Source organism: Xenophilus sp. Marseille-Q4582, from assembly GCF_916700565.1.
Taxonomy (GTDB): Bacteria; Pseudomonadota; Gammaproteobacteria; order Burkholderiales; family Burkholderiaceae_C; genus Xenophilus.
The window spans coordinates 338,221-452,401 of record NZ_CAKAKO010000003.1; the positions used below are offsets into that span (position 1 = coordinate 338,221).

At 67.8% G+C, this 114,181-nt stretch carries 98 protein-coding genes, 1 tRNA gene, 6 pseudogenes and 2 riboswitches (2 of these 107 running past the window's edge); of the genes and pseudogenes, 52 read left to right on the forward strand and 53 right to left on the reverse strand.

What is annotated here, in order from left to right; translation table 11 throughout:
• The 14 genes from LG388_RS12090 to LG388_RS12155 all read right to left on the reverse strand — a co-directional run.
• A protein-coding gene (locus LG388_RS12090) for an MOSC domain-containing protein (RefSeq protein WP_054257786.1) crosses the window boundary here: on the reverse strand, positions 1-160 show its start. Its footprint begins 377 nt before the window's first position; the window shows 160 of its 537 coding nt (coding positions 1-160); the start codon lies at positions 158-160; its stop codon lies beyond the left edge, outside the window.
• Between the two features lie 23 nt (positions 161-183).
• The gene (locus LG388_RS12095; protein WP_008647292.1) at positions 184-630 is read right to left on the reverse strand and encodes a hypothetical protein; all 447 of its coding nucleotides are present in this window, start codon (positions 628-630) and stop codon (positions 184-186) included.
• 13 nt (positions 631-643) lie between these two features.
• Positions 644-1,621 carry an L-histidine N(alpha)-methyltransferase gene (egtD, locus tag LG388_RS12100; RefSeq protein WP_225783023.1) on the reverse strand — a complete coding sequence of 326 codons (978 nt, stop codon included), beginning with the start codon at positions 1,619-1,621 and terminating at the stop codon, positions 644-646.
• Positions 1,618-2,826 (reverse strand): ergothioneine biosynthesis protein EgtB, encoded by a 1,209-nt coding sequence (gene egtB / locus LG388_RS12105; protein WP_199445272.1) that lies wholly within the window; start codon positions 2,824-2,826, stop codon positions 1,618-1,620. Before egtB ends, egtD begins: the two co-directional genes overlap by 4 nt.
• A 21-nt stretch (positions 2,827-2,847) precedes the next feature.
• Positions 2,848-3,609 (reverse strand): FAD-binding oxidoreductase, encoded by a 762-nt coding sequence (locus LG388_RS12110; RefSeq protein WP_225783024.1) that lies wholly within the window; start codon positions 3,607-3,609, stop codon positions 2,848-2,850.
• Complete coding sequence (locus tag LG388_RS12115; protein ID WP_225783025.1) at positions 3,602-4,210, reverse strand: sulfite oxidase-like oxidoreductase; 609 nt, start codon at positions 4,208-4,210, stop codon at positions 3,602-3,604. Before LG388_RS12115 ends, LG388_RS12110 begins: the two co-directional genes overlap by 8 nt.
• A 17-nt stretch (positions 4,211-4,227) precedes the next feature.
• Positions 4,228-5,637, reverse strand: a complete 1,410-nt coding sequence (locus tag LG388_RS12120; protein WP_225783026.1) for a mercuric reductase — start codon at positions 5,635-5,637, stop codon at positions 4,228-4,230.
• The gene (locus LG388_RS12125; protein WP_034053981.1) at positions 5,634-5,915 is read right to left on the reverse strand and encodes a DUF427 domain-containing protein; all 282 of its coding nucleotides are present in this window, start codon (positions 5,913-5,915) and stop codon (positions 5,634-5,636) included. Before LG388_RS12125 ends, LG388_RS12120 begins: the two co-directional genes overlap by 4 nt.
• Before the next feature lie 32 nt (positions 5,916-5,947).
• Positions 5,948-7,168 carry a bifunctional alpha/beta hydrolase/OsmC family protein gene (locus LG388_RS12130; protein WP_008647313.1) on the reverse strand — a complete coding sequence of 407 codons (1,221 nt, stop codon included), beginning with the start codon at positions 7,166-7,168 and terminating at the stop codon, positions 5,948-5,950.
• The gene (gene msrB / locus LG388_RS12135) at positions 7,165-7,605 is read right to left on the reverse strand and encodes a peptide-methionine (R)-S-oxide reductase MsrB (protein ID WP_034054008.1); all 441 of its coding nucleotides are present in this window, start codon (positions 7,603-7,605) and stop codon (positions 7,165-7,167) included. Before msrB ends, LG388_RS12130 begins: the two co-directional genes overlap by 4 nt.
• Before the next feature lie 567 nt (positions 7,606-8,172).
• The gene (locus LG388_RS12140) at positions 8,173-9,705 is read right to left on the reverse strand and encodes a YdiU family protein (RefSeq protein ID WP_225783027.1); all 1,533 of its coding nucleotides are present in this window, start codon (positions 9,703-9,705) and stop codon (positions 8,173-8,175) included.
• A 105-nt stretch (positions 9,706-9,810) separates the two neighbouring features.
• Positions 9,811-10,197 (reverse strand): peroxiredoxin, encoded by a 387-nt coding sequence (locus LG388_RS12145; RefSeq protein ID WP_225783028.1) that lies wholly within the window; start codon positions 10,195-10,197, stop codon positions 9,811-9,813.
• Between the two features lie 85 nt (positions 10,198-10,282).
• Positions 10,283-10,792 carry a peptide-methionine (S)-S-oxide reductase MsrA gene (gene msrA / locus LG388_RS12150; RefSeq protein WP_225783029.1) on the reverse strand — a complete coding sequence of 170 codons (510 nt, stop codon included), beginning with the start codon at positions 10,790-10,792 and terminating at the stop codon, positions 10,283-10,285.
• A 123-nt stretch (positions 10,793-10,915) separates the two neighbouring features.
• The gene (locus LG388_RS12155; protein WP_052157284.1) at positions 10,916-11,767 is read right to left on the reverse strand and encodes an AraC family transcriptional regulator; all 852 of its coding nucleotides are present in this window, start codon (positions 11,765-11,767) and stop codon (positions 10,916-10,918) included.
• 69 nt (positions 11,768-11,836) lie between these two features.
• On the opposite strand from LG388_RS12155, the gene LG388_RS12160 reads away from it, so the two are divergent.
• The 17 genes from LG388_RS12160 (at position 11,837) to LG388_RS12240 (ending at position 28,578) form a co-directional block, all read left to right on the forward strand.
• Positions 11,837-13,696: a glutamine--tRNA ligase/YqeY domain fusion protein gene (locus tag LG388_RS12160; protein WP_197970338.1), complete on the forward strand. Its 1,860-nt coding sequence runs from the start codon at positions 11,837-11,839 to the stop codon at positions 13,694-13,696.
• Positions 13,697-14,515: 819 nt separating this feature from the next.
• Positions 14,516-14,881, forward strand: coding sequence for an RAQPRD family integrative conjugative element protein (locus LG388_RS12165; protein WP_225783030.1), 366 nt, complete (start codon positions 14,516-14,518; stop codon positions 14,879-14,881).
• Entirely contained in the window at positions 14,878-15,117 is a 240-nt protein-coding gene (locus LG388_RS12170) for a TIGR03758 family integrating conjugative element protein (protein WP_003140997.1), read from the forward strand. The genes LG388_RS12165 and LG388_RS12170 overlap by 4 nt, the downstream gene beginning before the upstream one ends.
• A gap of 22 nt (positions 15,118-15,139) precedes the next feature.
• On the forward strand, positions 15,140-15,508 hold the full coding sequence (locus LG388_RS12175) for a TIGR03745 family integrating conjugative element membrane protein (RefSeq protein ID WP_019484549.1): 369 nt from the start codon (positions 15,140-15,142) through the stop codon (positions 15,506-15,508).
• Between the two features lie 12 nt (positions 15,509-15,520).
• Positions 15,521-15,931, forward strand: a complete 411-nt coding sequence (locus tag LG388_RS12180) for a TIGR03750 family conjugal transfer protein (RefSeq protein WP_017244834.1) — start codon at positions 15,521-15,523, stop codon at positions 15,929-15,931.
• Complete coding sequence (locus LG388_RS12185; protein ID WP_019484551.1) at positions 15,928-16,620, forward strand: PFL_4703 family integrating conjugative element protein; 693 nt, start codon at positions 15,928-15,930, stop codon at positions 16,618-16,620. Before LG388_RS12180 ends, LG388_RS12185 begins: the two co-directional genes overlap by 4 nt.
• Positions 16,617-17,531 (forward strand): TIGR03749 family integrating conjugative element protein, encoded by a 915-nt coding sequence (locus LG388_RS12190; protein ID WP_023083168.1) that lies wholly within the window; start codon positions 16,617-16,619, stop codon positions 17,529-17,531. Before LG388_RS12185 ends, LG388_RS12190 begins: the two co-directional genes overlap by 4 nt.
• Positions 17,521-18,954: a TIGR03752 family integrating conjugative element protein gene (locus LG388_RS12195; protein ID WP_023083167.1), complete on the forward strand. Its 1,434-nt coding sequence runs from the start codon at positions 17,521-17,523 to the stop codon at positions 18,952-18,954. Before LG388_RS12190 ends, LG388_RS12195 begins: the two co-directional genes overlap by 11 nt.
• On the forward strand, positions 18,935-19,369 hold the full coding sequence (locus LG388_RS12200; protein ID WP_023083166.1) for a TIGR03751 family conjugal transfer lipoprotein: 435 nt from the start codon (positions 18,935-18,937) through the stop codon (positions 19,367-19,369). Before LG388_RS12195 ends, LG388_RS12200 begins: the two co-directional genes overlap by 20 nt.
• Positions 19,369-22,257: a conjugative transfer ATPase gene (locus LG388_RS12205; RefSeq protein WP_225783031.1), complete on the forward strand. Its 2,889-nt coding sequence runs from the start codon at positions 19,369-19,371 to the stop codon at positions 22,255-22,257. The genes LG388_RS12200 and LG388_RS12205 overlap by 1 nt, the downstream gene beginning before the upstream one ends.
• A 13-nt stretch (positions 22,258-22,270) precedes the next feature.
• On the forward strand, positions 22,271-23,014 hold the full coding sequence (locus tag LG388_RS12210) for a DsbA family protein (protein WP_023085012.1): 744 nt from the start codon (positions 22,271-22,273) through the stop codon (positions 23,012-23,014).
• Positions 23,015-23,209: 195 nt separating this feature from the next.
• Positions 23,210-23,704 carry a DNA repair protein RadC gene (gene radC, locus LG388_RS12215; protein WP_003292123.1) on the forward strand — a complete coding sequence of 165 codons (495 nt, stop codon included), beginning with the start codon at positions 23,210-23,212 and terminating at the stop codon, positions 23,702-23,704.
• 168 nt (positions 23,705-23,872) lie between these two features.
• The gene (locus LG388_RS12220; RefSeq protein WP_023085013.1) at positions 23,873-24,322 is read left to right on the forward strand and encodes a TIGR03757 family integrating conjugative element protein; all 450 of its coding nucleotides are present in this window, start codon (positions 23,873-23,875) and stop codon (positions 24,320-24,322) included.
• Positions 24,319-25,263: a TIGR03756 family integrating conjugative element protein gene (locus LG388_RS12225; RefSeq protein ID WP_023115030.1), complete on the forward strand. Its 945-nt coding sequence runs from the start codon at positions 24,319-24,321 to the stop codon at positions 25,261-25,263. The genes LG388_RS12220 and LG388_RS12225 overlap by 4 nt, the downstream gene beginning before the upstream one ends.
• A gap of 10 nt (positions 25,264-25,273) precedes the next feature.
• Positions 25,274-26,680: an integrating conjugative element protein gene (locus LG388_RS12230; RefSeq protein ID WP_225783032.1), complete on the forward strand. Its 1,407-nt coding sequence runs from the start codon at positions 25,274-25,276 to the stop codon at positions 26,678-26,680.
• Positions 26,677-27,030, forward strand: a complete 354-nt coding sequence (locus LG388_RS12235) for a hypothetical protein (RefSeq protein WP_023085015.1) — start codon at positions 26,677-26,679, stop codon at positions 27,028-27,030. Before LG388_RS12230 ends, LG388_RS12235 begins: the two co-directional genes overlap by 4 nt.
• Before the next feature lie 15 nt (positions 27,031-27,045).
• The gene (locus tag LG388_RS12240) at positions 27,046-28,578 is read left to right on the forward strand and encodes a conjugal transfer protein TraG N-terminal domain-containing protein (protein ID WP_023085016.1); all 1,533 of its coding nucleotides are present in this window, start codon (positions 27,046-27,048) and stop codon (positions 28,576-28,578) included.
• 28 nt (positions 28,579-28,606) lie between these two features.
• Here the strand turns inward: LG388_RS12240 and LG388_RS12245 are convergent, their stop codons facing one another.
• A complete protein-coding gene (locus LG388_RS12245) occupies positions 28,607-28,975 on the reverse strand; it encodes a DUF3742 family protein (RefSeq protein WP_029133618.1) in 369 nt (122 codons plus the stop codon).
• Between the two features lie 223 nt (positions 28,976-29,198).
• Between LG388_RS12245 and LG388_RS12250 the strand changes: the two genes are divergently transcribed.
• Both LG388_RS12250 and LG388_RS12255 read left to right on the forward strand, forming a co-directional pair.
• Positions 29,199-29,957 (forward strand): type IV toxin-antitoxin system AbiEi family antitoxin domain-containing protein, encoded by a 759-nt coding sequence (locus LG388_RS12250; protein ID WP_013721903.1) that lies wholly within the window; start codon positions 29,199-29,201, stop codon positions 29,955-29,957.
• A pseudogene (locus LG388_RS12255) lies at positions 29,950-30,690 on the forward strand (nucleotidyl transferase AbiEii/AbiGii toxin family protein); the annotation flags it as partial. The gene LG388_RS12250 and the pseudogene LG388_RS12255, both read left to right, overlap by 8 nt.
• A gap of 18 nt (positions 30,691-30,708) precedes the next feature.
• Here the strand turns inward: LG388_RS12255 and LG388_RS12260 are convergent.
• Positions 30,709-31,662, reverse strand: a pseudogene (locus tag LG388_RS12260) (IS110 family transposase); the annotation flags it as partial.
• A 203-nt stretch (positions 31,663-31,865) separates the two neighbouring features.
• On the opposite strand from LG388_RS12260, the pseudogene LG388_RS12265 reads away from it, so the two are divergent.
• Positions 31,866-32,060: pseudogene (locus LG388_RS12265) on the forward strand (nucleotidyl transferase AbiEii/AbiGii toxin family protein); the annotation flags it as partial.
• Between the two features lie 203 nt (positions 32,061-32,263).
• Complete coding sequence (gene mobH, locus LG388_RS12270; protein WP_225783033.1) at positions 32,264-34,102, forward strand: MobH family relaxase; 1,839 nt, start codon at positions 32,264-32,266, stop codon at positions 34,100-34,102.
• 26 nt (positions 34,103-34,128) lie between these two features.
• Here the strand turns inward: mobH and LG388_RS12275 are convergent, their stop codons facing one another.
• Positions 34,129-34,428, reverse strand: a complete 300-nt coding sequence (locus tag LG388_RS12275; protein ID WP_003282197.1) for a helix-turn-helix domain-containing protein — start codon at positions 34,426-34,428, stop codon at positions 34,129-34,131.
• Positions 34,429-34,534: 106 nt separating this feature from the next.
• Here LG388_RS12275 and LG388_RS12280 point away from each other — a divergent pair, with 106 nt between their 5' ends.
• The 6 genes from LG388_RS12280 to LG388_RS12305 all read left to right on the forward strand — a co-directional run bounded on the left by LG388_RS12280 (position 34,535) and on the right by LG388_RS12305 (position 40,235).
• Complete coding sequence (locus LG388_RS12280) at positions 34,535-35,161, forward strand: substrate-binding domain-containing protein (protein ID WP_225783034.1); 627 nt, start codon at positions 34,535-34,537, stop codon at positions 35,159-35,161.
• 84 nt (positions 35,162-35,245) lie between these two features.
• Positions 35,246-36,003, forward strand: a protein-coding gene (locus tag LG388_RS12285; RefSeq protein ID WP_096144997.1) for an IS5 family transposase whose coding sequence is annotated in 2 segments (ribosomal slippage) — positions 35,246-35,561 and positions 35,561-36,003 — 759 coding nt in all. Because the reading frame shifts where the segments join, the coding sequence is not laid out codon by codon here.
• Between the two features lie 365 nt (positions 36,004-36,368).
• On the forward strand, positions 36,369-36,578 hold the full coding sequence (locus LG388_RS26680; RefSeq protein WP_003296358.1) for a DNA gyrase C-terminal beta-propeller domain-containing protein: 210 nt from the start codon (positions 36,369-36,371) through the stop codon (positions 36,576-36,578).
• Between the two features lie 193 nt (positions 36,579-36,771).
• Complete coding sequence (locus LG388_RS12295; protein ID WP_225783036.1) at positions 36,772-38,586, forward strand: oleate hydratase; 1,815 nt, start codon at positions 36,772-36,774, stop codon at positions 38,584-38,586.
• Positions 38,583-39,470, forward strand: coding sequence for a 3-hydroxyacyl-CoA dehydrogenase (locus LG388_RS12300; RefSeq protein WP_077566249.1), 888 nt, complete (start codon positions 38,583-38,585; stop codon positions 39,468-39,470). The genes LG388_RS12295 and LG388_RS12300 overlap by 4 nt, the downstream gene beginning before the upstream one ends.
• 108 nt (positions 39,471-39,578) lie before the next feature.
• Entirely contained in the window at positions 39,579-40,235 is a 657-nt protein-coding gene (locus LG388_RS12305) for a TetR/AcrR family transcriptional regulator (protein WP_225783037.1), read from the forward strand.
• On the opposite strand, the gene LG388_RS12310 is transcribed toward LG388_RS12305, so the two are convergent.
• From LG388_RS12310 to LG388_RS12385, 16 genes and pseudogenes are all read right to left on the reverse strand, one after another.
• Positions 40,196-40,660, reverse strand: coding sequence for a transposase (locus LG388_RS12310; protein ID WP_370630154.1), 465 nt, complete (start codon positions 40,658-40,660; stop codon positions 40,196-40,198). The genes LG388_RS12305 and LG388_RS12310 overlap by 40 nt on opposite strands.
• 87 nt (positions 40,661-40,747) lie before the next feature.
• On the reverse strand, positions 40,748-42,331 hold the full coding sequence (locus LG388_RS12315) for an IS66 family transposase (RefSeq protein WP_370630124.1): 1,584 nt from the start codon (positions 42,329-42,331) through the stop codon (positions 40,748-40,750).
• Positions 42,332-42,397: 66 nt separating this feature from the next.
• Complete coding sequence (gene tnpB / locus LG388_RS12320) at positions 42,398-42,775, reverse strand: IS66 family insertion sequence element accessory protein TnpB (RefSeq protein ID WP_225782470.1); 378 nt, start codon at positions 42,773-42,775, stop codon at positions 42,398-42,400.
• Complete coding sequence (locus tag LG388_RS12325) at positions 42,666-44,249, reverse strand: IS66 family transposase (protein ID WP_370630124.1); 1,584 nt, start codon at positions 44,247-44,249, stop codon at positions 42,666-42,668. Before LG388_RS12325 ends, tnpB (LG388_RS12320) begins: the two co-directional genes overlap by 110 nt.
• Before the next feature lie 66 nt (positions 44,250-44,315).
• On the reverse strand, positions 44,316-44,648 hold the full coding sequence (gene tnpB / locus LG388_RS12330; protein ID WP_225782471.1) for an IS66 family insertion sequence element accessory protein TnpB: 333 nt from the start codon (positions 44,646-44,648) through the stop codon (positions 44,316-44,318).
• Complete coding sequence (locus tag LG388_RS12335) at positions 44,645-45,055, reverse strand: transposase (protein ID WP_225782472.1); 411 nt, start codon at positions 45,053-45,055, stop codon at positions 44,645-44,647. Before LG388_RS12335 ends, tnpB (LG388_RS12330) begins: the two co-directional genes overlap by 4 nt.
• A gap of 53 nt (positions 45,056-45,108) precedes the next feature.
• Positions 45,109-45,495 carry a transposase gene (locus tag LG388_RS12340; RefSeq protein WP_225783038.1) on the reverse strand — a complete coding sequence of 129 codons (387 nt, stop codon included), beginning with the start codon at positions 45,493-45,495 and terminating at the stop codon, positions 45,109-45,111.
• A 110-nt stretch (positions 45,496-45,605) separates the two neighbouring features.
• On the reverse strand, positions 45,606-46,682 hold the full coding sequence (locus LG388_RS12345) for a DUF4331 family protein (RefSeq protein WP_180872670.1): 1,077 nt from the start codon (positions 46,680-46,682) through the stop codon (positions 45,606-45,608).
• A gap of 521 nt (positions 46,683-47,203) precedes the next feature.
• The gene (locus LG388_RS12350) at positions 47,204-48,733 is read right to left on the reverse strand and encodes a transposase (RefSeq protein ID WP_370630176.1); all 1,530 of its coding nucleotides are present in this window, start codon (positions 48,731-48,733) and stop codon (positions 47,204-47,206) included.
• 1,032 nt (positions 48,734-49,765) lie between these two features.
• Positions 49,766-50,245 (reverse strand): DM13 domain-containing protein, encoded by a 480-nt coding sequence (locus LG388_RS12355; protein ID WP_047290306.1) that lies wholly within the window; start codon positions 50,243-50,245, stop codon positions 49,766-49,768.
• A 352-nt stretch (positions 50,246-50,597) separates the two neighbouring features.
• Positions 50,598-50,927, reverse strand: coding sequence for an NRDE family protein (locus LG388_RS12360; protein WP_255632169.1), 330 nt, complete (start codon positions 50,925-50,927; stop codon positions 50,598-50,600).
• Between the two features lie 303 nt (positions 50,928-51,230).
• Positions 51,231-52,640, reverse strand: a pseudogene (locus tag LG388_RS12365) (transposase); the annotation flags it as partial.
• A gap of 12 nt (positions 52,641-52,652) precedes the next feature.
• A pseudogene (locus LG388_RS12370) lies at positions 52,653-53,410 on the reverse strand (IS5 family transposase).
• A 33-nt stretch (positions 53,411-53,443) separates the two neighbouring features.
• Positions 53,444-55,297, reverse strand: a complete 1,854-nt coding sequence (locus LG388_RS12375) for an integrase arm-type DNA-binding domain-containing protein (protein ID WP_225783041.1) — start codon at positions 55,295-55,297, stop codon at positions 53,444-53,446.
• Between the two features lie 238 nt (positions 55,298-55,535).
• Positions 55,536-55,609 (reverse strand) — tRNA-Gly (locus tag LG388_RS12380).
• 231 nt (positions 55,610-55,840) lie between these two features.
• Positions 55,841-56,011: a hypothetical protein gene (locus tag LG388_RS12385; RefSeq protein WP_225783042.1), complete on the reverse strand. Its 171-nt coding sequence runs from the start codon at positions 56,009-56,011 to the stop codon at positions 55,841-55,843.
• A 94-nt stretch (positions 56,012-56,105) separates the two neighbouring features.
• On the opposite strand from LG388_RS12385, the gene LG388_RS12390 reads away from it, so the two are divergent.
• A protein-coding gene (locus LG388_RS12390) for an IS5 family transposase (protein ID WP_225783043.1) occupies positions 56,106-56,917 on the forward strand; the annotation gives its coding sequence in 2 pieces (ribosomal slippage) (positions 56,106-56,442 and positions 56,442-56,917; 813 coding nt in all).
• A gap of 91 nt (positions 56,918-57,008) precedes the next feature.
• Complete coding sequence (locus tag LG388_RS12395; protein ID WP_225781276.1) at positions 57,009-58,097, forward strand: IS5-like element ISCte5 family transposase; 1,089 nt, start codon at positions 57,009-57,011, stop codon at positions 58,095-58,097.
• Between the two features lie 286 nt (positions 58,098-58,383).
• Here LG388_RS12395 and LG388_RS12400 read toward each other — a convergent pair whose 3' ends face one another.
• From LG388_RS12400 to imuA, 5 genes are all read right to left on the reverse strand, one after another.
• Positions 58,384-59,328, reverse strand: coding sequence for a hypothetical protein (locus tag LG388_RS12400; RefSeq protein WP_225783044.1), 945 nt, complete (start codon positions 59,326-59,328; stop codon positions 58,384-58,386).
• Positions 59,329-59,437: 109 nt separating this feature from the next.
• Entirely contained in the window at positions 59,438-60,019 is a 582-nt protein-coding gene (locus LG388_RS12405) for a 2'-5' RNA ligase family protein (protein WP_225783045.1), read from the reverse strand.
• A gap of 36 nt (positions 60,020-60,055) precedes the next feature.
• Entirely contained in the window at positions 60,056-63,559 is a 3,504-nt protein-coding gene (locus LG388_RS12410; protein WP_225783046.1) for an error-prone DNA polymerase, read from the reverse strand.
• On the reverse strand, positions 63,552-65,066 hold the full coding sequence (locus LG388_RS12415) for a DNA polymerase Y family protein (RefSeq protein ID WP_225783047.1): 1,515 nt from the start codon (positions 65,064-65,066) through the stop codon (positions 63,552-63,554). Before LG388_RS12415 ends, LG388_RS12410 begins: the two co-directional genes overlap by 8 nt.
• Entirely contained in the window at positions 65,032-65,901 is an 870-nt protein-coding gene (gene imuA, locus LG388_RS12420) for a translesion DNA synthesis-associated protein ImuA (RefSeq protein WP_225783048.1), read from the reverse strand. Before imuA ends, LG388_RS12415 begins: the two co-directional genes overlap by 35 nt.
• 337 nt (positions 65,902-66,238) lie before the next feature.
• On the opposite strand from imuA, the gene LG388_RS12425 reads away from it, so the two are divergent.
• Entirely contained in the window at positions 66,239-67,465 is a 1,227-nt protein-coding gene (locus LG388_RS12425) for an efflux RND transporter periplasmic adaptor subunit (protein ID WP_225783590.1), read from the forward strand.
• Positions 67,466-67,475: 10 nt separating this feature from the next.
• Entirely contained in the window at positions 67,476-70,619 is a 3,144-nt protein-coding gene (locus tag LG388_RS12430; RefSeq protein ID WP_304956847.1) for an efflux RND transporter permease subunit, read from the forward strand.
• Between the two features lie 93 nt (positions 70,620-70,712).
• On the opposite strand, the gene LG388_RS12435 is transcribed toward LG388_RS12430, so the two are convergent.
• The 3 genes from LG388_RS12435 to LG388_RS12445 all read right to left on the reverse strand — a co-directional run bounded on the left by LG388_RS12435 (position 70,713) and on the right by LG388_RS12445 (position 74,567).
• Positions 70,713-72,266 (reverse strand): MBL fold metallo-hydrolase, encoded by a 1,554-nt coding sequence (locus LG388_RS12435; RefSeq protein ID WP_225783049.1) that lies wholly within the window; start codon positions 72,264-72,266, stop codon positions 70,713-70,715.
• 124 nt (positions 72,267-72,390) lie between these two features.
• Positions 72,391-73,386 carry a tripartite tricarboxylate transporter substrate binding protein gene (locus LG388_RS12440; RefSeq protein WP_225783050.1) on the reverse strand — a complete coding sequence of 332 codons (996 nt, stop codon included), beginning with the start codon at positions 73,384-73,386 and terminating at the stop codon, positions 72,391-72,393.
• A 101-nt stretch (positions 73,387-73,487) separates the two neighbouring features.
• Entirely contained in the window at positions 73,488-74,567 is a 1,080-nt protein-coding gene (locus tag LG388_RS12445) for a tartrate dehydrogenase (protein ID WP_225783051.1), read from the reverse strand.
• Between the two features lie 111 nt (positions 74,568-74,678).
• Between LG388_RS12445 and LG388_RS12450 the strand changes: the two genes are divergently transcribed.
• The gene (locus LG388_RS12450; protein ID WP_225783052.1) at positions 74,679-75,614 is read left to right on the forward strand and encodes a LysR substrate-binding domain-containing protein; all 936 of its coding nucleotides are present in this window, start codon (positions 74,679-74,681) and stop codon (positions 75,612-75,614) included.
• Positions 75,615-75,713: 99 nt separating this feature from the next.
• Here the strand turns inward: LG388_RS12450 and LG388_RS12455 are convergent, their stop codons facing one another.
• Entirely contained in the window at positions 75,714-76,019 is a 306-nt protein-coding gene (locus LG388_RS12455; RefSeq protein ID WP_225783592.1) for an FCD domain-containing protein, read from the reverse strand.
• 59 nt (positions 76,020-76,078) lie between these two features.
• Between LG388_RS12455 and LG388_RS12460 the strand changes: the two genes are divergently transcribed.
• Together LG388_RS12460 and LG388_RS12465 are read left to right on the forward strand one after the other, a co-directional pair.
• Positions 76,079-76,426, forward strand: coding sequence for a DAK2 domain-containing protein (locus tag LG388_RS12460; protein ID WP_225783053.1), 348 nt, complete (start codon positions 76,079-76,081; stop codon positions 76,424-76,426).
• 67 nt (positions 76,427-76,493) lie between these two features.
• On the forward strand, positions 76,494-77,297 hold the full coding sequence (locus LG388_RS12465; RefSeq protein ID WP_225783054.1) for an aminoglycoside adenylyltransferase family protein: 804 nt from the start codon (positions 76,494-76,496) through the stop codon (positions 77,295-77,297).
• A 50-nt stretch (positions 77,298-77,347) separates the two neighbouring features.
• On the opposite strand, the gene LG388_RS12470 is transcribed toward LG388_RS12465, so the two are convergent.
• On the reverse strand, positions 77,348-78,199 hold the full coding sequence (locus LG388_RS12470; RefSeq protein ID WP_225783055.1) for an alpha/beta hydrolase: 852 nt from the start codon (positions 78,197-78,199) through the stop codon (positions 77,348-77,350).
• 114 nt (positions 78,200-78,313) lie between these two features.
• Here LG388_RS12470 and LG388_RS12475 point away from each other — a divergent pair, with 114 nt between their 5' ends.
• Positions 78,314-78,781, forward strand: a complete 468-nt coding sequence (locus LG388_RS12475) for a hypothetical protein (RefSeq protein ID WP_225783056.1) — start codon at positions 78,314-78,316, stop codon at positions 78,779-78,781.
• 80 nt (positions 78,782-78,861) lie between these two features.
• On the opposite strand, the gene LG388_RS12480 is transcribed toward LG388_RS12475, so the two are convergent.
• Positions 78,862-79,479, reverse strand: a complete 618-nt coding sequence (locus tag LG388_RS12480; RefSeq protein ID WP_225783057.1) for an NAD(P)-dependent oxidoreductase — start codon at positions 79,477-79,479, stop codon at positions 78,862-78,864.
• 59 nt (positions 79,480-79,538) lie between these two features.
• Positions 79,539-80,300, reverse strand: a complete 762-nt coding sequence (locus LG388_RS12485) for a DsbA family protein (protein ID WP_225783058.1) — start codon at positions 80,298-80,300, stop codon at positions 79,539-79,541.
• A 78-nt stretch (positions 80,301-80,378) separates the two neighbouring features.
• Here LG388_RS12485 and LG388_RS12490 point away from each other — a divergent pair, with 78 nt between their 5' ends.
• On the forward strand, positions 80,379-81,344 hold the full coding sequence (locus LG388_RS12490) for a LysR family transcriptional regulator (RefSeq protein ID WP_225783059.1): 966 nt from the start codon (positions 80,379-80,381) through the stop codon (positions 81,342-81,344).
• Between the two features lie 31 nt (positions 81,345-81,375).
• Here LG388_RS12490 and LG388_RS12495 read toward each other — a convergent pair whose 3' ends face one another.
• The gene (locus LG388_RS12495) at positions 81,376-82,203 is read right to left on the reverse strand and encodes a class III extradiol ring-cleavage dioxygenase (protein WP_225783060.1); all 828 of its coding nucleotides are present in this window, start codon (positions 82,201-82,203) and stop codon (positions 81,376-81,378) included.
• Positions 82,204-82,498: 295 nt separating this feature from the next.
• A complete protein-coding gene (locus tag LG388_RS12500; protein ID WP_225783061.1) occupies positions 82,499-83,659 on the reverse strand; it encodes an IS701 family transposase in 1,161 nt (386 codons plus the stop codon).
• A gap of 99 nt (positions 83,660-83,758) precedes the next feature.
• Between LG388_RS12500 and LG388_RS12505 the strand changes: the two genes are divergently transcribed.
• The 3 genes from LG388_RS12505 to argG all read left to right on the forward strand — a co-directional run bounded on the left by LG388_RS12505 (position 83,759) and on the right by argG (position 87,613).
• Positions 83,759-84,154, forward strand: coding sequence for a RidA family protein (locus LG388_RS12505; protein ID WP_225783062.1), 396 nt, complete (start codon positions 83,759-83,761; stop codon positions 84,152-84,154).
• A 152-nt stretch (positions 84,155-84,306) separates the two neighbouring features.
• The gene (locus LG388_RS12510; RefSeq protein ID WP_225783593.1) at positions 84,307-86,136 is read left to right on the forward strand and encodes an ABC transporter ATP-binding protein; all 1,830 of its coding nucleotides are present in this window, start codon (positions 84,307-84,309) and stop codon (positions 86,134-86,136) included.
• Positions 86,137-86,269: 133 nt separating this feature from the next.
• Positions 86,270-87,613, forward strand: a complete 1,344-nt coding sequence (gene argG, locus LG388_RS12515) for an argininosuccinate synthase (protein ID WP_225783063.1) — start codon at positions 86,270-86,272, stop codon at positions 87,611-87,613.
• 93 nt (positions 87,614-87,706) lie between these two features.
• Here the strand turns inward: argG and phhA are convergent, their stop codons facing one another.
• Positions 87,707-88,615, reverse strand: a complete 909-nt coding sequence (gene phhA, locus LG388_RS12520; protein ID WP_225783064.1) for a phenylalanine 4-monooxygenase — start codon at positions 88,613-88,615, stop codon at positions 87,707-87,709.
• A 31-nt stretch (positions 88,616-88,646) separates the two neighbouring features.
• Complete coding sequence (hppD, locus tag LG388_RS12525; protein WP_225783065.1) at positions 88,647-89,735, reverse strand: 4-hydroxyphenylpyruvate dioxygenase; 1,089 nt, start codon at positions 89,733-89,735, stop codon at positions 88,647-88,649.
• A 124-nt stretch (positions 89,736-89,859) separates the two neighbouring features.
• On the opposite strand from hppD, the gene LG388_RS12530 reads away from it, so the two are divergent.
• On the forward strand, positions 89,860-90,342 hold the full coding sequence (locus LG388_RS12530; RefSeq protein WP_225783066.1) for an Lrp/AsnC family transcriptional regulator: 483 nt from the start codon (positions 89,860-89,862) through the stop codon (positions 90,340-90,342).
• Between the two features lie 36 nt (positions 90,343-90,378).
• On the opposite strand, the pseudogene LG388_RS12535 reads toward LG388_RS12530, so the two are convergent.
• Positions 90,379-91,307: pseudogene (locus LG388_RS12535) on the reverse strand (LysR family transcriptional regulator).
• A gap of 130 nt (positions 91,308-91,437) precedes the next feature.
• On the opposite strand from LG388_RS12535, the gene hpaH reads away from it, so the two are divergent.
• From hpaH to serB, 7 genes are all read left to right on the forward strand, one after another.
• Positions 91,438-92,241, forward strand: a complete 804-nt coding sequence (gene hpaH / locus LG388_RS12540) for a 2-oxo-hept-4-ene-1,7-dioate hydratase (RefSeq protein ID WP_225783067.1) — start codon at positions 91,438-91,440, stop codon at positions 92,239-92,241.
• Between the two features lie 19 nt (positions 92,242-92,260).
• Complete coding sequence (locus tag LG388_RS12545) at positions 92,261-93,733, forward strand: aldehyde dehydrogenase family protein (protein WP_225783068.1); 1,473 nt, start codon at positions 92,261-92,263, stop codon at positions 93,731-93,733.
• Between the two features lie 13 nt (positions 93,734-93,746).
• Positions 93,747-94,640: an extradiol ring-cleavage dioxygenase gene (locus tag LG388_RS12550; protein WP_225783069.1), complete on the forward strand. Its 894-nt coding sequence runs from the start codon at positions 93,747-93,749 to the stop codon at positions 94,638-94,640.
• Complete coding sequence (locus tag LG388_RS12555) at positions 94,637-95,602, forward strand: fumarylacetoacetate hydrolase family protein (RefSeq protein WP_225783070.1); 966 nt, start codon at positions 94,637-94,639, stop codon at positions 95,600-95,602. The genes LG388_RS12550 and LG388_RS12555 overlap by 4 nt, the downstream gene beginning before the upstream one ends.
• A 767-nt stretch (positions 95,603-96,369) precedes the next feature.
• Positions 96,370-97,743, forward strand: a complete 1,374-nt coding sequence (locus tag LG388_RS12560; RefSeq protein WP_225783071.1) for a phospholipase D-like domain-containing protein — start codon at positions 96,370-96,372, stop codon at positions 97,741-97,743.
• 164 nt (positions 97,744-97,907) lie between these two features.
• The gene (mfd, locus tag LG388_RS12565; protein WP_225783072.1) at positions 97,908-101,417 is read left to right on the forward strand and encodes a transcription-repair coupling factor; all 3,510 of its coding nucleotides are present in this window, start codon (positions 97,908-97,910) and stop codon (positions 101,415-101,417) included.
• Positions 101,418-101,490: 73 nt separating this feature from the next.
• Positions 101,491-102,222, forward strand: a complete 732-nt coding sequence (gene serB, locus LG388_RS12570; protein WP_225783073.1) for a phosphoserine phosphatase SerB — start codon at positions 101,491-101,493, stop codon at positions 102,220-102,222.
• 21 nt (positions 102,223-102,243) lie between these two features.
• On the opposite strand, the gene LG388_RS12575 is transcribed toward serB, so the two are convergent.
• Positions 102,244-103,608 (reverse strand): TrpB-like pyridoxal phosphate-dependent enzyme, encoded by a 1,365-nt coding sequence (locus LG388_RS12575; protein WP_225783074.1) that lies wholly within the window; start codon positions 103,606-103,608, stop codon positions 102,244-102,246.
• A gap of 150 nt (positions 103,609-103,758) precedes the next feature.
• On the opposite strand from LG388_RS12575, the gene LG388_RS12580 reads away from it, so the two are divergent.
• The 4 genes from LG388_RS12580 (at position 103,759) to gcvP (ending at position 110,031) form a co-directional block, all read left to right on the forward strand.
• Positions 103,759-104,862, forward strand: a complete 1,104-nt coding sequence (locus tag LG388_RS12580) for an AraC family transcriptional regulator (protein ID WP_225783075.1) — start codon at positions 103,759-103,761, stop codon at positions 104,860-104,862.
• A 93-nt stretch (positions 104,863-104,955) separates the two neighbouring features.
• A riboswitch (glycine riboswitch) is annotated at positions 104,956-105,054 on the forward strand.
• Between the two features lie 13 nt (positions 105,055-105,067).
• Positions 105,068-105,184: riboswitch (glycine riboswitch) on the forward strand.
• Between the two features lie 51 nt (positions 105,185-105,235).
• Complete coding sequence (gcvT, locus tag LG388_RS12585) at positions 105,236-106,402, forward strand: glycine cleavage system aminomethyltransferase GcvT (RefSeq protein WP_225783076.1); 1,167 nt, start codon at positions 105,236-105,238, stop codon at positions 106,400-106,402.
• 113 nt (positions 106,403-106,515) lie between these two features.
• Positions 106,516-106,899 carry a glycine cleavage system protein GcvH gene (gene gcvH, locus LG388_RS12590; RefSeq protein WP_225783077.1) on the forward strand — a complete coding sequence of 128 codons (384 nt, stop codon included), beginning with the start codon at positions 106,516-106,518 and terminating at the stop codon, positions 106,897-106,899.
• A 228-nt stretch (positions 106,900-107,127) separates the two neighbouring features.
• Positions 107,128-110,031, forward strand: a complete 2,904-nt coding sequence (gcvP, locus tag LG388_RS12595; RefSeq protein WP_225783078.1) for an aminomethyl-transferring glycine dehydrogenase — start codon at positions 107,128-107,130, stop codon at positions 110,029-110,031.
• A gap of 128 nt (positions 110,032-110,159) precedes the next feature.
• Here gcvP and metE read toward each other — a convergent pair whose 3' ends face one another.
• The gene (gene metE, locus LG388_RS12600; RefSeq protein WP_225783079.1) at positions 110,160-112,454 is read right to left on the reverse strand and encodes a 5-methyltetrahydropteroyltriglutamate--homocysteine S-methyltransferase; all 2,295 of its coding nucleotides are present in this window, start codon (positions 112,452-112,454) and stop codon (positions 110,160-110,162) included.
• Positions 112,455-112,562: 108 nt separating this feature from the next.
• Here metE and LG388_RS12605 point away from each other — a divergent pair, with 108 nt between their 5' ends.
• Complete coding sequence (locus tag LG388_RS12605) at positions 112,563-113,462, forward strand: LysR family transcriptional regulator (protein WP_225783080.1); 900 nt, start codon at positions 112,563-112,565, stop codon at positions 113,460-113,462.
• On the opposite strand, the gene LG388_RS12610 is transcribed toward LG388_RS12605, so the two are convergent.
• Positions 113,453-114,181, reverse strand: the 3' portion of a protein-coding gene (locus LG388_RS12610) for an oxaloacetate decarboxylase (protein ID WP_225783081.1). The gene runs 132 nt beyond the window's last position; only the last 729 of its 861 coding nucleotides appear in the window; the start codon falls outside the window, past its right edge — the gene reads right to left on this strand; the stop codon is at positions 113,453-113,455. The two genes, LG388_RS12605 and LG388_RS12610, sit on opposite strands and share 10 nt — an antisense overlap.

Below are 114,181 nucleotides of genomic sequence, written 5' to 3' on the forward strand. Positions count from 1 at the left end.
GCCGCAGGGAGCGGTGATCGCCAATCAGCCCGAGACCCGGTTCGGCCCTGGCTTCATGCACGGACACCGCGTCCTTGAGGCGATCCGGGCGCAGAACGATGGCATCAAGTCGACCTGTGCCATGAAAGCGCCGGACCAGGTCGCGCAGCGTGCTGCCCATCGTTCAGACTCGAATGAGGTGCATCACAAGACTTCCTCGATGTGCAGTTCGCGTTGCCGGAAGCTGACAACATCACCGGCTCGGGCATCTGCGATCGCTGCGTAGATGGGCGCCTGGGTGGAAATTCCCATGTAGGTGTTGCCGTCGCACTGGAAGGCATCGCTAGCAACCGCAATCACGAACCAACGCCCGTCGATGCGAACCACGGCGCCTGTCTCCACCGAATCCCGGGGACCGAAATCGATCTGACGCAAGACTTCCAGGGCCTCCTGATGATCGTGAATGGGGCATTCGAACGCCTGCGCCAGAGCGGCATTGTTGACGGCCCGCGACGCCGCATCGCTTTCACTGGGTTCATCTCCGCGGCCCGCCGCACCGACCAGGTATTGCGCATAGGTCTGTTCAGCAAACCGCAGGCGCCCTTCGGCAAGGTCCAGCATGGTCTGGCGCAGATGGGTCTTGTTGCTCATTAGGGCTCCTATGTCAGATCGACGTTTGTTGCGATGGGGTGAACGGTAGGCGGTGCCAGACGGTGATGGCGTACCAGCCTCGGGCGTCGGTCAGGGTGCAGGTGTTGTCAAACCCGCTTCGGCGTGCGAGGTGTTCGATCGAAGCCATGGAGTATTTCTGGGATTGCTCTGTATAGATGGTCTCCCCCGCATGGAACACGAACCCTCGGTCAAGGGTTTTGCTGTGGACCACCTGGTCAACCTGGCTCACCAGAAAGCTTCTGGCCACGTGTTCCAACGGACAGTAGCTGGCGTAATGTCGAAACTTCGTCAGATCGAAGTCCATGCCCAATTCGCGATTTAGCCGCGTCAGCAGGTTCAGATTGAACGCAGCAGTCACGCCCTGGGAGTCATCGTAAGCTGCGCGCAACATGGCCGGGTCCTTGACCAGATCCAGACCAAGCAGCACAAGGTCACCCGGGCGCAAATGCGAATGCACCCGCTGCAGCAGCTTGACGGCACCGTGTTCGTCCAGGTTGCCCAGATTGCTGCCCAGCAACATTGCAACCTGGCGTCGCCCTTCGGCAATCTGCGGCCAATGCTCGAAATAGTCTCCCAGCACCGGTTCGATGGCCATGCGGGGGAGGTACGTGTCAAAGCGGCGGCTCAGATCCGCTAGGGCGTGTGCGGACACATCCATAGGCCTGTAGATGCAATCCACTTCACGTTGCGCCAGTGCCTGGCACAGCGACAGCGTTTTGGCCCCGTCGCCGCTGCCCAGTTCAATCAGATCGATCGGGCTGCACCGAGGATCTATCCACCGGGAAAGCTCATCCGCGCGTGAGCGCAGCAGCTCGTGCTCAAGGCGTGTGAGGTAGTACTCGGGCAGCGCCATGATCTGCTGAAACAGGCGCGAGCCCTCATCGTCGTAGAACCAAGCGGATGAGAGCGCCTTCTGTGGTCGTGTCAACCCTTGCAGAACATGCTCTGTCAGTCTGTCCCGATCAGTCATGCCGAGTCCCGCGAGCGAACAGGACGGATGCCCGTGAACTGCCAACGCAATGGAGCGTGAAAGAAGTTCCGGTATGTCAAACGGGCGTGGCCCGGTGATGTGGCCCAGGACGCTCCGCGCAAGACCTGCTGGTTCACCATGAACTTCCCGTTGTACTCCCCTACTGCGCCCTCGCTGCGGGCAAAACCGGGATAGGGCTGATAGGCGCTCCGCGTCCATTCCCATCGACGCCCCCAGCCGAACCGGCTTGCCGCTGCTTCCCACTCGAATTCGGTGGGCAATCTCCACCCCGCCCAATCGCAGAAAGCGTGTGCCTCGTAGTAACTGACGTGCGTGACCGGTGCCTGACTGGTCAGCGGCATCACCCCCTGGAGCGTGTAATGACCCCATCCGTCAGGCTGGTTAGGGTCGGGCTGCCAGTACATCGGCGCACGGTGTTCGAGCGTTTGCACCCAGTCCCAGCCTTCCGCATGCCAGAGCGAATGGCGCTGATATCCTCCGTCGCGCATGAACTGAAGGTATTCATCATTGGTGACTAGCGCCACACGGATGTCTACCCCTTGAATGAGCGCCAAATGCGATGGCGACTCGTTGTCGAAGGCGAACCCTGGCCCCTGGTGGCCGATGCGAATCGTCTGCCCTTCGACGCTAAGCCAATCGTCCAGGGGTGGGCAGGTGCCATCATGTTCGGCCGTCACATCTTGGGGACCGATGCCCAGAGGGTCATACGCCGGATGCAATGGGTTGTGGCCCAGGATGTACTTGATGTCTGTGATCAGCAACTCCTGATGCTGTTGTTCATGCTGCATGCCCAGCTCTACCAAAGCCGCGACCGCGGGCTCCAGTGGTTCCTTCAGCAGACGGCGCATGGACTCGTCCACATGCGCGCGGTACGCCATCACCTCAGCCACCGTCGGGCGACTCAAGCTCCCTCGTTGCGGGCGTGCCAGGTGAGCGCCCTCCGATTCGTAGTAGCTGTTGAACAGGTAGCCATACAGAGGATGGAACAGCCGATAGTCCGGCTGTTGTTTCGCGAGGACAAAAGTCTCGAAGAACCACGTGGTGTGGGCCAAGTGCCACTTCGGCGGACTGACGTCGGAAACCGGTTGGGGAACATGGTCCTCGGCACTCAGAGGGGCACACAGACGTTCGCTGCGCGAACGGACAGAGACGTATCGGGTTAGGCGGATGTCTTCAGGTGTCACGGCAGATGAGAAAAAAGAGAGTCAACTTCCGAAGCGCTCGGTGCGGATGGAGGCCTCGGGCACATTCAGCCCGGTGACCATATGAACGATGGACTCGACAAAGTCATTACGCCCGCAGATGAAAACCTGCGCAGATTCGGTCGCCACATCACCCAATTGCTGCAATGCCCAAGCAACATCGGCTCCATCAATGCGGCCAACGTGGTCCTGTGCGCGCGGGGCACAGGTATCCCGCGAGAGTGCCAGTCGGCTGCGAAACCGCGGCGTAAACGCTTCCCATCGCTGCAGGGTGGGCCAGAGCAACACTTCGTCAAGATGGCGTGCGGCAACCAACAGCGTTGTATGCGCTTGGCTGTATGCACCCACGCGTTGCGCTGCCATGGACAAAAGGGGAACGACGCCAGATCCTCCCCCAATCAGCAAGGCTGGTCGTGTGTTCGACTCGTCAAGCACAAAATGACCTCCAACCGGTCCGAGGACTTCAATCGTTTCGCCGTGCTGGGCCTTGTCGTGAAACCAGGTGGATACTTCGCCATCGTCCAAACGCTCAATGCCAAGCTCATAGAGCCCGGTACGTTGAGGAGGTGAGAGGAGTGAATAGCTCCGTTGTGCCTGATAGCCGTCTTCCGCTGTCAGTCGGACATCCAAATGCTGGCCCGGCCTCGGGCGAACCCAAATGTCGGGACGCAGCACTACCTGCATGACGCGTGGAGTCAGTGCTTGCAACGCTTCGATGCGTGCGGTCTGCCAGCTCAGCCGTTGTTGACCAACAGCCTCATCCATAGCGCTCTTCCTTGAAAGGGTCGCCTCGCATGTGATAGCCCCGCAGTTCCCAGAACCCGGCCTCGTCGCGCTCGTTGAACTGAAGCGCATTGACCCACTTGGCCGACTTCCAGAAATAGAGATGCGGCACCAACAGGCGTGCCGGTCCCCCGTGCTCGGGCGCGAGCGGTCGGTCGTCGTAGTGCGTTGCGATCATTGCGCGCCCTTGTGTCAGATCGGCCAACGGCACGTTGGTGGAGTAGCCGTCCTGGGAATGCGCCAACACCCAAGGCGTGGGCGCTTCCAGTCCGGCCGCCTGCAACAAGGTGTCCAACTTCACACCGCGCCAGCGGGTGTCGAATTTCGACCAGGTGGTAACGCAATGGATATCGACCACCTGCTCGGTCTGGGGCAGGGCCTGGAATTCGCTCCAGGTCCAAACGCGAACCGGCCGCACACCGACCTTCAAGGTCAAGCGCCAATCGCCAAGCGCCAAGGCTTTTGGGGTGGGGCCCGCAGTCAGCACGGGAAAACCTTCCGTCAGGGACTGTCCTGGCGGAAGTCGACCGCCGTGGTTGTGGACATCGCGATTGCGGCCGCTGAATGAGCGGTTGATGGGCATGGTGTGGGTCCTCCGGCTCACCCAGGACTTGCGGTCAAGGGCTTGCGTCGATCAATGATGGTGGGCAGGAACTCGGTGACCGTCGGGTGAACGGGCAATGCATCCCGGACCAACTTCCAGGTGCCGCCACTGGCCATCACCAGACCGATCGCCTGAATGATCTCGTCCGACTGGATCCCGAGCATGGTCGCTCCGAGGAAATGACCACTGTCCTCATCGATGAGGAGCTTGATCTTGCCCACGGTTTCGCCTTCTTCCTTCGCGCGACTGACGTCCTTCATGGCGTGAACCGCCTGGGAAATGCGTCGCCCTTCGGTCACGAGTTTTCGCGCGTCGGCCTCATAAAGACCGACGTGGGCCAGCGGAGGATCGGTAAACATGGCATAAATGCCGACGCGCGCGGCGGCGCTGCGTTGCCCTCCGGCCAGGTTCTCCGCCACGATGTCCTGATCGTGGTAGCTGGTGTGGGTAAAGGCCCCGCGCTGATTGATGTCACCCAGCGCCCAGATGCCGGGAACCGCGGTTTCGAGCCGGTCGTTGGTGACCAGGTAGCCTCGCGCACTGACCTCCAGGCCCACCGTTTCCAGGCCCAGACAGTCGGTGTTCGGTATTCGCCCGGTGGCCACCAGCAGGTGGCTGCCATCCACGCTGCGGCCACCAGCCAACTGCACCCGCACGCCAGCGTCGTTGTCCGCCTTGCCGACCCGCTCAATGCGCACGCCGGTGTTCACTTCGATGCCTTCCGCTGTCAGCATTCCGGTCACAGCGGCTGCAATGTCCTCGTCCTCGCGGGCCGTGAGGCGGGGCCCTGTTTCCAGAATGGCAACCTCACTTCCCAGCCGCCGAAAGATCTGAGCCATCTCCAGGCTGATGTATCCACCGCCGATGATCACCAGCCTGGACGGTAATTCACGCAGCGCCAACAGCCGTTCGTTGTCCAGGAACGGCAGCTCGTCCAGCCCAGGCACCGGCGGAACAAAGGGACGTGTGCCGGTGTTCAGCACCACCTTGGGCGCCACCAGCTGATGCTCGCCGGCCAGCACCACGAACTGTTGGCCTTCACGGCCCGCCAGGCGACCGCGCGCCTTGATGATGGTGAGTCCTTCCAACTGGCCCAGCCAGGCCTGCAGGCCAGAGCGAGCCTCCTCCACCCGGCGTTGCATGCGCTCCATCGCTGCCCTGAAGTTGACCTGGACCGACCCGGTTTGCACACCGAATTCGCTGGCCCGGCGCGCCATGTGAGCCACACGAGCCGACTTGCGTAGGGTCTTGGTTGGGGTGCAGCCCCGATTGACACAGGTACCACCCAGGTCACGCTCCTCGATGAGCGCCACCTTCATACCCCGGGCAACGAGTGTCGCGCCCAGAAAGGGACCGGCCTGACCGGCTCCGATCACGATCGCGTCGAACCTCTGTTCCCCGCTCATGGCCGCACCTCGACACCGCGCCAGAACGCCACCCTGCCGGTCACCGCCTCCGCACCAGCCTTGGGCGACGGGTAGTACCACGCCGCGTCAGCGTTCACGTCTTCGCCGACCACGACGTCGTAGTAGCTGGCCCGCCCCTTCCATGGACAGGTGGTGTGCGTATCGCTTGGTTTGAAATGTTCCGGGCGCAACGCGTCGTGTGGGAAATAGGCGTTGCCTTCAACTTCCACGATGTCATCGCTCTCAGCGATGGTGGTGCCTTTCCAGATGGCTCTCATGCTCCGTCTCCTTCGTTTGTGTGTGGTTGGGATCAGTCCCGAATCAGTGTGGTGGTGATCACCGGATGGTTCTCCAGCGTTCGATGCACGGGGCAACGATCGGCGATGCGCAACAGGTCCTGTCGCTGGCTTTCACTCAACGGTCCGCTCAGCAGGAGCTGCCGCGTGACGTGGTCAACCTGTCCCGAGCGATCCCCGCACTCCTGGCAATCGGTCGCGTGCGCGCGCTCATGACGCAACCTGACCTGGACATCCTTGAGCGCATAGCCTTTTCGCTTGGCGTACTGGCGCAATGTCATGGACGTGCAGGCGCCCAGCGACATCAGCAGAAGTTCATAAGGATCGGGCCCGCGTTCGCCACCACCCACTTCCTTGGGCTCATCGGCGTCGAGGTGGTGCGGACCTGCTCGCATCGATCGCCAGAAGGCGTGATCGTGCTCCCCCACCCACACCTCGCCCGCACGAAGGTCCGACGGCGCATCGTTTCGCTCGGCTCGCATCGGCAGAAACCGCGAGGCCCAGGCGCCAATCAGGTCAGCCGCATACTGCGCATCGGCCGGGCGCGTGAGCAGATGGTCCGCATCGTCCAGGCTGATGAAACTCTTAGGATGTCTGGCCGCCTTGAACAGGTCCTGTGCCTCGCCGATGTCCACCACCGCGTCACTTGGCGCGTGCATAACCAGCAAGGCCGCGCGAAGCCCCTTGACCGGGTTCTCGTGGGCTTGGGCCTGGAGCTCTTCAATGAAGGCCGGCGCGATCCTGAACGCCCGGCCGCCCAGGTCGACCTGGATCTGCCCATCCTCTTCGGACTTGGTCGGACCGAAGTGACGAAGCACATGGTCGGCCGTCGCGGGTGCGCCCAGCGTGCAAACCGCCCGTATGCCGTCGAGGCGGGCAGCCGCCGCGATGGCCGCCGTCCCCCCCAGGCTGTGTCCGACCAACAGTGCAGGCATGCCGATCGTGCTCTGCATCCAGTGCACCGCCGCCACAATGTCCGCCACGCTGGACGAAAAGCCACCGCGCCCGAAGTCGCCTTCGCTCTCGCCCAGACCGGTGAAATCAAAGCGCAGCGTGGCGATGCCCTGCTGAGCCAGCGCCCGGCTGATGCGGGTCGCGGCGAGAGAGTTCTTTCCGCAGGTAAAGCAGTGGGCAAACACCGCCAGGGCTTGTAACGGTGCATGGTCCGGGCGTTCCAAGACACCCACCAGCAGACCCTGGCTGCTGCCAGCGAAGCCTACCTTTTCGCTGCTCATGCTTTCTCCAGTGCCAGGGCGTTGATGCAGTAGCGCAGACCGCTGGGCTTGGGTCCGTCGGGAAACACGTGACCCAGGTGGGCGTCGCAGACGTTGCACGTCGTCTCCACCCGCACCATGCCGTGGCTGTTGTCTCCGTGATAGCCCACCAGACCCGGGGCAATGGCCTGCGTGAAGCTGGGCCAGCCGCTGCGGCTGTCATATTTGGTCGACGCATCGAATAGTTCAGTGCCGCAGCACACGCACCGGTAGATCCCGGGCGAAAACAGCGTACACATCGAGGAGCTGTGCGCCCGTTCGGTGCCCTTGAGCCGCGTGATTCGGAACTGCTCGGGCGTCAGCTGTTGGGCCCACTCGGCTTCGCTGCGCTCAACTCGGCGCGGTGGCGTCGGGTTGCCCGTTTCCACCAGTTGAATCACTCCTTTCCAAGTCAACATGTCGGGCCCAGGCTCCGGTGCCGCCGGTTCGTTTTCCAGCCGCTTGAGAAAGGTGACGAGCTTGTCGGCGTCGATTCGGAAATGGTTGTAGACCACTCTGCCATCGGGATCGATCAGGATGAACCAGGGTGTGCCGCCGTTGCGGTAGCGGCGCATCAGCTCCGAACCCGCGCCGTCCTGTTCGTCACCGGCGTCGTGCCCGAAGGGAATGCCCAGCGCGTAGCGGGAGTGATTGGCCAGCATGCGCTCCCAGGTGTTCGAACCGAAGTCCTCGAACACGGTCTGGACTGCGGCGAACCCGACGAAGTCGCTCCCCCGAAACGCGTCGACCACCCGGGCAAGCGCCGGAAAGCCGGTCGCATGGCACCCCGGGCAGGCGTCCTGAAAACAGAAGATGAGCTTGAACCGGCCGGGCATGCGGTCCAGGTCGAAGTGTTCCAGCGCCTGGCCCGACGCGTCCACCCACCGGGTCACACCCAGGGGAGCGGCCGCTTCGCCAAGGACACCGGGTTCCTGTTTCGTTGTGGTCATGCGAAGTCTCCTTTCAGAAATCGTTGGGTACCCCAATCAGGTGCCGCAGAAGGTGCGGTGGGCTGCGGCCACTTCGGGCGAGGCCGGCAGCGTGAATGGCCGCGCGGACTCCACCGTCTCGTACGGCCGCCCCAGCACCGCCAGCAGGCGCTCGAACGGACCGAGGTCGGCCTCGTCCACGGCACTCGACAGCGCCGCCTCCACCTGGTGATTGCGCGGGATCACGAAGGGATTGACCGACCACGCCGTTGCGGCGCAGTCCTGCAAGGTCCTTCCCTCCCGGGCCATGCGCTGGCGCCAGCGCGCCAGCCAGTCCGAGAGCGCCGGGCGCTCCCGTCCGAACAGGTCGTGCAGTGCGGCATCCGGCCCCGTGATGGCGTCGGACAGGAGGCGGAACGCCAGCGTGAAGTCCACCTTTTCCCGCTGCAGCAGCTGCAGGAAGTCGTCCGCCAGGGCGCGGTCGTCCGGCTCTTCAGCGGCCAAGCCCAGCTTGGCGCGCAGCTGCCCGGTCCAATGCCGGTCAAAGCGCACGGCAAACCCGGCCACCACCTGTTCCACCCGTTCCACGACGTCGATATCGCGGGCGTCCAGAACCGGCAGCAACGCTTCGGCCAGACGGGCCAGGTTCCATTGCGCCATGGCCGGCTGCTGGCCGTAGGCATATCGCCCCTGACGGTCGATCGAGCTGAACACCGTGGCCGGATCGAAACCCTCCATGAACGCACACGGACCATAGTCGATGGTCTCGCCCGAAATGCTCATGTTGTCGGTGTTCATCACCCCGTGGATGAAGCCCACGCCCATCCAGCGTGCAATCAGCTGCGCCTGCCGCTCACAGACGGCCTCCAGCATCGGAGTGGGCTTGTCGGAAAGCTTGGCGAGGGCGGGGTCATGCCGCGCCACGGCATAGTCAAGCAGCCGCCGAAGCATCACCTCCTCCTCCCGCGCCGCGAAGAACTCAAAAGTGCCCACCCGCAAGTGGCTGGCCGCCACGCGCACCAAGATCGCCCCGGGGGGCGAGCCCTCGCGGTTCACCCGCTCACCGGTCCGGATCACCGCCAGCGCACGCGTCGTGGGAATGCCCAACGCGTGCATGGCCTCGCCCATGAGGTACTCGCGCAGCGCCGGGCCCAGTGCCGCCTTGCCATCGCCACGGCGCGAAAACGGCGTACGGCCCGACCCCTTGAGGGCCAGGTCCCGACGCTGTCCTGCCGTGTCGATGAGTTCCCCGAGCAGCAAGGCGCGGCCATCCCCCAAGTGTGGCGAGAACTGGCCGAACTGGTGTCCCGCGTAGGCCTGCGCCAGCGGCGCCGCCTCAGCCGGCATTTCCACGCCGGACAGCCACGCCAGACCGGTCGCAGACTTCAGCGTCGCCGGCTCCAGCCCCAGCTCCAGCGCCAGGGCGTCGTTGAACTGCACCCAGGCCGGGGCCGGGGACGGCTCGGGCTTCCAAGGCACATAGAACCCCTGCATGTCCCGGAAGAAGCTGTTGTCAAACGGCAGCCGAAACGCCGGGCCCGTCCCCGGCGTCTTCGGCTCCGACACGGCCTTTGGTGTGGACGCACGCATGACTTCAGGCCGCCTTGAGACCATCGTTCGAAGCGCCGAACGCCCCGATCAGCTGCCGCTCGTCGAGCTCGAAGTCGCTGTAGAGCACCTCGTCCAGCGGATCGATCACCAAAACCACGGCGTGCCGCGCGTCCCGTAGTCCGCCATGAGCGACGACGCGCGTCCGATCGCAGGGTCGTGTCCGAACGGAATGTTCAAGCCGTAGCGCAACTGCGTCTCGCGCAGGCGCTCGAAGGTGTTGGACTCGGCGCCCTCGAACACGGTCTGCACCGCGGCAAACGCGAAGCCGCGATCGCCCAACGCCTTGATCAGCTTCTGCAGGGTCGGAAAGCCATGGCTGTGGCAGCCCGGACACCAGTGCTGGAAGCAGAAGATCACTTTGAACCCGTCGCCCAGATCGGACAGCTTCAGCGGTGCCATGCTGCGCCCTTCGCCGTCGATCCACCACGGCACCCGCAGCTCGGGCGCCTGTTGAATGCACCGGGATTGCATCACCATCTCCTCAGGAAAAAAACAGACACACCGGGTCGGCCCGCCCACTGGCGCGCCGACCCCCACCGTTCTTGAGCGTTGGCCGTCAGCCGATCTCGCGTCGCGGCAGCTTCCAGCCCGCACGGGGGTAGTGGCAGGTGTAGCCGTTGGGGTGCTTGACCAGGTAGTCCTGATGCTCGGGCTCGGCCTCCCAGAACGGCCCCGCGGGCGCGAGCTCGGTGACCACCTTGCCCGGCCACAAACCCGAGGCATTCACATCGGCAATGGTCTGCTGCGCCGTGGCCAGCTGCTCGTCCGAGGTGTAGAAAATGGCCGACCGGTAGGAACTGCCGCGGTCATTGCCCTGGCGCCCCGGGGTGCTCGGATCGTGGATCTGGAAGAAGAACTCCAGCAGGTCGCGAAAGCTCGTCTGCGTGGGGTCGAACTCCACCTCCAACGCCTCGGCGTGGGTGCCGTGGTTGCGGTAGGTGGCGTTGGGCACATCGCCGCCGCTGTAGCCCACACGGGTGCGCAACACGCCAGGCAGCTTGCGCACCAGGTCCTGCATGCCCCAGAAACAACCGCCGGCCAGGACTGCTTTTTCAGTCGGGTTCATCGTGATCTCCTTCAAAGTTCTGCCTCAAGGCATTGAACCTGAAGTCGGGTCCGTTCGTCAAACACAACGGCATTCGGCGTCCGCATCACGCCACCGATCGTCCAGAACCAGGGCGCGATGGACCTACGGCTGACTCAGATGCTCCATCTGCCAAGCGCTGGGCGATTGCCCCGAGGCCCGTTGAAACGCTCGCGCGAATGCGGTGGCATTACCGTAGCCCACCTGAGAGGCCACCGCCTTCACTGCCTGCCCTTGCGCGAGTAGGTTGCGGGCAACCGCCATGCGCCAGTGGGTCAAGTAGGTCAACGGCGGTATGCCCACCACCTGGACAAAGCGCAGGGCAAAGGCAGACCGGGACAGGTGCGCCAGCTCCGCCATGCTGTCAAGCGTCCAGTCGTGCTCTGGCGATTCGTGCAGCATGGACAGCACCACACCCAGACGGCTGTCGACCATGGCCTCCAGCACACCGCCGGACAGCAGTTGCCGATCAATCAGGTGACGCACAAGCACCACGAAGGTGTATTGCAGCAGGCGGTCGATCGCTGCCCGATAACCAAAAGCACGTGCCTCGGCCTCCTCGAACAGCAGCTCTACCGGTCGCTGCAGCGATGACGTGGCGGTCAAGTCAATCACCGTGACGTCCGGCAAGATCATGTCCAGCGGCGGCGCCAATTCACTGAGGGTGGCGCACATCAGGTCCACCCCCTGCGGCCCTGAGCCCTGAACCCAGTGCTCCAACGCGCGGGGAAGCAACAGCACGCTGGGCGCCCGCACGTTCAGCGGCGCAAAGCCCTTGCGCGTCAGTTGCAGCTCGCCGCGACTCAGCAGGTGCATCGTCCCCTGCTTGAGGCCGTCAGCCTCGGATCCCTGCGTCAGGGTACAGAGATTTCCCGAGAAAAACATGCGCGCCGTGGGGGTGAACCGTAACAGCTGGTTCAGCAGAGAGGCGTTCGGCAAGGGAGTGCTTTGGTTCAAGCGCGTGACACCTGTTGTGGGTTAGACCTTGATTATCTTGGAGCTTCCGCCTCTCCTTAGAATGACTGCATGCCCCCCCCGTCCCTTTCGTCCAGCATCTCTCGACACCACCAAGCTCCCGCAGAAATTGAGGGCCAGGCGCTCAGGACGTCAAACTTCCTGCGCCAGGTCATTGAAAAAGACCTCGCCACCGGCACCTACGCCCAGCGCCAATGGGGCGGCGGCCCGGGTGATGCCGCCTTCCACGACGCCGGCCAGCCCGACCCGGCCAAGATCCGCACCCGCTTCCCGCCCGAACCCAACGGCTACCTGCACGTGGGCCACGCCAAGAGCATCTGCCTGAACTTCGGCCTGGCGCGCGACTACGGCGGCGTCTGCCACATGCGCTTTGACGACACCAACCCCGAGAAGGAAGAAAAGGAGTACGTGGACTCCATCCTCGACGCGGTGCAGTGGCTGGGTTTCAACTGGGAATCCAACTTCAACGGCAAGCAGGAAAGCCACCTGTACTACGCGTCGAACTACTTCGACTTCATGTACCGCGCGGCCGAATACCTTATCACCGCCGGCCACGCCTATGTGGACGAGCAGACAGCCGAAGACATGCGCATCAACCGCGGCGACTTCGGCAAGCCCGGCGTGGACAGCCCCTTCCGCAGCCGCAGCCCGGAAGAGAACCTGGCCCGCTTCCGCGAGATGCGCGACGGCAAACTGGCCGACGGCGCCGCCGTGCTGCGCGCCAAGATCGACATGGCCTCGCCCAACATCAACCTGCGCGACCCGGCCATCTACCGCATCCGCCGCGCCACGCACCACAACACGGGCGACGCCTGGTGCATCTACCCCATGTACACCTTCGCGCACCCCATCGAGGACGCGCTGGAGCAGATCACCCACAGCATCGCCACGCTGGAATTTGAAGACCAGCGCCCGTTCTACGACTGGTTGCTGGAGCGTTTGTGCGAAGGCGGCCTGCTCAAGGCCCCACCGCCGCGGCAGTACGAATTTGCGCGCCTGAACCTGACCTACGTGATCACCAGCAAGCGCAAGCTGGCGCAGCTGGTGAACGAGAAGAAAGTCAGCGGCTGGGACGACCCGCGCATGCCCACCATCGTCGGCCTGCGCCGCCGCGGCTACACGCCCGAGGCCATCCAGCTGTTTGCCGAACGCATCGGCGTGACCAAGAGCGACTCCTGGATCGACTACAGCACGCTCGACGGCTGCCTGCGCGAAGACCTGGAAAACAAGGCCCACCGCGGCATGGCCGTGCTTGACCCCGTCAAGCTGGTGCTCACCAACTGGGCCGAAGTGTTCGGCTCTGACGGCTACACCGAAGACTGCACCCAGCCCGCCCTGCCCCACAGCACCATTGCCGAAGGCCAGACGCCGCCGCCTGACCGCGTCTTCAAGATCGGCAAGGACGTGTGGATCGAACGCGAAGACTTTGAAGAAGTGCCGCCCAAGGGCTACAAGCGCCTGTTCCCAGGCAACGTGGTGCGCCTCAAAGGCGGCTACGTCATCGAATGCACGGGTTGCGCCAAAGACGCCGAAGGCAAAGTGACCGAAGTGCACGCCAAGGTCATCCCCGGCACCAAGAGCGGCACCCCCGGCGCCGACAGCGTCAAGGCCAAAGCCGCCATCACCTGGGTGGGCAACGCCGACGGGGTGAGCGCCGAAGTGCGCCTGTACGACCGCCTGTTCACCGACCCGCAACCCGACGCGGGCGGCAAGAACTTCCTGGACGCGCTGAACCCCGACAGCCTGAAGGTGGTGACGGCGGTTGTGGAGCCTTCACTGGCTGCAGCGAAGCCAGACCAGAAATTCCAGTTTGAGCGCCACGGCTACTTCGTGGCCGACCGTGCGGACCACGGGGTGGGCGGGAAAGTGGTGTTCAACCGGGTGACGGGGTTGAAGGATCGTTGGAATTGATCGCTATTCCCACTCTGTGCTTGCTTAATGCCTCGTACAAATCGTCTTTGTTGAAGACATCGCCTTGCACCACTTCACTCTCAGAATCTGGGGGTAGCTATCTACTCCGTTTTGGCGAGTAGGTGAACAGATCCGGAACAACGCGCGGTTGATACAGCCACACAGGAGTTGCTGAGCGTTTGCCCGGTAAACCTGTCTTGAATCGTCCCGAGGAGATTCGAACGCGCTGCCTAAAGCAACCACGCAAGCAACGTGAGCCGTTTTTCGACACCGACGAATCTGTGCATGCGCTGGTTATGGTCGAAAAGTGAGGCGCTCTACCAAACCGCAAAGACGGCTGGAAGTACAGGGGTGTATGGCATACCTACCCCGACAACAGGGCGCACGCTCGACGACAAGTTGATGCGGTGTCTGGGCGAGATTGCCCATTGAAGATCAGCGTGGCTCTGGCTTCGCCATGTAGGCGTACCGTTCAACGGTGGACCGGACACGAGTGTGGGCTGGGAATCGGCTCGTAGCCTAGATCGACAGTCACGAGTCGAAAAGTGAGCCGTCACGTTTTTTTCACTTTTCCTGGCAAGGATTCCGGCTTTTTTCATGATCCGTGTCACACGGGACTTGGTCGCTGACAAGGTTGCTGAAAAACCCCTTGTAAATCAACGGGTCACTTTTCACTTTCCCTGTCTTCCGACAAAGCATTGCGTGAATGCTGGCCAGCGCGACCAACAAATCCGGTCATGCCGTAGTTCCCATTCCCTGCGGCGCAAAGCGAGAGCGCGCCACAGCATCTGGCCATCCGCTTCAACGGGGAATGGCACGATGGGACAGACCAACCGCCGCACATCCGCATGGCCTGCGCTTGCCGTGGTGTTGGCTGTCTCGTTCTCGACGCTACAGCCTGCCGTCGCCGCCGACAGCCTCGCCTCGGAGCGTGAGCAGCTCGCCGCGCTCGCCCGCCAACTCGACCTGATCGACCACCTCGCCGAGCACGCCGCCAATACCGCTCCGCAGGAACGCGCCCGCTACCACTTCGACTACGCCCGACTGCGCGCAGACCTGAAGCGCGTTCGCACCGGCCTGCAGGACTACCTCGTGCCCCAGCGCGCCCAGCCGCGCGATCCCGTCCCGCTGGCCGGCGATTACGTCCGCCGCGACCGCGCCGACGACGAGGAGCGGTCACCATGACGCCCTCTGCCGATCAGGTCGCCGCCTTCCAGGCCAACGGCGGCTTTGCGCCTTCGGCCGTCTCTGCCGTGGTGCTCGCTTTCGTGTTCGCCGTGTTGCTGCTGTGGGGCGTGTGGGCCATGCGCACCGCCTACGTCGGCTGGGCCGAGCACCGCATCACTGAACGTCAGTTCCTCGCCGTCGTCGTGCGCTTCGTGGCGATGTACCTGGTGCTGACCTTCTTCCTCCTCTCCTGACCGTCACGAAAGGCCATACGCCATGAACATGCCACCGACACCCCATCGCATTTCGTCCCGCATCGCCGCACCGCTGCTGCCGCTGGCGCTCGCAGGCCTGCCGCTGTCGGCCTTCGCGCAGGGCCTGCCGACCATGGAAGACCCATCGCGCGGCCAGGGCAGCGGCATCCTGCAGACCTTGCAGAACTACGGCTACGACATCGTGCTGCTGATCGCGCTGCTCGTGGTCGCCTCGATGTTCGTCGGTGTCTGCTATCACGCCTACACGCGCTACTCGGAGATCCACACCGGCCGCGCCACCTGGGGCCAGTTCGGCCTGACGGTCGCCGTGGGCGCGATCCTGCTGGTGGTCGGCATCTGGCTGCTCACCAAGGCCACCGGCGTGCTGTGAGGGCGGCAAGCGATGGCCGTCCCTTCGGAGACCCCGCAAGACACGCTGGTGACGTTCCTGCCGCACCGGCTGAACCGCCAGCCGGTGGTCGTGCGCGGGCTGACCGCCGACGAGTTGTGGATCTGCGCCGGCCTGTCGGCCGCAGCCGGGTTCGCGCTCGGCCTGCCGCTGGCCTGGCTCACGCACAGCATCGCCATGGTGCCCACGCTGATCGTCGCCGGCATCGCGCTGGGCGTCTTCGTCGGCGGTGGTTTCCTGCGCGCGCAGAAGCGCGGCCGGCCCGACACCTGGCTGTACCGGCAGCTCCAGTGGCGGCTGGCCCTGCGGCACCCGGCGCTGGCAGCGCTCCTGGGCGGCCGGCGCCTCATCACCCGCTCGGGCTACTGGACGACCCGGCGCAACGCCGATCGAGGGGCGCCATGAGCCGTTTCAGGAACGAGGTTGCGCACCTGCAGGCGCATGTGAAGACGCTGCGTCTGGGGGCCGGCGCACTGTTCGTGGTGGCGCTGCTGCTCGGCTTCGGTTGGTGGAGTGCGCCGAAGAGTCTGACCATCCATGTGCCGCCGGACCTGCGCTCGGGCAGCACGCGCAAGTGGTGGGACGTGCCGCCCGAGAGCGTGTATGCCTTCTCGTTCTACATCTGGCAGCAGGTGCAGCGCTGGCCCACGAACGGCGAAGAAGACTATCCGCGCAACCTGCGCGCGCTGTCGGCCTACCTGACGCCGGGCTGCCGGGCCTTCCTGCAGCAGGACTACGAGTACCGGCGCGCCAGTGGCGAGCTGCGTCAGCGCGTGCGCGGCATCTACGAGATTCCCGGCCGCGGCTACGGCGATGATCCGGCCACGCGCGTCAAGGTGGTCTCCGACCGCGACTGGATCGTCACGCTCGACGTGAGCGCGGACGAATACTACGGCTCCGAGCAGGTCAAGCGCGCCCTGGTGCGCTACCCCATCAAGGTCGTCCGGCTGGACATCGACCCCGAGCGCAACCCCTTCGGCCTGGCGCTGGACTGCTACGCCAGCGCACCCCAGCGCATCGAACCGCCGCCGACGCCGACCCAGGCCGGCGTGCCCGCCAACGCCCCCGGCCACCTGCAGGGAGACTCCCCATGAAGCCCGTTGCCTTGTCGGCCCTGGCCAGCGTCCTGCTGATCCTCGGTGTCGTGCCGGCCAGCCAGGCCGTGGAAATCCTGCGCTGGGAGCGGCTGCCCCTGCCGGTGCCGCTGGTGGTCGGCCAGGAGCGCGTGGTCTTCATCGACCGCAATGTGCGCGTCGGCGTACCGGCCAGCGTCGGCGACCATCTGCGCGTGCAGAGTGCGGGCGGCGCGATCTACCTGCGGGCGAGCGAGCCGATTCCGCCCACGCGGCTGCAACTGCAGGACGTGGAATCCGGCGCGCTGATCCTGCTCGACATCGCCGCCGAGCCGGCGAAGGACGGCCAGGCGCCGCTGGAGCCGGTGCGCATCGTGGAAGCGGAGGCCCCCGCGAAGCGCTACGGCGGCGGTGCAGCAAGTGGCGCGGACGAGCAGGCCGATGCGCCCGCAGACAAATCCGTTCCCCGGCGCGAAACGCCGGTATCGGTCGTGCTGACGCGCCATGCCGCGCAGAACCTGTACGCGCCGCTGCGCACCGTCGAGCCGGTCGCCGGCATCGGCCGCGCAAACCTGCGCCGCGGCCTCGCGCTGGACACCTTGCTGCCGACACTGCCGGTGCATGCGCGGGCACTGGCCGCGTGGCGCCTGGAAGACCAGTGGGTGACGGCCGTGCGGCTCACCAATACCTCGGCGCGCTGGCTCGACCTCGACCCGCGCGCCCTGCAGGGGAACTTCGTGGCGGCGACCTTCCAGCATCCGAACCTGGGGCCGGCCGGCACCGCGTCCGACACCACGGTGCTCTACCTGGTCACGCGCGGCCACGGCCTGGCCGAGTCGCTGCTGCCGGCGCTGAGCCCGATCGACGCCACCGTGAACCTGCCGCCGGCCGCTGCGGCCGGTTCGACCGGAGGAGCGCGCGATGAAGAGTAATCCGCTGCTCAAGTGGCTGCTGATCCCGATGGCGCTGCTGCTGGTGTTCGTCGGCATCAAGCTGTTCTCCGGCGCCCCCGGCGGCCAGCCCGCCCCCAAGGGCGCGGCCAGTACGCTCACGCCCGAGGAGATGAAAGCCCTGGGCATCGCAGGCGACACGCCGCGCGATACCGTCGCCACGCTGGTGGCCCAGGTGAAGCAGTTGCGCACCGAGCTGCAAAGCGCGCTCGGCGACAACAAGCAGCACAAGGCCGAGAACGAGCGCCTGCGTGCCCGGGAAAGCGCGATCGACCAACGCATCCAGAGCGCGCTGGAAGGCGAACGCAACCGCCTGGAGCAGGAGCGTAACCAGGTGGCCAGCGACAGGCAGCAGACCCAGGGGCTGCTGCAGGATCTGCAGCGGCAACTGGACGGTCTTTCCGGCAAGGGTGGCCCGTCCGACCTGCCCGTCGGGCTGGGACTGGAAGAGGGTGACGGCAAGCGCTTCAACCGCGGCGTCGGTGGCACGCAGTGGGTCGAGCCCGACGATGCCAAGGTCGACGCCAAGAACGGCAGCAAGGAGCCGAGCTTTCCCCTGAGCTTCGGGCCGGCCCAGAAGAGCCTGTCGGCCGCAGTGGAATCCGTCGCCGACGTCGGCAGCCGCGCCGTGGGCGCATCCACGAAGGCTGTCTACACCGTGCCGTCGAACTCGACGCTCATGGGGTCGATTGCCATGACGGCGCTGATCGGGCGCGTGCCGATCGATGGAACCGTCAACGACCCGTACCCGTTCAAGGTGCTGATCGGCCCGGACAACCTCACGGCCAACGGCATCGACATCCCCGACGTGGCCGGCGCCGTGGTCAGCGGCACGGCCTCGGGCGACTGGACGCTCTCGTGCGTGCGCGGGCAAATCCGCTCGGTCACGTTCGTGTTCCAGGACGGCACCATCCGCACGGTGCCGGAGGACAGCAGCAAGGGCAGTAGCAGCGGCGGCAACTCGGGGCACAACGGCGCCAGCATCCAAGGCGGCCTGGGCTGGATCAGCGACCCCTACGGCATTCCCTGCGTCAGCGGCGAGCGGCGCAGCAACGCCCAGCAGTACCTGGGCAGCCAGGCACTCATCACCGCGGCCGGCGCCGGCGCCGCTTCGCTCATCAAGTCCGACAACGGCAGCGTGGCCGTGGTCGCCAACAGCAACGGCTCGCTGGGCACCGTCGGCATCAGCGGCAACGAAGCGATGGGCCGCATCCTCGCGGGCGGCGTGCGCGACATGGCCGATTGGGTCAACAAGCTCTACGGCCAGGCCTTCGCGGCGGTCTACGTGCAGCCCGGCGCCAGGGTGGCCGTGCATCTGGAGCAGCCGCTCGACATCGACTACGACGCCAAGGGGCGTCGGGTCCACCACCGCACCGGAGAAGCCCATGCCTCGGATCTGGATTGACGCGGCCGCCGTGCTGCTGGCGGCCACCCTGCTCGGCGGCTGCGCCACCAGCAAGGAGAAGCTGCTGCCACACGGCGACAGCACCATGCTCGACATCTGGCATCAGGAGACCGGCGGCAGCGCGGGCGGCGGCCAGGCCGCGCGGCAACTGCTCGATGCGCGCCAGGGCCTGCGCCGGCCGCTGGCCGATGCCGATGTGCAGGCGGCGCCCGGCGTGCAGGCGCGCTACACCCGTACCGCGCAGAACGAGATCTACCGCCAGTTCCACCGCCTGCCGAACCCCGACCTAGTGATGTACGTGTTCCCGCACCTGGCGGGCACCGACCCGGTGCCGGTGCCCGGCTACAGCACGGTGTTCCCGCTCTACCAGCGCGTGCAGTACGCGATGCCGGGCGAGCGCGTGGAGGACTACTGATGGCCTGGTCGCTGCCGTGGTCACGCAAGCCCGGCGCATCGCCTGTTGACGCCGCGGATGCGACCGATGATGCCTGGGCACGGCACGTAACGGCCTTGGCGGCACAGGGTGTCGCCGAGCCGGGCAGCGCGCTCGGCCGGGGCCGGCGCAGGCCGGCCACCCAGGCCGACCACGATGCGCTCTATGGCGTCGCGCCGTCGTTCGCGGACTTGCTGCCCTGGGTCGAGTACCTGCCCGGCAGCAAGTGCATGTTGCTGGAAGACGGCCAGTCGGTGGCGGCCTTCTTCGAGCTGGCGCCGGTCGGCACCGAGGGCCGTGAGATAGCCTGGCTGTGGCAGGCGCGCGATGCGCTGGAGAACGCCCTGCAGGACTCCTTCGACGAGTTGGACGACAACCCTTGGGTGGTGCAGCTCTACGCCCAGGACGAGGCCGGCTGGGACAACTATCTGCGCTCCCTGGCGAACTATCTGCAGCCGCGTGCGCAGGACAGCGCGTTCAGCGACTTCTACCTGCGCTTCTTCGCCCATCACCTGCGGGCCATCGCCAAGCCGGGTGGCCTGTTCGAGGACACCACGGTGACGCGCCTGCCGTGGCGCGGCCAGGTCCGGCGCGTGCGCATGGTGGTCTACCGGCGCACGTCCGCAGCCCCGGCCCCGCGGCGCGGCCAGTCGCCCGAGCAGGCGCTGACCACGATCTGCGACCGCCTCGCCGGCGGGCTGGCGAATGCCGGCGTGAAAGCCCGGCGTCTCGGCGCGGCGGACATCCACGCCTGGCTGCTGCGCTGGTTCAACCCGAATCCGACTTTGCTCGGCGCCACTGCCGAAGATCGGGAACGCTTCTACGCGCTGACCCGCTACCCGGAAGAGCGGGAGGAGGGCGAGATCGAACTCGCCAGCGGCACCGACTTCGCACAACGGCTGTTCTTCGGCCAGCCATGCTCGGACGTGCCCAACGGCCTGTGGTTCTTCGACGGCATGCCGCATCGGGTGATCGTGATGGATCGTCTGCGCACGCCACCCGTGACGGGCCATCTGACGGGCGAGACGCGCAAGGGCGGCGATGCCATGAACGCGCTGTTCGATCAGATGCCCGAGGACACGGTGATGTGCCTGACGCTGGTCGCCACGCCCCAGGACGTGCTGGAGGCGCACCTCAACCACCTCGCCAGGAAGGCCGTCGGCGAGACCCTGGCCTCGGAGCAGACCCGGCAGGACGTGCAGCAGGCGCGCGGCCTGATCGGCAGCGCGCACAAGCTCTACCGCGGCGCGCTGGCGTTCTACCTGCGCGGCCGCGACCTGGCCCAGCTCGATGCGCGCGGCCTGCAGCTCGTCAACGTGATGCTCAACGCCGGCCTGCAACCGGTACGCGAAGAGGACGAGGTGGCGCCGCTGAACAGCTATTTGCGCTGGCTGCCGTGCGTGTTCGATCCGGCTTCCGACAAGCGCCAGTGGTACACACAGCTCATGTTCGCGCAACACGTGGCGAACCTGGCGCCGGTCTGGGGCCGCAGTCAGGGCACGGGGCATCCGGGCATCACGTTCTTCAACCGCGGCGGGGGCCCGATCACCTTCGATCCGTTGAACCGCCTCGACCGGCAGATGAACGCGCACCTGTTCCTGTTCGGCCCCACGGGTTCGGGCAAGAGCGCGACGCTCAACAACATCCTGAACCAGGTCACGGCGATCTATCGGCCGCGCCTGTTCATCGTCGAGGCGGGCAACAGCTTCGGCCTGTTTGGCGACTTCGCGGCACGGCTGGGTCTCACCGTGCATCGGGTGAAACTTGCACCCGGCGCGGGCGTCAGTCTGGCTCCGTTCGCCGACGCCTGGCGCCTGGTCGATACGCCGAGCCAGGTACAGACGCTGGACGCCGATGCGCTCGACGAAGACCAGACCGATGCCGGCATGGCCGTGGAGGGCGACGAGCAGCGCGACGTGCTCGGCGAGCTGGAGATCACTGCACGACTGATGATCACCGGCGGCGAGGACAAGGAAGAAGCGCGCATGACGCGCGCCGACCGCAGTCTGATCCGCCAGTGCATTCTCGATGCGGCACAGCGCTGCGTAGCGGAGAAGCGCACGGTACTGACCCGCGATGTGCGCGACGCGCTGCGCGAGCGCGCCCGCGATGCGACGCTGCCGGAGATGCGGCGCGCACGGCTGCTGGAGATGGCCGACGCCATGGATATGTTCTGCCAGGGCGTGGACGGCGAGATGTTCGACCGGTCCGGCACGCCGTGGCCCGAGGCGGACATCACCATCGTGGATCTCGCCACCTTCGCGCGCGAGGGCTACAACGCCCAACTCTCGATTGCCTACATCTCGCTCATCAACACCGTCAACAACATCGCCGAGCGCGACCAGTTCCTGGGCCGCCCGATCATCAACGTGACGGACGAAGGCCACATCATCACGAAGAACCTGCTGCTTGCGCCCTACGTGGTCAAGATCACCAAGATGTGGCGCAAGCTCGGCGCCTGGTTCTGGCTCGCCACGCAGAACCTGGACGACCTGCCGAAAGCGGCCGAGCCCATGCTCAACATGATCGAGTGGTGGATCTGCCTGTCGATGCCACCCGATGAAGTCGAGAAGATCGCGCGCTTCCGCGAACTCAACGCTTCGCAGAAGGCGCTGATGCTCTCGGCACGCAAGGAGGCCGGCAAGTTCAGCGAGGGCGTCATCCTGTCCAAGTCGATGGAAGTGCTGTTCCGCGCTGTGCCGCCCAGCCTCTACCTGGCGATGGCGATGACCGAACCCGAGGAGAAGGCCGAACGCTTCCAGTTGATGCAGCAGCACGGCATCAGCGAGCTGGATGCCGCCTTCCGCGTGGCCGACAAGATCGACCGTGCGCGGGGCATCGAACCCCTGGCGCTGGACACGTTGGCCTGACGGGAGCAACACGATGCGCCTGCCTTCATTCGCCCGCCGTCATCCCTGGATCGGTCTGCTGATCGTGGCGACGATTGCAGTGGCCTCGTGGATGCTGCTGCGCGCGCCGCATCCGGCAACCGAGCCCATGTCCCCGGCCGCCGCCGGTTTCGAAGCGTCGAAACCGGCTGGCCCGCCCTGGCTGTATGGCCGTGCCGATGCGCGCTTCACGGTGGTCGGGTACGCCGACCTGGAGTGTCCGTACTGCCGGGCCTACTTCCCCGAACTCAAGCGCTGGATCGACGCCCATCCCGAGGTGAACTGGCAGTGGCACCACCTGCCGCTGTCCATGCACGAGCCGGCTGCGACTGCCGGGGCACGCCTGGCCGAGTGCGCGGGCGAGACGGGCGGGCATGCCACGTTCTGGCAAGCCGTGGCGTGGCTCTACGCGAACACCCGTGGCGACGGCCAGGGCCTGCCGGAAGGCCTGCGCTATCCCGACCTCACGCCAGCCATGCAGGGTTGTCTCGACAGCGATCGCCCCGATGCCGTCATCCGTGCCCAGGCGGCGGAAGCGGCACAGCAGGGCATCGCGGCCACGCCGGCCCTGCAACTGCGCGACCGCGAGTCCGGCAAGACCCTCCTGCTGCACGGCCCCGTCGAAGGCGATGCCTTGCTGTCGGCCATCGACCTGCTCGCCGCCGGCAACACGACCGCAGCCGAACCTGCCCATTCCCCAGACATGCCCGCCGGCGTTGCCGGTGACATGCCCAGGTAGCCATCGATCTTCAAGGCTGCGGCGCGGCTCGTCCGCGTTGATCGAAACCCGTTCGCATCGCATCCCTTGACGCGAACAGCCACCGCATCCGCGGTGGTGGATGCCCGCTCGTCACCTGTTCCATCCCCATCGTCCCCAGGAGGGTTTGCCCTCCAGGGGCAGGCGCCCTCCGATCTCATCCATTGGAGGTTCGCCATGTCTCTCGTCATCGCCGACTCCCGCCCGGAGTCGCTCACCCTGATCGCCGCCCAGCACGAAGACTGGATCATCCGGCAGGCCATCACCCTGCTGGAGAACCGCGTGTTCAAGGCCGGTCCGGCGCTGGGCAGTCCCGCCGCCGTGCGCGACTACCTGCGCCTGAAACTGGTCGCGGAGCCGAACGAAATCTTCGCCGTCGTGTTTCTCGACAACCAGCACCAGGTGCTCGCCTTCGAGCCGCTGTTCAAGGGCACGGTCGACCAGACTTCGGTGTATCCGAGGGTGGTGGTCCAGCGTGCGCTGGCGCTCAACGCTTCGGCGCTGATCCTGGCGCATCAGCACCCCTCGGGGAACACCGAGCCCTCGGCCGCTGATCGTGCGATCACCGAGCGGCTGAAGAGCGCCCTGGCCACCGTCGATGTCCGGGTGCTGGACCACTTCATCGTCGGCAAGGGCAGCCCGTACTCGTTCGCCGAAGCCGGCTTGTTGTAGCAGCACCAGCCGACGCGCATTCATGTCATCACCACGGGAGCCCTTGGCTCCCGTTTCCTTTCGCCGACCCGCAGAGAAATCGGGACTGACCGGTTTCGGTTTCTTTGTCGTCCCCTGATCTGCGTTGCGCTCGACTACGAGTCTGCATCGACTCCGCGGAGGCGCGACATGCCGGCTCATTCCCTCAACCTTCCTGCCGCCTCGCGGCGCCTCCTGGCCGCCCGGCTGGCCGCTGGACTGTGCGCCGCGCTGCTCGGTCCCATCGCGGCGGCCGCCGATGTGCTCGTCGTCACCGACAGCCGTCATCCGGTGCAGGCCCCGGCCGGCGTGCGGATCATCGAGCTGGACCAGGCCACGCGCATCGAGGTCGAACTCGCCGCGCACCTGCCGGCCGACCCGCAACAGGCCGCAGCCGTGGTGCGGCAGCGGTTGCATGACGGCGGCGAGGCGCTGCAGCGCCGCATCGGCCATGCCTATCAAGGTGTCGCGGATGCCTGGGGACTGGGCATCGCCAAGATTCCCGCCGTGGTGGTCGATCGACGCTACGTGGTCTACGGCGAGCCCGACGTGTCCCGCGCCGTCGCGCGCATCGACGCCTACCGGAGCACGCAGCCATGAGCCTCCTGCTGGCGTCCCGGCGTCTGCGCGCCACCGCCGCCTCGCTGCTGCTGGGCGCGGCCACGTCGACGTTCGCCCTGGACACCGCCACCATCGTCTCGTCGGCGCTGTCCCCCGACTGCCTCGAATACCGCGTGGTCGGAATCTGCTACTGGCTGTACTGCACGCCCTTCGGCTGCTCGGTTCGCACTTCCGTCAAGGTGCGCCACTACGTCCCCGATGCGGTGGTGTCGAGCTACTCGAACACCGGAGAAAACCCGTGGCAGGAAGTCAGGGCGATGAGCATGCCCAACCCGACCGCCAAGGCTGGCGGTGACGGCACGACCAATCACGACAACGAGAACAACCTCGCCAAGTTCAAGAACGCCGATGTCATCGGCCATCCGGCCGGGATGGTGTTCAGCCAGTTCGCCAGCGCCTCCGGCTACACCTGCGAAGGCGCTGGCACGGCCTTCATGCCGTATCTGCTGAGCACGCTCGACACGATCGCCTGGCGCTACAACATCCCGGAAGCGTTCTACCCCGAAGCGCTCATCCCCGGCCGGCGCGAAATCGGTACGCGCACCGGCCTGAACCTCTGGGGCAACGTGTATCCCCGCGGTGGCTTCCTGCACCAGACCGACGACCACAAGAGCGGCGCCGTGGTCGCGCAGCGCGCGGGCGACATCGTGACGCGCCGCAACCAGATTCACGTGTACCAGCCCCTGCTGGCCAACGCCCGCGACGGGTACTGGCCGGCCGGCGCGCTGATGGAGACCGACGCCTCGACGGGCAAGTGGCAGGAGCTGACGCCCACGCTCTCGAACAGTTGCGTGGTTTTCCCGCACAGCCGCACCCGCGTGCAGGCCCAGCAGGGCGACTACGCCTGGGCCTTGTGGCGGCCGTACTCCTGCTGCCGGCGCCGTGGCCAGGTCTTCCTCGGCAGCGTCGATTTCATGTGAGGAACCCACGATGAACGCCTCCCTCCCTGACTTCCTGCGCCGCGCGAAGTCGCCCCTGCGGGCCACGCTGCTCGTGGCGGCCATCACGCTGGCCGTCGGCGTCGCCTGGGCGCAGACCCGCATCGACCCCAATGGCGTGAACGTCAGCGGCAGCGTGATCGGCGACGACGTGCTCTACAGCATCGGCGGCGGCCGGGCCGTGTCGATGGGTGGTGCCGGCAACATGCAGAGCATCGGCGTCGGCGTCGGCTGGAACAGCAACCTGATCTGCGGCGACATGAGCATCACCACGACGCTGCAGAACCAGCTCAACGGCATCACCAACGGCTTCCAGACGATCATGAGCAACGTGATCCAGAACGCCACCAGCGCCGTGGCCTCGCTGCCGGCGCTGATCATCCAGCGCGCCGACCCGGGCCTGTACAACCTGCTCACCAACGGCATCCTGCAGGCGCGCCTGGATTTCGACCGCTCGAAGATGACCTGCCGCGCCATCGCCAATCGCATGGCGGACATGGCCGGCGGCCAGGCCGGCTGGGACCAGCTCGCCGAAGGGATGGCGCTGCGGGATGCGGTCAGCAGCACCGATGCCGTCTCCGCCATCGAGCAGGCCGAGTCCAACAAAGGAAACAACGGCGTGCCATGGGTCGGCGGCGGCAACGCGGGCGGCTCCGGTCAGAGTTCGATCAAGGTGGTCGGCGACGTGACGCGCGCGGGCTACAACCTGCTCAACGGGCGCAGCGCCACCGATACCTCGTCGATCGCGCGCAGCGCCTGCGGCAACCGCCTGACCTGCCAAACCTGGTCCTCGCCCCAGGCGGCCGCGGACTGGGCGACCCGCGTGTTGGGCGAACGCGAGCAGCGCACCTGCGAAAACTGCACGAAGACCGAGACCACGCCTGGCGTCGGGCTGACGCCAATGATCCAGGAAGAGTACGAGACCAAGCTGCAGGCGCTGCAGGAACTGGTGACGGGCGCCCGGCCGACGACGCTGGCCAATCTCGACGCAGCCGGCAGCAGCTCGCTGCCGATCACGCGCGGCGTGATCGAGGCCCTGCGTGACGAACCCGACCAGGACGTGCTGGGCCGGCGCCTCGCGTCCGAGGCTGCGCTGTCCAGCGTGCTGGAGAAGGCCCTGCTGCTGCAACGCACGTTGCTGACCGGCAAGAAGGAGCCGAACGTCGCCGCCAACGAGCTCGCCGTGCAGGCGGTGGACCAGGAGAACAGCGCGCTGGAGCAGGAGATCAACAACCTCAAGACCGAGCTGGAGCTGCGCCGCACGCTGGCCGGCAACTCGGCGATGGCGATCATCCAGCGCCACAGCACCCGCGCTGCCGGCTCGCGCGGCGTCTTCGAGGGCGACACCACGCGCGACCGTCTGCGGGAAGTCCAGAAGCCGCGGAGCGGCACGCCATGAGCCGGCTCGCCTGGCTGTGGCTGCCATGGCTGTTCAACCGCCGCGTCGGCGTGGCGCTGCTGTGGACCTTGCTGGTGGTCGCCGCCGCGGTGGCGGTGAACATCGCCGGCATCCACGTGGTCGGCGGCGTCGAGGGCTGGCAGCACTGGCTGCAGGCGCACGCCGGCCACTTCTTCGTGTGGCGTCTGTGCCTCTACGGAGCGACGGCTTACGGCTGGTGGTGGATGCGTCGGCGCCTGTTGCGGCGGGAGCCGTCCCGCGAAACGCATCAGCGCCTGCTGCGCACGGAGATCGCTGCCGTGATCGCCGTGGTCGCGCTGGAAGCCAGCCAATTGTTGCGGCACGGCTGAGACCGGGAGGCAGGCATGACGCTCTACACCACGGACTACCTGGAGTATTACCTGACCCTGGTGGCTTGGGTGGTCAACAACGGCATCTGGAGCATTCTCGTGGCCAGCGGCGTGTTCGCGCTGCCGTTCGTGGCCATCGTGATCCAGGAATGGCTCAAGGCCCGCAGCGAGGGTGCGGACGAAGGCAACAAGGGCGTGCTGTCGTCGATGCGCATCGAGAACCGGGTGTGGGTGGCGATCGTGGTCATCATGTTCGCCGGCATCCCGTTCATCCCGGTGGATCTCGCCACGATCAAGTTCGACACCACGCGCTCCGCGCAATGCCAGGTCAACGTCCCGTTGCCCAACGACACGGGCTGGTCCAACGTCTACACGGCGCTCAACGACCAGAGCGCGCTGGTGCCGGTGTGGTGGTTCTTCATGCACGCGCTGTCGAAAGCCGTGACGGGCTCCGCGGTGGCGGCGATCCCCTGCGGCACGGACCTGCGTCAGATTCGCATGGATGTGGATGCCACGCGCATCGACGATCCGGTGCTGGCACAGGAGGTCGCCGACTTCACGCACGACTGCTACGGGCCGTCGCGCGCCAAGCTGTTCATGAACCGGCCGACGCTCTCCGACGAGCAGATGAACGACGTCACCTGGATCGGGTCGAGTTACTTCCTCGACACGCCCGGCTTCTATGACACCTATCGCGCCAAGACCCCACGCACGGCCTGGCCCTACGACGCGACCCGCGATGCGGGGCTGGCACAGGTGGACAGCGGCGGCGGCTATCCGTCCTGCCGGCAGTGGTGGGCCGATGGCGGCCAGGGACTGCACAGCCGGCTGCTGGCACAGGTGGACCCGGACCTGCTGACCCGCATCGGGCGCTGGGTGGGCTTCCTGTCGTCGAGCGAGGTCAATGACTCCGTGATCCGCGCCGTGGTCTCACCGAGGCAGCAGAAGATGAACCAGGGCGCCGTCTACACCGACTACGGCGGCCAGATCGACAAGACGCTGCCGAACGTCGTCACGCGCGGCGCGAGCGACCTGGGGCTGACCGTCGGCTCACTGGGCTTTTTTCCGGCGATGGACGTGGTGCGCCAGGCGCTGCCGATGGTGCTGACGATGCTCAAGATGGCGCTCGTCATCTGCATCCCGCTGGTGCTGCTGATCGGCACCTACGACCTGAAGACGGTGGTGACGGTGAGCTGCGTCCAGTTCGCGCTGTTCTTCGTGGACTTCTGGTTCCAGCTCGCGCGCTGGATCGACAGCACGATCCTGGACGCGCTCTACGGCTGGGGGTTTGGCGCGGACAGGCCGCACACGAACTTCGATCCGCTGATCGGCTTGAACAACGCCTTTGGCGACATGCTGCTCAACTTCGTCATGGCGATGATGTTCATCGTGCTGCCGACGTTTTGGGTGATGGCACTGGCCTGGGCTGGTGTACGGGCAGGCAATATTCTTGGAGCGCTTACCGTCGCTACCGGCGACGCAAAGGCGGCTGGAGGTAGTGGCTCTCGCCTTGCGATGACGGCTGCGTCGAAAGGCGGCGCGAAGTAAGGCGCATCCTTTCGCACCGATGGGGCAGCTACGACTCGTCAGAGTCGCCCATGTCGTGGCGCCACTCGTTCTTGTCGTACAGACCATGGCCGGAGTGTCCTTCACGCCACTCTGGCTGGTTCTCATCATCCGCATCGGCGTTCCGCGCGAGCCATGCGGCGACCACCGCAAAGGCAAGCAGCAGGACGAGCCAGGATACGGTGTAGAGCAGCACGCCAAGTACGGCCAGCTTGACGATCCAGAGCACCGCCGTGATCGCGCCCGCAGGCACCCCGCGCGTCACCAGCCAGCCGGCTACACGCTGCTCGCGGCGCAGGTATCCACGCCAGGCACGGCCAGCCCCCCGGCCCAGCCGGTGGCTCCAGCGCCCGTTGTGCGTGTTGGTGGTCATGCTCATATGCCTCGGCTTCAGTGGTGCCTCACCTCGCGGAGCGGCCGGTCGTGGCCTGCCCTCCAGCATAGACCGCGATCAGGAGGGCGGGTTGCGGCCGGCAGAGCCGGGTTGGCTCGGGTCGCAGATCGATTAGATTCTGCACGATAAATCAAACCTAATGCTACTTTCCATGCACGTTCTTGCAATGGCTCTAGGGGTAGATTGGATTCTGTGTTATTTTTATAACATGGATGGAAATTCTCGGCACCAGGTAATCAAGCGACTGCAGGCCGGACTCCCCCGCGGGGCGCCGTTCGACCTTGCCACCCTGAGCCAGTTCGGGGTGTCGCCCCAGCTCGCCGCCCACTATGCCGACGGCGGGTGGCTCGTGCGCCTGGCCCATGGCGTCTATGCCTTCCCGAACGATGAGTTCGGGGTCTACGGTGCGCTGAAGTTCCTGCAACAGCGCGTGCCCGGCCTGCACGTCGGCGGCAAGAGCGCCCTGGCCCTGCAGGGGGTGCGGCACAACCTGGGCAGCCGGGAGGCGCTGGTGCTGTGGGGCGACGGTCGTTTCGCGTTGCCGGCCTGGTTCACTTCGCGCTTTCCGGCCCGCTATGTCCACGCCCGCCTGTTCGACTGGCCGGACACGGCGCTGGCCGGCAAGACCCTGACCACGCCGCCTGGCCTGCCCGAGGATCTGCGGGTGGCAGCCCCCGAGCGTGCCGTTCTGGAGCTGCTGTACGAAGCCGGCGTCAAGCAGAGCCTCGAAGAGGCCCGCAACCTCTTCGATGGACTGCGTTCCCCCCGCAAGGACTTGCTCGGGCAACTGCTGTCTTGCTGCGCCAGCGTGAAGGCCGTGCGCCTGTTCCTCACCTGGGCGCGCGAGACCAGCCTCGTGGATGTCGATGCCCTGCTGGAGCAGTACCCGGTTCGCACCGGCAGCAACACGCGCTGGATGAGCCGGCTCGATGACGGCACCTTGCTGAGCCTGAGACCTCATGGATAAGACCTACGCGGACACCGTTCGCCTGCTGCTGGCCGTCGCGCCCGACGTGTTCGCCAACGACATCTTCGCCATGAAGGGCGGCACGGCCATCAACCTCTTCGTGCGGGACATGCCGCGCCTTTCGGTGGACATCGACGTGGTGTACCTCCCGTGGCAGACGCCGCGCGACGAAGCGCTGCAAGCCATCAACCAGGAGCTGGCCGCCATCGCCACGCGCGTTGCGCCACTGGGCGTGCAGACACGCCTGGTTCGCGCCAAGGACCTGGGAGACACCAAGCTGATCGTCGAGAACGACGCCAGCCAGGTGAAGATCGAGGTCAACGTCGTGTTCCGAGGCAGCGTGCTGCCCGTCGAGCGGCGGCCGCTGAGCGCAAAGACCAGCGATCTGTTCGGCGTCGAGTTCGAGCTGCCGGTTCTGGCACCGGACGAGCTGTACGCCAGCAAGCTGGTGGCCGCGCTGGATCGGCAGCACCCCCGCGACCTGTTCGACGTGTGGCAGCTCTACGAATCGGGCGACATCAGCGACGGCATGGTCGAGTGCTTCGTGATCTATCTGGCGGGCCACAACCGGCCGCCCCACGAAGTGCTGTTCGGCAACGACAAGGACATCGCCGGCGAGTACGAGCGGGCCTTTGTCGGCATGACCGAAGTGGGCTGCTCCCTGGAGACACTGCTCGACGCTCGCGCCAGGGTGCGGCGCGAGCTGCCACAGCGACTGAGTAACCGTCTTCGAAGTCAAGCGCAATGAAGCATGAAGCGACTTGTCCCAAGGTTTTCCAGTGCGCACCATGGCGTTGAGCGTGGTGAGCAACTTGCGCATGCAAGCGACCAGGGCGACCTTGGGCAACTTGCCAGCGGCCTTCAGACGCTCGTAGAAGGCCTTGATGGCCGGGTTGTAGCGGGTGGCCGTGAGCGTTGCCATGTACAGCACGCGGCGGATCTCGAAGCGCCCGCCTTGTACGCGCCGCCTGCCCTTGCTGCCGCCGGAGTCATTGGCCATGGGCGCCACGCCCACCAATGCAGCGATCTCGCGCCGGTTCAGCCGGCCCAGCTCTGGCAGCTCGGCAATCATCGTGGCACTGGCCACCGGGCCGACTCCCGCAGCCGACTGCAGCAGCGTGTCGAGCTCCCCAAAGTGCTCGCGCACATGCGTGACCATCTGCTCTTCGATCTCATCGAGCTGCGCCTTGATCGCCGCCTCGATGGCCTCGATGCTGGCGTGCAGCTTCTTGGGCGTGATCTGCAGCCGTTGGCGCTCCGAATGGAGCATGGTCAGCAACTGGCGCCTGCGCGTGACCAGGGCCGCGAGCCACTGCTGGCGCTCATCGGCCAGGGGGCGCAAGAAGCGCTGCAGATCGTCGCGGCGCAGCAGCACCGCTGCCAGCTCGGCCAGCGTGCGCGCATCCACCGCGTCGGTCTTGGCCAGGCGTCCCATGGATTTGGCGAAGTCGCGCACCTGGCGCGGGTTGATGACCGCCACGGGCAGGCCTGTGGCCTGCAGGGCACACGCTAACGCGGCCTCGTAGCCGCCGGTGGCCTCCATCACCACCAGACCCACGTCCAGGGGCTGCAGGGCAGCCGCCAGCGCCGAGTGGCCTTCGGCATCGTTGTCAAACCGCTGGGCGCTGCTCTTGGCACCCAGCACACAGACATCCACGTGCGCCTTGGCCACGTCGATGCCCACCGTCACTGAGGTAACAGACATGATCTTCAGATCCCTTGCTTGTGCATGCGCGCTCAATCAAGGCGCGCGTAACCGTTCGGGCTTCACAAAGACCAGCGCGGCGGCCATGCGTTCTGTACTCAGTCACGGGCTCTATCACCCCAGCGCCTACCAAACTGCACGGGCCGGTCTGGCCGCCTCAACGGCGTTCAGACTCTACCGCGCTGGTCTGGTTTAAAGATACAAGCACCGCGCACAAGCAGTTTCTGAGCGGGCTGGCGCGCGCAGAACCGGACTGGTCGCTGGTGCAATGCCAGCACGCCGCGCAACTGCCGGCACTGCGCTGGAAGCTCGCCAATCTCGAAACCTTCCGCAAGCGCCGTCCCGACGACTTCGCAGCGCAATCCGCCGCCCTCGACACCGGCTTGGGCCAGAGCTGACGAACATCCCGCAGCTTCCGGCTTGCCGGGATTGCCCCATGCCGCATTCATCGTGGCACCCGCGCAGCAGCGGCCCTATACCCAAAAGCTTCCGACAAAGGCCAAAGGGCTGGGAAGGGGCAAAGGAAGGGCGCCAAGGGGAAAGGCCCTATCCTGAAAAGGCCAAAAGGCGCCCCCGAGCAGCCCGTCATCCGGGGTTCGCCATGCTCTCGCTGTTCCAGCGCAAAAGGGTGCCACCCACCGCCGGCACGCCGCCCACCTCCGCCATCGAAACTCCGAAAGGGTCGATGCGGCCGGAGTCGGCCGCATCGCTGCTGGCCACGCCGCGCCGGCAGAAACTGCTGGAACACATCTGGCAGCGCACATCGCTCTCGCGCCGGCAGTTCGCCACGCTCTACCTCGCCCCACTGGAGCGCTACGCCGAGCTGGTCCAGCAGTTCCCGGCCTCCGAGAACCACCACCATGCCTATCCGGGCGGCATGCTGGACCACGGCCTGGAGATCGTCGCCTATGCGCTGAAGCTGCGGCAGTCATACCTGCTGCCTGCGGGCGTCACGCCAGAGGCACAGGCAGCCCAGGCCGAGGCCTGGACTGCAGGCACGGCCTACGCGGCCCTGCTGCACGACATCGGCAAGATTGCCGTCGATCTGCACGTCGAGCATGCCGACGGCAGCGTCTGGCATCCCTGGCACGGCCCGCTGCGAAAGCCCTACCGCTTCCGTTACCGAAAGGAGCGCGAGTACCGCCTGCATAGCGCCGCCACCGGGCTGCTCTACGCGCGCCTTCTCGATCGGGACATCTTCGACTGGCTCAGCGGCTATCCCGACCTCTGGGCCGCGCTGCTGTACGTGCTGGCCGGCCAGTACGAGCACGCCGGCACGCTCGGCGAGCTGGTCGTGCAGGCCGACCAGGCATCGGTCGCCCAAGAACTCGGCTGCGATCCCAGCAAGGCGCTGGCGGCGCCCAAGCATGCGCTGCAACGCAAATTGCTCGACGGCTTGCGCTACCTGCTCAAGGAAGAATTCAAGTTGAACCAGGCCGGCCCGGCGGACGGTTGGCTGACCCAAGACGCCCTGTGGCTGGTGAGCAAGACCGTCTCCGACAAGCTGCGCGCACATCTGCTGTCGCAGGGCATCGACGGCATCCCGGCGAGCAACACGGCGGTGTTCAACGTGCTGCAGGATCACGGCATCGTGCAACCGACGCCGGATGGCAAGGCGATCTGGAAGGCTGCCGTCACCAGCGACGCCGGCTGGTCGCACGCCTTTACCTTCCTGAAACTCTCGCCGGCGATGATCTGGGATGCCGTCGACCGGCCGGCGCCGTTCGCAGGCCGTGTGCAGGTCGAAGAGGAACAGGCGGAGCCGCCGCCGCTGGCGCCGGCGGTGGCCGATGGGCCGCGCGTGGAAGGCACCGAAGCTGCACCCGCGAGCACGGCGCCGATCGCATCCGCAGCCACGGACATCGGCGTGGCCGCGCTGCTCGACCTGCTGGGCGACACTGCTCCATCCACAGCGCCGGAGATCGCCGAGGCCGAGCCGGCCCCTTCGACCGTGCCCCCGCCGCAGATGAGCCTCGCGCCTTCCCAGGATCGCGCGGAGCCCTCCGGGGCGCACTTCATGGCCTGGCTGAGTCAGAGCATCCAGACGCGCAAGCTCATCATCAACGACGCCAAGGCCCTGGTGCATACCGTCGCCGGTACGACCTATCTCGTCAGCCCCGGCGTGTTCCAGCGCTACGCGCAGGAGTACCTTCAAGTCGCCGCGCTGGCCAAGCAGGAGAAGCTGGAGGGGTGGCAGTGGGTACAGAAGCGCTTCGAGAAGCTGGGACAGCACCGCAAGCAGCCGAGCGGGCTGAACATCTGGACCTGCGAAGTCACGGGGCCGCGCAAGTCGCGCCGGCTGCACGGCTATCTGCTCGCCAGCCCGGAGGCGCTGTTCCGGGAGACGCCGCCAGACAACCCATACCTGCGGCTCCTCAACGAGGCCGCAAAGCGCGAAGATTCAGCCCTTGGGGGCAAGGACAACGACGATCAAGGGTAGCCGTGCGGCCGCTGCGCAGGCCGGCTTCAATCCGCGGATGGGGCCGACTCTGCCAGCTTGGCTTCGGTCAGAGTCATCAAGTGGGCGGAACTGCATTTCAGCGCACGGGCGATCTTGAGGATGAGGGGGAGCGTGGGGACATGCTCGCCGCGCTCGATCTTGCCCATGTGAGACCGCTCGATGCCGGCCATGTGAGCCAGCGTTTCCTGAGCGATACCCTGGTTGGTTCTCTCTTCCCGCACGGCAGCCCCAAACGCGATGGCTGGTTCCGCTTCGTAGGTAGTGGTGCCGGTGGGGCGGCCCCTTTGGATCGAACGCTTTGGCATTGCCAAGAGCGTCGAACACGGTCACGATTTAAACCACGTTAAACTTAACTCATTCAACGGCTTCGAGATCAGTTGCCACGAGTTCACCGCCTGGGGGGAGCTGGACGTGGAATCGAGTGACATCACCGCCGAAATTCGCATGGCCGTCCTCGGCGAATGGGTGCCTCCCCAGCTCGCCGACGTGCTCGCCCTGCAGCGTGCCGAAGAGCCGGAGACTCATGCCGTCCTGGCCGGATGGACAGATCCCGTTCGAGGCGCGGAGCTGCCGGGCGACGGCTTCGATTTCGCCTTGTCTGCGGTTGCCCGGCAGTGGCCTGGCTGGGTATGCGAGCCGCTGTGGCATGACACGCTGGCGGTCGCCGTGGCCAAGCGCTCCCACCTGCTGGCCTACCGTGAAGTGCCGTGCGAGGAAGTGCTCAAGCAGCCCTTGATCTGCTCGCAGTCCACGGCCGATGAACCATGGCGCATGACCGTGCAGCGCGTGTTCGAGAACGCGCTGCAGGAGCGGGAGCAAACGGTGGAGACATTCGATGTGGCGATAACGCTGGTTGCCGCCGGGTACGGGATCGCCATTGCGCCTGCCGCGAGACTGGCGAGCTACCTACGCCGAGGCATCGCCATGCGGCCGCTGGCCGGCGCACCAATGATCGTGATGGCTTACCTGCTCCGCCGCAACGCTACCTTGTCGGACACCCAGGCAAGATTCGCCCGCCGCGCGCGCTTGGTGTCCTGACAGAGGCGCGGGGATCGGGGTTTCGCCACGATCCCGCATTCCTGCTGCTAGGGTCTGTTAACACTACGTGCTAACATACTGCGCATGGAACTTACGCCTGCGCAATTCGCGCGTATCGAGGATTGCCTGCCGCGGCAGCGGGGCAATGTGTCGCTGGACAACCTTCAAGTGCTCAACGCGATCCTGTTCGTGGCCGAAAATGGCTGCAAGTGGCGGGCCCTGCCCAAGCGGTTCGGCAACTGGCACACGATCTACACGCGGATGAACCGGTGGGCCAAGGCCGGGGTCCTGGATCGGGTCTTCGAGCGCATGCAGGCCGAACAGCTGGTCCGGGTGCGGCTGGAGGCGGTCAGCCTGGACAGTACGATCGTCAAGGTCCACCCGGACGGCACCGGCGCACGAAAAAAAACGGCCCGCAGGCCATCGGCCGCTCCCGCGGAGGCTGGACCACCAAAATTCATATGGCTGCCGCGGATTCCCGCTGCGCGTTAGCCTTCTCGCTTTCGCCGGGCCAGGCGGGCGATGCCCCAGCCGGTCGCGCCCTGCTGCATGCCCTGCCACCCCTGCCCGCGCGCTGCCATCTGGTCATGGATCGCGCCTACGAGGGCAATGAAACCCGGCAGCTCGCGCTGGATCTGGGCCTGGATCCGGTCGTGCCCCCGCATCCGCTGCGGGCCCAGCCATGGGCGTACAACACCGAGATCTACAAGCGCCGCAACGAAATCGAGCGCCTGTTCCGCCGTCTGAAAGGGTTCCGCCGCATCTTCAGCCGCTTCGACAAGCTCGACGTCATGTTCGCGGCCTTCATCCACTTCGCACTGATCGTCGAATCGTTGCGATAGTGTTAACAGGCCCTAGTCCGGTGGCAGCGGCGCCAGCGGCGCGTACCTCGGCAGCAACAGCAGCAATTTCGCCCATTTCCTGGGCGGCTGGTTCGCGCACAACACCCGGGTGAGCCGCAATCTGGCGCCCGAAATCGCCGGCCTGACGGCGCGCTACGCCAGTCCCGCCAGCGCCGCCGGTGTTGCCGTCGTCCCGCAATTTTCGAGCGGCTGCGCCAGCTCCTCCCACTTCGATGCCGCCGGCCGCGCCGCGATCAACCTTGCCGGGACCAGCGGCTGCGGTTCGCCGCCCACCCGGCGTCCGGCAGCTACCTGTTCCTCAGCGCCAGCACCCCGCCAGTGCTGCGCTCTCCGACCACCACGATGTGCTGCTGATCTCCGATGGCGGCACGCTGGTACGCACGCCGGCGGCGCACATCGCCCAGGTCGGCCGCAACACGCAGGGCGTGACCCTGATGCGCGTGCAGGCCGGCGAGAAGCTGCAGGCGATCGAGCGGCTGGATGTCTCGCTGGACGACGCCGATGCCGAATCAATTACGAGCGTCGACGCGGACAGCAGGGGCGAACAGTCGTAGCCTGCGCGGGCGGGGTCGGCAGTAACAATACCGGCATCGTCCCCGCCATCAAACGCGCTTACCTCTGGGCACCTTCGGGTGCCCAGATCATTTGCGGGCCGCGAAAAGCCGTCCGGACAGCCATATAGATCTCAAATCGAATTCAAATATCAGATGATATACATTGCCGTGGGAGTGACCTTTCGCTAGATCGATGACCTTGAACTTCCCCGACTGGAGTCCGTACATGTATTACAGCAGTGGCAATTACGAAGCCTTCGCCCGCCCGCGCAAGCCAGACGGGGTCGACGGCAAATCCGCATGGTTCGTCGGCTCCGGCCTGGCCTCGCTGGCCGGCGCCGCCTTCCTGATCCGCGATGGCCAGATGCCGGGCGAGCGCATCACCATCCTGGAACGCATCGACGTGCCGGGCGGCGCACTGGATGGACTTGAGAAGCCGGACAAGGGCTTCGTGATCCGCGGCGGCCGCGAGATGGAGAACCATTTCGAATGCCTGTGGGATCTGTTCCGCAGCATTCCGTCGCTGGAAGTCGAGGGGGCCAGCGTGCTCGACGAGTTCTACTGGCTGAACAAGGACGACCCCAATTTCTCCCTGCAGCGCGCCACCATCGAACAGGGCAAGCCTGCGCCCGACATGGGCAAGTTCACGCTCAGCAAGGCCGCGCAGAAGGACATGCTCAAGGTCTTCATGGCCACGCGCGAGGAGATGGAGAACAAGCGCATCAACGAGGTGTTCGGTGAGGACTTCCTCGCCAGCAACTTCTGGATGTACTGGCGCACCATGTTCGCGTTCGAAGAGTGGCATTCGGCGCTGGAAATGAAGCTCTATCTGCACCGCTTCATCCACCACATCGGCGGTCTGGCGGATCTTTCCGCGTTGAAGTTCACCCGCTTCAACCAGTACGAATCGCTGGTGCTGCCATTGGTGAAGTGGTTGAAGGACCAGGGCGTGGTGTTCCAGTACTGCACCGAGGTGACAGATGTCGATTTCGACATCGATGCCACCAACGGACGCAAGCAGGCCACGCGCATCCACTGGAACCGCGACGGCCAGCCCGGTGGCATGGCACTCGGCCCCGATGACCTGTTGTTCATGACCATCGGCTCGCTGGTGGAAAACAGCAACGAGGGCGACCACAAGACCGCGGCGCTGCTGGACGAAGGCCCGGCACCGGCTTGGGATCTGTGGCGGCGCATCGCGGCCAAGGATCCGTCGTTCGGGCGGCCCGACGTGTTCGGCACGCACATTCCGGAGACCAAATGGGAATCCGCCACCATCACCACGCTGGACGCGCGCATCCCGAAGTACATCGAGAAGATCGCCAAGCGCGACCCGTTCAGCGGCAAGGTGGTGACCGGCGGGATTGTCACCGCCAAGGATTCCAGCTGGCTGCTGAGCTGGACGGTGAACCGCCAGCCGCACTTCAAGAAGCAGCCCAAGGACCAGGTCGTGATCTGGTTCTATGGCCTGTTCGCGGACGTGCCGGGGGATTACGTCAAGAAGCCGATGCAGGACTGCACCGGCGAGGAAATCACCCAGGAATGGCTGTATCACATGGGTGTGCCGGTTGAGGACATCGCGGAGCTTGCAGCCACGGGAGCCAACACCGTGCCGGTGATGATGCCGTACATCACCGCCTTCTTCATGCCGCGTCAAGCCGGTGATCGCCCTGACGTGGTGCCAGCGGGCGCTGTGAACTTCGCATTCATCGGCCAGTTCGCGGAGTCGAAGCAACGCGATTGTATCTTCACCACCGAGTACTCGGTGCGCACGCCGATGGAAGCGGTCTACACGCTGTTGGGCATTGAACGCGGCGTGCCGGAAGTGTTCAATTCCACCTACGACATCCGCACCCTGCTGGATGCACTGCACCAGCTGCGCGATGGCGAAGAATTGGCGTTGCCGGGCCCGTCGTTCCTGCGCGACCGCGTGTTGGCCAGGCTCGACCGCACCGAGATCGGTGCATTGCTCCACGACGCCGGCCTGCTGGCCGGGGAGGACGCATGAACATGACACAGGACACCACAAAGACCGTCGCCTCGCCCTCCGGCCTGCAGCGGGTGACCGTGCTGGGCACTGGCGTGCTCGGCGCGCAGATCGCCTTCCAGTGCGCCTTTCACGGCAAGAGCGTCACGGCGTACGACATTGACGCAGCAGCGCTGGAGCGTGCCCGCGACGCCCTGACGCGATTGGCTCAGACATATGCCGCCGACCTGCCGGGGACGACGCCCGAGGCGACCACCAGGGTCGCGGCGGCCATCGCACTGAGCAGCGACCTTGCGCAGGCCGTGCGCGACGCGGACCTGGTAATTGAAGCGGTGCCGGAGAAGATGGAACTCAAGCGCTCAGTCTATGCCGAACTCGCCAGGCTGGCGCGCGAAGGCACCATCTTCGCCACCAACTCCTCCACGCTGCTGCCCAGTGCATTCGCGGATGCGACGGGCCGACCGGAGAAGTTCCTGGCGTTGCATTTCGCCAATCACATCTGGCGCCAGAACACAGCGGAAGTGATGGGTACGCCGCAGACCGATCCTGAGGTGTTCGAGCAGGTGGCGCGCTTCGCTGCGGAAATCGGCATGGAACCGATCCGACTGCACAAGGAGCAGCCGGGTTACGTGCTGAATTCGCTGCTGGTGCCGTTGCTCAACGCGGCCGCCGCCTTGTTGTTGAAAGGTGTGGCGAGTCCGGAGGACATCGACAAGACCTGGCGAATCGGGACCGGCGCCAAGCTGGGGCCGTTCCAGATCTACGACATTGTCGGCCTGCGCACGGCGTACAACATCGCAAGCGCAAATCCCGCAACGCAGGGCTGGGCCGAATATCTCAAGGTGAACTACATCGACAAGGGTCGCCTGGGCGCCGGTGCGGGGGGTGGCTTCTACGATGATTGACGCCATGTCCGCCGCCCGTGCGTGCTCCGTCGGGAACGGTCACCGCACGCTGACGGCGTCCTGTGCAAGGCGGTGGCATACTGCCGCCCCGTCGCGCCGGAGCCGGCCGTGAGCCAAGCCCAACGCCACGCACGTCCGCTCAGCCGCAGTGAATCGCAGGCCCGCACGCGCGCGGCGCTGCTGGATGCCGCCGAGGCGCTGATCGTGGAGCACTCGATCCCGGCGCTGTCGCTGCGCGCCGTCTGCACGCGTGCCGGCTATACGCAGGGGGCCTTCTACTCCAACTTCGCCGATCGCGAGGAGCTGCTGCTGGAGGTGATGGAGCGCAACCTCGAACAGAAGGCCGCCAGCCTGGAGCAGATGCTGGCGACTTGCGGCGACGCGGGTCTCGACGGCACCCTGGCGTGCATCCTGGATTGGCTGGACACCATCCACCATCGGGGCGAATGGGCGCGCATCGCCATGGAGCTGGGGTATAGGAAGTTCAACCGCCTTTTGGCGAGTCTGGCGGGTAGGAAGCGGCCGCGCAAGCGCCGCTTTGGGCACAGATCGGGCACAGATCGGGGGTTCATGCGTGGGTTTTCGACATCGCGGGGCCACGCAGCGGCTCAGTGCGTAGCCATTTCTCACCGAATCCCGGCACAGGGCCGAGCGCAGCCCTGCGGGGTCGTGGCCGCATCGGATCGGACTCTGGCTTGGCTGCCGGCTGTGTGGCCGGCGCCTCATCACGCGGCGGGCGGCGGGGCGCGCGCTGCGGGCCGGTAGTGCGCTTGCTCCAGCGCGCCGTGCTTCTCGAAGTGGGCGAGGATGGCGCGGATGGCGGTGGGTTCCTCGATGCTGGCGACGATCCGTACCGCGCCGCCGCAGTGGGCGCAGGTGGTGATGTCGATGGAAAAGACCCGCTTGAGCCGTTGCGCCCAGCTCATCGCACGGCGCTTCTGCTCGGGGCTGCGCGGCTCGTCGTGGGCGCTTGCGTCAACCGGCGCCGCATCGCCCGCAGGCCGCCTGCCGCGCCCCGAGGGCGTCAGCTGCGCGCGCAGGTTTGCATTCGGGGCGAATACGCCGTGGAAGCGGGTGAGATGCGCGCGAGGTGGCGGGACCAGTGCCGCCAGCTTGGCGATGAAGTCCACCGCATCCCATTCGACATGCGTGGTGCCATTGCGCCACGGCGTCTTGAGCTGGTAACGCACCCTACCCTGCGGTGAGATCGACAGCCGCTGCTCGGTATCCGTCCGGCAAAGTCATCTTGACCGCCTGCACGATGCCGTCGTCGCCCCTCAGATGGCCGGCGACCAACGATGCGGTAGCAGTTCTTCGATACGGCTGGCCGGATGGGTTGGCAAGCGCTCAAGCACGTCCTTGAGGTACGCGTAAGGCTCGTGCCCATTGATGCGTGCTGAGTGCAGCAGACTCATGATGGCCGCAGCCCGTTTGCCTGCACGCAGGCTACCGGCGAACAGCCAGTTCGCTCGTCCGAGGGCAATCGGCCTGATGTGGTTCTCCACCCAGTTGTTGGAGATCGGTACGTCAGCGTCATCGACGAAACGGGTGAGCTCTCTCCAGCGCTTGAGGCTGTAGTCGATGGCCTTCATCGTCGCCGATCCAGGCGGCACCAGTTGCCGTTGAGCCAGCAGCCAACGATGGAAGACAGCCAGTACCCGCCGTGACTTGCGCTGGCGTATCCGTCGTCGCTCATCGCTGGGCAGTTCCTCGATCTCGCGCTCGATCCTGAACAGGCTCTGGTGATAGAGCAGTGCCTTGCGGCCCACCTCGCTACCGTGGTTGGCCCACAGATCGTTGAACTTTCGCCTGGCGTGCGCCATGCACTGCGCCGAGGTCACGCCCTTGGTCGTGGTGGCGGTGTAGCCGCTGAAGCCATCGGTTACCAACGTGCCCTGCCACGCGCGGGGCGTGTCCAGCTTGAGAAACTCGCGCACGTTCTCGCCGCTGCGCGTCTCGCAGAACTCGAACACCACGGCCTTCGTCGGGTTGGCGCTGGTCGTGCAGTACGACCAGATGTAGGCCCTGTGTGTCTTGCCGTCGCTCAGGTGCTTGGGCTTGAGCATCGCCACCGGCGTCTCGTCGGCGTGCAGCACCACATGGCGGCGCAGTTCGTCGGCCAGCGCCTGCACCAGTGGCTGCAGTTGTGCGCCGCACTCGCCCACCCACTGCGCCAGGGTCGAGCGTGCGATCAAGTGGCCGGCGCGCTCGAAGATATGTTCCTGCCGGTACAGCGGAAGGTGGTCCATGAACTTGGCCACCAGCAGGTGTGCCAGCAAACCAGCCGTCGGGATCCCCTTGTCGATGACGTGCGGCGGGACTGGCGCCTGCACCAACTTCTGGCAGCAGCGGCATGCCCACTTGCCGCGCACATGGCGCTCCACAGTAAACACGCCCGGTTGGTAGTCCAGCTTCTCGGCCACGTCCTGGCCGATGCGCTGCATGGGTTGGCCACAGCCGCAGCGGGTGTCGGCCGGCTCGTGCGCTACATCCCGGCGCGGCAGGTTTGGCGGCAGCGGGGCACGCTTGGGTGCCTTCTTCTCGGCCTTGTCCTTGCCCTGGCCACGCTCGTGATCGAGCTCCCGGTCGAGTTCGGCCAGATCAGTCTCCAGCGTCTCCTCCAGCAGGCTCTTCTGCTCGGGTGCCAGGGTGCTGGCAAAACGCTCGCTGGTCGCCGCGAACTTCAGCCGCTTGAGAACCGCCATCTCGTGCGTGAGCTTGTCGATCAGGGCCTGCTTGAACGCAGCTTCTTGCTCGCGCTGCGCGATCAGGGCATCCTTGGCGCGGATCTGCTCGAGCAGCGACAGCATCACCTGCCGCGTCTGCGGATCCAGGGCGTGCAGTTGCTGTGCGCTGATCATGGGTGGCTATCGTGCCGCGCTCCAGCGTTGCACGCATCGGTACATCCGGCAATTGCCAGTGACCGATCAAATCACCCGGATGATCCCTGCATCGCCCAGCCGTTGCCACGGCAAGCCCAACACCAACGCGTCAAACTGCGTGCGAGATAGCGGTAGTGTGCTGACCACATCGTTGGCCCAGGCGAATTTGCCGATGTTCAGGCGCCGTGCTGCCAGCCACACCCCGATGCCGTCGTGCACCAGCACCTTCATGCGATTGGCTCGCCGGTTGGCGAACAGGTGTATCCGTCCGGCAAAGTCATCTTGACCGCCTGCACGATGCCGTCGTCGCCCCTCAGATGGCCGGCGACCAACGATGCGGTAGCAGTTCTTCGATACGGCTGGCCGGATGGGTTGGCAAGCGCTCAAGCACGTCCTTGAGGTACGCGTAAGGCTCGTGCCCATTGATGCGTGCTGAGTGCAGCAGACTCATGATGGCCGCAGCCCGTTTGCCTGCACGCAGGCTACCGGCGAACAGCCAGTTCGCTCGTCCGAGGGCAATCGGCCTGATGTGGTTCTCCACCCAGTTGTTGGAGATCGGTACGTCAGCGTCATCGACGAAACGGGTGAGCTCTCTCCAGCGCTTGAGGCTGTAGTCGATGGCCTTCATCGTCGCCGATCCAGGCGGCACCAGTTGCCGTTGAGCCAGCAGCCAACGATGGAAGACAGCCAGTACCCGCCGTGACTTGCGCTGGCGTATCCGTCGTCGCTCATCGCTGGGCAGTTCCTCGATCTCGCGCTCGATCCTGAACAGGCTCTGGTGATAAAGCAGTGCCTTGCGGCCCACCTCGCTACCGTGGTTGGCCCACAGATCGTTGAACTTTCGCCTGGCGTGCGCCATGCACTGCGCCGAGGTCACGCCCTTGGTCGTGGTGGCGGTGTAGCCGCTGAAGCCATCGGTTACCAACGTGCCCTGCCACGCGCGGGGCGTGTCCAGCTTGAGAAACTCGCGCACGTTCTCGCCGCTGCGCGTCTCGCAGAACTCGAACACCACGGCCTTCGTCGGGTTGGCGCTGGTCGTGCAGTACGACCAGATGTAGGCCCTGTGTGTCTTGCCGTCGCTCAGGTGCTTGGGCTTGAGCATCGCCACCGGCGTCTCGTCGGCGTGCAGCACCACATGGCGGCGCAGTTCGTCGGCCAGCGCCTGCACCAGTGGCTGCAGTTGTGCGCCGCACTCGCCCACCCACTGCGCCAGGGTCGAGCGTGCGATCAAGTGGCCGGCGCGCTCGAAGATATGTTCCTGCCGGTACAGCGGAAGGTGGTCCATGAACTTGGCCACCAGCAGGTGTGCCAGCAAACCAGCCGTCGGGATCCCCTTGTCGATGACGTGCGGCGGGACTGGCGCCTGCACCAACTTCTGGCAGCAGCGGCATGCCCACTTGCCGCGCACATGGCGCTCCACAGTAAACACGCCCGGTTGGTAGTCCAGCTTCTCGGCCACGTCCTGGCCGATGCGCTGCATGGGTTGGCCACAGCCGCAGCGGGTGTCGGCCGGCTCGTGCGCTACATCCCGGCGCGGCAGGTTTGGCGGCAGCGGGGCACGCTTGGGTGCCTTCTTCTCGGCCTTGTCCTTGCCCTGGCCACGCTCGTGATCGAGCTCCCGGTCGAGTTCGGCCAGATCAGTCTCCAGCGTCTCCTCCAGCAGGCTCTTCTGCTCGGGTGCCAGGGTGCTGGCAAAACGCTCGCTGGTCGCCGCGAACTTCAGCCGCTTGAGAACCGCCATCTCGTGCGTGAGCTTGTCGATCAGGGCCTGCTTGAACGCAGCTTCTTGCTCGCGCTGCGCGATCAGGGCATCCTTGGCGCGGATCTGCTCGAGCAGCGACAGCATCACCTGCCGCGTCTGCGGATCCAGGGCGTGCAGTTGCTGTGCGCTGATCATGGGTGGCTATCGTGCCGCGCTCCAGCGTTGCACGCATCGGTACATCCGGCAATTGCCAGTGACCGATCAAATCACCCGGATGATCCCTGCATCGCCCAGCCGTTGCCACGGCAAGCCCAACACCAACGCGTCAAACTGCGTGCGAGATAGCGGTAGTGTGCTGACCACATCGTTGGCCCAGGCGAATTTGCCGATGTTCAGGCGCCGTGCTGCCAGCCACACCCCGATGCCGTCGTGCACCAGCACCTTCATGCGATTGGCTCGCCGGTTGGCGAACAGGTAGGCATGGTGTGGGTGCGCCTGACCAAAGACCTGCACCACGCGAGCCAGTGCGGCCTCGGTGCCCACGCGCATGTCCAGCGGTTGTACCGCCAGCCACCAGGCGTCCACGCGGATCATCGAAGCAACTCTCGCAGCCAGGCTGCACACTCGGCAGCAGCCGCTGTCGGCCAAGACACCTTGATCGCGGTGGTGCCGTGCTGCAGCTCGATACGGATCTCATCGGCAGGCGCTGACGCCAGCGGTGCGGGCACGGCCAAGGGCAAGAAGTGCAGTGGCACGCGCGCCGCTGGCATGTCACTGCAAGCGGCGGGGATGTCTGTCTTTGACACCGGCGGCGTGCCTGTGCGCGCCTCGGCTTCAATCACCCACTTGCGAACCATGTTCGCGTTCAGGCCGTTGGCCAGCGCGACGGCCGCAATCGACACGCCAGGCTGACGGCATGCCTGCACCACTCTTTCCCTGAACTCCGGCGCATGCCGCCGCCGTGTCCGCCTGCTTGGCAACTCGATTCCCAAAGTGTTCATGTGTCCGCAATGAAGTTACGCGGACACGAGCATCCTTGGTATCCCGCTCGGGCTCAAGATGACTTTGCCGGACGGATACGCTGCTCGCTGATCGCCGGGCGCGTGATGTAGCGGCACAGCTTTTCGAGCTTGTGGCTTTCGTGTGCTTCCGCGGCCACGCCGGCATGCAGCGAGAAGCCGCCGACCTTGCCGGCATCGCCCTCCAGCGAGCCTGCGTCACCGGGCAATGTTTGCAGCGTGACGACCTTGCGGCCAGCGTCGCGACCGGTGGCGATGCGGTAGGTCATCGAACTCATCCGCAGCCCATCCATGCCGTCGTCGCTACCCGCGCTGTCGGACAGGAACACGGATTCGTCTTCGCCTTCGAGCCAGCCGCGGCGCGACAGGTGCCGGCACACGCGATGCGGAGCACAGCTGGACGACGACGCGCGAGCTTCCATGTCGGCGCACGCGGATCATGCCAATTCGCCCTACGAAGGCACGAAGAAGAGCCTGGGTGCGAAGGTTCGTCCAGCTCATATATATGTGGTCCCGGATCGCTCCGTACTCTTCAATTCGCCCCTTTCTTGATTGGGACGACATACGGGAAGGCTGCGCGCTGGCGCGTAAAGCTATTGGCGTTGTCAGTGACCGGCCGGCCAAGGAACCGGCTCAGCTGCACATCCATGGCGTCATCGGTTGGCTTGCGCCCGTTGATACCATTAAAGTTGAAGCTGGCCGGTGTTCCCGGCTTATACGGAATGACATCAGGCAAAAGTTCGGCCGCAAGCTTGTCCGCATAGGCAACCTTGTCCCTCACGGTGCTGTCACGGTCCAGCGTGATCGCGCGCAAGACCAAGCCGGCGACGGCATATTTTTGCTTGTGATCGATATCGGGCCGGTGACCGACATGTTCGGCAACTTCCATCTGGTTGTTTGCCAAAAACAGATGGGTCATCAAAGGATTCGCGATGCGATTTACCTGCTCCCATTTATCGACGTTGTAGAATGCACTGGAGGCGTAAACGAAGATTTCCTTGGGAAGCATCGCATTCGGAACCTCAATCACGATTACGCTGCTGTAAAGATTCTCGAAGAGGTCTCCCCCCTTGGAAAACGCCGCCATTTCCAGCTTGCCCGTCCCAATGCCATCAAGGAACTTGTCTAGGCCTTCCCCATTCCCGACAAAGGGATCAAGAGCCGGCCCCGTCCAGACGCGGACTCCATTGCTGAAGGTTTGGGTGGCCCCAACGGACGCTTGTCCAAATTCCACTCCTTTCACGCCGACAGGCTGATTGGCACCTTCTTTCGACAAACCAAAGAAAAGCTTTTCGCCTTTCAGGTGAACGGTGATTGTCATCCCTTTTTCTGAACTGGCGCGATCTTCGGCGATATGAAGACTGTAGACGCCATTCTCGCCGAACTGCGCCTGTCCGTCCTTTTTTGTCTGGGGATTGATGTCCATCACAAAGGTCGTAAAACCTTTGCGCTCGGAATCGAAGACGTACAGATCCGTCAAATCGAACTGCGGATGCTCCTTGGCTAAGCGGCTTTCGAAATGATGACTTGCCTGTGCCGCTGTAGATAGAAACAATGTAGAAAACACCGCTATAGCCAGCGCGCTCAACTTGCTTTTCATGTTTTTCATTCGGAATATCCTCTCGTACTTATCAATAGAAAATGGTTCGCGGCCGCATAGCCTGGACCGCACCCACCCAGTTCGCAGGCCCTAGCTCGCTGGCTGCACGACGACGGGAAGGGGCGGCTCCTTGCCGGCCTCGTGGTAGCGGATGTCCTTCAACTGAAGCTCTCCAGTTACGCGCGTTCGAGAAGTGCGACTGTGCCTTGACCGCCGTCGGCGCAAATGCTGACGATCGCCCGCGACCCAACTGGCATGGCCCAAAGTTCCTTCAGGGTATAGGAAGTTCAACCGCCCTTTTTTGCGAGTCTGGCAGGTAGGAAGCGGCCGCGCAAGCGCCGCTTTGGGCACAGATCGGGCACAGATCGGGGGTTCATGCGTGGGTTTTCGACATCGCGGGGCCACGCAGCGGCTCAGTGCGTAGCCATTTCTCACCGAATCCCGGCACAGGGCCGAGCGCAGCCCTGCGGGGTCGTGGCCGCATCGGATCGGACTCTGGCTTGGCTGCCGGCTGTGTGGCCGGCACCTCGTCACGCGGCCGGCGGCGGCGCGCGCGGTCCGGGCCGGTAGTGCGCTTGCTCCAGCGCGCCGTGCTTCTCGAAGTGGGCGAGGATGGCGCGGATGGCGGTGGGTTCCTCGATGCTGGCGACGATCCGTACCGCGCCGCCGCAGTGGGCGCAGGTGGTGATGTCGATGGAAAAGACCCGCTTGAGCCGTTGCGCCCAGCTCATCGCACGGCGCTTCTGCTCGGGGCTGCGCGGCTCGTCGTGGGCGCTTGCGTCAACCGGCGCCGCATCGCCCGCAGGCCGCTTGCCGCGCCCCGAGGGCGTCAGCTGCGCACGCAGGTTTGCATTCGGGGCGAATACGCCGTGGAAGCGGGTGAGATGCGCGCGAGGTGGCGGGACCAGTGCCGCCAGCTTGGCGATGAAGTCCACCGCATCCCATTCGACATGCGTGGTGCCATTGCGCCATGGCGTCTTGAGCTGGTAACGCACCCTGCCCTGTGGCGAGATCGATAGCCGCTGCTCGCTGATCGCCGGGCGCGTGATGTAGCGGCACAGCTTTTCGAGCTTGTGGCTCTCGTGTGCTTCCGCGGCCACGCCGGCATGCAGCGAGAAGCCGCCGACCTTGCCGACATCGCCCTCCAGCGAGCCTGCGTCACCGGGCAATGTTTGCAGCGTGACGACCTTGCGGCCAGCGTCGCGACCGGTGGCGATGCGGTAGGTCATCGAACTCATCCGCAGCCCATCCATGCCGTCGTCGCTACCCGCGCTGTCGGACAGGAACACGGATTCGTCTTCGCCTTCGAGCCAGCCGCGGCGCGACAGGTGCCGGCACACGCGATGCGCGATGGTGTTGGCGAGCTGCGTCAGTTGCGCAGAGGTGGGGGCGCGGCGCAGGCGCGGCTTGCGCCGCGGGGGCTCGACGTTCGCGTCGTACACGCCGTCGAGCCACAGCATGTGGAAGTGAACATTCAGGTTCAGCGCGCTGCCGAAGCGCTGGATCAGGGTCACCGCACCGCATTGCGCGCTGGCGTGGTCGACGCCGACTTGATCGGCTAACCAGCCGGCGATGACGCGCTGCACGATCACCAGCACCGGGTCGATGGCCTCCGGCTTGCTGGCGAACAGGAAGCGCAACGGGTAGGGGAAACTCAGCACCCATTGCCGCACCGGCCGCGGGCCGAACACCTCGTCCACCAGATGCCGCGCCGACTCGGCCATGCGCCGCGCGCCGCAGCTGGGGCACAGCCCGCGCTTCTTGCAGGAATACGCCACCAGCCTCTCGGCACGACAGTGCTCGCAGACCACGCGCAGGAAGCCGTGCTCGAGCACGCCGCAGCGCAGGTAGGTCTCGAACTCCTCGCGCACATACTCGGGCAGCGGGCGGTCTTCGGCCTCAAGACGCGCGATGAAGTCCGGGTAGTGCGCCTGCACTAGCGCGTACAGCAGCGTGCGCTCGGGAACATGGCGTGCGTAGCTCGGCGCGGCCGCCAGCGCGGTGTTTGCGGCACGGGCGACACGCGGCGCGGCGCGTCCCTCCGGTGCGGTGAGGCACAGCACGGAACGATCCTGCGCATCGACGGCTGCACAGTGTTCCGCGCGGCCTCATCGCCGCCCATCGGCATTTCTCCCGCGCATGGGTAAGACATCGGCGCGGCGCAGCGTAGCAAATCACCTACCTGAGGGCACCTCTAAAAACCCCCGCTCTCGCGCCAGCAGCCCTCAGCAGAGTGCCCCGCTGACGGCATCAGGGTGATCCTCCGGGTACAACAACTGCGGCGCATGACAATCGATCCTGAAGCTGGCCAGAAACCGGCGGACAACCCGCAAAACGGGGATGAGAGTTCCCGATTCGACTGCGGCGCAGAGGGTCAGGTCTAGAATTGTTGCACCGCGTCGCATTCAGCAACAAAGCACAACAACTGCGGCGCATGACAATGAATCCTGAAGCTGGCCAGAAACCGGCGGACAACCCGCAAAACGGGGATGAGAGTTCCCGATTCGACTGTGGCAGCAAGGCGCAGGTCCATGCAGCATTTCATCACTGAGAGACTTTTTCGCCGCCTTCAGGCTGTTGAGGAAGCGTCTGTAGATGCAGCCGCTGCGCGAGCGATTGCAGGCGGCGCAGCAGTGATTCATGGTTGCCGAATCTGCTGCGGCCAGGCCTCCCGCTGACGCAGTGCTGGACCTGCCACGCGCAACCCGAATCGAGGTCTTGTCCGGCACGCTAAAAGAGCAGGTCAAAGATAGCCATGGCCCGCTCCCAGTGCATGCTCTGCGGGTTTTTGACCTTAGGATCGATGCCGACGGCCAAATGATCTGACATCTGCGCAACTCCCAGCTATTGTTGAGGGGCTGGGGTGGTACCGCACCACGTTGGCTTGCCTACATCGGCGGTCCTCAAAGGCCGCTAGATCCTTTATCGACGTTAAGGTGCGGGATGGGGATCGCTCGGCTCGTCTGTCGGCTGCTATCCGCAGATATCATGTTGACGGTCCCTCCACCCTGGCTCCTACATACCGCGTAGGAGCCGGGAGGAACATACAAGCCATGCTCGGCTGCTCTTCGCCCAGATGCTTGGGATGTTGTTCAACCCGGCGTGCGGTACTGCCCGGCGGAAATGAACTGCTCGAACCGTTCGCACCACACCACTACGGTGGTGTAATCGTCCACGTTGACGCTTTCAGGCACGTCCACCAGGAAACGGTTGAAGGTCTTCACCTCGCCGATGCGCTGGGCCTGTGCCTTGATCTTCAGGAAATCGGCCTTGTTGTCGACGAAGTCACGGACCAGGTACACCTTGTAATCCGGACCCGGACCCATCTTGCCGTCGAACGCGACCTGGCGCGGGCTGACGCTGACGTTGCCTTCCGCCCAATGCACCGCATCACTGCCCTTGAGGTCGCGGCGAAAGGTGGTGCGGTAGGGGGCGTCTTTCATGGCCGCCTGCACCTGCGCAACCGGCGGGTCATCGGGGGCGATCAGGATCGGCAGGAGATAGACGCCCAGGCCGAAGCCCAGGCCGAGGGTGAGCAGGTGGGTGGCGAGCAGGATGAGGATGCGGCGCATGGGGCCTCCTTGTGGTTGCGATCGATCGCGCGGCGAAGTGCCGGGCCTGACCACCCTGGGAGGTCAGGGCCGACATTATATAGGCACAGGGCCGATTGCGAAAAGGGCACAGTCGGGTGGCTGCGATGCTGAAAGCCCTCTGGCGAGGGCGGATCGCGGTCGCGGCTGGAAGCTGAATGACGTATCAGGCGCTGCGCTGACGACGACCGCCACGTCAATGACGACATGCGTGCGGTAGTGCCGGCCGCTGGCCGGCAGCTGCGTGGCCTGCCTGAAAATCCGGAGGTTGCCGGCCAGTGGCCGGCACTACCCTGCTGAAAAGAGGTTCCGGCCAGCGGCCAGCGTGACCGGGTCAGAAAATGACGTGGCTCTGTCCGTTGGCTGCGCCCTGAGGGCCGAAGCGACGCTCGTGGATCTGCCCGTGCCCTTCGGCATCGATCAGCAGCACCGTGCTGGCGCGGGTGCCATAGTCGTCGCCGCGGATGAAGGCCGGGCTCAGCCAGCGCTCGCGTTCCAATCCGATGCCGGTGTCGGGCAGGTCGCTGTCGGCGGGGCGATGTTCGTCCGCCAGGGCGGCCCAGAGCGGGGTCAGGTCCTCATCGCCGGCCTCGAACCAGGCTTCAAGCGCGGCCATCAGTCGTCGGGTCTTCGGCCAAGGTGCGTCCAGCGCGCCGTTGGACATGCCATGCACGCCCGGGCCCAGGCGCTGGCGCTCGGCAGGGTGGTTGCGGGTATAGGAAGTTCAACCGCCCTTTTTTGCGAGTCTGGCAGGTAGGAAGCGGCCGCGCAAGCGCCGCTTTGGGCACAGATCGGGCACAGATCGGGGGTTCATGCGTGGGTTTTCGACATCGCGGGGCCACGCAGCGGCTCAGTGCGTAGCCATTTCTCACCGAATCCCGGCACAGGGCCGAGCGCAGCCCTGCGGGGTCGTGGCCGCATCGGATCGGACTCTGGCTTGGCTGCCGGCTGTGTGGCCGGCGCCTCATCACGCGGCGGGCGGCGGGGCGCGCGCTGCGGGCCGGTAGTGCGCTTGCTCCAGCGCGCCGTGCTTCTCGAAGTGGGCGAGGATGGCGCGGATGGCGGTGGGTTCTTCGATGCTGGCGACGATCCGTACCGCGCCGCCGCAGTGGGCGCAGGTGGTGATGTCGATGGAAAAGACCCGCTTGAGCCGTTGCGCCCAGCTCATCGCACGGCGCTTCTGCTCGGGGCTGCGCGGCTCGTCGTGGGCGCTGACGTCCACTGGCGCCGCATCGCCCGCAGGCCGCTTGCCGCGCCCCGAGGGCGTCAGCTGCGCGCGCAGGTTTGCATTCGGGGCAAACACACCGTGGAAACGGGTCAGGTGGGCGCGAGGTGGCGGGACCAGTGCGGCCAGTTTCGCGATGAAGTCGACCGCATCCCATTCGACATGGGTGGTGCCATTGCGCCATGGCGTCTTGAGCTGGTAACGCACCCTGCCCTGTGGCGAGATCGATAGCCGCTGCTCGCTGATCGCCGGGCGCGTGATGTAGCGGCACAGCTTTTCGAGCTTGTGGCTTTCGTGTGCTTCCGCGGCCACGCCGGCATGCAGCGAGAAGCCGCCGACCTTGCCGGCGTCGCCCTCCAGCGAGCCTGCGTCACCGGGCAATGTTTGCAGCGTGACGACCTTGCGGCCAGCGTCGCGACCGGTGGCGATGCGGTAGGTCATCGAACTCATCCGCAGCCCATCCATGCCGTCGTCGCTACCCGCGCTGTCGGACAGGAACACGGATTCGTCTTCGCCTTCGAGCCAGCCGCGGCGCGACAGGTGCCGGCACACGCGATGCGCGATGGTGTTGGCGAGCTGCGTCAGTTGCGCAGAGGTGGGGGCGCGGCGCAGGCGCGGTTTGCGCCGCGGGGGCTCGACGTTCGCGTCGTACACGCCGTCGAGCCACAGCATGTGGAAGTGGATGTTGAGATTCAGCGCGCTGCCGAAGCGCTGGATCAGGGTCACCGCACCGCATTGCGCCGTATCCCGCGGCACGCCGGCCTGATCGGCAAGCCAACCGGCGATCACACGATGCACGATGCCCAGCACCGGGCCGATCGCCTCAGGCTTGCTGGCGAACAGGAAGCGCAACGGGTACGGGAAACTCAGCACCCATTGCCGCACCGGCCGCGGGCCGAACACCTCGTCCACCAGATGCCGCGCCGACTCGGCCATGCGCCGTGCGCCGCAGCTCGGGCACAGCCCGCGCTTCTTGCAGGAATACGCCACCAGCCTCTCGGCACGACAGTGCTCGCAGACCACGCGCAGGAAGCCGTGCTCGAGCACGCCGCAGCGCAGGTAGGTCTCGAACTCCTCGCGCACATACTCGGGCAGCGGGCGGTCTTCGGCCTCAAGACGCGCGATGAAGTCCGGGTAGTGCGCCTGCACTAGGGCCTGTTAACACTATCGCAACGATTCGACGATCAGTGCGAAGTGGATGAAGGCCGCGAACATGACGTCGAGCTTGTCGAAGCGGCTGAAGATGCGGCGGAACCCTTTCAGACGGCGGAACAGGCGCTCGATTTCGTTGCGGCGCTTGTAGATCTCGGTGTTGTACGCCCATGGCTGGGCCCGCAGCGGATGCGGGGGCACGACCGGATCCAGGCCCAGATCCAGCGCGAGCTGCCGGGTTTCATTGCCCTCGTAGGCGCGATCCATGACCAGATGGCAGCGCGCGGGCAGGGGTGGCAGGGCATGCAGCAGGGCGCGACCGGCTGGGGCATCGCCCGCCTGGCCCGGCGAAAGCGAGAAGGCTAACGCGCAGCGGGAATCCGCGGCAGCCATATGAATTTTGGTGGTCCAGCCTCCGCGGGAGCGGCCGATGGCCTGCGGGCCGTTTTTTTTCGTGCGCCGGTGCCGTCCGGGTGGACCTTGACGATCGTACTGTCCAGGCTGACCGCCTCCAGCCGCACCCGGACCAGCTGTTCGGCCTGCATGCGCTCGAAGACCCGATCCAGGACCCCGGCCTTGGCCCACCGGTTCATCCGCGTGTGAATCGTGTGCCAGTTGCCGAACCGCTTGGGCAGGGCCCGCCACTTGCAGCCATTTTCGGCCACGAACAGGATCGCGTTGAGCACTTGAAGGTTGTCCAGCGACACATTGCCCCGCTGCCGCGGCAGGCAATCCTCGATACGCGCGAATTGCGCAGGCGTAAGTTCCATGCGCAGTATGTTAGCACGTAGTGTTAACAGGCCCTAGGCGACTCCGACTCGCAGCGGGGTCCATTCGCTTTCCTTCACGGCTGCGCTCACTGCCATGACGAGCTTGTCGAGATTGCTGGCCGTCACGCCCTCCAGTGCCGAATGCCCCCGCAGCATCGAGCGCGGTTGCAGCAGTGCATGGTAGATCTGCCAAGGATCCGCACCCCTGGTCAGCTTGAGGACGGACTGGATCAGCTCGTGTTTGAGTGGGTCGAGATGCCAATCCGGCACGCGCTGGCCGCGGTTGCCCACGTTCAACGCCAGCAAGTTGCCCGCCTTGATCTCGTAGCTGATCCACCTGCGGGACTTGCCCGCCATCTTGGCAAACGCCGCGACGGGAAGGTTGTGCGGCGCTTCGAAGACATCGAACAGCTCCATCCTCTCGCGCTGAATGTCCGAGGGCACCAGCGGCGCGGCCGATCGAGGGGGCGGAACCGCCGGCAGCCGATGTGTGGCGGCAGAAACCAACGGCATGGCGTCACCCGGCTTCGTCACCAGCAGGATTGGCGAAGCGGCAACCGGCGTGGAAGGTGCGCTTGCGGTTTGCTCATTCGGGAACGCGGGTACGCCTTCCAGATGCACGGTGAGCGGCATACTGGCCGCCTCGACCTGGTTCTGCTCGAAGAGGTCGAGCCGATCGGCCCAGTCCTGCATCATGCGGCGACGCTGCTCCACGTACTCGGCATGGTTGTAGGTCGCGCTGACCTTGTTGGGATCGACATGCGAGAGCTGTGCATCCACCCAGACCTTCGGGTAGCCGATCTCGTTGAGCGCAGTGGACATCGTGCCGCGGATGCCGTGCCCCGTCAGGCGTTCCTGATAGCCCATGCGCTTGAGGGCACCATTGAGCGTGTTCTCGCTGATGCGCTTCTTCAAGTCGCTGTCGTGCCGGAACAGGTAGCGCTGGGCCGGCTTGAACTCATCGAGCAGGTGCCGGACGATCTCCATGGCCTGAATCGACAGCGGCACGATGTAGGGCGGGATGTCCTTCGGCTGCTGCCGCTTCTTGCGCATATCCACCTGGAGTTGCTTCACGACGTCGGGCGGGATGATCCACAGTCCACGGTCCAGATCGAATTGATCCGGCATCGCCTGTCGCAGCTCTCCGGTTCGCACGCCGGTCAGCAGCAGTAGCCGCAGCCCGAGCTGGGTCTGCCGCCGGCCGCGATAGCTGCGCAGCCTCTGCAACAGCCTTGGCAGCTCGGCCATACGCAGGAACGGGTTGTGGTTGACGGGTGGCAGTGGCAGCGCCACCACATCGAGATCGGAGGCCGGGTTCTGCTCCAGGCCCGGCACGATCACCAACGCGTAGCGGAACAGTTGGTTGAACCACGTCCTGACTTTCTCGGCAACGGAGAGCGCCTTGCGCTTCTCGATCTTGGCGATCACCTCCAAGAGGTCGGGACGCTTGATCTCATAGACCGACCGCTTGCCCAAGGCGGGCAGCACATCCTTGTCGAAGATGCGCGGAAGTATCGAGAGAGTCGTCTGCCGGCCTTCCTTGAGGCTGAGCCCGCGATGCTTGAGCCACTTGCGATACACCGCCTCGAAGGTGTTTTCGTCGGCGAGTCGGACAGCGGTCCGCTTCTGCTTGCGGTGAACGCGAGGATTGGTGCCTTTGGCCAGCAGGGCGCGCGCTTCGTCGCGCAGGCTGCGGGCCTCGCGAAGCGTCACCTCCGGGTAGGTGCCGAGCGACATCCGCTTCTGCTTGCCCGCCCAGTAGTAGCGGAAGTGCCAAGTTCTGCCCCCTGCAGCCGTGACGGCCAGAGAGAGGCCATCCAGGTCAGGGAGGGTGTATGCCTTGCCAGTTGCCTTGGCCTGCCGAACGGCCAGGTCTGAGAGTGCCATGCTCTTGCTCCTGAACATGAGTCAGGAACCAGATGCTGGTCACGTCGACCTCGCCCCTCCATCAACAATCCGGAATCAGCCGCGCCCGCAAAAATGGACTTGTTTGTGGACTCAAAAGCCCCGGCTGTAGGCGGATCGCAGTGGACCGCGGCAGAACGTCAAAGAGAGGAAAAGTCCTTGTGTGGCAACGACTTGCAGACTCTCTTGGACTTCTGCGGAAGTCCGCAGAATGATGCAGTGGAGCGGGTGAAGGGAATCGAACCCTCGTATGAAGCTTGGGAAGCTGCCGTTCTACCATTGAACTACACCCGCAGCGGCGCGCATTCTACTGTGCGAATCAGGGGGGCCGGCCAATGCGGCAACGATGACGCGCACCAGGGCCCGAGCAAGGGCGTCAGCAGCACGCGGATGGCCTCACGAGGCAATCTCCCAACGTCGCCATCGTGGGCACCTCTGTCCGGGCGGCCCGCGCCGCCCGCCCGTTGAAGCCGCGGAGGGAGGAGCGCGCTTGCCCGGACAGTGAGGCGCCTGGGGGCCGGCCCTTCAGGGCCGGCCGGGGTCGAGGATGTGGACCCCTTCCTTGAGCGGCGGCTGGCCAGGCCGCGGGTCTTCCTCGTCATCGAGCTCGGCCAGGCGCACTTCGGCCTCGGTGTTGGCCTGTTCGGCAAGCTGGGCTTCGTCGGCTTCGGGGACGGACGGCGGCGTCGAGGTCATCGTGGGCTCCTTGTCGTGAGAACAGGCGCTCCACGCTAAGAGCTACTAACAAAACCATGTCATCATCGAGCGCTTGATTGGTGTTTGATGAGGCATGGGTCGAAACAGGAATAGAGAAATCAGCGCCGCGCTGTTCAAGAAGGTTGCCCCGCTGTTGCCGGTAGTCGTTGCCTCGGCCAAAGGCGGTCGCCCACGAGTGAGCGACGAGATGGCCCTGAACGGCATTCTGTTCGTGCTGCGCACCGGCATTCCCTGGGAGGAGTTGCCCCAGGAACTGGGCTTTGGCAGTGGCATGACCTGTTGGCGGCGTCTGCGTGATTGGCAGGCTGCGGGCGTGTGGCATCGCCTGCATCTGTTGTTGCTCGGTGAATTGCGCGGCGCCGGCAAACTGGACTTCAGCCGTGCGAGCATGGACGCGGCCAGTGTGGCCAGCCCCCGGGGGGCCACTACACCGGCCCCAACCCCACGGACAGGGGCAAACTCGCAAGCAAGCGCCACATCATCACGGACCGCCAAGGCATCCCACTGATCTTCTGCGTCACGGGCGCCAACCGGCATGACTCGGTGGTTTTCGAGCAACTGGTCGACGCGTTGCCAGCGGTACGTGGCTGTCGCGGTCGGCCCAGGCGCTGGCCGCACAAACTGCATGTCGACAAGGGCTATGACTATGCTCGCTGCCGCTTTCACCTGCGCAAGCTGGGGATCACCGCGCGTATTGCCCGGCGCGGCATCGAACGCAACGACCGGCTCGGGCGTCATCGCTGGGTGGTCGAGCGCACGCACGCCTGGCTGGCCGCCTTCGGCAAGCTGCGTACTCGTTTCGAGCGCCGCATCGACATTCATGTCGCGTTGCTCTCGCTGGCCTGCTGCGTTATCTGCATTCGCCATCTCCCACCGTTTTGTTAGCCGCTCTAACAGGCCGTTGAAAAATCCCCTGCGAGCGTCCGCGTCGGCCGCTACGATCTGAAGCCATCCCGGAACAACTGCGACAAGAAAGATGAGAGGCAACCAAGACTTCCAGGGGGCGATGTTTAGCTACATCAGCCTTGAAGAAAGAGTGCCAGCGGCACACCCGCTGCGCAAGTTGCGCGCCGTGGTGGATGCGCTGCTGTCGAGCATGAACAGCGAGTTCGAAGCGGTGTACGCCCGCCGTGGCCGCCCCTCGGTGCCGCCGGAGATGCTGCTCAAGGCCTTGCTGCTGCAAATCCTGTTCTCCATCCGCAGCGAACGCCAGCTGGTCGAGGCGGTCAACTACAACCTGCTGTACCGCTGGTTCGTGGGCCTGAACATTGAAGACAAGGTCTGGGACCACTCCACCTTCAGCGCCAACCGCGAACGCCTCTTCAACGAAGACCTGGCGCGCGCCTTCTTCGAGCGCGTCAAGCTCAGCGCCCAGTGGGGCCGGCTTGCCAGCGACGAACACTTCAGCGTGGACGGCACGCTGATTGAGGCCTGGGCCTCGCACAAGAGTTTCAAACGCAAAGACGACGACAGCGGCACGCCACCCGGACGCAACCCCGAGGTGAACTTCAAAGGGCAGGAGCGCTGCAACGACACCCACGCCAGCACCACCGATGCCGATGCCCGGCTGTTCAAGAAGAGCGCGGGCGACAAATCTCGCCTGTGCCACATGGGGCACATCCTCATGGAGAACCGCAACGGGCTGATCGTGGATGTGGAGATCACACATGCCAGTGGCACCGCCGAGCGCGAGGCGGCGCTGGCGATGCTCAAACGCCGGGGAAACAAGAACAAGCGGGCCACGGTCGGGGCCGACAAAGGTTACGACAGCCAGGCCTTCATCAAGGGCTGCCGAAAGCTCAAAGTCACGCCACACGTGGCGGCCAAGGACAAGCACTCGGCGGTCGATGGCCGCATCCGGCGCCACGAGGGCTACAAGACCAGCCTCAAAGTGCGCAAGCGCATCGAGGAGGCCTTTGGCTGGATCAAGACAGTGGGTGGTCTGGCCAAGACCAAATTGATCGGTCAGGCCAAGCTCGCGGGCCAGGCGCTGCTGTGCTTTGCCACCTACAACCTGGTGCGCATGGGCAGTCTGGGCGGCTGGTGGGACGCGCATCATGCGTGAACCATGGGATACGTGCGCCCGGAACGGGCAAAACGGCCTGCAAACAGGCCGAAATGGCCGCTCCAATCGCTGCGCAGGCCAGTTTGGGCGATCCGTTTCTTCGAAATCCACGACCCTGGCGCGTTCGATGAGCATTTTTTCAACGGCCTGCTAAAGGCCCGCAGGCGGCCGGCCTGTAGGCCGGTGGGCGTCCTGCGCGTCGTCGCTGCCGCCAGGGGCAGGCATCCGCCAGACGCCAACCAGGCCGCGCGAGCCGCCTGCACAAAAGGAACGCGCCGCCATGGCTTCAGTGGCAGGGAACGAGCAGGTCCTGCGCGTCCTCGTCGAAGCCGGGCATGGGCTGGGCACGCGCCAGCGCCATCCACACGGCGAAAGGCAGGCGCTGCACGGGTCGGTACACGGCCGCGCGCGCCACGACCAGGCGCGGCCCCTCCTGCATGAGCACGCCACAGCCTTCGGGCACTTCCTCGGGCGCGGCGATGGCGCGGCCTTTGGCGTCCTGCCCCAGCACGTACCAGCATTCGCCGCCCAGGTCGAGGTAGGCCGCGCGCTTGTCTGCCTTGCGCAGGTCGCCCAGCAGGTCGGCGCGGCTGACCTTGATCTCGTGCACCAGCGGGTGGCAATAGGCTTCCACGCTGGTGTTGCGGATCGAGAAGACATCGGGGCAGGCGATGCACCAGCGCGCCGGGCCGTCCTGTTCACCCTGCGTGTCTTCCAGCAGGCCCCGCGCCTGCGCGCCCGCAAGCGCCTGCGGTGCCGGCAGCCGCGCGCGCAGGCGCAGCCCGCGCCAGGCCAGGCGGCCGTTGCGCGTCATCTGCCGGGCCACCTGCTCGACCAGGGCTTCATGGGCCGTCAGGCGCGCGCGGTGGCCCCCATGTACCTGGGCCAGGTGCGCGATGCCCGCGTCGCTCAGGCGCAGCGTCTCGTGGCCCGAGGCATCGCGCTCGCGCGTGAGCAGGCCGGCCGCCAGCAGTTCGACCTCCACCAGGTCGCCGCAAGGCCAGCCGGCCGAGCGGTGCAACTCGCGCAGGCGCCGCGCATGCACCCGGCCCAGCGCGCGGTGCAGCGGCGGATCGGCCACGGGCGGCTCACGGCCGGGCTCCTCCACCGGCGGTTCGCCGGGCGGCGGATCGACCTCGGGCGGCTGCTCCGGAAACGGCGAGGGCGGCGGCATGCCGGGCGGCAGATCGGGGGCGGGCGGCGGCGGGCCGAAGGGGGTTTCAAGCAGCATGGGCAGGTCGGGGGCCAAAGCGTCGCAGCGCTCCCAAGGAGGCCTGAACGCGTGAAGAGAGCATGAAGCGCCGGGGGAAGGCGCGGGCGGTGGGGTACAGCCTAGCGGATCAGGCCACGCTTGTGGGCCGGCCGGGGTGACAGGACGTGTCCGTGGGCGGGGCCAATGCGTAGCGTTGCAGCACCTCGTGCTGCGCGGGCTCCCAGGGCCGCATCCAGGAGCGCACCAGCAGAAACTCGCGCACGGGCCAGCGCAGAGGCTCCAGCGGCGCGGCGCCGGCCCGCGGCACCTTCCACGCCAGGGTGACATGCGGCGACCAGCTGCGGGCCACGCGCTGGCCCCGCAGGCAGCGGCACAGGCCGGCGTGCAGATTCGCCAGCCCGGTATCGGCGCGCGGCCGGGCCACGGCGACCTCGTTGCCGGACCACACGCCCGACCAGGCCAGTTCCAGGTCGAAGGCCTGCGCGCCAAGGCTGGACAGCGCGCGCGCCACCTCCGCGAGCGCTTCGTCGTCCAGCGGCCCCAACGCCTGCAAGGTCAGGTGCAGGCGATGCGGCTGGGGCAGGTGGCAGCCGCGCGGCCACCACCAGCGGTCGCGGTGCGCAGCCAGCGCCCGGGCCAGTTCCTCCGGCGGGCGCAGCCACACGTAGGCTTGCGGAAAGGATTCGTACACGGGCAGGTCCCGGGGCATGGTGCTGTCTCTGTTCTGTTGTTCTGTATTTGCCGGTCAATGAAAGTCCCGGCTGCGCTGGCGCTGGGCCAGCTGGCCCAGCCAGGGGGTGAGGTCCTTGAAGCGCGCGGCGATCAGGTGCCGCACCGGGGTGGTGCCGGGCTCGCGCTGCGCTTCGCCCGGCCCGCATTGCCATTGCCCTTGCACGGCCAGCAGCTGCGACTGCAGCAGCGGCACGCGCCAGGCCTCGACCACGCCCGGCCAGACGATCACGTTCACGGGGCCGGTCTCGTCCTCCAGCGTGACGAAGATGGTGCCCTTGGCCGTGCCCGGGCGCTGGCGCACGGTGACGATGCCGCAGGCGCGCACGGTGCGGCCATGCGGCACGGCCTCCAGTTCGCGTGCGCTGAGCAGGCGCAGCCGCGCCAGGCGCGGGCGCAGCAGCGCCAGCGGGTGGCGGCGCAGGGTCAGGCCCAGCGCGGCATAGTCGCCCGCGATCTCTTCGCCTTCGCTGGCCAGGGGCAGCTGCAGCGGCGCCTCGTGCACGGGCACGCCCTGCAGCAAGGAAGGCATGCGCGAACCCGCGCCGCGCGGCCCCGTTGCTTCCCACACCTGCTGGCGCCGGTGGCCGGCCAGCGCGCGCAGGGCCTCGGCGCCGGCCAATGCGGCCATGTCGCGCGGGTCCAGTTCGGCGCGCAAGGCAAGGTCTTCCACGCTGGTGAAGGGCCGCTGCGCGCGCGCGGCGACCACGCGCAGGGCGCCGGCCTTGCTCAAGCCGTCGATGCGCGACAGGCCCAGGCGCACGGCGGGCTGGCCCCGTCCGTCCTGCCGGCCCTGGAAAGCGGCATGGCGCGCTGCCAGGTGCGGCGGCACGAAGCCAGGATCACGCGGCTCCAGCGTGCAGTCATAGTCGCTGGCCATCACGTCCACGGGCCGCACGTCCACGCCGTGGCGGCGCGCGTCCTGCACCAGTTGCGAAGGCGTGTAGAAACCCATGGGCTGCGAATCGAGCAGCGCCGCGAGGAAGCAGGCCGGCTCGTGGCACTTGAGCCAGGCGCTCACCGTCACCAGCAGCGCGAAGCTGGCGGCGTGGCTTTCGGGGAAGCCGTACTCGCCGAAGCCTTCGCACTGCTTGAAGATGGCCTCGGCGAACGCGCGGTCATAGCCTTTGTGCACCATGCCTTCGACCAGTGGCTCCTGGAAGCGGTCGATCCCGCCTTTTTTCTTCCAGGCCGCCATGGCGCGGCGCAGTCGGTCGGCTTCGTCGGCCGTGAAATCGGCCGCGATCATGGCGATCTGCATCACCTGTTCCTGGAAGATGGGCACGCCCAGGGTACGGCCCAAAGCCTCTTCCAGCTCCGGCTTGGCCAGGACAAGCGGGTCGCCCCGCCGCTGCCGTTCGCGCTGCTTCAGGTACGGATGCACCATGCCCCCATGGATGGGGCCCGGCCGCACGATGGCCACCTCCACCACCAGGTCGTAATAGCAGCGCGGCCGCAGGCGCGGCAGCATGGACATCTGCGCGCGGCTCTCGATCTGGAACACGCCGACGGTGTCGGCCGCGCAGATCATGTCGTAGGTGGCTTCGTCGTCGATGGGCAGCTGGTGCATCTCGCAGCGCGTGCCGCGCCAGTCGTTCATGAACTTCAGGGCGCGGCGGATGGCGCTGAGCATGCCCAGCGCCAGCACGTCGACCTTGAGCATGCCCATGGCTTCGAGGTCGTCCTTGTCCCACTGGATGACGGAGCGGTCTTTCATGGACGCGTTTTCCACCGGCACCAGGCGCGTGAGCCGGCCTTCGGTGAGCACGAAGCCGCCCACGTGCTGGCTCAGGTGGCGCGGAAAGCCGCGCAGCGTGCGCGCCAGTTCCACCCACAGGTGCAGCTTGTGCCACGGCTCGGCAGCGCCGGACCTGTCCATCGCCTGCCGCAGGCTGGCGGCCACGGCTTCGGTCATCACCGGCTGCGCCTGCGCATCGCCCGCCGGGCCCAGCGAATCGAACCAGTGGTGGTCCTTGGCGAAGGCGTCGACCAGGCGCGCGTCCACGCCCAGCGCCTTGCCCACGTCGCGGATGGCGCTGCGCGTGCGGTAGGCGATGACCACGGCCGCGATGGCGGCGCGCTCGCGGCCGTATTTGCCGTAGATGTACTGGATCACCTCCTCGCGGCGCTGGTGCTCGAAATCGACGTCGATGTCGGGCGGCTCCTTGCGCTCGCGGCTCAGGAAGCGCTCGAACAGCAGGTGGGCATCATCGGGCGCGAGCGCGGTGATGCCCAGGCAGTAGCAGACGGCCGAATTGGCGGAGGAGCCGCGGCCCTGGCACAGGATCTCCTTCTTTCTCGCGAAGGCCACGATGTCTTCGACGGTGAGGAAGAACATCTCGTAGCCCAGCTCGATGATCAGATCGAGTTCGTGCTGCACCTGCTGGCGCACGGCGTCGGGCAGGCCGCCGGGATAGCGCTCCCGCGCGCCGGCCCAGGTCTTGCGCGTCAATGTCTGCGCCGCCGACTCGCCCTCCTCCACCAGCTCCAGCGGGTATTGGTAGTGCTCACGCAGTTCTTCCAGCGAAAAACCGCAGCGCTCGCGCACCCGCATCGTGTGCGCGAGCAGCTCGGCCGGATAGATCTGCGCCAGCCGCAGGCGCGAACGCAGGTGGCGCTCGGCATTGGCGGTGCGCGCGAGTCCGCATTCGGCCACGGTGCATCCCAGCTGCACGGCCGTGAGCACGTCCAGCAGCGGCTTGCGCGAGCGCACGTGCATGCGCACGCCGCCCGCGGCCACGCAGGGCACGCCCGTGCGGGCGCCGGCCTCGCTCAGCGCGGCCAGCCAGAGGTCGTCATCCAGTTCCTGGTGCAGCTCCACGGCCAGCCACAGGCCGGGCGGCGCCCTCTGCGCTTCTTCGCCCGGCGGCGCGGGCGGCGCCACCCAGCCCGGATCGGCCGGCGGCACCACCTGCGCGGCCACCGCGGCCAGGTCCGCCGCCAGGGCGCCGGTGTCGATCGGCGCCCCGCTCTGGCGATGCGGCACGAACAGGATCTCGCAATCGCGCAAGGCCGCCAGCGCGGCCAGGCCGCCTTCGAGCCGGTACCGGCCCTTGCGCACCTCGTCCTGCGTGCGCGCCGCGGTGATCGTTTCGCACAGCTGCCCCCAGCTCGGGAGGTCGCGCGCCAGGGCGACCAGCGTGTAGCGCTCCAGCCGGAATTCGCTGCCGTAGAGCAGCCGGAAATCCGGGTTGCGCGGCAGCCTGGGCAGCCCCGGCTTCCTGCGCTCGATCTCGTCCAGCGTTTCGATGAAATCCTTCAGCCCCGACATCGCGCGCACCACGCCGGCCACCGAGCATTCGTCGGTGATGGCCAGGCCGGCGTAGCCTTTCGACCAGGCATGGACCGCCAGTTCCTCGGGGCTCGAGGCGCCCCGCTGGAAGCTGAAGTTGCTGAGGGCGTGCAGCTCGGTGTAGTCCGGCAGACGCGCGTGTTCCCGGGCCGGCGGCGCGGGCAGGCACGGGGCTGGGCGGCGGCGACCGTCGCGCGCGGCCTCTTCCTTGGCGCTCAGGTCAGGCATAGAGCCCCTGCAGGAACCAGCGCGCCTCCTGGCCGGTGCTGCGCAGCGTCCTGCGCTCGCAGTAGATCCACACCAGGCCGGCCTGCGGGCTGCGGGCGATGTAGTAATCGCGCGCCACGGCGGCGCCCTGCGGCCCGTCTGCCACATCGGCCGCATCTGCCCCGGCGGCCCCATCGCCGGCCTCGCCCTCTTCCCACCAGCCGTCGCCTTCCAGGCGCTGCGGGCCGACCAGCTTTTCCAGCGGGCCGTGGTAGTGCGGGCGGCCTTCGTGCACGTTCAGTGGCAACGGCGCGGGCAGCAGCCAGGTGGGCAGCAATGCGCTGACGGACGTGGCGACCGCCCGCCCGCCCGCGGCCGCAGGCGCCTGGCGCACGGCCGGCACCCAGGCCTGCATGCGCTCGGGCCGGTGGTCGGCCTGCGGCACGGGCACCTGCACGCCCTGCGGGCCGAACCGGGCGCTGAGCTTTTCCACCAGCTGGTGCAGCGGCTCGCCGGGCGCAGAATCCCACGCGTCCTGCGCCGCGCCGCCCGGGGCCAGGGCGCGGCGCGGCGGCAGCAGGCTGCGCGCGCTGGCGCTCCAGGGCGCCGTCTCGACGGAGCGCAGCCGCAGCCAGCCCGTGGGCGCGAGCAGCGTCACCTGCGCCAGGCGCTCGGCCAGCAGGCGGCGCAGGTGGGCCATCTCCTGCACGGGCTCGGCGGTGCGCACCCGCAGGCGCTGTGAACGCGGCAGCTCCACGCCCTGCAGGCGCTTGAGGTCCAGCGTCCATTCCAGCTCCAGCGCCAGCACGCCGCACTGGCGCGCCTGCAGCCACAGGCGCAGCGCGCCCAGCAGGCGCTGGGCCGACCACAGCAGTTCGGGCCCGGTGGTGGCCAGCGCGGGCAGCTCGGCCCGCTGGTCGAAGGCCTCGGGCGCCGTGAGCCAGGCCAGGCGCTCGGGCCGCAGGCCCCAGGCCACGTCGAGCGCCTCGCGCAGTTCGGCGCCGAAGCGCCGCACCAGGCCGGCGCGCGGCAGCGCCGCCGCATCGCCCCAGGTGCGGCAGCCCAGGCGGGCCAGCATCTTCAGGTGCGGCTGCGCGGCGCTCAGCGTCCACAGCGGCAGGGCCTCGGGCAGGCGCTCGGGCGGCGGCTTCCCGTGCAGGTACAGGCGCAGCCGCGCCAGCGCGACCAGGCTGCTGGCGCCCTGGGCCTGGCGCGGGCGCAGGCCTTCGGGGGCGGTGGCGGCCATCTGCCGCATCAGCGCCTGGCGGCCGCCCCACAGGCGCTCGCAGGCCGACACCTCCAGCATCAGGGCTTCGTCGCACCAGGCCACATGCGGCGTGAACTGCAGGGCCCACCAGCCCAGGGACTCGGCGTCGGGCCATGGCTGGGGTGACCGCGCGCCGGCCGATGGGACCTGGGGCGATGCAGCGTCCGGCAGCCCGGCCTCGCGGCGGGGCGCGAGGGGCGCATCCCCCCCGGCCGCGGGCGCGGCCTCAGATGGGGACCAATGCAGGGCGATCCAGTGCATGGGGTCTCGTCGGTTCCGGCGCCGCGCTTCGGGACGCCGCGCGGCGTGGCGGCCAGGGCAGCACGCGCGCCCCGGCAGGCGGCGGGGCCGTCGCGGCCTCGCTCGCCACCTTCGTGCGCCGGCGCGCCTGCGCCGCGGCCAGCAGGGCTTCGAGGGCCGCGCCCTGCGCCGGCACCTGCACGGGCTGCGAAGCCGGCGGCCCGCGCCGCTTGAGCAGGTGCAGCGACAGCAGGGCCGGCCCTTCGTGCGGGCCGGGCGCCTGCAGCTCCAGCCCCAGCCGCAGCCGGGCGGGCGAAGCCTGCTGCGCCTGCGTGGCCGGCCGCAGGATGAACAGCAGGCCGCCCTGCTTCGCCGCCGCCAGCTGCAGGCGGCGCAGGTCGGGCGCGCGCGCCTGCGGCAGCCAGGCCAGCACGGCGCCCACGTCGGCGCAGCGCAGCGCCTGTTCGCTGGCCCACAGGCGCTCGGCGGGCTTGTCGGGCTGCACGCACAGCAGGGCCTGCGAAGGCAGTCCGCCGGCCGCCAGGGCAGGCCCGAAAGGCGGCAGCGGCGGTGCCACCAGCACCACCCGCGTGCCGGGCCGCAGCGCCACGGTGCGCGCCAGTGCCGGCAGCAGCAGGGGCCACAGGGGCGGGGGAGGATCGGGCTGCAGCAGTTCGGTGAGGGCACCCTGCGGCCAGCCGCCGCCGGGCAGCTCGGCATCGAGCGCCGGGTGGCCGGTGGGGCAGACCGCCTCGCCGCCCGCGTCCAGTTCGTCCGCGCGCCAGACGCCCCGCTCCCGCAGGGCAGAAAGGTCGTCGTGCCCGGCCAGCGGGCCGGAAAAGGCGTGGGACAACATGGGACACCAAGGATAACTGTTTATTTATACAGTCTTTTGATCCTGAAGTCCTTCGCGCCGCACAAGGTCATCGGACAACTTTGCTTGCCGTTCACACAATCGATTTACGCTTCGCCCTTGCTTTTCGGGTGCGCGGCCCGTTCGCGGGCGAAAGACGCCAGCGGCACGGCCCCCAACGCGATGTTCGAAGGGCGAAAACTTCGAGAACTTTGGCGCTCATGGGCACTCTTTTTGCCTTTGCGTGCACCCACCTGCCCGGGCTGCTGCGGCGGGATTGCGAACAGACCCCGGCCGGGCGTCCCCTGACGCCCTCGCCTTCCAAGGACGACCTTTGACAGTGACTCGATATCCGGCCCTGGCGGCCCTGTTCTGTGCCCTGGGCCTGCTGGGCGCCTGCCGCGAAGCCCCCCCGCCCGCCGCCGCGCCCCCGGTGCCCGAAGTGGTGGTGCGCACGCTGCAGGTGCAGACCGTGCCGCTGCGCACCGAACTGCCGGGCCGCACGGCGCCTTTCATGACCGCCGAGGTGCGCCCGCAGGTGGGCGGCATCATCCGCAGCCAGCCCTTCACCGAAGGCACGCAGGTCAAGGCCGGGCAGGTGCTGTACGAGATCGACCCCGCCCCCTTCCAGGCCGCGCTGGCGCAGCAGGAAGGCGCGCTGGCCAATGCGCAGGCCACGGTCAATTCCACGCGCGCGCTGGCCGAGCGCTACAAGGCACTGCTGGCGCACAACGGCGTGAGCAAGCAGGAATACGACAACGCCCAGGCGGCCTACGGCCAGGCCCAGGCCCAGGTGCGGGTGCAGTCCGCCCTGCTGGAGACGGCGCGCATCAACCTGCGCTACACGCGCGTGACGGCGCCCATCGCCGGCCACACCAGCCGCAGCGCCGTGACACCGGGCGCGCTGGTCAGCGCCGGCCAGGCCACGCCGCTGCTGACCATCTCGCAGCTGGACCCGATCTATGTCGACATCTCGCAATCCAGCACCGAGATCCTGCGGCTGCGCCAGGCGCTGGCGGCCGGCAAGCTCAGCCGCGACGCCCAGGGCCAGCGCGTGACGCTGACGCTGGAGGACGGCAGCACCTACCCGCACGAAGGCCGCATCCAGCTGACCGAGGTGACGGTGGACCCGAGCAGCGCCTCGGTCACGCTGCGCGCCAGGTTCCCCAACCCCGACGGCCTGCTGCTGCCGGGCATGTACGTGCGCACCGTGGTCACCGAAGGCAGCACGCCCGACGGCATCCTGGTGCCGCAGGCCACCGTTTCGCGCGACCGCCGCGGCAACCCGCAGGCGCGCGTGGTGACGCCCGAGAACAAGCTGGAGCTGCGCCCCGTGACCGTGGCCCGTTCGGTGGGCAACCAATGGCTGGTGAGCGACGGGCTGCGGGCCGGCGACAAGCTGGTGGTGGCCGGCGGCCAGAACGTGCAGCCCGGCAACACCGTGAAGCCGGTGGACGAGCCCCCGGCTTCCGCCACGCCGCCGCAGAACGGCACGCCTGTGGCCCCCGCCGCCGCGCCAGCCGCTGGCGGCCAGAGCCCCGCCACCGCTGCGCCCGCCAAGCCCTGACCGCCCGCCGATGATTTCCCGCTACTTCATCGACCGGCCCATCTTCGCCTGGGTCATCGCCATCACGATCATGCTGGCCGGCGCGCTGGCCATCCACCTGCTGCCGCTCACGCGCTACCCGACGGTGGCGCCGCCCTCGGTGAGCATCTTCTCGTACTACCCGGGCGCCAACGCGCAGACGCTGGAGAACAGCGTCACGCAGATCATCGAGCAGCAGCTCACCGGCCTGGACGGCTACCTCTACATGACGGCGCGCAGCGATTCGTCGGGCCGCGTGCAGATCCTGGTGAGCTTCCAGCCCGGCACCAACCCCGACACCGCGCAGGTGCAGGTGCAAAACCGCGTGCAGCAGGCCATGTCGCGCCTGCCGCAGCAAGTGCAGGACCAGGGCGTGACGGTGCGCAAGGCCGGCGTGGCCACCGACCTGTTCGTCACGCTCTACGACAAGAGCGGGCGCATGCAGCCCGGCGACGTGGCGGACTTCCTGGTCAGCGACCTGCAGGACCCGATCAGCCGCGTGACCGGCGTGGGCGAGGTGCAGGTCATCGGCGGCCAGTACGCCATGCGCATCTGGCTCGACCCGTTCAAGCTGCGCAGCTACGCCCTCACGCCCAGCGACGTGCAGGCGGCCATCCAGTCGCAGAACGTGCAGCTGGCCGCCGGCCAGATCGGCGACCAGCCCGCGCCGCCGGGCCAGCAGCTCAATGCGGTGGTCAACGCGCAGTCGCGCTACCGCACGGCCGACGAGTTCAAGGCCATCCTGCTGCGCAGCAACCCCGACGGCTCCCTCGTGCAGCTCAAGGACGTGGCCCGCGTGGAACTGGGCTCGGCCAACTACACCTTCAGCGGCAACTTCAACGGCTTCCCGGCCTCGGGCATCGCGGTGCGCCTGGCGCCCGACGCCAACGCACTCGAATCCATCGCCGCCGTGAAGGCGACGGTGGAACAGCTGCGCCCCAGCTTCCCGCCCGGCGTGGACGTGTTCTATCCGGTGGACAGCACGCCCTTCGTCGAGCAGGCCATCGGCGACGTGATCAAGACGCTGCTCGAAGCCATCGTGCTGGTGGTGCTGGTGATGTTCCTGTTCCTGCAGAACTGGCGCGCCACGCTCATCCCCGCCATCGCGGTGCCGGTGGTGCTGCTGGGCACCTTCGGCGTGCTGGCGGTGTTCGGCTACTCGATCAACATGCTCACCATGTTCGGCATGGTGCTGGCCATCGGCCTGCTGGTGGACGACGCCATCGTGGTGGTGGAGAACGTCGAGCGCATCATGGAGGAGGAACACCTCTCGCCCAAGGAGGCGACGCGCAAGTCCATGGGCGAGATCACGGGCGCGCTGATCGGCATCGGCGTGGTGCTGTCGGCCGTGTTCCTGCCCATGGCCTTCTTCGGCGGCGCCACCGGCATCATCTACCGCCAGTTCTCCATCACGGTGGTCTCGGCCATGGTGCTGTCGGTGCTGGTGGCGCTGATCCTCACGCCCGCGCTGTGCGCCACGCTGCTCAAGCAGCACGTGCCGGGCCACGAGAAGAAGACCACGGGCTTTTTCGGCTGGTTCAACCGCTTCTTCGACCGCCAGGTGGAACGCTACGACGGCAGCCTGCGCCGGCGCCTGCCGCGGCGCGGCCTGTTCATGGCCATCTACGTGCTCATCTGCGCCGGCATGGTGCTGATGTTCATGAAGACGCCCACCGGCTTCCTGCCCGACGAGGACCAGGGCTCCATCATCGTCAGCTACAGCCTGCCCGAAGGCGCGACGCTGGAGCAGACGCGCGGCGTGGCGCAGCGCATCAGCACCTACTTCCGCGAGCAGGAATCGGCCAACGTCGACGGCGTGTTCACCTCGCCGGGCTTCAGCAATGCCGGCTCGGGCCAGAACCTGGGCCAGGCCTTCGTCAAGCTCAAGGACTGGGCCGACCGGCCCGGCCGCGAGAACAGCGTGTTCGCCATCCGCGAGCGCGCGCGCCAGGCGCTGGCCCAGGACCCGGTCGCGCGGCTGATCACGGTGATCGTGCCGCCGGCCGTCTCGGGCCTGGGCAACTCGGCCGGCTTCGACCTGCAGCTGCAGAACACCGGCAGCATGCCGCGCGACGAGTTCCTGGCCCTGCGCGACAAGCTGCTGGCCCGCGCGCGCGCCGACGAGAACCTGCGCCAGGTGCGCTTTTCGGGCCTGGAGGACCAGCCGCAGCTGCAAGTCGACATCGACCGCGCCAAGGCCGGCGCGCTGGGCATCCCGCAGGCGCAGGTCAACACCCTGCTCACCTCCACCGTGGGCAGCGTCTACCTGGGCGACTTCATCGACCGCGAGCGGGTGAAGAACGTCTACATGCAGGCCGACGCGCCCTATCGCATGAACCCCGAGGACATCGGCCTGTGGAGCCTGCGCACCGCCGACGGGTCGATGGCGCCCTTCTCGTCCATCGCCACCTCGCGCTGGTTCTACGGCCCCTCGGCGCTGTACCGCTACAACGGCACGCCCTCCTTCAACATCCAGGGCGAGGCGGCGCCGGGCTTCAGCTCCGGCGAGGCGCTGCAGCGCATGGAGCAGTACGTGGCCGAGCTGCCTGGCGGCGTGCGCGGCGCGTGGACGGGCCTGTCCTACCAGGAAAAGCTGGCCTCGGGCCAGGCGCTGGCGCTGTACCTCGTCTCGCTGCTGGTCGTGTTCCTGGCGCTGGCCGCGCTGTACGAAAGCTGGACCATTCCCATCTCGGTGCTGCTGGTGGTGCCGCTGGGCATCGTGGGCGCGCTGGTCGCGGCCAACCTGCGCGGGCTGAACAACGACATCTTCTTCCAGGTGGGCCTGCTCACCACCATGGGCCTGGCGGCGAAGAACGCGATCCTGATCGTGGAATTCGCGGCCGACGGCGAACGCCGCGGCCTCGCGCTGTGGGAGGCCACGCTGCAGGCCGCGCGGCTGCGCCTGCGCCCGATCCTGATGACCTCGCTGGCCTTCGGCGCGGGCGTGATCCCACTGACCATCGCGTCGGGCGCCGGCTCGGGCAGCCAGCACGCGATCGGCACCGGCGTGATTGGCGGCGTGGTGACCGGCACGGTGCTGGCCATCTTCTTCGTGCCGCTGTTCTACCTGATCATCCGCTCGCTGTTCGGGCGCCACAAGGACGACACCGCGCCCGAGCCGGCGTCGGCGCACTGAGCGCGCCTGCCAGGCGGGCGCCACGAACGCAAGAGGCCGGGCATCACCCGGCCTTTTTTTGCTTTCTGCGCGCGCTGGCTGCGCCGGCAGGCGCTACGCGTCGCAACGGGTCCCGGCGGGGGCCAGGTCCGCGATCTGCTGAAGGTCCTCCCGCGTGATCGTGCCGTCGCCGTCCATGTCAAACCGCGCGTCATAGCCCGCCTCGCCCTGGCGGGTGCCTGCGGCCTTCCTGGCCTCGCCGAGGTCACGGCACACGAGGGCCGCCGTGTCCTCGAACAAGGCACTGCTTTCACTGGCCAGCTCGACCACCTCGGCCGAGCTGGCGCCCGGGAACGTGGCGATCAGCCGATCCGTGCCCGCAGCCAGCGAGGGCGTGGGGACCGGACAGCTCGCGACACCCGCCTTGTCCGTCACGCCTGAGCAAAGCGCTTCACCACGCTCGGTGGCGAAGGTCACCGCCTGGCCCGCCACGGGCCCCCAGCCATTGTTCACACGGGCCGTGATGCGGTTGGGCGAGGGGCTGCCGGCCAGGAAGTGGGTGCTGCTCACGCGCCACACCGGCACCTGGGCGGACGGGTCCTTGCGCGCCAGCCAGGCTGCCGTGCACTCGCGTCCGATCGCCATCGCGCGCAGCAGCTTGTCGTTGCCGATGATGAACTGGCTGGGCGACTTCAGCCCCTCCTGCGGGATCCTGTAGATCAGCTCGCGCGAACCGTCCCAGTAGATGTGCGGGTTCGATGCCGTGTCGATCTTCAGGCTCTTGACCAGCTCGTAGGTGCGCTCCATGGACCGGAGGTAGCCCTGGATCAGGGGAATGTTCTCGGTCGACAGCGACGAGCCGCCCGAGACGAACAGCTTCACGTCCTTGCCGCCATCCTTGGCCCGCACGACGAAGCCGGTCGCGCCGGCGGTGTGGCCCGGCGTGGCCAGGACGGTGATGGTCCGCCCGCCCACGATGATGTCATACGGTTCCTGGATCATCGAGTCCAGCGTCAGGGGCGCGTAGTCCTTGCCCGCCGCGTCCGCCGAGCCCAGGTAGATGGCCGCGCCGGTGGCGTTCTTGAGTTCCAGCGCGCCGCCATCGTGGTCGCGGTGACCGTGCGTGATCAACACGCCGTGCAACGGTGCGCCGGCTCCCCAGCCCAGTTCGGTGAGCGCGGGAAGGTTGTAGTCGCGCATCTCCTGCGCGCTGTTGCCGCCATCCACCATGACGAAACCGTTCTGGTCGCGCAGGATGTACTGGCCGACATACTCGGTGCCGATGTACCAGACGTCGTCGAAAAGCTGCGTCAATGGCACGCGGATGCTGTTCTTCTGGCGTTCGGCCAGCACGATGGCATTGTTGTCGTCCGAGAGGTTGCAGTAGAACGCCCGCCACGGGTGCGCCATCAGGGGATCGCCGCCGGTGTTCAGACGGGAGGCCTCCATGTGAAGCTCGAATTGCGACTGGACCAGCGGTGGCGCCGAGGGCGGCGGCTCCTGCCCGCCGCCGTCGCCAGCGCCAGCGCCATTGCCCGGCACCTGCCAGGCCCAGCCCCAGTCGGAGCCGCCTCCCCCGCCCCCGCATGCCGCCAGCGTCAGGGCACCGCCGAGGGCCGCGGCCGCCGCCAGGACCAGGACCCGCCGACTCGTTGTTCTGCGCTTCATCGTGTCTCCTTCTTGGTTGCAGATTCGGATCACGCACCCATGCCTGCCGCGGGCAGCACCGAGCCTGCACCGAAGCGCCAGGGACAGGAGCGTTCAGGGATGCGGCGGCCTGGCACGCCGGGGCTCAGTTCACCGTGATGTTGCCGTCCTTGACCAGCCTGGCGAACTTGACGGTCTCGGCGCTGATGCGCTCGGCCATCTCGCGGGAGCTGTCTCCGATCGGATCGGCGCCGATGGCCTGCATGCGCTGCGCGAAGTCCGGCGACTTGATGATCTTCACCATCTCGGCGTTGAGCCTGGCCACCACCTCTCTGGGCGTGGCGGCCGGGGCCAGCACACCGAACCAGGTGCCGATGTCGAAGCCCTTGAGACCGGCCTCCTCCAGCGTGGGCACATCCGGCAGCACCGAGGAGCGACGGGCCGTCGTCACGGCGAGCGCGCGCAGCTTTCCGCTCTTGATGTGCTGCAGCACCGGCGTGATCGTGTCGAAGGACAGTGCCACCTGGCCCCCCAGCAGGTCGGTGGTCAGCGGGCCGCTGCCCTTGTACGGCACGTGCAGCAGCCGCGTGCCGGTGCTGGCCTGGAACTGGGTGCCGATCAGGTGCTGGGCCGTGCCGTTGCCGTTGGAGCCATAGGCCAGCTCGGTCTTCGAGCCCTTGGCGAGGCTGACCAGCTCGGCGACGCTCTTCGAAGGTGTCAGCGCCGCATTCACCACCAGCACGTTGGGCACCATCGCCACGGTGGTGACGGGCGTCAGGTCCTTCTGGAAATCGTAGGACAGCGTCTTGTAGACGCTCGTGGCGATGGTGTGGTGCACGGCGCCCATCAGCAGGGTGTAGCCATCCGGCTTCGCCTTGGCCACGTAATCTGCGCCCAGCGTGGCGCCGGCGCCGGGCTTGCTCTCGACGATGACGGCCTGCCCCAGGCTCCTGGACAGGGCATCGGCGAGGGCACGCGCGAGCACGTCGGTGGTGCCACCCGATGGGAAGGGCACGACGATGCTGATCGGCTTCGACGGCCAGGCATCCTGGCCCAGCGCAAAGGGCGCGAGGCTCGCACCGGTCGTCGCGGCCGCAAGCTGGATCACGCGGCGGCGCGTGAAGGGGAACGAAGGCTTCATGGTTGTGTCTCCTTGCATCTCGCCCGGCCCGGGAAGCCCTGGTGCCGAGGATCGCTTTTTCTTGAAAGGTCGCGGCCAACGCCGCGGCGGGCTCAGGCCACCTAGCGACAGCCGCCAGCAGCCAGGAACGTGGTCATGGCCCGCGTGACCTCGGCCGTGGTGGCCTGGCCGCCCAGGTCCCGCGTGTGCAGCGAGGCGTCGGCCGTGACCGCCTCGATGGCCTGCATCACCTGCGCCGCGGCTTCGGCTTCACCCAGATGTTCCAGCAACATCACCACCGACCAGAACGTGCCTACCGGATTGGCCAGGCCCTGGCCCATGATGTCGAAGGCCGAGCCGTGGATGGGCTCGAACATCGAGGGGTAGCGGCGCTCGGGATCGATGTTGCCCGTGGGCGCGATGCCCAGGCTGCCGGCCAGCGCGGCGGCCAGGTCGCTGAGGATGTCGGCGTGCAGGTTGGTGGCCACGATGGTGTCCAGCGTGGCCGGCTTGTTGACCATGCGCGCCGTCATCGCGTCCACCAGCTCCTTGTCCCAGCGCACGTCGGGGAACTCCTGGCTGATCTGCACCGCGATCTCGTCCCACATCACCATCGCATGGCGCTGCGCATTGCTCTTGGTGACAACCGTGAGCTGCTTGCGCGGCCGTGACTGCGCGAGCCTGAATGCGTAGCGCATGATCCGCTCCACGCCAGCACGGGTCATCATGCTCACGTCCGTCGCGACCTCGATGGAGTGGCCCTGGTGCACGCGGCCGCCCACGCCCGAGTATTCGCCTTCGGAGTTCTCGCGCACGATCACCCAGTCCAGATCCTTCGGGCCACAGCGCTTGAGCGGCGCGTCGATGCCCGGCAGCACGCGCGTGGGCCGCACGTTGGCGTACTGGTCGAAGCCCTGGCAGATCTTCAGGCGCAGCCCCCACAGCGTGATGTGGTCGGGGATGTGCGGATCGCCGGCCGAGCCGAACAGGATCGCGTCCTTGCCCTTGAGCGCCTCCAGGCCGTTGGCCGGCATCATTTCTCCGTGGGCGCGGAACCAGTCGCCGCCCCAACCGAAGTCCTCGAACTCGAAACGGAAGCTGTCGCTTGCCGCCGCCAGCGCCTGCAGCACTTCCCGGCCGGCCGGCACGACCTCCTTGCCGATGCCGTCGCCGGGAATGGTGGCTATCTTGTAGATCTTCATGAAGGGTCTGTGTCTATGAATGGGATGGCTGGCACTCTAAGCACTCGACAGTCGCGCGGCACACCTCTAGATTCAAGGCTTTATCAACTTCAACTCAACAATCGGTCGCGCATGCCCCATGAAATCAACCCGGCGGACCTTGGCTTCTTCTCCACCCTGGCGGCTGCCGGCAGCCTGAGCGCCGCGGGCCGCGAGCTGGGCGTCACCACCTCCGCGGTGAGTAAGCATCTGGCGCAGATGGAGGCGCGGCTGCGCGTGAACCTGGTCGTGCGCTCCACGCGGCGCATGAGCCTGACGCCCGAGGGCGAGCTCTACCTCGCGCATGCGCGGCGGATCCTGGCCGACATCGAGGGCATGGGCGAGCTGCTGGGCGCGGCCGGCGCCGAACCCAAGGGGCTGCTGCGCGTCAACGCCACGCTGGGCTTCGGCCGCAGCCATGTCGCGCCCATGATCTCGAAGTTCGCGCGCAGGTACCCGCAGATGGAAGTCCAGCTCCAGCTTTCCGTGAACCCGCCGCCATTGACCGAAGACGCCTTCGACGTCTGCGTGCGCTTCGGCGCGCCACCGGATTCGCGCGTCATCGCCCGGCGCCTGGTGGCCAACCGGCGCCTGCTGTGCGCTGCGCCGGCCTACCTGGCCAGACATGGGGCGCCCAAGGTGCCCGACGACTTGATGCGGCACAACTGCATCGGCATCCGGCAGGGGGAGGAAGCCTACGGGCTCTGGCGCCTCTCCAGGGGCCAGGGCCGGGGCGCGTCGACCCACGCGGTCAAGACGCGCGGCACGCTGACGACCAACGACGGCGAGATCGCGGTGAACTGGGCGCTGGACGGGCACGGCATCCTGATGCGGGCCGAATGGGACATTGCCCGCCATCTGCGCAGCGGCCGGCTGGTGCAGGTTCTGCGGCGCTACCACACGCCCGACGCCGACATCTACGCCGTCTATCCCTCACGCCATCAGCTCGCGGCGCGGGTGCGTACCTTCGTCGATTTCCTGGCCGCTTCACTGGCACAGCAGTCTCAGGGAAAAGTTGCGCCAGGTTGAGAAGGTGCCGCTCAGCCACGCCAGCGCGTCGGCAGCGCATCGAATTCCCGCGCGCGCTCGCATGGCGCCCAATGGCCGGCGCCTGGGCGTGTTCACGGGCTAAGCGGCCAGCGGCGCCCCGCCCTGCAGCATGCCGGACAGCACGCGGTGCTTGGACTGCTCGATGTGGCTCATCATCCGCGCCAGGGCACCGGCGCGGTCACCGGCCTGCAGCGTGCGCAGGAACTCGAGGTGCTCGCGCATGGCGGGCACCACCTGCATGGGCCGCATGGAATCGGCGTCGTAGCGGATCAGCCGCACGTGCAGGCTGTTGACGCGGTAGATTTCCGACAGGATCTCGTTGCCGATGCTGTCCACCATCAGGTCGTGCAACCCCCAGTCCACGGCCTGCGCATCCTTCTCCAGGGCGCTGCGCGCAGGCCTGCGCGAAGGCCTCGGGCTCCAGCTTCGGCACCCTGCTCACGGTGGCGCTGATGACCAGCGCCAAGCGCTGCGCCGGCATCGAAGCGCTGGACCGCGCGACCCTGGCCGCGCTGCTGGGCGAGGTCGTCGACACGCTGGCCGCGCGCGGCGGCGCCCGCCTGGGCGACAAGACCGTGCTGGACAGCCTGCATGCCGTGCAGCAGGCGCTGGCCGAAGCGCCCGACGGCGTCGCCCTGCGCCCCATCGCCTGCGACGCGGCCCAGGCCGCGCTCGATGCCTTCCGCGACCGGCCCAACCGCATCGGCCGCGCCCGCATGTTCGCGGACAAGACCCTCGGCCTGGACGACCCCGGCATGGTGGCGCTGCTGCGCATGGCGCAGAGCCTTTAGGGCTCAGTGCCCCGGGCGCCCCGGGCGGCGGACCGATTGTGGCGGGTGCCTTGCCTAACATCGTCGGATGCCGATCCTCCTTCCTCATGACATCACCGCGCAGCTGGACGCAGCGCTGGCCGTGCTCGATGCGCACCTCGGACCGGCGCGGATCGCCGCCGTGCATCTCTTCGGTTCCGCCATCGACGGCGGGTTGAAGCCGCGCAGCGACATCGACCTGCTGGTCAGCGTGCAGGAAGCCCCCGACGAAGCCGCCCGCGCGGCCTTGATGCGCGCGCTGCTGGCCGTGTCGGCCCCGGCCGGCGAGGCCGCATCGGGCCGCCGGCCGCTGGAAGTGACGGTTCTTGCACTGCCCGCGCTGCACCCCTGGCAGTACCCTGCGCGGCGCGAATTGCAGTTCGGCGAATGGCTGCGCGAAGAGTTGGAGGCCGGCCGCGTCGAGCCCCCCATGGCGGACCCGGACCTGGCCGTGCTGCTGACGCAGGCACGCCAGAAGAGCATGGCGCTGCGCGGGCCCGAGGCCTCGGCGCTGCTGCCGGCGGTGCCGCCTGCGGACCTGCGGCAGGCGCTGCAGGACACCGTGGCCCAGTGGAATGCGCCCGCCGACTGGGCCGGCGACGAACGCAACGTGGTGCTGGCACTGGCGCGCATCCACTTCACCGCCGCAACCGGCGGCATCGCGCCCAAGGACGTGGCTGCGGCCTGGTGGCTGGAACGCCTGCCCGCCGCGCACCGCGCCGTGCTGGCCGATGCGCGGGCGGCCTACCTGGGCCTGAAACCCGATGACCTCGGCCGCCGCCCGGACGAGGTCGAGGCCTGGATCCGCCACGCCTGCGCCGCCCTGCGCAGCGCCTGGGCTGCCTCGCGGTGAAAGGGCCCCAGCCTCGTCCCGGCCAGGACAGGCGCCATGACAGGCCCGGCTCACTCCCCGATGCCGAACATCTCCCGCAGCGCCTCGCGATAGGCCTGCTCGCCCACGGTGTCGGCGTCCTCGTGCACGGCGCCGTCGACCAGCACGAAGCGCTTGGGCGGCAGCGCCCGCTCATACAGGGCCCGGCCCAGCGCGGGCGAGATCATGGTGTCGTTGGCGGCATGCACCACCAGCAGCGGCGAGCCCACCTCGGCGATGCGCGAGGCGGCGTCGAAATGCTGCGTGAGCAGCGGTGCGATGGGCAGCCAGCCCCAGCGCGTGCTGCGCACCACGTCCAGCGAGGAGGTGAAGGCGCCCTCGACGATCAGGCCGGCTTCGTCGGGCACCTCGGCCGCCAGCCGCACCGCCACCGCAGCGCCCAGCGAATGGCCGAAGATGAATCGCCGCGCCTGGGGGTGCTCGCGCGCCAGCCAGTCCCAGGCCGCGCGCGCGTCTTCGGCCACCAGGGTCTCGGAGGGCATGGCCTCGCTGCTGCGGCCGAAGCCCCGGTAGTCGATGCCCAGCACCGAAAAGCCCTGCCGATGCAGCTGCCGGATGCGCGTGGCGCTGGCGCGCACGTCCCAGTGCACGCCGTGCAGGAAGAGCAGCACCGGCGCATCGGCCTGCGGTTGCGCCAGCCACAGGCCATGCAGGCGCACGGGCTGGCCGGGCTGCTCGGGGTGCTGCGACACGTAGTCGATCCAGACGTCCTGCATGCCCACGGCCGCCGCCTCGCCGGGCGGCCAGGGGCGGTCGCTGGGCATGAAGATCCAGCGCCGCTGCTCGTGGTCGACCACGGCACAGCCGCCCAGCAGCAGGCTCGCGGCCAGCAGGGCGGAGGCAAGGAAGGCGGGGCGGGGCATGGCCCATGTTCGCATGCAGAGGGGGTGTCAGGGCAGGCGCCTGGCACGGGTGCGATGCCGCGTGAATGCACAGGTGCCATGGGGCGCTTCGCAGTTGCTGGCATGCTCGGAGCCATGCCAACCAAACTCTTTCGCCTCGGCGGACCACTGCTCCTCGTGCTAGGCGGCCTCACGGGCTGCGACGTCGTGAAGTTCGTCTTTTCGACGCCCGACCCGCTGATGACCCCGCAGGCCATCGCCCTGCGCGAGGCGCCGGCCGAAAACATCTTCGAAGGCGAGTTGGCCGGTCAGCGCATGACGCTGCTGCTGCATGACTGCGAGGTGTACCGCGTCGAACGCGCCAAGAGCGGCGAGGTGCAATGGCAGAGCGTGATGGCGCCCGACTTCTACCCCTTCTGGACCGCGTGCCAGCGCGAGGGCATGTTCTTCCATCAGGGCACCCTGACGGTCACCGTGGGCCGCATGGCCGTGGGCGCGGGCGGCTGCTGCGCCACGGGCGGCACCTACCGCTCCACGGACGGCCTGAACTGGAAGAAGGTTTCCGAAAACACGGTGCCCGAAGACCCGGCGAAGCCAAAGTAGGCGGGCGCGCGGGCCCGGGTGTGAACGCGCATGGCGGCTCGACGCACCGGGCGCCGGGCACGCGGGCGTCAGTCAGTCAGTCAGTACGCGACGGCGAAGCGCTGGCGCGAGTGCTTGGGCGCCTCGATCTCGTCCACCAGCGCGATGGCGTAGTCCTCCATCGAGATGCGGCTGTGGCCCTGCGCATCGGCCATGAACCGGTCGCCGCCCAGGCGGAACCGGCCCGTGCGCTCGCCGGGCTCGAACAGCGCGGCGGGCGACAGGAAGGTCCAGTCGATGGCGGTCTCGCCGCGCAGCACGTTCAGGAAGTCGCGGCCCGCGCCGGCTTCGGCCTTGTAGGCCTGCGGGAACTCGGGCGTGTCGATCAGCGCCACGCCGGGCGCCACTTCCAGGCTGCCGGCGCCGCCGACGACCAGCACCCGCTTCACGCCCGCTTCCCTGGCGGCGGCCAGCAGCGTGGGCGCGGTGATGCCGTCGGCAAAGCGCGTGGCGCTGACCACGGCGTCGTGGCCCTTCAGCAGCGGCGCCAGCGTGTCGGCGTTCGTGGCGTCGGCCGCCACCAGCGTCAGGCCCTTTTGCGCCGGCACTTGGGACACGTGGCGAGCGATGCCCGTCACGGTGTGGCCGCGCTGCAGCAGTTCGGTGGCGATGCGGGAACCGGCGCGGCCGGTGATGCCGAGCAGAACGATGTGGCTCATGAGAGAACTCCTGGGGTTGAACGAAGGATGAGGAAGCGAAGCAAAGGGAGTCACGAACGTCAGAGCGCGCAGCCGCGTTCGTCACAGGCAGCGGCCGTCGACGCGGGGCTGACGGGCGCGCGGCCCGGTGGCGAGGGGGCCGACGAAGCCCGGGCCTGCGCCCGCTCGATCCGGCCTTGCAGGTGCACGCGCCATGCAGCCGGCCGGCCCAGCCAGTGGCCGGTGTCCAGCACCTCCAATGCGCCGCCCGTGTCCTGAATCGCAAAGGTGGGAAAACCCGAACCCTGGGCACGCGCCAGCCAGCGACGGCTGTCGCCGATGTGGGCCTGGGTGGCGGCGCCCGCAAGGCGCTGCAGGGCCTCGGCAAAGGCGACCGCGGGCAGGCCCAGTTCCTCGGCCAGGGCCCGCAGCACGGCCGGATCGGCGATGCGGCGGCCCTCGACATAGTGGGCGCGCTGCACGCGCTCGATCATGTCCAGGCCCCGGCCGGCCACCGCGTCGGCCGCCAGCACGGCGGTGAGGGGCGGTGCCGAATCGAGCACGGCGCCGGTGTCGCGCAGCAGGCCTTCGAAGTACGCCTCGCCGAAAGGCTGGCCGCTCAGCTCGGCGATGCGCCGGTCGTGCGGCAGCACGTACTCGCGCCACGCGGGGGTGACGGGCCGGCGGTTCGCGCCGGCCAGCATGCCGCCGCCATGGGCCTGCAACTGCAGCCCCGGAAGTCCGCGCGCGGCCCGCACCAATGGCGCGGCGGCGTAGCACCAGCCGCACAGCGGGTCGTAGAGGTAATGCAGCGTGAGCGCAGCGGCCGAAGTCGTTTCCATGGGCCGCATCGTAGGTTGATCAGATCGCTCGAAATACCGCCTAGGATGCGCTTCTTTGTTGCATCGATCGATGGAATCATGGACCGCCTCACCGCCGCCGAAGTGTTCGTGCAGATTGCCGAGCGCGGCAGCATGGCTGCCGCGGCGCAGGCGCTGGACATGTCGCGCGCCATGGTCACGCGCTACCTGGCGCAGATGGAGCAATGGGCCGGCGCGCGGCTGCTGCACCGGACCACGCGGCGGCTGAGCCTGACACCCGCCGGCGAGCAGACGCTGGCGCGCTGCCGGCAGTTGCTGGACGTCGCGGCCGACGTGGCGCTGCCGGCGGCCGATGGCGAGGAACCGGTGCGCGGCCTGCTGCGCGTGGCCTGTTCGCAGTCGCTGGCGCAGACCGTGCTGGCCGGTGTGGTGCACCGCTTCCTGCAGCGGCACCCGCAGGCCGCCATCGACCTGCGCATCGACGCGCGCGCGGTGAACCTGGTGGAAGAGCGCATCGACCTGGCGATTCGCATCACCAACGACCTGGACCCGAACCTGATCGCGCGCCGGCTGGGCGAGTGCGACTCGGTGGTCTGCGCCTCGCCCGCCTACGTGGCGGCCCACGGCCAGCCCCTGCGCCCGGCCGACCTGGCGCTGCACCGCTGCCTGACCTATGCCTATTTCAGCCGCAGCCTGTGGGAGTTCACCGATGCACGGGGCGAGCCGCTCAGCGTGCCGGTGGGCGGCTCGCTGAGTGCCAACGAGTCGCAGGTGCTGCTGGCCGCCGCCGTGGAAGGCACGGGCATCAGCATGCAGCCGGCCTACGCCGCCGCGCCGCTGCTGGCCAGCGGCGCGCTGGTGCAGCTGCTGCCCGGCTACCGGCTCCAGAGCCTGGGCATCCATGCCATCTTTGCCACGCGCCGGCAGATGACGCCCGTGCTGCGCGCCATGGTCGACGCGCTGGCCGCGCACTTCGCCGACGCGGCGCACTGGCCCCCGCGCCTGGGGGCGGCCCCGGCCGCCGCGGGCCGCCGCGCTGGGCCCGGCGCCACCGGCGCGGCATAGCGCGCGCCCCTGCGTGGACGATGGGCGCGGCTCAGCCGACGGCCGGCGCGCCGAAGCGGAAGCTCGACACCGTGAGCCCGCCCATGAAGGCGCTCTCGTGGTACACGCAATGGCCCGCCTCGGCCTCGGCCGCGCCTACGGCCACCATCAGCGGCAGCAGGTGCTCTTCACGCGGATGCGCGATGCGCGCGGCCGGTGCCTGCGCCCAGTCGATCAGCCGCTGCGTGCGCTCGGTCGGCGTGCCGTGCACCACGGCTTGCTGCAGCCAGTCGTCGAAGGCGCGCGACGGGGCGGCCGCCTGCGGCCCGAAGGCGCGCAGGTTGTGGTAGCTCAGGCCGCTGCCGATGATCAGCACGCCCTCGTCGCGCAGCGGCGCCAGCGCGCGGCCCAGGGCCAGGTGTTCGGCTGGGTCCAGGCCCTTCTTCAGGGACAGCTGCACCACCGGCACGTCGGCCTCGGGGTAGATCGCCTTCATGGGCGAGAACATGCCGTGGTCATAGCCGCGCTCGGCGTCCAGCGCGGCGGGCAGACCGGCCGCCTGCAGCAGGCCCAGCACGCGCTGGGCCAGCGCCGGGTCGCCCGGCGCGTCATAGCGCACGCTGTAGGTGTGGGGCGGAAAGCCACCGTAGTCGTAGACCATGGGCGGCCGAGGATGCGCCTGCACGGTGAAGCCCGGCCGCTCCCAGTGAGCCGACACCATGAGGATGGCGCGCGGCTTGCCGCCGATCTGGCGCGGCATGTCGGCCAGCGCGGCCTCCAGCTTCGCGTAGGTGTCGCCCATCTCGGCCTTCATCCAGGGCCAGGGGCCGCCGCCGTGGGAAACGAAGTAGGTGGGCAGGCGTGGGGTCGGGGTGCTCATGGCGGGAATCTCCAATCCCTGGAATGTAGGGGCGCCCCGCCGCCCGTGCAGGCCGGCGGCCGCAACAACCCGGCCCATGAACGGCACCAATCGGGGCGGCGTCGCCCGCCACGGGCCCGCCACCCGCGTCGGGCGTTAGTACTACAGCCGTACTTATGGAGGAGCATGTCCTCTGCGGCGGTAGTGGCACGCACGTGCCCTGTGCTGATGCCTTCGTCGCCACAGCGACCAGTGCAGGACATGGCCGAAGTGCTGTTCGCCCGGCCACACCAGCCCGGCCAGCAGCCTGCGCAGTTCAGGCACGCTCAACTCGATCAGGTCCTCCGGCGTTTTTTTTCTCCGCACTCCTGAGTACCGCCAGCACCGCGTGCGCCAGCAGCGACAGCGTGATGTGCCGATACCAGCCCTGCCAGCGGCGCACCTCGTATTGGTCCAGCCCACACTCGCCCTTGGCCGCTTCGAACCCGATCTCGATCTCCCAGCGCCTGCCAGCGATCTGAACCAGCTTGCCCAGCTTGGCCTTGGCACGCGGCGCAAACACCACGTAGTAGGCCAGCTCACGCTTTTCATCGAGACTGCGCCGCACCAGCAGGTAGTGTCCCCAGCGTTGCTCCTGTGGCGTCAACTGCAAGCGCCACAGCGGCGCCAGCGCCCAGTCGTAGAGCCGCTCTCCTTTGGCACCGGGCCCTGCCGACAGGCGTTTCCAGGCTTGCAGCCTCAGGCTACCTGCAATCGACTCGGCCTTCACCGACTTCGGGCCTTGCCACCACAGCGGCTCATTGCAGGCCACCGCCAGCACGAAGGGCTGCTCGCGCGACTCCAACCACAGCCGCAGGTGCCGGTCGCCACCGTAGACCTCGTCGCCTGTGACCCACCCGCAGGGGACACCGGCATCCAGCGCCCGCTCGATCATCTGGCGCGCCAGCCTGGGCTTGGTCGCGAATTCCACAGACGCCGGGATGCCCGCCGCATCGCAGCGTTGGCGATCAGCACTCCACTGGCGCGGCACGTACAACTCACGGTCGATGAAGGCGCTGGCCCCACGCCCGGCGTAGCACAGGAACACCCCGATCTGGCAGTTCTCGATGCGCCCGGCCGTGCCGCTGTACTGGCGCTGCACGCCCGCGGAGTGCACTCCCTTTTTCAGGAAGCCCGTCTCGTCGACGATCAGCACGCCTTCGCGGTCGCCAAGATGTTCGGCCACGTAGCTGCGCAGCACGTCCCGTGCCGCGTCGGCGTCCCACACGGCGCGCTCCAGAAGGTGCTGCACGCCATCGGGCGTGGCCTCGCCAATCCACTCGGCCAGCTGCCAGCCGTTCTTGCGCTCAACGCTGCCGAGCAGCCCCTGGAGGTATGCCAGGCTGCGCTGGCGCGGCTCCGAACGGCGGAACAAGCCGCCCAGGCGCTCGTGCATCGATACCAGTTCTCGCTCCCACGCCTTGAGCCTTGTGCGCATCCCGTGCCTGTGGTCGAGTCAACAATAGGCACATTCTATATCTACGGCTGTAGTACTAAGATTCGAGGCCCGATCCCCTTCCTGCCCGGAGCCCTGTCCATGCGTTCCCCGATCCAGCACCTCGCTCCCGAAGGCCTCGCCCAGTTCCCGCCGCTGTCCGCGGCCACGCGCCTGGGCGAGCTGGTCTTCGTCTCGGGCACGCCCGGCTACCACGCCGACGGCTCCATTGACGAGGGCGACTTCGCGGCCCAATTCAGGCAGGCCGCCGCCGTGTTCAAGGCCACGCTGGAACGCGCCGGCAGCGACGTGCGCGGGCTGCTCAAAGTGAACATGCTGCTCACCCGCGCCCAGGACGTGGCCGAGATGAACCGCCTGTACGCCGAAGCCTTCGGCCCCGCGCCCTACCCCGCCCGCACCACCTGCGTGGTGGCCGCCCTGCCCGATCCGCGCATGCTGCTGGAGATCGAGGGCGTGGCCCGGGCCCGGGACGACTGAGCCGGACGCGGCGCCATGCGCAGCCGCCGCCGGCCTGTCGGCCCCGCCCCGCGTGTAGGCCAAGGCCGCGCCCAGGCGCGCTCGCCACCTTGCTGCCGTCAAGGGCAGCACCGGATGGCTAAAGTCTCGCCTTCACGGGAGACCTTCGCTTGCTGTTCCGCTACTTCGAAAAACGACTTTCCCCCTACCCCGACGCCGAACCGGCCCTGCCGCCGCGCGGCTTCTTCGCCTTCCTGTGGGCCTGCACCGACGGCGTGCGCGGCAAGGTGGCCTGGCTGGGCGCGCTCACGGCGCTCATGTCGGCCTTCGAGGCCCTGCTCTTCGCCTTGCTGGGCCGTGTGGTCGACTGGCTGGCCGACGTGCAGCCGGGCCAGCTGTGGGCCGAGCGCGGCACGGCGCTGACCTGGCTGGCCGTCGCGCTGGCCGGCAGCGTGCTCGTGGTGGGGCTGCAGACCCTCGTCAAGCACCAGGTGCTGGCCATCAACCTGCCCATGCGCCTGCGCTGGAACTTCCACCGCCTGATGCTGGGCCAGAGCATGGCCTTTTACCAGGACGAGTTCGCGGGCCGCATCACGACCAAGGTGATGCAGACCGCGCTGGCCGTGCGCGACACGCTGTTCGTGATGGCCGACGTGCTGGTGACGATGGTGATCTACGTCGCCACCATCGTGGTGCTGGCCGGCGTGTTCGCGGGCGGGCTGGTCTGGCCCTTCGTGATCTGGCTGGTGCTGTACCTGTGCGCCATGGCCTGGTTCGTGCCGCGGCTCGGGCGCATCGGCAAGGCGCAGGCGGATGCGCGTTCGGCCATGGTCGGCCGCGTGACCGACGCCTACACCAACATCGCCACCGTCAAGCTGTTCTCGCACACGCACCGCGAAGCGCATTTCGCGCGCGCGGCCATGCAGGAGTTCATGGCCACGGGCTACAGCCAGATGCGGCTGGTGAGCGCCTTCGAGATCGTCAACCATGCGCTGTCGATGGGCCTGGTGGGCGGCATGGCCGGCGTCTCGCTGTGGATGTGGTCGCAAGGCCAGGTGGGTGTGGGGGCCGTGGCCGCATCGACGGCCATGGCGCTGCGCCTGCAGGGCATGTCGCACTGGATCATGTGGGAGATGACCAGCCTGTTCGAGGCCGTGGGCACAGTGCAGGACGGCATCAACACGCTGAGCCGCCCGCGCACGGTGGTGGACGCGCCCGGCGCGCGCCGCCTGGAAGTGCCACGCGGCGAGGTGCGCTTCGAGCACGTGAGCTTCCGCTACGGCCCGAACAAGCCGCCCGTGATCGAGGACCTGAACCTCACGGTGAAGCCCGGCGAGCGCATCGGCCTGGTCGGCCGCTCGGGTGCGGGCAAGAGCACGATGGTCAACCTGCTGCTGCGCTTCCACGACATCGAGTCGGGCCGCGTGCTGATCGACGGGCAGGACATCGCGCAGGTCACGCAGGATTCGCTGCGCGCGCACATCGGCATGGTCACGCAGGACACCAGCCTCTTGCACCGCTCGCTGGCCGACAACATCGCCTACGGCCGGCCCGACGCCACCGAGGCGCAGATCCGTGCCGCGGCCGAGCGGGCCGAGGCCTCGGGCTTCATCGAGCAGCTGACCGACCCGCAGGGCCGCACCGGCCTGGCCGCCCACGTGGGCGAACGCGGCGTGAAGCTCTCGGGCGGGCAGCGCCAGCGCATCGCCATCGCGCGGGTGATGCTCAAGGACGCGCCCATCCTGTTGCTGGACGAGGCGACGAGCGCGCTCGACTCGGAGGTCGAGGCCGCCATCCAGCAGAGCCTGAACACGCTGATGGAAGGCAAGACGGTGATCGCCATCGCCCACCGGCTGTCGACCATCGCGGCGATGGACCGCCTCATCGTGCTGGACGGCGGCCGCGTGGTCGAGGAAGGCACGCACCGCGAGCTGCTGGCGCGCGGCGGACTCTATGCGCGGCTGTGGGCGCACCAGAGCGGGGGCTTCCTGGGCGAGGAATGATCCCCCGCGCGTACCCGCCGGTGGCGCCTGACGCGCGAAGGTCCTTTTCTATGGTCCAATTTCGGGTTTCGCGCCCGGGGCCGCGGCACCGACCCGCCTGCCCGCGCGCCGGACCGCCTACCTTCGCAGCACCATGAGCACCATCCTCCAGAACCTCCCCACCGGCCAGAAGGTCGGCATCGCCTTCTCCGGCGGCCTGGACACCAGCGCCGCCCTCCTGTGGATGAAGAAGAAGGGCGCGCAGCCCTACGCCTACACCGCCAACCTGGGCCAGCCCGACGAGCCCGACTACGACGAAATCCCCCGCAAGGCCCTGGCCTACGGCGCCGAGAAGGCGCGCCTGATCGACTGCCGCCAGCAACTGGTGGCCGAGGGCATCGCCGCGCTGCAGGCCAACGCCTTCCACATTTCCACCGGTGGCGTGACCTACTTCAACACCACGCCGCTGGGCCGCGCCGTCACGGGCACCATGCTGGTGGCCGCGATGCGCGAGGACGACGTCAACATCTGGGGCGACGGCTCGACCTTCAAGGGCAACGACATCGAGCGCTTCTACCGCTACGGCCTGCTGACCAACCCGGCGCTGAAGATCTACAAGCCCTGGCTGGACCAGACCTTCATCGACGAGCTGGGCGGGCGCAAGGAGATGAGCGAATTCCTCATCGCCAACGGCTTCGACTACAAGATGTCGGTCGAGAAGGCGTACAGCACCGACTCCAACATGCTCGGCGCCACGCACGAGGCCAAGGACCTGGAAGAGCTGTCCAGCGGCATCCGCATCGTGAACCCCATCATGGGCGTCGCGTTCTGGAAGCCCGAGGTGGAGGTCAAGCCCGAGGAAGTGACCGTGCGTTTCGAGGAAGGCCGTCCGGTCGCCCTCAATGGCAAGGGCTTCGACGACCTGGTGGCCCTGATGGAAGAGGCCAACCGCATCGGCGGCCGCCATGGCCTGGGCATGAGCGACCAGATCGAGAACCGCATCATCGAGGCCAAGAGCCGCGGCATCTACGAGGCCCCCGGCATGGCGCTGCTGCACATCGCCTACGAGCGCCTGGTGACCGGCATCCACAACGAGGACACCATCGAGCAGTACCGCATCAACGGCCTGCGCCTGGGCCGCCTGCTCTACCAGGGCCGCTGGTTCGACCCGCAGGCCATCATGCTGCGCGAGACCGCCCAGCGCTGGGTGGCCCGCGCCGTCACCGGCGAGGTGACGCTGGAACTGCGCCGCGGCAACGACTACAGCATCCTCGACACCCAGTCGCCCAACCTCACCTACGCGCCCGAACGGCTGTCGATGGAGAAGGTGGAAGACGCGCCCTTTTCGCCCGCTGACCGCATCGGCCAGCTCACGATGCGCAACCTCGACATCGTGGACACGCGCGCCAAGCTGGCGACCTATGTGCAGACCGGCCTGCTGGCCAAGCCCGAGGGCACGGAACTGCCGCAGCTCAAGGAAGAATCGCGCGGCCAATGAGCGCGACCGCCGGGGCGCAGCGCCCCGGCCCGAAACGAAAAAGGCGGCCCGCAAGGCCGCCTTTTTGCATGCAGGGTCCGAAGGACGGGGGGTTCAGGCCTTGGCGCGCCGCTGCGCGTGATAGTGGCCCGTGCCACGCGTGATCACGTCGTCCGTCGCCAGCACGTCCCCCGGCTGGTATTCCATGCCGTCGCGCACGCGCGCATAGAGCGGCGCGAAATCGATGCGGGCCAGCTCCATGAGCGCTTCCAGGTCGTCGATCACGAAGTAGCTTTCCTGGAAGTCGTCGATGCGGTAGTGCGTGCGCATCACGCGTTCGAGGTCGAAGCCGATGCGGTTGGGCGAGGGGTCTTCCAGCGAGAACACGGTTTCGGTGCGCGACGAGGCGATGCCGGCGCCGTAGATGCGCAGCCCGTCCCTCTGCCGCAGCAGGCCGAATTCCACCGTGTACCAGTACACGCGCGCCAGCTTGTCCAGCACGCCCAGCTCCTTCGCGCGCAGCCCGCCCTGGCCGTAGGCCTGGATGTAGTCGGCGATGGCCGGGTTCATGAGCATGGGCACATGGCCGAACACGTCGTGGAACACGTCAGGCTCTTCCAGGTAGTCCAGTTCGTGCGGCTTGCGGATGAACTGGCCCGAAGGAAAGCGGCGGTTGGCCAGGTGCTCGAAGAACACCTCGTCCGGCACCAGGCCCGGCACCGCCACCACCTGCCAGCCGGTCTGCTTCATCAGCACCTCGGACAGGCGGCGGAAGTCCGGAATCTCGTCGGCACCGATGGGCAGCCTGCGCATGCCGTCCACGAAGGCGTCGCAGGCGCGGCCCGGCAGCAGCTTCGTCTGCCGCTCGAACAGCGTCTTCCAGACCCCGTGCTCTTCGGCGCTGTAGTGCTCCCAACCCTGTTCGATGGTCCAGTCGGGCCGATCGGGCGTGGCACCGCCCGCCAGGCCGTGTTTGGCGCTGGCGGCTTGCGCCTGCAGGGGGGCTTCCGTGAGCGTCAGCATCGCAGGGCCTCGGTCGGTGTGCTCAAAAGCCTCAGGCCGGGGTCGCTTCCAGCACGCCGCGGCGGATCTGGTCGCGCTCCAGCGATTCGAACAACGCCTTGAAGTTGCCTTCGCCGAAGCCCTGGCTGTAGTCGCCCTTGCGCTGGATGAACTCGAAGAAGACCGGGCCCAGCATGGGCGTGGAAAAGATCTGCAGCAACAGGCGCGGCGTGCCGTCTTCGGTGGTGCCGTCCAGCAGGATGCCGCGCGACTGCAGCTCGGGCACGTTCTCGCCGTGGCCCGGCAGGCGCGTGTCGAGCATCTCGTAGTAGATGTCGTTGGGTGCGGTGGCCAGGGGCACGCCGGCCAGGGCCAGCTTGTCCACCGCGGCCGGCAGGTCGTCGCAGATCAGCGCGATGTGCTGGATGCCTTCGCCGTTGAACTGCATCAGGAATTCCTCGATCTGGCCGCCGCCCTGCTTCGACTCTTCGTTCAGCGGGATGCGGATCTTGCCGTCCGGCGCGGTCATGGCCTTGGAGGTCAGGCCGGTGTACTCGCCCTTGATGTCGAAGTAGCGGATCTCGCGGAAGTTGAACAGCTTCTCGTAGAAGTTGGCCCAGAAGCCCATGCGGCCGCGGTAGACGTTGTGCGTGAGGTGGTCGATTTCCTGCAGGCCATGGCCCACCGGATTGCGATCCACCCCTTCGATCCATTCGAAGTCGATGTCGTAGATCGACTTGCCTTCCTCATAGCGGTCGATCAGGTACAGCGGCGCGCCGCCGATGCCCTTGATGGCCGGCAGCCGCAGTTCCATCGGGCCGGTGGCGATCTCGATGGGCTGAGCGCCCAGCTCCAGCGCACGCCGGTAGGCCTTGTGCGAATCCTTCACGCGGAAGGCCAGGCCGCAGGCCGAGGGACCATGCTCGGCCGCGAAATAGCCGGCTTCGCTCTTGGCCTCGTTGTTGACGATGAAGTTGATGCCGTTCTGGCGGTACAGCAGCACGTTCTTGGAGCGGTGCTTGGCCACCAGCGTGAAGCCCAGGGCCTCGAACACGGGCTCCAGGACGCCGGGCGTGGGCGAAGCGAATTCCACGAACTCGAAGCCGCACAGGCCCATCGGGTTGTCAAACAGGTCGGCCATCGCGAAGTCTCCGTCTCAAGGGGGGTGGGGAATGGACGTGATGCTAGGCCAAGGCGGCGCAGCATTCCTGCAAATTGCGGCTCAATCTCCCTCGGCAACGCAGTATTCCTGCAAAATATCCGGCATGGACGCCGAACCGACTCTCGATGCCATCGATCTGCGCGTGCTTCGCGCGCTGCAGACCAACGGACGGGCCACCTACGACGAACTGGCCAGCGCCGTGAGCCTGTCGCCCTCGGCCACGCTGCGGCGCGTCAAGCGACTCGAGGAGGCGGGGATCATCAGCGCCTACGTGGCGCTGGTGCGGCCCGAGCGCGTGGGACTCACGCTCACGGCCTACCTCAACGTGCGGCTGGAAAAGCACACCGATTCGCACAAGCGCAACCCGATGGATGCCTTCCGCGCCTCCATCCAGGGCTGGCCCGAAGTGGTGGAATGCCACGCGCTCACCGGCGACATGGACTACCTGCTGCGGGTGGTGGTGGCCGACATGGCGCATTACTCGCGCTTCGTGATGGACACGCTGCTCAAGCACCCCAGCGTGCAGGACTGCAAGACCAGTTTTGTGCTGGACCGGGTGAAGAGCACCACCGCGCTGCCGCTGTAAGCGGGCAGGCCCGCACGCACAGGTCTGCGCGCCAGCTCACGCAGGCGGCCCGGGCTTCCCCCGCCCCAGATTGCCTTCCCAGCCCGGCAGCCACTGCGCGAGGAATTCCGCGAACCCCTGCGCCGAGGGCGACGGCTCGCGGCGCGCGGGCGAATAGAGGCACACCTGGCGGATCGCCTCGGGCTGCACCACCGGCCGCATCTGCAGTCCGAAATGCCGGGCCAGCGGCGCCACGTAGGCGGGTGCCAGCGTGGTCACGCTGCCCTGCGCGGCGATGCCCAGCGCGGTGGAAATGTGGTCCACCACGGCCACCGGGGCGATGCGCTCGCCCTCGGGGGCGCTGGCCTGCTGCGCTCGTGGTCGCGCCCGGCGGCCACCAGGGCATGGCCGCGCAGGTCCTGCCAGCGCACGCGCCTGCGGCGCGCCAGCGGATGCGTGGCGGCGCACCACAGCACCCAGGGGCTGCGGAACAGCGGGCGGCACCGCACGTCGTCGCCGGTGGCGCGGTCGGGGCCCAGGGCCAGGTCCACGTCGCCCGCGGCCACGGCTTCCACGAGGGCGTCCACCGCCAGGTCGTGGATGTTGACGATCACCTTGGGCCGCTCCCGCGCGTAGGCGCTCATGGCCGCAGGCAAGGCGATGGCCGCGATGACCTGCGGCGCCCCCACGCGCACGCGGCCCGCGGCGCGGTTGCGCACGTCGGCCGCCGCGCTTTCGGCGGCGCGCACATGGCGCAGCACGGTCTGCACGGGCGCCAGGAAGTCGCGCCCGGCACTCGACAGTGCCACCCGCCGCGTGGTGCGCTCGAAGATGCGAAAGCCCACGCCCGCCTCCAGCTCGCCCACCAGCTGGCTCACGGCCTGGGCGCTCAGGCCCAGCCGGTCGGCCGCCGCGGCAAAGCTCAGGAGCTCGGCCACGGCGCTGCAGGCCTCGAGCTGGCGCAGGGTGAAGCGGGTCAAGGGCATGGCGCATTATCAAGCTGCGCTTGATGACAGCCCACGAACGATCGCTTGTGGGCACGCAATGCGAAGGCCACACTGGGCGCCTTCATCCCCTTGAACAGGCCTGCCGAAGACAGGCCCACGGAGACCCGCCATGCTCGATGCCGCCACGGTCCAGGCGCTCGCCCGCGAACTGCACGAATCCGAACGCTCGCGCCAGCCCATCCCCCAATTCTCGCGCCGCCATCCCGGGATGCGGATCGAGGACAGCTACGCCATCCAGCGTGCCTGGATGGACATCAAGCGCACCGAAGGCCGGCGCGGGGTGGGCCACAAGATCGGCCTGACCTCGCGCGCGATGCAGCTGGCCTCGCAGATCACCGAGCCCGACTACGGGACGCTGCTGGACGACATGGTGGTGGAAGCCGGCAGCGAGCTTCAGGCCTCGCGCTTCCTCGTGCCGCGGCTGGAGGTGGAGTTCGCCTTCGTGCTCGCGAAGCCGCTGCAGGGCGCGCATGTCAGCCTCATCGACGTGCTCAACGCCACCGACTACGTGGTGCCCGCGCTGGAGCTGATCGATGCGCGCATCGAGCAATTCGACCGCGAGACGAAGGCGCCGCGCAAGGTGCTGGACACGATCGCCGACAACGCGGCCAACGCCGCCATCGTGATGGGCGGGCGCCCGATGCGCGTGGATGCGGTGGACTGGCGCTGGGCCGGTGCGCTGCTGTTCAAGAACGGCGTGGTCGAGGAATCGGGCCTGGGCGCGGCCGTGCTCAACCATCCCGGCAACGGCGTGGCCTGGCTGGCGAGGAAGCTGGCCGCCTTCGACCAGGGTCTGCAAGCCGGCGAGATCGTGCTCGGCGGCTCCTTCACGCGGCCGGTGCCCTGTGCCGCGGGCGACGTCTTCCATGCGGACTACGGCCCGCTGGGTTCCATCGCCCTTCGCTTCGTCTGAACCCAACCCCGTTCCTGCTATGACTGCTGCACTCGACATCGCGGGCATCGCCGTCTCGCCCGACCACTACATCGGCGGCCGGCGCGTGCCCAGCGCCGAACGTTTTGCGTTGCATTCCCCCATCGACCAGCGCCTGCTGGGCGAGGTCTGCGAAGGCGGCGCCACCGAGGTGGACGCCGCTATCACGGCCGCGGCCAGGGCCTTCCCCGCCTGGAGCGCGATGACGGCGGCCGAGCGCCTGCCCTACCTGGAGCGCTTCGCCGAGGAGATCGGGAAACGCGCCGACGACTTCTGCCAGCTCGAAAGCAACGACGCCGGCGTGCTGCTTTCGCGCATGCAGCACGGCGTGGTGCCACGGGCGATGCTCAACATCCGCTGGTTCGCGCAGCATGCGCTTGAACTGCAGAACCGCGCCATCGAGACCGAGCAGGCCACGCACCGCGTGCGCCACGATCCGGCCGGCATCGTGGTCATCATCACGCCCTGGAACGCGCCGCTGATGCTGTCGACCTGGAAGCTGGGCCCCGCGCTGGCGGCGGGCAACACCTGCGTCCTGAAGCCGCCGGAATGGGCGCCGCTCACCTGCTCGCTGCTGGCCGACGCGGCGCATGCGGCCGGCCTGCCGCCGGGCGTGTTCAACGTGGTGCAGGGCTCGGGCGCGAACACCGGCGCGAAGCTGGTGGCCGATCCACGCATCGCGCGCGTGTCCTTCACCGGCTCGGTGCCCACGGCCAGGGCCATCGCGCAGGCGGCCGGCGCCAACCTCGTGCCCTGCAGCCTGGAGCTGGGCGGCAAGAGCCCCTTCATCGTGCTGGAGGACGCCGACCTCGAAGGTGCGGCAGCCACGGCCGCGCTGATGTACCGCAACGCGGGCCAGGTCTGCCTGGCGGGCACGCGCCTGCTGGTGCACGCGCGCATCGCCGAAGCCTTCACCGCCGCGCTGCGCGCCAACGTGGAAAAGCTCACCGTGGGCGACCCGCGCGAGGCCTCGACCGAGGTCGGCCCCATCATCTATCCGCGCCAGCTCGAGCGCGTGGCCGGCTTCGTGGAGCGCGCCGTGGCCGCCGGCGCCACCTTGCTGTGGGGTGGCGCGCGCCACGGCTTCGGCGCGCAGTACTACCAGCCCACCCTGCTGACGAACGTGAAGCAAGACAGCGAGATCGTGCAGCACGAAGTCTTCGGCCCCGTGCTCACGCTGCAGACCTTCGGCAGCGACGAGGAAGCCATCGCGCTGGCCAACGGCACCGACTACGGCCTGGGCGGCGTGTGCTACGGCGAGACCGAACATGCCGCCGCCGTGGCCGAGCGCGTGCGCACCGGCTTCATCTGGGTCAACAGCTTCGGCATCCGCGACCTGGCCGCGCCCTTCGGCGGCATCAAGCGCAGCGGCGTGGGCCGCGAAGGCGGCGACTGGAGCTTCGAGTTCTTCTGCGACGTGAAGGACGTGGTGCTGCCCAAGAAGCCCTTCCAGGCCAGCTTCTCTCACCGATAAGGAGACCCTGAACATGGGACAGATCGTCGGCGCGGCCCTGGTGTCGCACCACCCCGGCCTCATGCAATGCGAGGAATTCCGCCGCCTGCAGGGCGCGGGCGAAGACTCGGACCTGATCGCGGGTTATGCGCGGCTTCGGCACAAGATCGAAGCCGCGCAGCCCGATGTGGTCATGATCTTCGACACGCACTGGTTCACCACCGGCTACCACCTGGTCGATGCCGGCGCGCACTACCGCGGCACGTACCTCTCGGACGAGATGCCCTGGTACCTGCACGGCGTGCCGTATGACTACCGCGGCCTGCCCGCGCTGGCCGTGGCCATCGAGGACGTGTCGCGCGAGATGCGCGGCTACCACCGCGCCATCAGCCACCCGGACCTGGGCCGGCAGTACCCCACCATCAACCTGATCAAGCAGCTGCGACTGGAGGGCGCCGGCCTGCCGGTGGTCACCGTCAGCTCCTGCCAGAACTGCGAATGGCCCCAGTTCCTCGATTCGGGGGAGGTGATCGGCGAGGCCATCCGCCGCAGCGACCGGCGCGTGCTGCTGCTGGCCTCGGGCGCGCTCTCCCACAAGTTCAACGGCATCGACTGGAAGCCGAAGCATCCGCGCATCTTCCACGAAAGCAATGTCTCGCGGCCCGAGAACATCGCGAGCGACAAGCAGGCGATCGAGCTGTTCAAGCAGGGCCGGCACGACCTGATCCTGGAACGCTGGGACGCAGAGTACCGCACCAAACCCTGGGAAGCCTTCGGCGCGCATTACCTGCAGATGCTGGGCGCGCTGGGCGGCGCCGCCTGCCGCACGCGCGGCGAGCAGCTGTCCGACTACGAGAACGCCCGCGGCACGGGCAACGTCCACATGTGGTTCGACACCACCGCAACCCCCACGCAGGCGAGCGCATGAACTTCGAATTCCCCTTCCAGGAACTGCCCGCCGTGATGCGCGGCCCGCGCGTGGAGCGCCGCCGCGTGCTGATTGGCGGCTCGGCCTTCTGGGGCACGCTGATCGAGGACGGCGCGCAGGCCGGCCCGGTCGGATATCTGCGGCTGGACGATGGCCGCGTGGTCGACCCGGCCGCCCTGCCCCACCTGCCGCCCGTCGATCCGAGCAAGATCATCGCGGTGCACATCAGCTACCGCTCGCGCAGCTTCGAAACGCGCAACAAGCCCAAGCCGACCGAGACGCCGACCTATTTCACCAAGCCGCCCACCGCGCTCAACGGTCATGGCGGCCAGATCCTCAAGCCCGAGGACTGCAGGTACCTGAACTACGAGGGCGAGTACGCGGTCGTCATCGGCCGCACCTGCCGCAACGTCACGCCCGACGAGGCCTGGGACTGCATCGAAGGCTTCTGCCCCGCGCTGGACATGGGCCTGCAGGATTTCCGAGACACCGACCAGGGCAGCATGCTGCGCGTGAAAGGCGCCGACACCCTGCTGCCCATCGGCCCCGGCCTCGTGCGCGGCGTGGACCTGTTCGCGCAGACCCTGCGCACCTACGTCAACGGCCAGGTGGTGCAGCAGGCCCACATCGGCGACGAGACGATCTGGGGGCCGCATTACGTGATCGCGGACATCGCGCGCCACATCACGCTGCTGCCGGGCGACGTGATCCTGATGGGCACGCCCTGCCATTCGCGCTCCATCGATGCGGGCGACGTGGTGGAGTGCGAGATCACCGGCCTGGGGCGCCTCAAAGGCACGGTCACCGCCATCGCCGCGCCGCGCGCCGCCGCGCTGGGCGTGGGCCACGCACCCACCGACACGCCCGAAGTGCGGCGTGTGGCGCTGGGCTTCGACGAGCGCGTGCCCGAGGCGCTCAAGCAGGGGTTGACGCGGGCGCGGGCACACAAGCCGGGCGTCTGAGCAGCATCGGTAGGGGGTCTTGACACGCCTGCCGGCAGCAGGTTGGACGGGTGCGCCCGCGCAGGGCGGCTGCGGGCGGGCGGCGCGGGCTCATGGTGGGGCGGTCGGCGCAGGGCGCCGACTCCGCTGCGATGCTCGCGACGCCGGCGCATCGCAGAACTCGCTTCGCGCTGCTGCGCAGCGCTGCGCTCGAACAGCTGCGATGAGTCAGAGCACGAAGCCCGCGCGACTTCGCGCGGGCACGCCGGCCTCGCTGCGCTTCTCGCCGCCCCACAAATCGCCCACGCCGCCCACCCGCAGCCGCCCTGCGAGGACAGGTGGTGACACACGTCGGCGAGCCTGGCCTGTGCTGCGCCCTGCTTCGCCAATTTCGACGCGCCGCAGGCGGGGCGCGCCTGTGAAGCGCTGAGGAGCGCAGCGAAGCCGGCCGCGGGCCTGCCGAAGGACAGGCCCGCTTCGTGAACTGACTCGGCGCAGCTGTTTGAACGGAGCGCGCTGCAGGCGCGCGCAGTGAGTTCTGCGCCGGGCCGGTTTCGCGAGCACCGCAAGGCAGTCGGCGCAGCCGACCGCTTCACTTGAAGCGCCCCGCCTGCGGCCCAGGGGCCTTGGCCGGGCCCCTAGGCAGCTGCTCCCACAACCCACCCAAGCCCGCAGCCCGTGAGCTTCGCACCTAGTAACCCCACCGCGTTGCACATCCGCCGCATCCAGCGCCGCGCAAGGGCCCGCCCGACAAGCGCCGCCCCGCACTTGTGCGAAGCTCGCCGACCATGTTCCATTCCTTCGCGCCCTGGCTGCCGTCGGTGTCCCAGCATTTCCTGGCCGTCACGCTGGGCCTGCTGGTGTATGTGCTGACCACGCGCGGCCGGCGCGAGCGCCGCGCCCCGGCCAGCGCCATGGCCTGGGTCTTCTCGCTGCTGCTCATGCCCTACGTGGCGCTGCCGGCCTACCTCGTGTTCGGGCAGCGCAAGCTGCGGCCGGCCGCGCAGCCGCGCCTGCCGCGCCATGCACCGGCCGGCCACTGGGCGACCGACATGCTGGAGAGCTTCGGCCTCGCGCCACCCAGCCGCTGCGCCATCCGCATGCATGCCGATGGCGCCGCCGCACGCACCGCGCTGCTCGCGGTGATCGACGCCGCCCGGCAGCGGCTGGACGTGTGCACCTTCATCATCGGCGAAGACGCGCTGGGCCACGAAGTGCTGGCGCGGCTGGCCCGCCGCGCCAGCGAAGGCGTGCAGGTGCGCGTGCTGCTCGACGGCTTCGGCGCCCTGCAGATCCGCCATCGCCACCTGGACCGGCTGCGCACCGCGGGTGCCCAGGTGCGGGTGTTCCGCCCGCTGTTCACGCTGCGCCGCACGGGCCCGCGCAACCTGCGCAACCACCGCAAGTTCACCATCGCCGACGACCAGTGGCTCTGGAGCGGCGGCCGCAACCTGGCCGGCGAGTACTTCGAAGGCAATGCCGCGCATCCGCGCCCCTGGCTGGACCTGTCCTTCGACATCCGCGGCGACGTGGCGGCCGCCGCGGCGCGCCAGTTCGAGCACGACTGGTCCTCGGTCAGCGGCGAGCCCGCGCGCGACGTCGCGGCGCTGGCGCCCTCGCGCAGCGGCACCCTGGCCCAGTTGCTGCCGAGCGGCCCCGACCAGCGCGAGGACACGGCGCAGTCGCTGCTGATCGGCGCCTGCTTCCGGGCCGAGCGGCGCATCCTCGCCATCACGCCCTACTTCGTGCCCGGCGACGGCCTGCAGGACGCGCTGCGCCTGGCCGCGCGGCGCGGCGTGCAGGTGGACATCGCCATCCCGGCGCAGTCCAACCATGCGCTGGCCGACTTTGTGCGCAGCCGCACCATGCGGCCGCTGGCGCGCGCGGGCGTGCGCTTTCGCATGCTGCCCTTCATGGCCCATGCCAAAGCCGTGGTGGTGGACGACGACCTGGCGATGGCCGGCTCCATCAACCTGGACCAGCGCAGCCTGCTGCTGAACCACGAGGCGGCAGTGGTGTTCTACGACCCTGCGCAGATCGAGTGGCTGGCCCAATGGATCGAGGCCACGGCGTCGGCCGGCGAAAGCTACCGCGTGCGCGAGCCCGGCCTGGCGCGCGACCTGGCCGAAGGCCTGCTGCTGACGCTGGCCTTCCAGCTCTGAACGGCTGCGCGGCCCATGCGGGCGCGAATTCCGCGGCCCGCGCCGCCGGTCCACCCGCCTGGCCGGAAGGCCACACGCCCTTGCGGCCACCGCCAAGCTTCTAAAATCCGGTGCTCACACCCCTCGCCGCCCGGCGCGGGGTGTTCTGCATTGCTGCGCCCCGCATGGAACTCCCTCATCTGCACACCGGCAAGCGATTCACGCTGCCGCGCCCTCCTGCGTCCAGTGACGCCTTGCTGCTGGCCCGCCTGGCCCAGCGCGAACGCGCGGCGGGCCGCGTCACGGCCGTGTTCGCGGCCGAGGCGACGGACACGCAGCGCCTGGTCGATGAGCTGGCCTTCTTCGCGCCCGAGTTGCGCACCGCCGTGTTCCCCGACTGGGAAACCCTGCCCTACGACAGCTTCTCGCCGCACCAGGACCTGATCAGCGAGCGGCTGGCCACGCTGTGGCGCATCCTGCAGCGCGATGGGAAAGACGGCGTGGACGTGGTGCTGGTGCCGGCCACCACGGCGCTGTACCGGCTGGCGCCGCCCGCCTTCATGGCGGGCTACACCTTCCATTTCAAGACCGGGCAGAAGCTGGACGAGGCCAAGCTCAAGGCCCAGCTCACGCTGGCCGGCTACAGCCACGTCACGCAGGTGGTGAGCCCGGGCGAGTACGCGGTGCGCGGCGGGCTGATCGACCTGTTCCCGATGGGCTCGCTGCAGCCCTTCCGCGTCGACCTCTTCGACGACGAGATCGACACCATCCGCACCTTCGACCCCGACACGCAGCGCAGCCTGTACCCGGTGCCCGAGGTGCGCCTGCTGCCGGGCCGCGAGTTCCCGATGGACGACGAGGCCCGCGCGCGCTTTCGCAGCCGCTGGCGCGAACTGCTCGAGGGCGACCCGACCAAGAGCCGCATCTACAAGGACATGGGCAACGGCGTCGCCACCGCCGGCATCGAGTACTACCTGCCGCTGTTCTTCGACGAGACGGCGACGGTGTTCGACTACCTGGGCGCGGCCAGCACGGTGGTGCTGCATGGCGACATGGAAAGCACCTTCCAGCACTTCTGGCAGGACACGCGCGAGCGCTTCCGCCTGGTGCAGGGCGACCCGGAACGGCCCGCGCTCCCGCCCGAGGCGCTGTTCCTGACGGCCGAGCAGTTCTACGGCCACACCAAGGCCTACGCCCAATTGGCGATCCGGCCCGCCGCAGCGCTGGCCGAAGGCGAAGCCGCACCGTTCACCGAGTTCGACACCTTGCCCCCGCTGGCCGTGGTGCGTGGTGCCGAAGACCCGCTCACGCGCCTGAAGGACCACATCCGCAACACGCAGCACCGCGTGCTGGTGCTGGCCGAAAGCGCCGGCCGGCGCGAAAGCCTGCTGGACTTCCTGCGCGCCAGCGGCGTGAACCCGCCGGCCTTCGATTCGCTGGCCGAGTTCGAACAGGCGGCCGACGAGAAGATCGGCATCGCCACCGCCGCGATGGCGGCCGGCTTCGTGTGGCTGGAAGCGGGCATCGACTTCGTCACCGAGACCGAGCTGTTCGCCGCTGCACCCACCACGCGCCGGCGCGGCAAGCGGCAGGAGGCCAGCAGCGACGTCGACGCGCTGATCAAGGACCTGTCCGAGCTCAACGTGGGCGACCCGGTGGTGCACAGCGCGCACGGCATTGGCCGTTACCGCGGGCTGATGAACATGGACCTGGGTTCGAAGAACGCCGACGGCACGCCCGCCCTGCAGGAGATGCTGCACCTGGAGTACGCCGACAAGGCCACGCTGTACGTGCCCGTGTCGCAGCTGCACCTGATCAGCCGCTACACCGGCGTCAGCGCCGACGAGGCCCCGCTGCACAAGCTGGGCAGCGGCCAATGGGACAAGGCCAAACGCAAGGCGGCCGAACAGGTGCGCGATGCCGCGGCCGAGCTGCTGAACATCTACGCCCGCCGCGCCGCGCGCGAGGGCCATGCCTTCCGCTATTCACCGCAGGATTACGAACAGTTCGCCAACGATTTCGGCTTCGAGGAAACGGCCGACCAGAAGGCCGCGATCCATGCCGTGATCCAGGACATGATCTCGCCGCGGCCCATGGACCGCCTGGTCTGCGGCGACGTGGGCTTTGGCAAGACCGAAGTCGCGCTGCGCGCCGCCTTCGTGGCGGTGACGGGCGGCAAGCAGGTCGCCTTCCTGGCGCCCACCACGCTGCTGGCCGAGCAGCACTATCAGACGCTGGTGGACCGCTTTTCCAAGTGGCCCGTGAAGGTGGCGGAGATGAGCCGCTTCCGCTCTGGCAAGGAGATCACGGCCGCGCTCAAGGGCGTGGCCGACGGCAGCGTGGACATCGTGGTCGGCACGCACAAGCTGCTCTCGGAAAAGACGCAGTTCAAGAACCTGGGCCTGCTCATCATCGACGAGGAGCACCGCTTCGGCGTGCGCCACAAGGAGCAGATGAAGGCGCTGCGCGCCGAGGTGGACGTGCTCACGCTCACGGCCACCCCGATCCCGCGCACGCTGGGCATGGCGCTCGAAGGCCTGCGCGACCTGAGCGTGATCGCCACCGCGCCGCAGCGGCGCCTGGCGATCAAGACCTTCGTGCGCAACGAAGGCACCGGGGTGATCCGCGAGGCCGTGCTGCGCGAGCTCAAGCGCGGCGGGCAGGTCTACTTCCTGCACAACGAGGTGGAGACCATCGAGAACCGGCGCCAGAAGCTCGAAGAGATCTTGCCCGAGGCGCGCATCGCCGTCGCCCACGGCCAGATGCCCGAGCGCGAGCTGGAGCGCGTGATGCGCGACTTCGTCGCCCAGCGCTTCAACCTGCTGCTGTGCTCGACCATCATCGAGACCGGCATCGACGTGCCCAGCGCCAACACCATCGTGATGAGCCGCGCCGACAAGTTCGGCCTGGCGCAGCTGCACCAGCTGCGCGGGCGCGTGGGCCGCTCGCACCACCAGGCGTACGCCTACCTCATGGTGCCCGACATCGAGGGCTTGACCAAGCAGGCCGCCCAGCGGCTGGACGCCATCCAGCAGATGGAAGAACTGGGCAGCGGCTTCTACCTGGCCATGCACGACCTGGAGATCCGCGGCGCCGGCGAGGTGCTGGGCGAGAACCAGAGCGGCAACATGATGGAAATCGGCTTTCAGCTCTACAACGAGATGCTGGCCGAGGCGGTGCGCAGCCTCAAGGAAGGCAAGGAACCCGACCTGCTGGCCCCGCTGCATGCCGCCACCGAGATCAACCTGCACGCCCCGGCCCTGCTGCCCGACGACTACTGCGGCGACGTGCACCTGCGCCTGTCCTTCTACAAAAAGCTGGCCACGGCCAAGACGAGCGACCAGATCGACACGCTGCTCGAGGAAATCGTGGACCGCTTTGGCAAGCTGCCGCCGCAGGCGCAGACGCTGATCGACGTGCACCGCCTGCGCGTGCTCGCGCGGCCTTACGGCGTGGTGAAGGTCGATGCGGCGCCGGGCGTGATCCACATCGCCTTCAAGCCCAACCCACCCATCGACCCGATGGCCATCATCAGCCTGATCCAGAAGAACCGCCACATCAAGCTGGCGGGCAACGACAAGCTGCGCATCGAGCGCGAGCTCAAGGAGCCCAAGGACCGCGCGCAGATGGTGCGCGACGTGCTGCGCTCGCTGGGCCAGCCGGCCAAGGCCGAGGCGCCGGCTGCCGCGGCCTGATCCCGGCGTGCGCACGCCCCCGACAATCACGCATTCCCGGCCTTTCCGGGCGCGCCCGGCGCCCCCACCTTCCATGTCTTCCCTGCCCCCGCCCGCCACCGAATTCGCGCCCGGCCTGCACATCCGCGGCATCGTGCCGCCGCTGCGCCTGGCCGACTTCAAGCTGATCGCCTTCGACATGGATTCGACGCTGATCAACATCGAATGCGTGGACGAGATCGCCGACGCGGTGGGCCGCAAGGCGCAGGTGGCGGCCATCACCGAAGCCGCGATGCGCGGCGAGATCACCGACTTCAAGGACAGCCTGCGCCGCCGCGTGGCGCTGCTCAAGGGCGTGACCGAAGCCGACCTGATGCAGGTCTACCGCTCGCGCCTGCAGCTGAACCCGGGCGCGGCCGAGCTGGTGCTGGCCTGCAAGGCGGCGGGCCTGAAGGTGCTGCTGGTCAGCGGCGGCTTCACCTATTTCGCCGACCGCCTGCGCGACCGCCTGGCCCTGGACTTCGCGCGCAGCAACCGGCTGGAGATCGTCGACGGCGCGCTGACCGGGCACATCCTGCCGCAGAGCTGGGGCGACATCTGCGACGGCGCCATGAAGCGCGAGACGCTGGAGCGCACCTGCAGCCTGATCGGCTGCGAGCCCGCGCAGGCCATTGCCGTGGGCGATGGCGCCAACGACCTGGAGATGATGGGCGTGGCCGGCCTGTCGGTGGCCTACCGCGCCAAGCCCAAGGTGCGTGCCCAGGCCAGCGTGGCCATCGACATGGGCGGGCTGGACCGGCTGCTCACCCTGTTCGAAGGGCACTGAACCGGCCTCGCGCCAGCACGATCAGGCCGGCACGCTGGGCAGCCCGGCCAGCGCCATGGCCAGTTCCTTCTCGTCGTAGGCCTCGTCGCGCAGTTCGCCGGCGAAGTACTTCTGGTAAGAGGCCATGTCGAAATGGCCGTGGCCGCTGAGGCCGAACAGGATGGTTTCGCTGCGGCCCTCGCGCTTGCAGCGCAGCGCCTCCTCGATCGCGCCCTTCACCGCATGGTTGGCCTCGGGCGCCGGCACGATGCCCTCGGCGCGCGCGAAGGCCACGCCGGCGGCGAAGCAGTCGACCTGGCTGTAGGCCACGGCTTCCATCAGGCCCAGCTCCATCACGTGCGACACCATCGGCGCCATGCCGTGGTAGCGCAGGCCGCCGGCATGCAGGCTGGGCGGCGTGAAGGTGGAGCCCAGCGTGTGCATCTTGGTCAGCGGCGTCATGTGGGCGGTGTCGCCGAAGTCGTAGGCGTACTTGCCGCGCGTGAGCGAGGGGCAGGCCGCCGGCTCCACCGCCACGATGCGCGATTTGCGCCCGCCGCGCAGCGCATGGCCGATGAAGGGAAAAGCGATGCCCGCGAAGTTGGAGCCGCCGCCCGTGCAGCCCACCACCACGTCGGGCCAGGCGTCGGCCATCTGCATCTGCTCCATCGCTTCCAGGCCGATGACGGTCTGGTGCAGCAGCACATGGTTGAGCACCGAGCCCAGCGCGTACTTGGTGTCCTCGCGCTGCACGGCCAGCTCCACCGCCTCGGAGATCGCGATGCCCAGGCTGCCCGGGTGATCGGGCCGCTCGGCCAGCACGCTGCGGCCGTAGGCGGTCTGGTCCGAGGGCGAGGCCAGGCAGCGCGCGCCGTAGGTTTCCATCACGGCGCGGCGGTAGGGCTTTTGGTCGTAGGACACGCGCACCTGGAACACCAGCACCTCCATGTCGAACAGGCTGCCGGCGAAGGAAAGGGAGGTGCCCCACTGCCCGGCGCCGGTCTCGGTGGTCAGGCGGCGGATGCCGGCCTCGGCGTTGTAGAAGGCCTGCGGGATCGCGGTGTTGGGCTTGTGGCTGCCCGCCGGGCTCACGCCTTCGTACTTGTAGTAGATCCTGGCGGGCGTGCCCAGGGCCTTCTCCAGCCGGTGCGCGCGGTACAGCGGGGCCGGGCGCCACAGGCGGTAGATGTCGCGCACCGGCTCGGGAATCTCGATCTCGCGCTCGGTGCTGACCTCCTGCTCGATCAGCGCCATCGGGAACAGCGGCGAGAGGTCGTCCGGTCCCACCGGCTGCATCGTGCCCGGATGCAGCACCGCCGGCAGCGGCTGGGGCAGGTCGGCCTGGAGGTTGTACCAGAACTTGGGCATCTGGTTTTCGTTGAGCAGGTACTTGGTGGCAACGGCCATGACGCACTCCTGAGTGGGGGTTGGTAGCGGATCGGGCGGGGATCCCGGGTTGGCGAATTCATTGTGGGCAGCCGCCCGCACGGCCGCCAGCCGGAATGCGAAACGCACGATCCGGTTTGCGCAAGCGGCCCGGGCGACTACCATGAAATCATGTCGATGCCCGCGTCCGACTCGCCTTCCGGCACCGCCCTGCCTGCCCTGGCGGGCGCGGGCTGGACCGATGCCTCGCCCGCCGCGCGGCAGGCCCTGGCCCCCTGCTGCGTGATGGACTCCAGCGACCTGGACCAGGCCCGCGAGCAGATCGGCCGCATCTACAAGCCGCACGAGCTGAGCGTGGAGGGCCGCCGCCAGTCGCTGCAGGCGCGCATGCATCACCGCGCGCTGGGCGCCTCGGTGGGGCTGAGCCGGCTCGCGCATGGGGCGGCTGTGCGCATCGACCCCGACCGGCTGGAGCACTTCTTTCTGGTGCAGATGCCGCTCGCCGGCGGTGCGCGCATCCGCCATGCGCAGGGCTGGGTGGACTGCGGCGTGGGGCAGGCCTCGGTGCTGTCGGCCAGCGAACCGGTGCGCATGCACTGGTCGGAGCCTTGCGACAAGCTGATGCTGCGCATCGAGCAGCAGCGGCTGCTGGAAGTGCTGCAGGCCCTGCAGGGCGGCGGCCGGGACGACGCGCGCGCGCCCCTTCGGCTGGCGCCCCTCGTGGACCTGCGCAGCCCGGCCGGCCGCACTTGGTGGCAGCTGATGCACTACCTGGCCGCGCTGCTCGATCCGCGTGCGCCCGCGCTGCTGCCGCAGCAGGCCGCGATGCTCGAGGAGCATGTGATCTGCGCCCTGCTCACGCTCGCCGGGCCCGCCCTGGCGAGCGCGCCGGCACCGCAGCCGCTGGTGCGCGCCCGGCTGCGCCAGCTGGAAGACCACATCCTGGCGCACCTGGCCGAACCGCTGACCTTGACGGCCCTGGCCCAGCAGGCGCGCACCAGCGTGCGCACCCTGCAGGGCTGGTTCGCGCAGGCGCATGGCATGACCCCGACGGCCTACATCCGCGCGCGGCGGCTGGAACAGGTGCGGCATGCGCTGCAGCACCCGGGCCCGCAGGCGGCCGTGACCGAGGTCGCGGCGCGCTGGGGCTTCGAACACCTGGGCCGCTTCGCCGCGGCCTACCGCGCGCGCTACGGCGAAGCCCCGAGCGCCACCTTGCGGCGGGCGCAGGCGCCAGGCCTCGCGCCCCCGCCACGCTCGCCCGGCCGGCCCTGAGGCGGTGCAGCGCCTGCACCGCGCCGGCGCGCGGGGCGCCCTGTCACGGCTCCGGCCTGGGCGCCGCACGCGCCGGGCGCGTGGCTATACTGCGCGCACTCGTCAGGAGAGAGCCATCGCACTTCGGTGCAAGGCCGCCGAAGGCGCAGGGCTCGGCCCCGAACGCTCAGGCAAAAGGACTGGCGCGCGCGCCCGTGCAAACGGGCGCTTCCTTGCTGGAGAGAGGCCACCCGCCGAGGCGGCCCACCGAAGGAGCAAGCCGCGATCCACAAGCCGTGGACCGCTGGCGAATCTCTCAGGTACCCGGGACAGCAGGGGTGGCCCGCAGCCCTCACCGGTGGCGGACGTGACTGCCCCTTGACTGGACGCCCCGATGGCCGCCTCCCCTTCCTCCGTCGCCGACTCCGAACTTCAGCGCACGCCGCTGCATGCCCTGCATCTGGAACTGGGGGCGCGCATGGTGCCCTTCGCCGGCTATTCCATGCCGGTGCAGTACCCCGCGGGGCTGATCGCCGAGCACCGCCACACGCGCCAGGCGGCCGGCCTGTTCGACATCTCGCACATGGGCCAGCTGCGGCTGGCGGGGCCTGATGCGGCCGCCGCGCTCGAATCGCTGATGCCGCAGGACGTGATCGGCCTGGCGCCAGGCAAGCAGCGCTATGGCCTGCTGCTGGACGACCAGGGCGGCATCCTCGACGACCTGATGTTCTTCAATGAGGGGAACGGCTCCCTGTTCCTGATCGTCAACGGCGCCTGCAAGGCCGCGGACATCGCGCACCTGCGGGCGCGCATCGGCCAGCGCTGCGAAGTGCAGCCGCTGCCCGACCGGGCCCTGCTCGCGCTGCAGGGCCCGCAGGCGGCCGCCGTGCTGGCGCGGCTGTCGCCCGGCATCGAGCGCTTCGTGTTCATGACCGGCGGCGGCGTGCAGATCGGCGGCATGGCGGCCTTCGTCACGCGCAGCGGCTACACGGGCGAGGACGGCTTCGAGATCTCGGTCGCCGGCGCAGATGCGCAGCGGCTGGCGCGGCTGCTGCTGGCGCAGCCCGAGGTGCAACCCGTGGGCCTGGGCGCACGCAACTCCCTGCGGCTGGAAGCCGGCCTGTGCCTCTACGGCAACGACATCGACACCACCACCACGCCGGTGGAAGCGGCGCTCAACTGGGCCATCCAGAAAGTGCGCCGCCGCGGCGGCGCGCGCGAAGGCGGCTTCCCGGGCGCGGACAAGGTGCTGGCCCAGCTCGACGCGGCGGCGGCGCCGGCCGACCACCACACCCTGACGCGCCAGCGCGTGGGCCTGGTGGCGCTGGAGCGCATCCCCGTGCGCGACGGCTCGCTGCTGCAGAACCTGGAAGGCCACGACATCGGCGCCGTGACCAGCGGCCTGCTGGCGCCGACGGTGGACCGCCCCATCGCCATGGCTTACGTGGCGGCGGCCTATGCGCAGCCGGGCACGCGCATCCAGGCCGTGGTGCGCGGCAAGGCCGTGCCCATGGAAGTGACGCAGATGCCCTTCGTGCCCGCCCGCTACCACCGCGGCTGAGCCCGCGTTCCACGGGCGCCGCGCACGCAACCGGCTGACACGGGCGTCCACCGGCCGCGCGCCATACTCCGGCTTCGTCCCCTTCATCTTCCCTTCTTTGCAGGAAACCTCCCATGACCATCCACTACTCCAAGGACCACGAATGGATCGAGTTCGCCGAAGAACACGAGGCGGCCACCGTGGGCATCACGCTGCACGCGCAAGAGGCGCTGGGCGACGTGGTCTTCGTCGACCTGCCCGAAGTCGGCAAGCGCTTCGCGCAGGGCGAAGTGGCCGGCGTGGTGGAATCGGTGAAGGCCGCGGCCGACATCTACATGCCCGTGTCGGGCGAGGTGGTGGAAGTGAACGAGGCGCTGCGCGCCGACCCCTCGCTGGCCAACAGCGACCCCATGGGCCAGGGCTGGTTCTTCAAGGTGCATGTGGACCAAAAGGACCTGGGCGAATTCGACCAGCTGATGGACGAGCCCGACTACCTGAAGTTCGCCCAGAACAACTGAGCAACCCCGGGCCGCTTCCCGCCTCCCCCTTCCGCGGCGCGAAGGGGGCTGAGCCCGTACACAGAGGGTCCAATGGACCTTCTGTGACTGGCGAAGGGCAAGGCCGCTGGCCTTGCGCGGTCTGCAAGACCTCCCCGATGGCCCGGCAAGGCCGGCGCCATGGGTGCCCGGGGTCACTCCGGCAGCGCCCATCCATTCCCGTTCCTCCTTAGCCCTGTCCGTCCGACCATGACCACGCCCGCCCTGCCCTCGCTGCACGACCTGGAGAACCCCACCGAGTTCGTCGCCCGCCACATCGGCCCCGACGAGGCGGGGGAAGCCCGCATGCTCGCGGCCATCGGCGAGCGCACGCGCGAGGCGCTGATCGCCAGCATCGTGCCGCCGGCCATCCGCCGCCGCCGGGCGATGCAGCTGCCGCCCGCCGTGACCGAAGCGCAGGCGCTGGCCGAGCTGCGCACGCTGGCCGCCAAGAACAAGGTGGCGCGCAACTTCATCGGCCAGGGCTACTACGGCACGCTGACGCCGGGCGTGATCCTGCGCAACGTGCTGGAGAACCCGGCCTGGTACACGGCCTACACGCCCTACCAGGCCGAGATCTCGCAGGGCCGCATGGAGGCGCTGGTCAACTTCCAGACGATGGTGACCGACCTCACGGGCATGGCGATCGCCAACGCGTCCATGCTCGACGAGGCCACCGCCGCCGCCGAAGCGATGACGCTGGCCCGGCGCAGCGTGAAGAGCCGCAGCAACGTGTTCCTGGTTTCGGGCGACTGCCATCCGCAGACCATCGAAGTGATCCGCACACGCGCGGCACCGCTGGGCATCGAGGTGAAGGTGAGCACCGCCACCGAGACCCTGCCGCATCTGATGGCCAACGGCGAATTCTTCGGCGCCCTGGCCCAGTACCCCGGCACCACGGGCGAAGTGCATGACCTGCGCCCGCTGCCCGGCATGGCGCATGCCAAGGACGCCGCCTTCTGCGTGGCGGCCGACCTGCTCGCGCTCACGCTGCTGGTGCCGCCCGGCGAATGGGACGCCGACATCGTCTGCGGCAGCACGCAGCGCCTGGGCATGCCCATGGGCGCGGGCGGCCCGCATGCCGCGTACCTCGCCTGCCGCGACGCCTTCAAGCGCTCCTTGCCCGGCCGCCTGGTCGGCGTGAGCGTGGACGCGCATGGCGCGCCCGCCTACCGCCTGGCCCTGCAGACGCGCGAACAGCACATCCGCCGCGAGAAGGCCACCTCCAACATCTGCACCGCGCAGGTGCTGCCGGCGGTGGTCGCGAGCATGTACGCCGTCTACCACGGCCCCCAGGGCCTGACGCGCATTGCGCAGCGCGTGGCGCTGCTCACGGCGATCCTCGCGCGCGGCCTGGAACAGATGGGCCGCCCGCTGGTGCACGACACAGCCTTCGACTCCCTCACCGTCAAGACCGGCGAAGACACCGCGCAGGTGCTGGCCCGCGCCCAGCAGGCCGGCATGAACCTGCGCAGCCGGCTGCCGCAACACCTGGGCATCTCGCTGGACGAGACCCACGGCCGTGCCGACGTGGAGGCGCTGTGGGCGCTGTTCGTGCCCGCGGGCACGCCCATGCCGCGCTTCGAGCAGTTGGCCGTGGACACGGCCTTGCGCATTCCTCCAGAGCTGCGCCGCGAGAGTGCCTTCCTCACGCACCCGGTGTTCAACACGCACCACAGCGAGACCGCCATGCTGCGCTACATCCGCAGCCTGAGCGACAAGGATCTGGCGCTGGACCGCAGCATGATCCCGCTGGGCAGCTGCACCATGAAGCTGAACGCGACCAGCGAGATGATCCCCATCACCTGGCCCGAGTTCGCGCACATCCACCCTTTCGCGCCGGCCGAGCAGCTGGCCGGCTATGCGGAGCTGGACGCGCAGCTGCGCGCCTGGCTGTGCGAAGCCACGGGCTATGCCGGCATCAGCCTGCAGCCCAACGCCGGCAGCCAGGGCGAATACGCGGGCCTGCTGGCCATCCAGGCCTGGCATGCGAGCCGCGGCGACACGCAGCGCAACGTGTGCCTGATCCCCTCTTCCGCGCACGGCACCAACCCGGCCAGCGCGCAGATGGTGGGCATGCAGGTGGTGGTGACGGCCTGCGACGCGCAGGGCAACGTCGACATCGACGACCTGAAGCGCGCCTGCGACAAGCACGCCGACCGCCTGGCCTGCGTGATGATCACCTACCCCAGCACGCACGGTGTGTTCGAGACGCGGGTGAAGGAGCTGTGCGAGATCGTGCACGCGCACGGCGGGCGCGTGTACGTGGACGGCGCCAACATGAACGCACTGGTGGGCGTGGCCGCGCCCGGCGAATTCGGCGGCGACGTGAGCCACCTGAACCTGCACAAGACCTTCTGCATCCCGCATGGCGGCGGCGGCCCGGGCGTGGGGCCGGTGTGCGTGGTCGAGGACCTGGTGCCCTTCCTGCCCGGCCATGCCACGGCCGGCAAGGCCGCCACGGTGGGGGCCGTGTCAGCCGCGCCGTACGGCAATGCGGCTGTGCTGCCCATCAGCTGGATGTACATCCGCATGATGGGCGCGCAGGGCCTGCAGGCCGCCACCGAGACGGCCATCCTGAGCGCCAACTACATCAGCGCGCGCCTGGCCGAGCACTACCCGACGCTGTATGCCAGCAAGAACGGGCATGTGGCGCACGAATGCATCCTGGACCTGCGTGGCCTCAAGGACACGAGCGGCGTGATGGCCGAGGACGTGGCCAAGCGGCTGATCGACTACGGTTTCCACGCGCCCACGCTGAGCTTCCCGGTGGCCAACACGCTGATGGTGGAGCCCACCGAAAGCGAGCCGCTGGCCGAGCTGGACCGCTTCATCGAGGCCATGATCGCCATCCGCGGCGAGATCCGCCGCATCGAGGAAGGCGTGTGGCCGCGCGACGACAACCCGCTGAAGAACGCGCCGCACACGGCTGCCGCGCTGGCGGCCACCGACTGGCCGCACCCCTACTCGCGCGAGATCGCCACCTTCCCGCTGGCCCGGCTCCAGCAGGCCAAGTACTGGCCGCCGGTGGGCCGCGTCGACAACGTGTACGGCGACCGCAACCTGTTCTGCAGCTGCGTGCCGGTGGCGGACCTGCAGGACCAGGCCGCTTGATACTCTGGATTGCTTTCAACCGACAAGAGCCGTTCAAGCTTTAGCCTGAACGGCTTTTCGATTTTGAAAGCAGATCCGCATGAGACGCGAAGGCCGGCGCGCCCTCGCCCTCAGCCGCCAATGGGCGGTCAGGCGACGCCGGCCCGCAGCGTCCTGGCGGCTTCGACCATGTTGGCCAGCGCCGGGATCACCTCCGGCCACTGGCGCGTCTTCAGGCCGCAGTCGGGGTTGACCCACAGCCGCTCGGCCGGCACGCGCTCGGCCGCCTTCTTCATCAGTTGCACGATGTGCTCCTGCGTCGGGATGTTGGGCGAGTGGATGTCGTACACGCCGGGCCCGATCTCGTTCGGGTACTTGAAGTCGTCGAAGGCGTCGAGCAGCTCCATGTCCGAGCGCGAGGTCTCGATGGTGATGACGTCGGCGTCCATCTCGGCGATCGACGCGATGATGTCGTTGAACTCCGAGTAGCACATGTGGGTGTGGATCTGCGTCTCGTCGCGCACGCCGTTGGCGGTGATGCGGAAGCTCTCCACGGCCCAGTCGAGATACGCCTTCCACTGCGACTTGCGCAGCGGCAGGCCCTCGCGCAGCGCGGCCTCGTCGATCTGGATCACGCGCACGCCGGCCTTCTCCAGGTCCAGCACCTCCTCGCGGATGGCCAGCGCCAGCTGCCTGCACGACGCCGAGCGCGGCTGGTCGTCGCGCACGAAAGACCAGTTCAGGATCGTGACGGGGCCGGTGAGCATGCCCTTCATCGGCTTGCTCGTCAGCGACTGGGCGTAGGTGATCCACTCCACCGTCATCGGCCGCGGGCGGCTGATGTCGCCGAACAGGATCGGCGGCTTCACGCAGCGCGAGCCGTAGGACTGCACCCAGCCGAACTGGCTGAAGGCATAGCCTTCCAGCTGCTCGCCGAAGTACTCGACCATGTCGTTGCGCTCGGCCTCGCCGTGCACCAGCACGTCCAGGCCCAGCTTTTCCTGCTCGCGCACGCTGCGCTCGATCTCGGCCCGCATGGCGGCCTGGTAGGCGGGGAAGTCCAGCCGGCCCGCCTTGAACTCGCTGCGCGCATGGCGGATCTCCGCCGTCTGCGGGAAGGAGCCGATGGTGGTGGTCGGGTACTGGGGCAGCTTCAGGAAGGCCGCCTGCTTGGGCGCGCGCCGAGCATAGGCGCTCTCGCGCCGGCCCAGGTGGCTGCCGATGCCGGCCACCGCCGCCTGCACGGCCGGGTTGTTCACGCGCGGCGAGGCGCGGCGCGCCGCCAGCGCGGCCCGGTTGGCATCCAGCTCGGTCCCGACGGCCTCGCGTCCCTCGCGCAGCGCACGGCCCAGCAGCTTGAGTTCGTCCAGCTTCTGCAGCGCGAAGGCGAGCCAGGACTTCACCTCGGCATCCAGCTTCTGCTCGCTCGCCAGGTCCACCGGCACGTGCAGCAGCGAGCACGAGGGCGCGATCCACAGGCGTTCGCCCAGGCGCTCGGCGATCGGCTCCAGCCAGTCCAGCACGGCATTCAGGTCGGTCTTCCAGATGTTGCGGCCGTTGATCACGCCCAGCGACAGCACCTTGTGCGCCGGCAGCATGCCCAGCAGCGGCAGCACGTCGTCACGGCCGTTGACCGCGTCCACGTGCAGGCCGGCCACCGGCAGGTTGGCGGCCAGGTACTGGTTCTCCAGCAGCTGGCCGAAGTAGGTGGCCAGCAGCAGCTTGACGCGGCAGCCCTTGAGCTGGTGGTAGGCGGTGTTGAAGGCGTGCTGCCAGTCGGCGCCCAGTTCGGTGACGAGGATCGGCTCGTCGACCTGCACCCACTCGACGCCCTGCGCCGCCAGGGTGTCCAGCAATTCGGCGTACACGGGCAGGAGCCGCGGCAGCAGCGCGAGCCTGTCCGAGTCGTCCTTGGCCTTGCCGATGGCGAGGTAGGTGACGGGGCCGACGATGACCGGCTTGGCCTTCACACCCTGCGCCCTGGCCTCCGCGATCTGGTCGAGCAGGCGCGAGGCGTCCAGCGCGAACCGCGTGCCGGCGGTGAATTCCGGGACGATGTAGTGGTAGTTGGTGTCGAACCACTTGGTCATCTCGCCGGCCGCCACGCCGCCGCAGCAGCCGGCATGTTCCTCGGCCGTCTGCGCGGAACGGCCGCGCGCCACGCGGAAGTAGTTGTCCAGCGCGTCGCCGTGGAAGCCGCGCACGCGTTCGGGCAGGTTGCCGAGCGTGAAGCTCATGTCCAGCACCTGGTCGTAGAACGAGAAGTCGCCCACGGGCACGAGATCCAGGCCGGCCTGGTCGTTCCAGTGGCGCTGGCGAAGCTGCGCACCGAGCGCCTGGAGTGCGTCGCGGGAGGACTCGCCCTTCCAGTACGACTCCAGGGCGAACTTCAGTTCGCGCCTGGCGCCGATGCGGGGGAATCCGAGATTGTGGGTGGTGGTCATCCGGTCTGCCGTGCGGGAGTCAATACACAAGGGGACGAATGCTAGGAAGGGGATTCGATGAAGTAAAATGGTTTTATCTCACATATCCATGAGCACTGCTCATTCATCATGCTGGAACGCATCCACCTCGCCGTGGTCAGGGAAGTCGAAAGGCAGGGCTCGCTGACGGCCGCCGCCGAGGTGCTGCACGTCACCCAGTCCGCGCTGAGCCACAGCATGCGCAAGCTGGAGCAGCAGCTGGGCACCGACATCTGGCTGCGCGAGGGCCGCAGCCTGCGCCTGACGCAGGCAGGCCAGTACCTGCTGGCCGTGGCCAACCGCGTGATCCCCCAGCTCGACCTGGCCGAGGAGCGGCTGGGCCAGTTCGCGCAGGGCGAGCGCGGCACCCTGCGCATCGGCATGGAGTGCCATCCCTGCTACCAGTGGCTGCTGAAGGTGGTGTCGCCCTACCTGGCCGCCTGGCCCGACGTCGACGTGGACGTGAAGCAGAAGTTCCAGTTCGGCGGCATCGGCGCTCTCTTCGGCTACGAGATCGACCTGCTAGTCACGCCCGACCCGCTGTTCAAGCCGGGCCTGCATTTCGAGCCGGTGTTCGACTACGAGCAGGTGCTGGTGGTGGCGCGCAGCCACCCGCTGGCCGGAGCCGCCCACGTGAAGCCCCGGCAGCTCACCAGGGAGGTGCTGATCACCTACCCGGTGGAGCCGCAGCGGCTGGACGTCTTCACCGACTTCCTCTCGCCCGCGGGCATCGCGCCGAAGCGCCACAAGACCATCGAGACCACGGACATCATGCTGCAGATGGTGGCCAGCGGCCGCGGCGTGGCGGCACTGCCGCGCTGGCTGGTGGAGGAATACGCCGACAAGATGGCGGTCGTGCCGGTGCGGCTGGGGCCGCGCGGCATCGCCAAGCAGATCTTCCTGGGTGCGCGCGAAGCCGACCTCGACACCGACTACCTCCGGGCCTTCATCGAGCAGGCGCGGCAGCCGGCGGCGGCGCGTCAGGTGTAGCGCTTCTCCAGCGCATCCCACGCGGGCTTGCCGACCAGGCGCTGGCGCTCGGCGAAGGGCGTCACCAGGCCGCTCGATTCCCGCACCTCCTTCTCGTCGCGCAGCACCGTCAGCGCCTTCTGCATGCCCGCCACCGCGCCCTGCAGCGCCGCGTTGGCGTACAGCACGATGCCGTAGCCCAGTTCGCCGAGCTGCTGCGCGTTGAAGATCGGCGTGCGCCCGCCGATCACCATGTTCATCAGTTGCGGCTTGCCCAGGCGCCGGGGCAGCGCGCGCACCTCCTCCTCCTTCGTCACCGCCTCGACGAAGAGGATGTCGGCGCCCGCCTCCGCGAACTGCTGCGCGCGCTCCACCGCCGCCTCGAAGCCGTGCGTGGCTGCGGCGTCGGTGCGGGCCATGATGAGCAGGTCCGCGTCCTGCCGCGCATCGACGGCCGCCTTGATCTTGGCGACCGCCTCCTCGGTGGAGATCACCTCCTTGCCCGAGAAGTGGCCGCAGCGCTTGGGCGCCACTTGGTCTTCGAACTGGATGCAGTCGGCGCCGGCGCGCTCCAGCGTGCGCACCGTGTGGCGCACGTTCAGCGCGTTGCCGAAGCCGGTATCGGCGTCCACGATCAGCGGCAGGCCCACCGCGTCGCGGATGCGCGCCGTGTGGTCGGTGATCTCGGCCAGGCCCATGAAGCCCTGGTCGGGCAGGCCGAACCACATGTTGGTGACACC

Coding starts and splice junctions, on each gene's coding strand:
- gcvH (WP_225783077.1), top strand. CDS start 106,516: ATGACCATCCACTACTCCAAGGACCACGAATGGATCGAGTTCGCCGAA.
- LG388_RS12240 (WP_023085016.1), top strand. CDS start 27,046: ATGACGCTCTACACCACGGACTACCTGGAGTATTACCTGACCCTGGTG.
- LG388_RS12490 (WP_225783059.1), top strand. CDS start 80,379: ATGGACCGCCTCACCGCCGCCGAAGTGTTCGTGCAGATTGCCGAGCGC.
- LG388_RS12360 (WP_255632169.1), bottom strand. CDS start 50,927: ATGTCCAACGGCGCGCTGGACGCACCTTGGCCGAAGACCCGACGACTG.
- LG388_RS12470 (WP_225783055.1), bottom strand. CDS start 78,199: ATGCCCCGCCCCGCCTTCCTTGCCTCCGCCCTGCTGGCCGCGAGCCTG.
- LG388_RS12160 (WP_197970338.1), top strand. CDS start 11,837: ATGCCCCCCCCGTCCCTTTCGTCCAGCATCTCTCGACACCACCAAGCT.
- LG388_RS12505 (WP_225783062.1), top strand. CDS start 83,759: ATGCGTTCCCCGATCCAGCACCTCGCTCCCGAAGGCCTCGCCCAGTTC.
- LG388_RS12120 (WP_225783026.1), bottom strand. CDS start 5,637: ATGAGCGGGGAACAGAGGTTCGACGCGATCGTGATCGGAGCCGGTCAG.
- LG388_RS12205 (WP_225783031.1), top strand. CDS start 19,369: ATGGCCTGGTCGCTGCCGTGGTCACGCAAGCCCGGCGCATCGCCTGTT.
- LG388_RS12555 (WP_225783070.1), top strand. CDS start 94,637: ATGAACTTCGAATTCCCCTTCCAGGAACTGCCCGCCGTGATGCGCGGC.
- LG388_RS12440 (WP_225783050.1), bottom strand. CDS start 73,386: ATGAAGCCTTCGTTCCCCTTCACGCGCCGCCGCGTGATCCAGCTTGCG.
- LG388_RS12375 (WP_225783041.1), bottom strand. CDS start 55,297: ATGGCACTCTCAGACCTGGCCGTTCGGCAGGCCAAGGCAACTGGCAAG.
- msrB (WP_034054008.1), bottom strand. CDS start 7,605: ATGTTGACTTGGAAAGGAGTGATTCAACTGGTGGAAACGGGCAACCCG.
- LG388_RS12250 (WP_013721903.1), top strand. CDS start 29,199: ATGGATGGAAATTCTCGGCACCAGGTAATCAAGCGACTGCAGGCCGGA.
- mfd (WP_225783072.1), top strand. CDS start 97,908: ATGGAACTCCCTCATCTGCACACCGGCAAGCGATTCACGCTGCCGCGC.
- msrA (WP_225783029.1), bottom strand. CDS start 10,792: ATGAACCCGACTGAAAAAGCAGTCCTGGCCGGCGGTTGTTTCTGGGGC.
- LG388_RS12140 (WP_225783027.1), bottom strand. CDS start 9,705: ATGCGTGCGTCCACACCAAAGGCCGTGTCGGAGCCGAAGACGCCGGGG.
- LG388_RS12445 (WP_225783051.1), bottom strand. CDS start 74,567: ATGAAGATCTACAAGATAGCCACCATTCCCGGCGACGGCATCGGCAAG.
- gcvP (WP_225783078.1), top strand. CDS start 107,128: ATGACCACGCCCGCCCTGCCCTCGCTGCACGACCTGGAGAACCCCACC.
- LG388_RS12415 (WP_225783047.1), bottom strand. CDS start 65,066: ATGCACTGGATCGCCCTGCATTGGTCCCCATCTGAGGCCGCGCCCGCG.
- serB (WP_225783073.1), top strand. CDS start 101,491: ATGTCTTCCCTGCCCCCGCCCGCCACCGAATTCGCGCCCGGCCTGCAC.
- LG388_RS12335 (WP_225782472.1), bottom strand. CDS start 45,055: ATGAACACTTTGGGAATCGAGTTGCCAAGCAGGCGGACACGGCGGCGG.
- LG388_RS12170 (WP_003140997.1), top strand. CDS start 14,878: ATGACGCCCTCTGCCGATCAGGTCGCCGCCTTCCAGGCCAACGGCGGC.
- LG388_RS12095 (WP_008647292.1), bottom strand. CDS start 630: ATGAGCAACAAGACCCATCTGCGCCAGACCATGCTGGACCTTGCCGAA.
- gcvT (WP_225783076.1), top strand. CDS start 105,236: ATGGCCGCCTCCCCTTCCTCCGTCGCCGACTCCGAACTTCAGCGCACG.
- metE (WP_225783079.1), bottom strand. CDS start 112,454: ATGACCACCACCCACAATCTCGGATTCCCCCGCATCGGCGCCAGGCGC.
- LG388_RS12220 (WP_023085013.1), top strand. CDS start 23,873: ATGCCGGCTCATTCCCTCAACCTTCCTGCCGCCTCGCGGCGCCTCCTG.
- LG388_RS12275 (WP_003282197.1), bottom strand. CDS start 34,428: ATGCCAAAGCGTTCGATCCAAAGGGGCCGCCCCACCGGCACCACTACC.
- LG388_RS12235 (WP_023085015.1), top strand. CDS start 26,677: ATGAGCCGGCTCGCCTGGCTGTGGCTGCCATGGCTGTTCAACCGCCGC.
- radC (WP_003292123.1), top strand. CDS start 23,210: ATGTCTCTCGTCATCGCCGACTCCCGCCCGGAGTCGCTCACCCTGATC.
- LG388_RS12300 (WP_077566249.1), top strand. CDS start 38,583: ATGAACATGACACAGGACACCACAAAGACCGTCGCCTCGCCCTCCGGC.
- LG388_RS12465 (WP_225783054.1), top strand. CDS start 76,494: ATGCCGATCCTCCTTCCTCATGACATCACCGCGCAGCTGGACGCAGCG.
- LG388_RS12605 (WP_225783080.1), top strand. CDS start 112,563: ATGCTGGAACGCATCCACCTCGCCGTGGTCAGGGAAGTCGAAAGGCAG.
- tnpB (WP_225782471.1), bottom strand. CDS start 44,648: ATGATCCGCGTGGACGCCTGGTGGCTGGCGGTACAACCGCTGGACATG.
- egtD (WP_225783023.1), bottom strand. CDS start 1,621: ATGACTGATCGGGACAGACTGACAGAGCATGTTCTGCAAGGGTTGACA.
- LG388_RS12110 (WP_225783024.1), bottom strand. CDS start 3,609: ATGGATGAGGCTGTTGGTCAACAACGGCTGAGCTGGCAGACCGCACGC.
- argG (WP_225783063.1), top strand. CDS start 86,270: ATGAGCACCATCCTCCAGAACCTCCCCACCGGCCAGAAGGTCGGCATC.
- phhA (WP_225783064.1), bottom strand. CDS start 88,615: ATGCTGACGCTCACGGAAGCCCCCCTGCAGGCGCAAGCCGCCAGCGCC.
- LG388_RS12225 (WP_023115030.1), top strand. CDS start 24,319: ATGAGCCTCCTGCTGGCGTCCCGGCGTCTGCGCGCCACCGCCGCCTCG.
- LG388_RS12355 (WP_047290306.1), bottom strand. CDS start 50,245: ATGCGCCGCATCCTCATCCTGCTCGCCACCCACCTGCTCACCCTCGGC.
- LG388_RS12315 (WP_370630124.1), bottom strand. CDS start 42,331: ATGATCAGCGCACAGCAACTGCACGCCCTGGATCCGCAGACGCGGCAG.
- LG388_RS12475 (WP_225783056.1), top strand. CDS start 78,314: ATGCCAACCAAACTCTTTCGCCTCGGCGGACCACTGCTCCTCGTGCTA.
- hppD (WP_225783065.1), bottom strand. CDS start 89,735: ATGGCCGACCTGTTTGACAACCCGATGGGCCTGTGCGGCTTCGAGTTC.
- LG388_RS12130 (WP_008647313.1), bottom strand. CDS start 7,168: ATGAGCAGCGAAAAGGTAGGCTTCGCTGGCAGCAGCCAGGGTCTGCTG.
- LG388_RS12190 (WP_023083168.1), top strand. CDS start 16,617: ATGAAGCCCGTTGCCTTGTCGGCCCTGGCCAGCGTCCTGCTGATCCTC.
- LG388_RS12480 (WP_225783057.1), bottom strand. CDS start 79,479: ATGAGCCACATCGTTCTGCTCGGCATCACCGGCCGCGCCGGTTCCCGC.
- LG388_RS12295 (WP_225783036.1), top strand. CDS start 36,772: ATGACCTTGAACTTCCCCGACTGGAGTCCGTACATGTATTACAGCAGT.
- LG388_RS12435 (WP_225783049.1), bottom strand. CDS start 72,266: ATGAAGCGCAGAACAACGAGTCGGCGGGTCCTGGTCCTGGCGGCGGCC.
- LG388_RS12580 (WP_225783075.1), top strand. CDS start 103,759: ATGTCGATGCCCGCGTCCGACTCGCCTTCCGGCACCGCCCTGCCTGCC.
- imuA (WP_225783048.1), bottom strand. CDS start 65,901: ATGTTGTCCCACGCCTTTTCCGGCCCGCTGGCCGGGCACGACGACCTT.
- hpaH (WP_225783067.1), top strand. CDS start 91,438: ATGCTCGATGCCGCCACGGTCCAGGCGCTCGCCCGCGAACTGCACGAA.
- LG388_RS12405 (WP_225783045.1), bottom strand. CDS start 60,019: ATGCCCCGGGACCTGCCCGTGTACGAATCCTTTCCGCAAGCCTACGTG.
- LG388_RS12345 (WP_180872670.1), bottom strand. CDS start 46,682: ATGAAAAACATGAAAAGCAAGTTGAGCGCGCTGGCTATAGCGGTGTTT.
- LG388_RS12450 (WP_225783052.1), top strand. CDS start 74,679: ATGCCCCATGAAATCAACCCGGCGGACCTTGGCTTCTTCTCCACCCTG.
- mobH (WP_225783033.1), top strand. CDS start 32,264: ATGCTCTCGCTGTTCCAGCGCAAAAGGGTGCCACCCACCGCCGGCACG.
- LG388_RS12185 (WP_019484551.1), top strand. CDS start 15,928: ATGAGCCGTTTCAGGAACGAGGTTGCGCACCTGCAGGCGCATGTGAAG.
- LG388_RS12145 (WP_225783028.1), bottom strand. CDS start 10,197: ATGCAATCCCGGTGCATTCAACAGGCGCCCGAGCTGCGGGTGCCGTGG.
- LG388_RS12545 (WP_225783068.1), top strand. CDS start 92,261: ATGACTGCTGCACTCGACATCGCGGGCATCGCCGTCTCGCCCGACCAC.
- LG388_RS12195 (WP_023083167.1), top strand. CDS start 17,521: ATGAAGAGTAATCCGCTGCTCAAGTGGCTGCTGATCCCGATGGCGCTG.
- LG388_RS12175 (WP_019484549.1), top strand. CDS start 15,140: ATGAACATGCCACCGACACCCCATCGCATTTCGTCCCGCATCGCCGCA.
- LG388_RS12485 (WP_225783058.1), bottom strand. CDS start 80,300: ATGGAAACGACTTCGGCCGCTGCGCTCACGCTGCATTACCTCTACGAC.
- LG388_RS12200 (WP_023083166.1), top strand. CDS start 18,935: ATGCCTCGGATCTGGATTGACGCGGCCGCCGTGCTGCTGGCGGCCACC.
- LG388_RS12230 (WP_225783032.1), top strand. CDS start 25,274: ATGAACGCCTCCCTCCCTGACTTCCTGCGCCGCGCGAAGTCGCCCCTG.
- LG388_RS12530 (WP_225783066.1), top strand. CDS start 89,860: ATGGACGCCGAACCGACTCTCGATGCCATCGATCTGCGCGTGCTTCGC.
- LG388_RS12500 (WP_225783061.1), bottom strand. CDS start 83,659: ATGCGCACAAGGCTCAAGGCGTGGGAGCGAGAACTGGTATCGATGCAC.
- LG388_RS12430 (WP_304956847.1), top strand. CDS start 67,476: ATGATTTCCCGCTACTTCATCGACCGGCCCATCTTCGCCTGGGTCATC.
- LG388_RS12165 (WP_225783030.1), top strand. CDS start 14,516: ATGGGACAGACCAACCGCCGCACATCCGCATGGCCTGCGCTTGCCGTG.
- LG388_RS12495 (WP_225783060.1), bottom strand. CDS start 82,203: ATGAGCACCCCGACCCCACGCCTGCCCACCTACTTCGTTTCCCACGGC.
- LG388_RS12325 (WP_370630124.1), bottom strand. CDS start 44,249: ATGATCAGCGCACAGCAACTGCACGCCCTGGATCCGCAGACGCGGCAG.
- LG388_RS12180 (WP_017244834.1), top strand. CDS start 15,521: ATGGCCGTCCCTTCGGAGACCCCGCAAGACACGCTGGTGACGTTCCTG.
- LG388_RS12400 (WP_225783044.1), bottom strand. CDS start 59,328: ATGCTGCTTGAAACCCCCTTCGGCCCGCCGCCGCCCGCCCCCGATCTG.
- LG388_RS12395 (WP_225781276.1), top strand. CDS start 57,009: ATGAGAGGCAACCAAGACTTCCAGGGGGCGATGTTTAGCTACATCAGC.
- LG388_RS12245 (WP_029133618.1), bottom strand. CDS start 28,975: ATGAGCATGACCACCAACACGCACAACGGGCGCTGGAGCCACCGGCTG.
- tnpB (WP_225782470.1), bottom strand. CDS start 42,775: ATGGGCACGAGCCTTACGCGTACCTCAAGGACGTGCTTGAGCGCTTGC.
- LG388_RS12115 (WP_225783025.1), bottom strand. CDS start 4,210: ATGCCCATCAACCGCTCATTCAGCGGCCGCAATCGCGATGTCCACAAC.
- LG388_RS12340 (WP_225783038.1), bottom strand. CDS start 45,495: ATGGAAGCTCGCGCGTCGTCGTCCAGCTGTGCTCCGCATCGCGTGTGC.
- LG388_RS12385 (WP_225783042.1), bottom strand. CDS start 56,011: ATGACCTCGACGCCGCCGTCCGTCCCCGAAGCCGACGAAGCCCAGCTT.
- LG388_RS12560 (WP_225783071.1), top strand. CDS start 96,370: ATGTTCCATTCCTTCGCGCCCTGGCTGCCGTCGGTGTCCCAGCATTTC.
- LG388_RS12550 (WP_225783069.1), top strand. CDS start 93,747: ATGGGACAGATCGTCGGCGCGGCCCTGGTGTCGCACCACCCCGGCCTC.
- LG388_RS12410 (WP_225783046.1), bottom strand. CDS start 63,559: ATGCCTGACCTGAGCGCCAAGGAAGAGGCCGCGCGCGACGGTCGCCGC.
- LG388_RS12575 (WP_225783074.1), bottom strand. CDS start 103,608: ATGGCCGTTGCCACCAAGTACCTGCTCAACGAAAACCAGATGCCCAAG.
- LG388_RS12125 (WP_034053981.1), bottom strand. CDS start 5,915: ATGAGAGCCATCTGGAAAGGCACCACCATCGCTGAGAGCGATGACATC.
- LG388_RS12210 (WP_023085012.1), top strand. CDS start 22,271: ATGCGCCTGCCTTCATTCGCCCGCCGTCATCCCTGGATCGGTCTGCTG.